Source organism: Pandoraea terrae (assembly GCF_902459695.1).
Taxonomy (GTDB): domain Bacteria; phylum Pseudomonadota; class Gammaproteobacteria; order Burkholderiales; family Burkholderiaceae; genus Pandoraea; species Pandoraea terrae.
Window position 1 is genome coordinate 1 of the sequence record NZ_CABPRZ010000017.1, and the last position, 115,343, is coordinate 115,343.

95 protein-coding genes, 1 tRNA gene, 1 pseudogene and 2 riboswitches (1 of these 99 running past the window's edge) are annotated in these 115,343 nt (G+C 63.8%); of the genes and pseudogenes, 55 read left to right on the forward strand and 42 right to left on the reverse strand.

What is annotated here, in order from left to right:
- Nucleotides 1-215: 215 nt before the first annotated feature.
- Nucleotides 216-1,067: an SDR family oxidoreductase gene (locus PTE30175_RS18415; RefSeq protein ID WP_150698527.1), complete on the reverse strand. Its 852-nt coding sequence runs from the start codon at nt 1,065-1,067 to the stop codon at nt 216-218.
- A gap of 254 nt (nt 1,068-1,321) precedes the next feature.
- Here PTE30175_RS18415 and PTE30175_RS18420 point away from each other — a divergent pair, with 254 nt between their 5' ends.
- Nucleotides 1,322-2,197 (forward strand): SDR family NAD(P)-dependent oxidoreductase, encoded by an 876-nt coding sequence (locus tag PTE30175_RS18420; protein ID WP_150698528.1) that lies wholly within the window; start codon nt 1,322-1,324, stop codon nt 2,195-2,197.
- A 13-nt stretch (nt 2,198-2,210) separates the two neighbouring features.
- Nucleotides 2,211-3,686 (forward strand): FAD-dependent oxidoreductase, encoded by a 1,476-nt coding sequence (locus tag PTE30175_RS18425; RefSeq protein WP_150698529.1) that lies wholly within the window; start codon nt 2,211-2,213, stop codon nt 3,684-3,686.
- A 9-nt stretch (nt 3,687-3,695) separates the two neighbouring features.
- Here the strand turns inward: PTE30175_RS18425 and PTE30175_RS18430 are convergent, their stop codons facing one another.
- Nucleotides 3,696-4,172 carry an OsmC family protein gene (locus tag PTE30175_RS18430; RefSeq protein ID WP_150698530.1) on the reverse strand — a complete coding sequence of 159 codons (477 nt, stop codon included), beginning with the start codon at nt 4,170-4,172 and terminating at the stop codon, nt 3,696-3,698.
- Between the two features lie 76 nt (nt 4,173-4,248).
- On the reverse strand, nt 4,249-4,893 hold the full coding sequence (locus tag PTE30175_RS18435) for a TetR/AcrR family transcriptional regulator (protein WP_224788850.1): 645 nt from the start codon (nt 4,891-4,893) through the stop codon (nt 4,249-4,251).
- A gap of 90 nt (nt 4,894-4,983) precedes the next feature.
- Between PTE30175_RS18435 and PTE30175_RS18440 the strand changes: the two genes are divergently transcribed.
- From PTE30175_RS18440 to PTE30175_RS18470, 8 genes are all read left to right on the forward strand, one after another.
- Complete coding sequence (locus PTE30175_RS18440) at nt 4,984-5,778, forward strand: metal-dependent hydrolase (RefSeq protein ID WP_150698531.1); 795 nt, start codon at nt 4,984-4,986, stop codon at nt 5,776-5,778.
- A gap of 273 nt (nt 5,779-6,051) precedes the next feature.
- Complete coding sequence (locus PTE30175_RS18445; protein ID WP_150698532.1) at nt 6,052-7,095, forward strand: porin; 1,044 nt, start codon at nt 6,052-6,054, stop codon at nt 7,093-7,095.
- A gap of 120 nt (nt 7,096-7,215) precedes the next feature.
- Complete coding sequence (locus tag PTE30175_RS18450; RefSeq protein WP_150698533.1) at nt 7,216-8,508, forward strand: NCS2 family permease; 1,293 nt, start codon at nt 7,216-7,218, stop codon at nt 8,506-8,508.
- A 384-nt stretch (nt 8,509-8,892) separates the two neighbouring features.
- Entirely contained in the window at nt 8,893-9,048 is a 156-nt protein-coding gene (locus PTE30175_RS28295) for a hypothetical protein (protein WP_191629132.1), read from the forward strand.
- A 79-nt stretch (nt 9,049-9,127) separates the two neighbouring features.
- The gene (locus tag PTE30175_RS18455; RefSeq protein ID WP_150698534.1) at nt 9,128-9,493 is read left to right on the forward strand and encodes a radical SAM protein; all 366 of its coding nucleotides are present in this window, start codon (nt 9,128-9,130) and stop codon (nt 9,491-9,493) included.
- A 175-nt stretch (nt 9,494-9,668) separates the two neighbouring features.
- A complete protein-coding gene (locus PTE30175_RS18460; RefSeq protein ID WP_150698535.1) occupies nt 9,669-10,628 on the forward strand; it encodes a pepsin/retropepsin-like aspartic protease family protein in 960 nt (319 codons plus the stop codon).
- Nucleotides 10,629-10,717: 89 nt separating this feature from the next.
- A complete protein-coding gene (locus tag PTE30175_RS18465; protein ID WP_191629133.1) occupies nt 10,718-11,899 on the forward strand; it encodes an HlyD family secretion protein in 1,182 nt (393 codons plus the stop codon).
- A gap of 56 nt (nt 11,900-11,955) precedes the next feature.
- Nucleotides 11,956-14,016 carry a peptidase domain-containing ABC transporter gene (locus PTE30175_RS18470; protein ID WP_191629134.1) on the forward strand — a complete coding sequence of 687 codons (2,061 nt, stop codon included), beginning with the start codon at nt 11,956-11,958 and terminating at the stop codon, nt 14,014-14,016.
- A gap of 114 nt (nt 14,017-14,130) precedes the next feature.
- Here PTE30175_RS18470 and PTE30175_RS18475 read toward each other — a convergent pair whose 3' ends face one another.
- A complete protein-coding gene (locus PTE30175_RS18475; RefSeq protein WP_150698538.1) occupies nt 14,131-14,859 on the reverse strand; it encodes a GNAT family N-acetyltransferase in 729 nt (242 codons plus the stop codon).
- A 112-nt stretch (nt 14,860-14,971) separates the two neighbouring features.
- On the opposite strand from PTE30175_RS18475, the gene pdxR reads away from it, so the two are divergent.
- Nucleotides 14,972-16,645, forward strand: a complete 1,674-nt coding sequence (gene pdxR, locus PTE30175_RS18480) for a MocR-like pyridoxine biosynthesis transcription factor PdxR (RefSeq protein WP_150698539.1) — start codon at nt 14,972-14,974, stop codon at nt 16,643-16,645.
- Nucleotides 16,646-16,660: 15 nt separating this feature from the next.
- Here pdxR and PTE30175_RS18485 read toward each other — a convergent pair whose 3' ends face one another.
- The 4 genes from PTE30175_RS18485 to PTE30175_RS18500 form a co-directional block, all read right to left on the reverse strand.
- On the reverse strand, nt 16,661-17,863 hold the full coding sequence (locus PTE30175_RS18485) for an MFS transporter (protein WP_150698540.1): 1,203 nt from the start codon (nt 17,861-17,863) through the stop codon (nt 16,661-16,663).
- Nucleotides 17,864-18,053: 190 nt separating this feature from the next.
- The gene (locus tag PTE30175_RS18490; protein WP_150698541.1) at nt 18,054-19,442 is read right to left on the reverse strand and encodes an alkaline phosphatase family protein; all 1,389 of its coding nucleotides are present in this window, start codon (nt 19,440-19,442) and stop codon (nt 18,054-18,056) included.
- 21 nt (nt 19,443-19,463) lie between these two features.
- On the reverse strand, nt 19,464-20,048 hold the full coding sequence (locus PTE30175_RS18495; protein ID WP_191629135.1) for a hypothetical protein: 585 nt from the start codon (nt 20,046-20,048) through the stop codon (nt 19,464-19,466).
- 114 nt (nt 20,049-20,162) lie between these two features.
- Nucleotides 20,163-25,118 (reverse strand): NAD-glutamate dehydrogenase, encoded by a 4,956-nt coding sequence (locus tag PTE30175_RS18500; RefSeq protein ID WP_150698542.1) that lies wholly within the window; start codon nt 25,116-25,118, stop codon nt 20,163-20,165.
- Between the two features lie 278 nt (nt 25,119-25,396).
- On the opposite strand from PTE30175_RS18500, the gene dbpA reads away from it, so the two are divergent.
- Together dbpA and PTE30175_RS18510 are read left to right on the forward strand one after the other, a co-directional pair.
- On the forward strand, nt 25,397-26,809 hold the full coding sequence (gene dbpA / locus PTE30175_RS18505; protein WP_150698543.1) for an ATP-dependent RNA helicase DbpA: 1,413 nt from the start codon (nt 25,397-25,399) through the stop codon (nt 26,807-26,809).
- A gap of 177 nt (nt 26,810-26,986) precedes the next feature.
- The gene (locus tag PTE30175_RS18510) at nt 26,987-27,568 is read left to right on the forward strand and encodes a hypothetical protein (protein WP_150698544.1); all 582 of its coding nucleotides are present in this window, start codon (nt 26,987-26,989) and stop codon (nt 27,566-27,568) included.
- A 62-nt stretch (nt 27,569-27,630) separates the two neighbouring features.
- Here the strand turns inward: PTE30175_RS18510 and PTE30175_RS18515 are convergent, their stop codons facing one another.
- Nucleotides 27,631-28,938, reverse strand: coding sequence for a hypothetical protein (locus PTE30175_RS18515; RefSeq protein ID WP_150698545.1), 1,308 nt, complete (start codon nt 28,936-28,938; stop codon nt 27,631-27,633).
- A 372-nt stretch (nt 28,939-29,310) separates the two neighbouring features.
- On the opposite strand from PTE30175_RS18515, the gene PTE30175_RS18520 reads away from it, so the two are divergent.
- The 4 genes from PTE30175_RS18520 (at nt 29,311) to PTE30175_RS18535 (ending at nt 34,827) form a co-directional block, all read left to right on the forward strand.
- On the forward strand, nt 29,311-29,553 hold the full coding sequence (locus PTE30175_RS18520; RefSeq protein ID WP_150698546.1) for a hypothetical protein: 243 nt from the start codon (nt 29,311-29,313) through the stop codon (nt 29,551-29,553).
- Nucleotides 29,554-29,896: 343 nt separating this feature from the next.
- Nucleotides 29,897-31,657 (forward strand): putative bifunctional diguanylate cyclase/phosphodiesterase, encoded by a 1,761-nt coding sequence (locus PTE30175_RS18525; protein ID WP_191629136.1) that lies wholly within the window; start codon nt 29,897-29,899, stop codon nt 31,655-31,657.
- A gap of 17 nt (nt 31,658-31,674) precedes the next feature.
- The gene (locus tag PTE30175_RS18530) at nt 31,675-33,150 is read left to right on the forward strand and encodes an HDOD domain-containing protein (RefSeq protein ID WP_191629137.1); all 1,476 of its coding nucleotides are present in this window, start codon (nt 31,675-31,677) and stop codon (nt 33,148-33,150) included.
- A gap of 315 nt (nt 33,151-33,465) precedes the next feature.
- Complete coding sequence (locus PTE30175_RS18535) at nt 33,466-34,827, forward strand: nucleobase:cation symporter-2 family protein (RefSeq protein WP_150698549.1); 1,362 nt, start codon at nt 33,466-33,468, stop codon at nt 34,825-34,827.
- Between the two features lie 240 nt (nt 34,828-35,067).
- Here the strand turns inward: PTE30175_RS18535 and PTE30175_RS18540 are convergent, their stop codons facing one another.
- From PTE30175_RS18540 to PTE30175_RS18575, 8 genes are all read right to left on the reverse strand, one after another.
- Nucleotides 35,068-38,343: an error-prone DNA polymerase gene (locus PTE30175_RS18540; protein ID WP_150698550.1), complete on the reverse strand. Its 3,276-nt coding sequence runs from the start codon at nt 38,341-38,343 to the stop codon at nt 35,068-35,070.
- Between the two features lie 41 nt (nt 38,344-38,384).
- Complete coding sequence (locus PTE30175_RS18545) at nt 38,385-39,995, reverse strand: Y-family DNA polymerase (RefSeq protein WP_191629138.1); 1,611 nt, start codon at nt 39,993-39,995, stop codon at nt 38,385-38,387.
- Entirely contained in the window at nt 39,928-40,752 is an 825-nt protein-coding gene (gene imuA / locus PTE30175_RS18550) for a translesion DNA synthesis-associated protein ImuA (RefSeq protein ID WP_150698552.1), read from the reverse strand. Before imuA ends, PTE30175_RS18545 begins: the two co-directional genes overlap by 68 nt.
- A gap of 329 nt (nt 40,753-41,081) precedes the next feature.
- Nucleotides 41,082-41,222 carry a DUF3563 family protein gene (locus PTE30175_RS18555; RefSeq protein WP_150698553.1) on the reverse strand — a complete coding sequence of 47 codons (141 nt, stop codon included), beginning with the start codon at nt 41,220-41,222 and terminating at the stop codon, nt 41,082-41,084.
- A 231-nt stretch (nt 41,223-41,453) separates the two neighbouring features.
- The gene (gene cueR / locus PTE30175_RS18560; RefSeq protein WP_150698554.1) at nt 41,454-41,888 is read right to left on the reverse strand and encodes a Cu(I)-responsive transcriptional regulator; all 435 of its coding nucleotides are present in this window, start codon (nt 41,886-41,888) and stop codon (nt 41,454-41,456) included.
- Nucleotides 41,885-43,264 carry an RNA-guided endonuclease IscB gene (gene iscB, locus PTE30175_RS18565; RefSeq protein WP_420819657.1) on the reverse strand — a complete coding sequence of 460 codons (1,380 nt, stop codon included), beginning with the start codon at nt 43,262-43,264 and terminating at the stop codon, nt 41,885-41,887. Before iscB ends, cueR begins: the two co-directional genes overlap by 4 nt.
- 347 nt (nt 43,265-43,611) lie before the next feature.
- Nucleotides 43,612-44,385: an endonuclease/exonuclease/phosphatase family protein gene (locus PTE30175_RS18570; RefSeq protein WP_150698556.1), complete on the reverse strand. Its 774-nt coding sequence runs from the start codon at nt 44,383-44,385 to the stop codon at nt 43,612-43,614.
- A 172-nt stretch (nt 44,386-44,557) separates the two neighbouring features.
- On the reverse strand, nt 44,558-47,011 hold the full coding sequence (locus PTE30175_RS18575) for a heavy metal translocating P-type ATPase (protein ID WP_150698557.1): 2,454 nt from the start codon (nt 47,009-47,011) through the stop codon (nt 44,558-44,560).
- 291 nt (nt 47,012-47,302) lie between these two features.
- Here PTE30175_RS18575 and PTE30175_RS18580 point away from each other — a divergent pair, with 291 nt between their 5' ends.
- The 3 genes from PTE30175_RS18580 to PTE30175_RS18590 all read left to right on the forward strand — a co-directional run bounded on the left by PTE30175_RS18580 (nt 47,303) and on the right by PTE30175_RS18590 (nt 49,281).
- Entirely contained in the window at nt 47,303-47,506 is a 204-nt protein-coding gene (locus PTE30175_RS18580; RefSeq protein WP_150698558.1) for a heavy-metal-associated domain-containing protein, read from the forward strand.
- A 170-nt stretch (nt 47,507-47,676) separates the two neighbouring features.
- Nucleotides 47,677-47,842: riboswitch (FMN riboswitch) on the forward strand.
- Between the two features lie 97 nt (nt 47,843-47,939).
- Complete coding sequence (gene ribB, locus PTE30175_RS18585; RefSeq protein WP_150698559.1) at nt 47,940-48,617, forward strand: 3,4-dihydroxy-2-butanone-4-phosphate synthase; 678 nt, start codon at nt 47,940-47,942, stop codon at nt 48,615-48,617.
- A gap of 85 nt (nt 48,618-48,702) precedes the next feature.
- Nucleotides 48,703-49,281, forward strand: coding sequence for a PaaI family thioesterase (locus PTE30175_RS18590; RefSeq protein WP_224788851.1), 579 nt, complete (start codon nt 48,703-48,705; stop codon nt 49,279-49,281).
- Nucleotides 49,282-49,389: 108 nt separating this feature from the next.
- Here the strand turns inward: PTE30175_RS18590 and PTE30175_RS18595 are convergent, their stop codons facing one another.
- Nucleotides 49,390-51,168: a cation:proton antiporter gene (locus tag PTE30175_RS18595; protein WP_150698560.1), complete on the reverse strand. Its 1,779-nt coding sequence runs from the start codon at nt 51,166-51,168 to the stop codon at nt 49,390-49,392.
- 311 nt (nt 51,169-51,479) lie between these two features.
- Between PTE30175_RS18595 and PTE30175_RS18600 the strand changes: the two genes are divergently transcribed.
- The 4 genes from PTE30175_RS18600 to PTE30175_RS18615 all read left to right on the forward strand — a co-directional run bounded on the left by PTE30175_RS18600 (nt 51,480) and on the right by PTE30175_RS18615 (nt 54,996).
- Nucleotides 51,480-52,151, forward strand: coding sequence for a DUF2848 domain-containing protein (locus tag PTE30175_RS18600; RefSeq protein WP_224788852.1), 672 nt, complete (start codon nt 51,480-51,482; stop codon nt 52,149-52,151).
- A gap of 96 nt (nt 52,152-52,247) precedes the next feature.
- Nucleotides 52,248-52,940, forward strand: coding sequence for a GntR family transcriptional regulator (locus PTE30175_RS18605; RefSeq protein WP_150698562.1), 693 nt, complete (start codon nt 52,248-52,250; stop codon nt 52,938-52,940).
- Between the two features lies 1 nt (nt 52,941).
- Nucleotides 52,942-54,330: an amidase gene (locus tag PTE30175_RS18610; protein WP_150698563.1), complete on the forward strand. Its 1,389-nt coding sequence runs from the start codon at nt 52,942-52,944 to the stop codon at nt 54,328-54,330.
- A 153-nt stretch (nt 54,331-54,483) separates the two neighbouring features.
- Nucleotides 54,484-54,996, forward strand: a complete 513-nt coding sequence (locus tag PTE30175_RS18615; protein ID WP_150698564.1) for a disulfide bond formation protein B — start codon at nt 54,484-54,486, stop codon at nt 54,994-54,996.
- Between the two features lie 27 nt (nt 54,997-55,023).
- On the opposite strand, the gene PTE30175_RS18620 is transcribed toward PTE30175_RS18615, so the two are convergent.
- Nucleotides 55,024-55,986, reverse strand: coding sequence for a LysR substrate-binding domain-containing protein (locus PTE30175_RS18620; protein WP_150698565.1), 963 nt, complete (start codon nt 55,984-55,986; stop codon nt 55,024-55,026).
- 220 nt (nt 55,987-56,206) lie between these two features.
- Here PTE30175_RS18620 and xdhA point away from each other — a divergent pair, with 220 nt between their 5' ends.
- The 11 genes from xdhA to PTE30175_RS18675 all read left to right on the forward strand — a co-directional run bounded on the left by xdhA (nt 56,207) and on the right by PTE30175_RS18675 (nt 69,759).
- Nucleotides 56,207-57,679, forward strand: coding sequence for a xanthine dehydrogenase small subunit (xdhA, locus tag PTE30175_RS18625; RefSeq protein WP_150698566.1), 1,473 nt, complete (start codon nt 56,207-56,209; stop codon nt 57,677-57,679).
- Between the two features lie 12 nt (nt 57,680-57,691).
- Nucleotides 57,692-60,043, forward strand: coding sequence for a xanthine dehydrogenase molybdopterin binding subunit (gene xdhB, locus PTE30175_RS18630; protein ID WP_150698567.1), 2,352 nt, complete (start codon nt 57,692-57,694; stop codon nt 60,041-60,043).
- A gap of 1 nt (nt 60,044) precedes the next feature.
- On the forward strand, nt 60,045-61,103 hold the full coding sequence (xdhC, locus tag PTE30175_RS18635) for a xanthine dehydrogenase accessory protein XdhC (RefSeq protein ID WP_150698568.1): 1,059 nt from the start codon (nt 60,045-60,047) through the stop codon (nt 61,101-61,103).
- 85 nt (nt 61,104-61,188) lie between these two features.
- Nucleotides 61,189-62,223: an adenosine deaminase gene (locus PTE30175_RS18640; protein WP_150698569.1), complete on the forward strand. Its 1,035-nt coding sequence runs from the start codon at nt 61,189-61,191 to the stop codon at nt 62,221-62,223.
- Nucleotides 62,224-62,566: 343 nt separating this feature from the next.
- Nucleotides 62,567-63,997 carry an NCS2 family permease gene (locus PTE30175_RS18645; RefSeq protein WP_224788853.1) on the forward strand — a complete coding sequence of 477 codons (1,431 nt, stop codon included), beginning with the start codon at nt 62,567-62,569 and terminating at the stop codon, nt 63,995-63,997.
- Nucleotides 63,998-64,016: 19 nt separating this feature from the next.
- Complete coding sequence (gene guaD, locus PTE30175_RS18650) at nt 64,017-65,360, forward strand: guanine deaminase (protein ID WP_150698570.1); 1,344 nt, start codon at nt 64,017-64,019, stop codon at nt 65,358-65,360.
- A gap of 139 nt (nt 65,361-65,499) precedes the next feature.
- Nucleotides 65,500-65,683, forward strand: a riboswitch (yybP-ykoY riboswitch).
- 13 nt (nt 65,684-65,696) lie between these two features.
- Complete coding sequence (locus PTE30175_RS18655) at nt 65,697-66,257, forward strand: TMEM165/GDT1 family protein (protein ID WP_150698571.1); 561 nt, start codon at nt 65,697-65,699, stop codon at nt 66,255-66,257.
- A 294-nt stretch (nt 66,258-66,551) separates the two neighbouring features.
- The gene (locus PTE30175_RS18660) at nt 66,552-67,103 is read left to right on the forward strand and encodes a PAAR domain-containing protein (protein ID WP_150698572.1); all 552 of its coding nucleotides are present in this window, start codon (nt 66,552-66,554) and stop codon (nt 67,101-67,103) included.
- 54 nt (nt 67,104-67,157) lie between these two features.
- The gene (locus PTE30175_RS18665; protein WP_150698573.1) at nt 67,158-68,306 is read left to right on the forward strand and encodes a DUF2515 family protein; all 1,149 of its coding nucleotides are present in this window, start codon (nt 67,158-67,160) and stop codon (nt 68,304-68,306) included.
- A complete protein-coding gene (locus PTE30175_RS18670) occupies nt 68,303-68,923 on the forward strand; it encodes a hypothetical protein (protein WP_150698574.1) in 621 nt (206 codons plus the stop codon). The genes PTE30175_RS18665 and PTE30175_RS18670 overlap by 4 nt, the downstream gene beginning before the upstream one ends.
- A gap of 545 nt (nt 68,924-69,468) precedes the next feature.
- Complete coding sequence (locus tag PTE30175_RS18675) at nt 69,469-69,759, forward strand: hypothetical protein (protein WP_150698575.1); 291 nt, start codon at nt 69,469-69,471, stop codon at nt 69,757-69,759.
- A 205-nt stretch (nt 69,760-69,964) separates the two neighbouring features.
- Here the strand turns inward: PTE30175_RS18675 and PTE30175_RS18680 are convergent, their stop codons facing one another.
- A complete protein-coding gene (locus PTE30175_RS18680) occupies nt 69,965-70,564 on the reverse strand; it encodes a DUF4136 domain-containing protein (protein ID WP_191629139.1) in 600 nt (199 codons plus the stop codon).
- A gap of 169 nt (nt 70,565-70,733) precedes the next feature.
- Between PTE30175_RS18680 and pepN the strand changes: the two genes are divergently transcribed.
- Nucleotides 70,734-73,445: an aminopeptidase N gene (gene pepN, locus PTE30175_RS18685; RefSeq protein ID WP_150698577.1), complete on the forward strand. Its 2,712-nt coding sequence runs from the start codon at nt 70,734-70,736 to the stop codon at nt 73,443-73,445.
- Between the two features lie 6 nt (nt 73,446-73,451).
- Here pepN and metE read toward each other — a convergent pair whose 3' ends face one another.
- On the reverse strand, nt 73,452-75,734 hold the full coding sequence (metE, locus tag PTE30175_RS18690; protein WP_150698578.1) for a 5-methyltetrahydropteroyltriglutamate--homocysteine S-methyltransferase: 2,283 nt from the start codon (nt 75,732-75,734) through the stop codon (nt 73,452-73,454).
- 143 nt (nt 75,735-75,877) lie between these two features.
- Here metE and PTE30175_RS18695 point away from each other — a divergent pair, with 143 nt between their 5' ends.
- Nucleotides 75,878-76,801, forward strand: a complete 924-nt coding sequence (locus tag PTE30175_RS18695; RefSeq protein ID WP_150698579.1) for a LysR family transcriptional regulator — start codon at nt 75,878-75,880, stop codon at nt 76,799-76,801.
- 120 nt (nt 76,802-76,921) lie between these two features.
- On the opposite strand, the gene zwf is transcribed toward PTE30175_RS18695, so the two are convergent.
- The 11 genes and pseudogenes from zwf to PTE30175_RS18745 all read right to left on the reverse strand — a co-directional run bounded on the left by zwf (nt 76,922) and on the right by PTE30175_RS18745 (nt 90,553).
- Nucleotides 76,922-78,382, reverse strand: a complete 1,461-nt coding sequence (zwf, locus tag PTE30175_RS18700) for a glucose-6-phosphate dehydrogenase (protein WP_150698580.1) — start codon at nt 78,380-78,382, stop codon at nt 76,922-76,924.
- Nucleotides 78,383-78,436: 54 nt separating this feature from the next.
- A complete protein-coding gene (locus tag PTE30175_RS18705; RefSeq protein ID WP_224788854.1) occupies nt 78,437-79,672 on the reverse strand; it encodes a maltoporin in 1,236 nt (411 codons plus the stop codon).
- Nucleotides 79,673-79,793: 121 nt separating this feature from the next.
- Complete coding sequence (locus PTE30175_RS18710; RefSeq protein ID WP_420819656.1) at nt 79,794-80,756, reverse strand: carbohydrate kinase family protein; 963 nt, start codon at nt 80,754-80,756, stop codon at nt 79,794-79,796.
- Nucleotides 80,753-82,432, reverse strand: a complete 1,680-nt coding sequence (pgi, locus tag PTE30175_RS18715; RefSeq protein WP_150698581.1) for a glucose-6-phosphate isomerase — start codon at nt 82,430-82,432, stop codon at nt 80,753-80,755. Before pgi ends, PTE30175_RS18710 begins: the two co-directional genes overlap by 4 nt.
- Before the next feature lie 50 nt (nt 82,433-82,482).
- Complete coding sequence (locus tag PTE30175_RS18720; protein WP_150698582.1) at nt 82,483-83,442, reverse strand: ABC transporter substrate-binding protein; 960 nt, start codon at nt 83,440-83,442, stop codon at nt 82,483-82,485.
- A gap of 84 nt (nt 83,443-83,526) precedes the next feature.
- A complete protein-coding gene (locus tag PTE30175_RS18725) occupies nt 83,527-84,528 on the reverse strand; it encodes an ABC transporter permease subunit (RefSeq protein ID WP_224788860.1) in 1,002 nt (333 codons plus the stop codon).
- An 84-nt stretch (nt 84,529-84,612) separates the two neighbouring features.
- On the reverse strand, nt 84,613-86,172 hold the full coding sequence (locus PTE30175_RS18730; protein WP_224788855.1) for a sugar ABC transporter ATP-binding protein: 1,560 nt from the start codon (nt 86,170-86,172) through the stop codon (nt 84,613-84,615).
- Complete coding sequence (locus tag PTE30175_RS18735) at nt 86,159-87,409, reverse strand: ROK family protein (RefSeq protein ID WP_150698584.1); 1,251 nt, start codon at nt 87,407-87,409, stop codon at nt 86,159-86,161. The genes PTE30175_RS18730 and PTE30175_RS18735 overlap by 14 nt, the downstream gene beginning before the upstream one ends.
- Nucleotides 87,410-87,674: 265 nt before the next feature.
- Nucleotides 87,675-88,409: pseudogene (locus PTE30175_RS18740) on the reverse strand (MFS transporter); the annotation flags it as partial.
- Nucleotides 88,373-88,531, reverse strand: coding sequence for a hypothetical protein (locus tag PTE30175_RS28300; protein ID WP_191629142.1), 159 nt, complete (start codon nt 88,529-88,531; stop codon nt 88,373-88,375). The pseudogene PTE30175_RS18740 and the gene PTE30175_RS28300, both read right to left, overlap by 37 nt.
- Before the next feature lie 69 nt (nt 88,532-88,600).
- Nucleotides 88,601-90,553, reverse strand: coding sequence for an aconitase family protein (locus tag PTE30175_RS18745; protein WP_150698585.1), 1,953 nt, complete (start codon nt 90,551-90,553; stop codon nt 88,601-88,603).
- Between the two features lie 383 nt (nt 90,554-90,936).
- Here PTE30175_RS18745 and PTE30175_RS18750 point away from each other — a divergent pair, with 383 nt between their 5' ends.
- Together PTE30175_RS18750 and PTE30175_RS18755 are read left to right on the forward strand one after the other, a co-directional pair.
- Nucleotides 90,937-91,200: a hypothetical protein gene (locus tag PTE30175_RS18750; protein WP_150698586.1), complete on the forward strand. Its 264-nt coding sequence runs from the start codon at nt 90,937-90,939 to the stop codon at nt 91,198-91,200.
- On the forward strand, nt 91,197-91,403 hold the full coding sequence (locus PTE30175_RS18755; RefSeq protein ID WP_150698587.1) for a hypothetical protein: 207 nt from the start codon (nt 91,197-91,199) through the stop codon (nt 91,401-91,403). The genes PTE30175_RS18750 and PTE30175_RS18755 overlap by 4 nt, the downstream gene beginning before the upstream one ends.
- Before the next feature lie 102 nt (nt 91,404-91,505).
- Here the strand turns inward: PTE30175_RS18755 and PTE30175_RS18760 are convergent, their stop codons facing one another.
- Nucleotides 91,506-92,411, reverse strand: a complete 906-nt coding sequence (locus PTE30175_RS18760; protein WP_150698588.1) for a LysR family transcriptional regulator — start codon at nt 92,409-92,411, stop codon at nt 91,506-91,508.
- A gap of 97 nt (nt 92,412-92,508) precedes the next feature.
- Between PTE30175_RS18760 and PTE30175_RS18765 the strand changes: the two genes are divergently transcribed.
- The 3 genes from PTE30175_RS18765 (at nt 92,509) to PTE30175_RS18775 (ending at nt 95,127) form a co-directional block, all read left to right on the forward strand.
- Complete coding sequence (locus PTE30175_RS18765; RefSeq protein ID WP_150698589.1) at nt 92,509-93,792, forward strand: aspartate carbamoyltransferase; 1,284 nt, start codon at nt 92,509-92,511, stop codon at nt 93,790-93,792.
- A 124-nt stretch (nt 93,793-93,916) separates the two neighbouring features.
- Nucleotides 93,917-94,921 (forward strand): class 1 fructose-bisphosphatase, encoded by a 1,005-nt coding sequence (locus PTE30175_RS18770; protein WP_150698590.1) that lies wholly within the window; start codon nt 93,917-93,919, stop codon nt 94,919-94,921.
- A 130-nt stretch (nt 94,922-95,051) separates the two neighbouring features.
- Nucleotides 95,052-95,127: transfer RNA gene (locus tag PTE30175_RS18775), tRNA-Thr, on the forward strand.
- 144 nt (nt 95,128-95,271) lie between these two features.
- Here PTE30175_RS18775 and PTE30175_RS18780 read toward each other — a convergent pair.
- The 3 genes from PTE30175_RS18780 to PTE30175_RS18790 form a co-directional block, all read right to left on the reverse strand.
- Entirely contained in the window at nt 95,272-95,850 is a 579-nt protein-coding gene (locus tag PTE30175_RS18780) for an elongation factor P (RefSeq protein ID WP_150698591.1), read from the reverse strand.
- Between the two features lie 153 nt (nt 95,851-96,003).
- A complete protein-coding gene (locus PTE30175_RS18785) occupies nt 96,004-96,330 on the reverse strand; it encodes a hypothetical protein (RefSeq protein WP_150698630.1) in 327 nt (108 codons plus the stop codon).
- Nucleotides 96,331-96,677: 347 nt separating this feature from the next.
- A complete protein-coding gene (locus PTE30175_RS18790) occupies nt 96,678-97,262 on the reverse strand; it encodes a DUF1415 domain-containing protein (protein ID WP_150698592.1) in 585 nt (194 codons plus the stop codon).
- Between the two features lie 154 nt (nt 97,263-97,416).
- Between PTE30175_RS18790 and hmpA the strand changes: the two genes are divergently transcribed.
- The gene (gene hmpA, locus PTE30175_RS18795) at nt 97,417-98,631 is read left to right on the forward strand and encodes an NO-inducible flavohemoprotein (RefSeq protein WP_150698593.1); all 1,215 of its coding nucleotides are present in this window, start codon (nt 97,417-97,419) and stop codon (nt 98,629-98,631) included.
- Nucleotides 98,632-98,720: 89 nt separating this feature from the next.
- On the opposite strand, the gene PTE30175_RS18800 is transcribed toward hmpA, so the two are convergent.
- From PTE30175_RS18800 to PTE30175_RS18825, 6 genes are read right to left on the reverse strand one after another with little or no spacing between them, the layout of a single operon-like run.
- On the reverse strand, nt 98,721-99,548 hold the full coding sequence (locus tag PTE30175_RS18800) for a phosphodiesterase (protein WP_150698594.1): 828 nt from the start codon (nt 99,546-99,548) through the stop codon (nt 98,721-98,723).
- Nucleotides 99,549-99,568: 20 nt separating this feature from the next.
- The gene (locus PTE30175_RS18805; protein WP_150698595.1) at nt 99,569-100,612 is read right to left on the reverse strand and encodes an ABC transporter ATP-binding protein; all 1,044 of its coding nucleotides are present in this window, start codon (nt 100,610-100,612) and stop codon (nt 99,569-99,571) included.
- Between the two features lie 11 nt (nt 100,613-100,623).
- Nucleotides 100,624-101,421 carry an ABC transporter permease gene (locus PTE30175_RS18810; protein ID WP_150698596.1) on the reverse strand — a complete coding sequence of 266 codons (798 nt, stop codon included), beginning with the start codon at nt 101,419-101,421 and terminating at the stop codon, nt 100,624-100,626.
- A 16-nt stretch (nt 101,422-101,437) separates the two neighbouring features.
- Complete coding sequence (locus tag PTE30175_RS18815; RefSeq protein WP_150698597.1) at nt 101,438-102,262, reverse strand: ABC transporter permease; 825 nt, start codon at nt 102,260-102,262, stop codon at nt 101,438-101,440.
- Between the two features lie 35 nt (nt 102,263-102,297).
- Nucleotides 102,298-103,311, reverse strand: coding sequence for an extracellular solute-binding protein (locus PTE30175_RS18820; RefSeq protein ID WP_150698598.1), 1,014 nt, complete (start codon nt 103,309-103,311; stop codon nt 102,298-102,300).
- Between the two features lie 35 nt (nt 103,312-103,346).
- On the reverse strand, nt 103,347-104,390 hold the full coding sequence (locus PTE30175_RS18825; RefSeq protein ID WP_224788856.1) for a LacI family DNA-binding transcriptional regulator: 1,044 nt from the start codon (nt 104,388-104,390) through the stop codon (nt 103,347-103,349).
- A 260-nt stretch (nt 104,391-104,650) separates the two neighbouring features.
- Between PTE30175_RS18825 and PTE30175_RS18830 the strand changes: the two genes are divergently transcribed.
- The 12 genes from PTE30175_RS18830 to PTE30175_RS18885 all read left to right on the forward strand — a co-directional run.
- Nucleotides 104,651-105,340, forward strand: a complete 690-nt coding sequence (locus PTE30175_RS18830; protein ID WP_150698600.1) for a LolA family protein — start codon at nt 104,651-104,653, stop codon at nt 105,338-105,340.
- Entirely contained in the window at nt 105,337-105,903 is a 567-nt protein-coding gene (locus PTE30175_RS18835; RefSeq protein ID WP_150698601.1) for an SRPBCC family protein, read from the forward strand. Before PTE30175_RS18830 ends, PTE30175_RS18835 begins: the two co-directional genes overlap by 4 nt.
- 235 nt (nt 105,904-106,138) lie before the next feature.
- Nucleotides 106,139-107,620, forward strand: a complete 1,482-nt coding sequence (locus tag PTE30175_RS18840) for a 2-hydroxymuconic semialdehyde dehydrogenase (RefSeq protein ID WP_150698602.1) — start codon at nt 106,139-106,141, stop codon at nt 107,618-107,620.
- Between the two features lie 73 nt (nt 107,621-107,693).
- Nucleotides 107,694-108,494 carry a 2-keto-4-pentenoate hydratase gene (locus PTE30175_RS18845; protein WP_150698603.1) on the forward strand — a complete coding sequence of 267 codons (801 nt, stop codon included), beginning with the start codon at nt 107,694-107,696 and terminating at the stop codon, nt 108,492-108,494.
- A complete protein-coding gene (locus tag PTE30175_RS18850; RefSeq protein ID WP_150698604.1) occupies nt 108,491-109,297 on the forward strand; it encodes a 2-keto-4-pentenoate hydratase in 807 nt (268 codons plus the stop codon). The genes PTE30175_RS18845 and PTE30175_RS18850 overlap by 4 nt, the downstream gene beginning before the upstream one ends.
- On the forward strand, nt 109,294-109,752 hold the full coding sequence (locus PTE30175_RS18855) for a RidA family protein (protein ID WP_150698605.1): 459 nt from the start codon (nt 109,294-109,296) through the stop codon (nt 109,750-109,752). The genes PTE30175_RS18850 and PTE30175_RS18855 overlap by 4 nt, the downstream gene beginning before the upstream one ends.
- The gene (locus PTE30175_RS18860; RefSeq protein WP_150698606.1) at nt 109,746-110,291 is read left to right on the forward strand and encodes a 3-hydroxyanthranilate 3,4-dioxygenase; all 546 of its coding nucleotides are present in this window, start codon (nt 109,746-109,748) and stop codon (nt 110,289-110,291) included. Before PTE30175_RS18855 ends, PTE30175_RS18860 begins: the two co-directional genes overlap by 7 nt.
- A 33-nt stretch (nt 110,292-110,324) precedes the next feature.
- A complete protein-coding gene (locus tag PTE30175_RS18865; protein WP_150698607.1) occupies nt 110,325-111,365 on the forward strand; it encodes an amidohydrolase family protein in 1,041 nt (346 codons plus the stop codon).
- A 233-nt stretch (nt 111,366-111,598) separates the two neighbouring features.
- Nucleotides 111,599-112,792: an ABC transporter substrate-binding protein gene (locus PTE30175_RS18870; RefSeq protein WP_150698631.1), complete on the forward strand. Its 1,194-nt coding sequence runs from the start codon at nt 111,599-111,601 to the stop codon at nt 112,790-112,792.
- Between the two features lie 23 nt (nt 112,793-112,815).
- A complete protein-coding gene (locus PTE30175_RS18875) occupies nt 112,816-113,712 on the forward strand; it encodes an alpha/beta hydrolase (protein WP_150698608.1) in 897 nt (298 codons plus the stop codon).
- Nucleotides 113,709-114,629 carry a branched-chain amino acid ABC transporter permease gene (locus PTE30175_RS18880; protein WP_150698609.1) on the forward strand — a complete coding sequence of 307 codons (921 nt, stop codon included), beginning with the start codon at nt 113,709-113,711 and terminating at the stop codon, nt 114,627-114,629. The genes PTE30175_RS18875 and PTE30175_RS18880 overlap by 4 nt, the downstream gene beginning before the upstream one ends.
- A gap of 8 nt (nt 114,630-114,637) precedes the next feature.
- Nucleotides 114,638-115,343, forward strand: partial view of a branched-chain amino acid ABC transporter permease gene (locus tag PTE30175_RS18885; protein WP_150698610.1) — the 5' portion only. The gene runs 269 nt beyond the window's last position; only the first 706 of its 975 coding nucleotides appear in the window; it begins with the start codon at nt 114,638-114,640; its stop codon lies off the right edge, out of view.

The window sequence follows — 115,343 nt, forward strand, 5'->3', positions numbered from 1 at the left end:
GCGGTTCGCCGGAGCGTTGACCCGCTTTCCGCGTACGTGTGTTCTGTCGGGAGCGGAAAGCGGGTCAATGCTGCGGCTGGCGCGAGCATCAATAGGCAAGAAGGGCAGTTGAGGCCGGCGCGAGCATCAACAGGCAAGAGAAGCAGTTGAGGCCGACGCGAGCATCAAATAGGCAAGACGGGCCGTCCGTCAATACTGTAGCGATATCCGCGGCCTTACGCCCCCGCCTCAAGCGCATTGAGAAATGCAGGACGCTCCCCGCCGCCGTCGATCGTGAGATTCTGCCCGGACACATACGCCGCCCCTGGCGACGCAAGAAACAGACACGCGGAAGCAATGTCCTCAGGCTCGGCCATCCGGGCGAGCGGAATCGTCCCGGCAATGCGCTCGACCGCAGCTGGATCACCGAAATGCCCTTCTCGCGCCGACGCCGTCATCACCAGACCGGGACTCACCGCCATCACGCGGACCTTCGGCGCCCATTCCACGGCGAGCGATCGCACAGCATTGAGAATCCCCGCCTTTGCTGCGCCATACGGCGTGGTGCCTGGCGAAGGACGCAGCGCGCTGACGCTGCCGATGAACAGCTGCACGCCGCCTTCCGGCTGCGCTTGCATAACCACATTCGCGTCTCGCGCAAGCTGCAACGGCGCGATCAGGTTCAGCCGCAGAATCGATTCAATCCGACGCGGCGTGAGATCGTCCATCAGTCCATAAGGCGATCCGCCCGCGTTATGCACGAGCACGTCAAGACGACCGGCGGCCTCACGCACCCGCGCGATGAGCGTCTCGATCTGCGCAGGCTCGCGAATGTCCGCCTGGACGAAATGCGCGGCACGGCCGCCGACCGCCGGCAGCGAAGCTTCGGGATCGCCATCGATGACTTGCGGATCGTCGGACGGCGGCCTCCGGCCGCAAAAGAATACATCAGCGCCCGCGCCGAGAAACGCCTCGACAATCGCCCGGCCAATGCCGCGCAAACCACCGGTGACAAGTACCGTCCGGCCCTGAAAATCGAACGCCGGGGCAGCCGGATGCGGCGGTAACTTGTTCTCGAAAGTGCTCATTGGGGGTCTTCTCCTGACGGGATCGTAACGCCTGCGCGTCCGCTGAAAATCCACTGCAACGCGACGCGCCGCACGGCAAATCTTCACCCGCCAACGCAGGGACAGCAACGTCTGTTTGGATCACTCTGCGCATCACCTTGCGAAACGATCCTCGTTAACCCCTAATGCCGCCGGACGATGCCTCACCTCGCACGCCTCGCGACAATGACGCGCAGTTCCGACCATCTCATGCCCATCACCGAAGGAGGTTTCGCATGTCGCGCTCCCCAACATCGCTTGCCGGCAAGGTCGCCGTCGTCACGGGCGCCTCACGCGGCGCCGGACGCGGCATCGCCCTCGCGCTCGGCGCAGCCGGCGCCACCGTGTTCGTCACCGGCCGCACCGAACGCGCCGGCCAAAGCGCCCTGCCCGGCACGCTGCATGCGACCGCCGCCGAGATCGATGCCGCCGGCGGACGCGGCATCGCCGCCCCCTGCGATCATCGCGACGACGCCCAGGTGGCCGCCCTCTTCGAACGCGTCGCCCGCGAGGCCGGCCGTCTCGACATCCTCGTCAATAACGCCACCTTCCTGCATGACGAACTGATCGCCCCCGGACCGTTCTGGCGCAAGCCGCTCGACATGGCCGACATCCTCGACGTGGGCCTGCGCTCGGGCTATGTCGCGAGCTGGCACGCCGCGCCACTGATGGCTGCCCAAGGACGCGGCCTGATCGCGTTCACGTCGTCGTTCGGCGCCAATTGCTATATGCATGGCCCCGCCTACGGCGCGCAGAAAGCAGGCGTGGACAAATTCGCGCGCGACATGGCCATTGACCTGCGCCCGGACGGCGTCGCCGCCGTCTCGCTGTGGATGGGCCCGCTCGACACGGAGCGCACGCGCCGTGCGGCGGCCGATCGCCCCGATGCCTACGAAGCGGTGCTCGCCCACGCGGAAACGCCGGAGTTCACGGGCCACCTGATCACGCACTTGTATAACGACCCCGCGCTGCTCGACCGTTCGGGCGAAGTCATGATTGTGGCCGAAACGGCACAAGCGTACGGCCTGCGCGATCGCGACGGCGCACAACCGCCCTCGTACCGCGAAATGCTCGGCGCGCCGCCCGCGCCGCATCCGGCCATCGTGGCTTAACTGGAGCCTTTGCATGTCTATCGAATTCTCCCCATCGTTGCCTTTCCGTGTATCGCAAGTGAAACAGTGGGACATTGAAGCAGACGTCCTCATCGTCGGCTTTGGCGCTGCAGGTGCGTGCGCCGCGATCGAAGCGTCCCGCGCGGGCGCATCGGTCGTCCTGTTCGAAGCCGCTTCCGGCAACGGCGGCACAAGCGCGCTCTCGGGCGGTGAAATCTATCTGGGCGGCAATGGCGGCACCCCGGCACAACGTGCGGCCGGCTTCACCGACGAAACCGGCGATCTGTTCCGTTATCTGATGATGGCCGGCGGCCCGGATGCCGACGAAGCGAAAGCACGGCTGTATGCCGAGGAAAGCCTCTCGCACTACGAATGGCTCGTCGCACAAGGCGTGCCGTACAAGAACACATTCGTGCCGGGCAAACTCGTCGAACCGGCAACGGACGATTGCCTCATCTGGTCCGGCAGCGAGCAAGCGTGGCCGTTTTCCGAGCAGGCGAAACCTTGCCCGCGCGGGCACACGCCGCAGTGGACCGGCTGGGGCGGCGGCCGTCTGCTGATGGACATCCTCGCCGCGCGCGTCGAGGAACTCAAGGTCGATGTTCGCTACGACAGCCGTGTGCTGGCGCTGGTAGCGGACGACGCCAACCGCGTGCACGGCCTCGTCGTGCGCAGCGACGGCGTGACGCGTTTCGCTCGGGCACGCAATGGCGTGATCCTGTGCGCCGGCGGGTTCGTGATGAACCGTGACATGGTACGCAAGCATGCGCCTCACCTGATGCGCTCCGACGACCCCATCGGCACGCCCGGCGACGACGGCACCGGCATCCGGCTCGGCATGAGTGTCGGCGGTGCGGCCATTCACATGAACGAAGCGTTCTCGAGCTTGCCGTTCTACGCGCCGGAGTCGCTCGTCAAAGGGATTATCGTGAACGAACGCGGCCAACGGTTCATTAACGAAGATGCCTATCACGGACGCATCGGCCACCATATCCTGCAGCAATTGGGCGATCGCATTTACTTGCTCGTCGACAGTGAAACGTATGAGCCGCCGATCGAACTATTGCGCGTCGGCATCGCCGCAGCGGGCGATACATGGGAGGAAGTCGAGCAGGATTTGGGGATGACGGCCGGCACGCTCACGCATACCGTCGAGACATACAACCACCACGCAGCGCAGGGGCAAGACCCGTTGTTCCACAAGGCGGCGGCGTGGCTGAAGCCGTTGACGACCGGGCCGTTCGTCGCGCTCGACTGCCGCATCGACTACGCGTTCTATCCGCACTTCACGCTGGGCGGCCTCGATACGTTGCCCAATGGACAGGTGCTGACTGACCAGCGCGAGCCGGTGCCGGGACTCTACGCAGCCGGACGCACGGCGTGCGGCCTGCCGCGTTGGGGCGGCGGCTACAGCTCGGGGATGTCGCTGGCCGACGCCACATTCTTCGGACGGCAAGCCGGCAAGCACGCGGCCACCCCCGGCGCTTGAACGCCGACGTCAGCCTGCCCGCCACTCGCCCTCGATGGCGATCTCGCTGTTGACCGAGTTGGCGATATAGCAATGCTCATGCGCGTGGTGATGGAGATCCGCAACCTCGGCATCGGCGGGCAAGCGCTCACCGGCGAAGACGATCCGGGGGCGCAGCACCACGCGCGTCATCGCTTCCTTGCCGGCGGCGTTGGTCGCCAGCAGTCCCTCGGCTGCGTCGCGATAGCTGTCGACGACAAAGCCCGCCTTCGCGGCAAGGCCGAGGAACCACAACATATGGCAGCTCGACACGGCGGCAACGAAAGCCTCTTCGGGATCGACCGCCGCAGGATCGGAAAACGGAACCCGTACCGAGTGCGGCGAACTGGAGGCCGGCACCTGCGCCCCGCCATCAAATGTCCACAGATGCGCGCGGCTGTATCGGTTGTCGGTAAATTTGCTGTCCTTGCGCTGCCACTCGACGGTGGCGGTATGCACGCTGCTCATACGATTCCTTTGTGAAAATGGCAAACGAAAGCCGCAATCGTTGCGTACGCACATGGTAGCGCCGCCGATCCGGCGGTCAAGCGCGTAACACGCCCCACACGAGGCGCACGAGTTCATCCTCGAATTCCGGCGTGCCGAGCAAGGGCGAGTCTTCCAGCGCGGCGCTGCGCAAGGTCCCCATCACGGCGCGCGTGAGCACGAAGATCGTCGCCGCCGTCGGCGCACGCAGCGCGGGCGAATCGAGCCGCGACGTCGCCACGGCGATATGTTCGGCCGCTTCGCGCATGGCCTGCATGATGTTTTCGTGATGATCGAGCTGCCATGCAAGGCGAATCATCGAGCGCTTGAATCGCCCGCCCGCCCCGAACGCTTCGATCAACACCCGCAACCGCTCACGCACGATCCGTTCGGGATCGACCCCCTCCGCCGCCCCACGCGCAAGGCGCTCGTTGAGTTCGTCCATGACGCGCCGTCGCTCGCGCGCGATCATCGCCAGCAAAATCGCCTCTTTCGTCGGGAAGTATTGATACAGCGTGCCGATCGAGAAGCCCGCCTTCTTCGCGATGCGGTTCGTCGTCAGCGAGTCCTCGCCATCCTCCTCGATAATCTGAGCCGTCGCCTCGAAAATGGTCTGGACGGTATGCTGCGCGCGCGCCTGCATCGGCCGCTTGCGCATGGCGGACGCGGTGTTTGCAGGCGTGGATGGTCTGGATGCGGTCATGGATGAAAACCTGAGCGGTATGCGAGTTGCGACGGACGGCGCTGAAACTGAATAATGCTCACATTGCCGCCACGAATCAAGACCGAAATCATGTCCGCTCATCGCCCTGCCGAGCTTTGCGCCGGCGCCCAGGCCCCCCATGTCGCCGATGCCTCGCATGCCTCTTCTGATACGGCGCTTGAGGCCGACGCGTTGTCGGACCTGACCGTGCGCAAGCTCACCGTTGATCTCGCGGCAGGCTTCGGCCGTTATTGGCACAGCGGCGACGCATTCCGGACGATGTACTACAACGCCTTGTCGATGAGCTTTCCCGTCGGCGAGCAATCGTTTATCGATTCGGTCCGCGACGCCCTGCCGCTGCTGCCCGACGATCCCCGCCATGACCGGCTGCGCGCGGATATCGCCCAGTTCATCGGGCAGGAAGCGACGCACCGGCATCTACATGAGCAATACAATGCGCAACTCGCGCGCCAGGGGCTCGTCAACCGCTGGGAGCGGTGGGCCGAACCGAAAATGCGCCTGCTGTGGCGCTGGCACGCCGCCGAGGAGACGGAGCACAAGGCCGTGGCGTTCGATCTCTACCGCGCGCTCGGGGGCAGCGAGCGGCGGCGTGTGTTGCTGTATGTCTATGTTTTGCTGATGTTCAGCGCGGAAAGCCTGGCGCAAACGGCCCTCAATCTGCATCGCGACGGCTCGCTGTTCAAGCCGGGCACGTGGTTCTCCGCGCTGACGTTCTATTTCGGCCGGGACGGCGTCGCATGGCGCTGCGCCCTGCCGATGCTGCGCTACCTGGCGCCGCGGTTTCACCCGGAGCAGCACGGAGATCGCAATCTTGCGGCACGCTGGCTTGCCGAGCACGCCGACGCGTGGCGCGCGATTCGCTGACTTCACCACCGGTTGCACCCTTCCCGCTCCGTATACCGAGTATCAAATCGCGGTGATGATCATCGCGAGGTCTCCTGATCATAATAATCACGCCCCATGATGCACAGCATCCGCTCGCTCGCCGGTCCACGAGACCGATGAGATTCACGCGCTGCACGAGACGCACGAGACGCACGAGACGACAGGAAATGCGGGAACGGCCCGCGCCGCATGGCGGGCACGACCGTGACCTCACGGGACGCACACGACAAACATAATGAGCTGGAGACACGAATGAAAAAGGCAGCATCAGGCTGGCTGCGGGGCGCGCTCGCCCTCGCGATGTGCGGTGCGGCAGGCACTGCGTTGGCGCAGTCGAACGTCACGCTGTACGGACAGGTGGACGCCTGGGCCGGTGCCGTGAAGAACCCGGGCGGCGATCGCGCCTGGACGCAGGCCGGCGGCGGCATGTCCACGTCGTTCTGGGGTTTGAAGGGTCATGAAGATCTCGGCGGCGGCCTGAAGGCGGTGTTCGCACTGGAAGACTTCTTCCTGCCGCAGAACGGCAACTTCGGCCGTTTCACCGGCGACAGCTACTTCTCGCGCAACGCCTACGTCGGCCTGGATTCGGCCACGCTGGGCCGCGTCACGATGGGGCGCCTGACGACCTCGTACTTCGTGTCGACGATCCTGTTCAATCCGTTCATCGACTCGTACACGTTCTCGCCGATGGTCTATCACACGTTCCTGGGCCAGTCCGGTCAGGGCATCGTGGGCGATTCGGGCTGGAACAACGGCGTGATGTACACGACCCCCGATTTCAAGGGCCTGTCGGGCAGCGCCTCGTACGGGTTCGGCAACAAGGCCGGCGCGAACGGACAGAACAAGTGGAGCGCGGCCGCGATGTATTTCAACGGACCGCTCGCCGCGACGGTCGCCTATCAGCAGGTCAAGTTCGACGCCGCGCCGAACGATCAGGCCGGCATCCCGGGCTTTCGCAACCAACAGGCCGTGCAGTTGGGCCTGACGTACGACTTCCAGGTCGTGAAGCTGTACGGCCAGTATCAGTACATCAAAAACACCGTGACGGGCGGCAACGTGACCGAAAATGGCGGACAACTGGGCGCCTCCGTGCCGCTCGGCGGCGGCAGCGTCATGGCCTCCTACGCGTACACGAAGAGTTCGGGGGCGTCGGATGTCAGCCGCAACACGTGGGCCGTCGGCTATGACTACAACTTATCGAAGCGCACCGACGTCTACACCGCGTATCTCTCGGACAAGGTCAGCAGCCTGACGCGCGGCGATACGTTCGGGGTGGGCATTCGCGCCAAGTTCTGAGACACTCTCGTCACGCGCGGCACGCAACTCGCGAGCCCGCCCCCCGCATGATGCAGGACAATCGCCGCCCCGCGTGTTACGCGCCGGGCGGCGACATAACAAAAATCGAAGGAGCGCAAATTGCTGACCAATTACTTCAAGCTTCAGGAGCATGGCACCAGCGTCAGGACAGAGCTGATCGCCGGTTTAACGACCTTCCTGACCATGTCGTACATCATTTTCGTCAACCCGAACATTCTCGGCACGACCGGCATGGACAAGAGCGCCGTGTTCGTGGCGACGTGCCTGGCGGCGGCGATCGGATCGGTCGTGATGGCGTTTGTCGCGAACTATCCGATCGGCATGGCGCCTGGCATGGGCCTGAACGCCTTCTTCGCCTTCACCGTCGTGGGTGCGATGGGCTACACGTGGCAACAGGCCCTCGGTGCGGTGTTCATTTCCGGCTGCCTGTTCATCATCCTGACGGTGACGGGCATTCGCTCATGGCTCATTGCCGGGGTTCCCAAATCGCTGCGCTGCGCGATCGCGGCGGGCATCGGCCTGTTCCTGGCGATCATCGCACTCGGCAACGCCGGGATTGTCGTGGCGAATCCGGCCACCAAGGTCGGTCTGGGCGACCTGCATTCGCCGACCGCGCTGCTTGCGATCTTCGGCTTTTTCCTGATCGCCGTGCTCGACGCGTTGCGCGTGCGAGGTGCCATCCTGATCGGCATTCTCGTGGTGACGGTCCTCTCGATGGTGCTGGGCCTGAACAAGTTCCAGGGCGTGTTCGCGATGCCGCCGAGCCTCGCGCCGACATTCCTGCGGCTCGATATTCCCGGCGCCCTGCAAACCGGCTTTGTCCACGTGATCCTGGCCTTCGTGCTGGTGGAAGTGTTCGACGCGACGGGCACGCTGATGGGCGTGGCCAAGCGCGCCGGTTTGCTTGAAGGCACGCACTACAAAGGGCTGGGCCGTGCGCTGTTTGCGGACAGCATCGCGATCTTCTTCGGTTCGCTGCTGGGCACGAGCAGCACGACCGCCTACGTCGAGAGCGCCTCGGGCGTGCAGGCCGGCGGCCGCACGGGCCTGACCGCACTGACGATCGCCGCGCTGTTCCTGGCTGCGTTGTTCATTGCGCCGCTGGCCGGTTCGGTCCCCGCCTATGCCGCCGCGCCTGCGCTGCTGTATGTGGCCGGCCTGATGCTGCGCGAACTGCTCGACGTGGAATGGGACGACATCACCGAAGCCACGCCTGCGGCGTTGACCGCGCTGGCGATGCCGTTCACGTACTCGATCGCCACGGGTCTGGCATTCGGTTTCATTTCGTACGCCGTGCTGAAGTTGTTCACGGGCCGCGCCAAGGACGTGCACCCGGCAGCGTGGGTCATTGCCGCGCTGTTCATCGCCAAGTACGCGTTCTTCCCAGGGTAAGCAACTGCGACGCTGTTGCGCGATCGCGGCAGCCGCGTTTCGCGCCGTCGCCCGCATTGCAGTTCCCGCAGCCGCGCCGCCCTTTCCGCAAGGATCGGGCGGCGCGGCCGATTTTGTCTGGGAAAATACCGATTCGCCGCTCGGCTGCATGCGGCGTTGATCGTTACCCATTCGGGGCAGAGATTTTTTCGGAATTTTCGGATGTCCGCTTCTCCCGGCTTTGCGCGATAATCTCCGCAGACAATCAGTGCGCCGAACGTCAGCTTCGTGTGCAAAGCAAGCTTCGCCCGCGTCATCTCCCCCAGCAGGTTCAATGCCCCCCTCGACTCCTTTGCGTCCCGCCGCTGTGGAGCCGACCTTTCAATGCGGGCAAGGCGTTTGACCATGACTACTCAAGACCTCATCCAGCACCTGACTCAAGTGCAAGAATCCGCCGCCGAACAGAACGCGGTCGAGGAGATATCGCAGTTGGAGCTTGAGAAAATTACCGGTGCTGGCGGCAACTGGTTCGCCAATGCGACATGGACGAAATCCATCTAATCGCAATCTTATAAAAGGCTGACGTGCCGCCACGGGGTCAATCGGCCCCGGGGTAACCCGTTGCGAAAGGAGACTTAGGATGCGTCACGTTGAAATCATCCTGAAGGTCACGGAGCGATGCAACCTCAATTGCAGGTACTGTTACTTCTTCAACAAAGAAAACAAAGATTTTGAAGAAAACCCCGCACTGATTTCAGTCTCGACCGTAGAGAACCTTGTGCGTTTCCTACGAACATCTAACTACCAAATCGCCGAAACCGTTTTCCAAATAGATCTTCACGGAGGAGAACCGCTGCTACTTGGACCGGGGCGATTCTCCGAGCTTGTATCCATCATTGAGAACGGCTTGCATGACGCTAGAGAAGTCCGTTTCACCGTGCAAACTAATGCGACGATGCAGCCCCCTGCATGTCCTGTGTTTGGAAGAACATTTGCCAACATGTGACAAGTGTCGACACCCCGCTACATCGCATAAAAGGCGGGGTTTCCGATCAACCATCGGTCTACTGTGATGCCTTGAAGCAGGGCTACCTTAGATGCACAGAGTACCTTGCAAAACGAGGTACGCCGATCAGCCAAATCTCGAAGAATCTCATTTCCACTGACCAATTCCAAGCCCAATGAGACTCCTCAAAGCCCTCACCATCGCAATTTCAGTGGCCTTTCTCAAGCTCCCGTCCCAAGGATACGCGAGCGACCGAAGCTGCGCTAACGACTGGCCGAACAGCTCTGTTCGGTTCGACAGCGAAATCCTGTACGCGAATCAGGATCGAAAGACAGGCCCATTTGTCCGAGTTCAAATCAATGGCAAGACCGTATCAATGATGTTGGATACGGGTTCAAACATCAATCTCTTGTGGGACACGTCCGTCCTGGATGAGTCCCCTGGAGAACATCGACAGCGAGTCGACTTCATCGCCTCGTCGACGGACGCGCGAAAAGTGGGAGCTGCACTATCTGATAGCCACGGAAACCTCTCGCACCAGCAGTTCTACGTACTCCCCAACTCAACGCTTTCTGGAGACGGATACTCGGGAATCCTGAGCCCTCAGGCTGTTGCAGGCAGTCACGCGACCATCATTGACTTCGAACAGAACTGCTTCTTCATCAGTCCAGCATTTGAAATCCGCCCTGATATGCGCTTTCATGTGTTTCGCGGAACGACCATTCCGAACCCGTACGGTGTCATGGCTATTCCCCTTGAAATCGAGGGAGGGAAGATTCCCATCATCGTCGACTCCGCCGCATCAGAATCTACCATCCTTTCAACATTGGTCGCGACCAGGCCCAAGGGGCCCAAGAGTCCTAGATTGATGGACGTGATAGGAACCGAAATCCCCGCAGGAGTGCGAATGCGCCTTGTCGACCTCAAGATCAATGGGCAAGATTTTAGATCGCATCCGGTTATTCCCAAGTCCGCGATCAGCACCGCAGGGGTTACCGCCCTCGGCGCAGTAGGAATGGACATTCTGAAAGATCGCATCGTCTATTACCACGGCGCGCTACATCAGTTTACTCTCCTGAACCGTCGAGCAACGCCCCCCTCCACCGCAGTAAAACTCGATGACCGTATCGAGTAGCTGACCATAAGCATATGTTCCGAAAGGCAGCTCTCGACGCGAATCGGTCCCGACCTCTGGGCGACGTCATTGCCGCTCGGCCACCATCGTTGAAATTCGCGACGGCATTTTCCGTGGCGGCGTCTGGGGTATTGCTGGGGATCTTTGTGATGGGCAGCTATACGCAAAGGTCGTCCGTCGTCGGCCATCTTGTACCCCGGAGCGGCATTGCCAAGCTCTCCTCCCCCTCCCCGGGAACGGTCAAGGAGATGCTTGTTACGGATGGACAAGCCGTCAAGGGCGGCGACGTGCTTCTCATTGTCTCCGGTGAACGGCGAGATAGTAACGGCAATGCAACATTGGCCACCGTCTCACAGCAAATTTCGACGCGACGAGATCAGCTCGCGCAAGACCTGCAATCTATGGAAAAAGGTCATGGCATCCAGGTAAGTCAGCTGCAAAATCGTGTCACGTCTCAATCAAGAGAAATCGCCAAGCTTGACGAACTGATCGCCGATCATCGGCAACTCGTCACCTTGGCGCGGGCGAGCGCGAACCGATATCGACAACTCCACGTGCTGGACGCCGCTTCGAAGGAGCAAGCGCAACAGGCGAAAGCACAGTTCCTGGAGCGGCAAAGTCGTCTGCACACCCTTGAGCGCGACCGGCTCATAGCCAGTAGGGAACTTGCTGACGCTGAGAGCGCGTTAGCGTCGCTGCCACACAAATATCAGACAGAACGATCTCAACTTGAGAGGCAACTGGTGACGCTTTCGCAGGCGCTGGCAGAGAACGAAGTTGCCCGAGAATTTTCCGTGATAGCACCTGTGGACGGCACCGCTACGGCTGTGGTGACTCACTTGGGGCAGCGCGTTATCGAAAACAAGCATCTCGTATCGATCATTCCGATCGACCAACCCCTGGAAGCGCATCTCTATGTCCAAAGCGAAGCCGTGGGACTCCTGAAGCCCGAGATTCCGGTGACGCTGCGCTACCGGGCCTTCCCGTACCAAAAATTCGGTTTGCAAAAGGGACGCATTCTTTCCATTTCGGAGACCTCCGCACCTCCCGACGAGATCACGGACATCGCCCCCTACCACGGCCTTGCAAATGAACATGGGCCGCTATTTCTGGTGAAGGTCCGGCTTGATCGCCAGTGGGTTTCCGGCGTGCACGGCGAGGTGCTTCGCCTTCGAGCCGGCATGCTGCTTGACGCCAACATCGCACGCGAGACACGGCGACTCCACGAATGGGCTTTTGCGCCGCTATACCGGATAAGAGACAAGTTATGAATATGGAGGCTCGGGGCGCTACAAAAGCACGACTCTCCTTTCGACGACATCGCGCCATGCCGTCGATCCTTCAGACGGAAAGTGCCGAATGCGGGTTGGCCTGTATCGCCATGGTCGTCAGTCACTTTGGGCATCGCGTGGGGCTACCGGAGATGCGCAAGCGCTTCTCCATGTCACAGAAAGGTGGGAGTTTCGGCGACTTGATCCAGGTCGCCCGTCGAATGCATCTGGCAAGCCGTGCGGTAAAACTCGACCTGACGTCTCTCGACAAGTTGAAGACGCCCTGCATCCTCCACTGGGAATTTAATCACTTCGTCGTGCTTGAACGGGTCAAAGCAGGCTTGGCCCATATCCATGATCCGGCTCACGGGTTCCGCAAAGTTTCAATGGAAATCGTTTCGCGCAGCTTCACCGGAGCGGCACTCGAACTCTGGCCGACCGGCGAGTTCCGGCAAGGCGTCGAACGAGAGGCCGTAAGCCTGTCTCGTTTGATTGGATCGCTCACGGGGCTACGCGGGACTTTCGCCCAACTCCTTACCCTGTCTTTCTCGTTGGAGATTTTTGTTCTCGCCGCACCGTTTTTCATTCAATGGACGCTCGATCACGCGGTCCCATCAGGCGACCGGGACCTGATGCTTCTCCTGGCCATCGGCTTTCTCACACTTGCGATGTGTCAGCACGTAACAGCCGTTATGCGATCCTGGTTACTGATGTATCTGGGCGCATCGTGGAATGTACGCTGGTGCTCCAACATCTTTTCCCACCTCATCCGACTACCAGTCGATTATTTCATTAAGCGCCACTTGGGAGACTTGATCTCGAAGTTCGGCGCCGTCGACGAAATCCAGCGCACCGTTACCACATCCTTTCTCGAAGGCACGCTCGACGGCGTCATGACGTTCCTGACGCTCCTGCTGATGTTTCTCTATAGTCCGACACTTGCCGCTGTCGTATGCCTGAGCGCCGCACTATACACGTTGGTCCGCGTGCTTTGGTTCAGCCCGCTGCGTGCTGCGGTGCAAACGCACTTGATCCACGCGTCGAAACAGCAGACCCATTTTCTGGAAACACTCCGGGGAATACGAGCCATCAAATTATTCTCACGCGAGGACGAGCGCCGTTCCGCCTGGTTGTCATTGCTTGCCGATCAGGTCAACGCAGACATTTGCGTGCAAAGGCTTACCCTCCTGTACAAACATTCGAATGGACTCCTCTCCAGCCTCGAGAACATTCTTATCGTATGGTTGGGAGCCGCTTTCGTCATCGATGGTCAGTTGACGATTGGCGCATTAATGGCTTTCATTGCGTACAAAATGCAGTTTCAAACCCGCGTGAGCTCGCTTATCGACAAAGTCGCAGATTACCGCATGCTTTCCGTACAGGCGGATCGGCTATCCGATATTGCTTTGGCCAAGGCCGAGGACATCGAGGACGCCCCCCGTTCCACCGAAATCATCACCGAGGTCCGGGTAGATGTGTCGAATCTCGGCTTTCGTTACGGCGACTTCGAACCACGAATTCTCGAAGGTGTCAGTTTCACGATTCACCCTGGGGAGTCTGTCGCCATCACGGGGCCATCCGGCTGCGGAAAATCGACGTTGGCGCACCTGCTGTTGGGCATCCTCACGCCCACGGCAGGAGAAATCGTGCTAACCGGCGCCCAGAGCAAGCACATGGACGCTCATGCGCTGCGCCGAGCGTTCGGCACGGTCATGCAAGATGACATGCTGCTGGCCGGCTCACTGTCCGAGAACATCAGCTTCTTCGCCCCGGACGCCGACATGACGTGGGTCGTGGCATGCGCGGAGTTGGCATGCATTCATGATGAAATTCAGGCGCTACCAATGCGATATGACACGCTCGTCGGCGACATGGGGAGCGTTTTGTCCGGCGGCCAAAAGCAGCGAATACTGCTGGCCAGGGCACTTTACAAGAAACCTGCCTGCCTATTGCTCGACGAAGCGACCAGTCATCTCGACATTGCATGCGAGCGCCAAGTCAACGCAGCCGTGCGCTCCCTGAAAATGACCCGGATCATCATTGCGCATCGGCCGGAAACGATCGCCAGTGCGGATCGCGTGCTGCGTTTGGAACACGGGAAAATCGTCAGCAGCTGATGGCCGCACCAACGACGAAAGCCGGCGCCGCACAATAATCCTGCGCCTGCTCGACGATATTTCTGACATCACAACCTGTCAACCGCGACGGCCCCCGTCATTGCGAAGTCCCCGTCACGCACGCGCTGCAGCAATCAAATCGGCGAGTGCGGCACGTTGCCGCCCGTTTCTGTCGAAATTTTCCGACGTGAGCCACTGCTCGAAGCCGCGGCTGATCGCCGGCCATTCGCCGTCAACGATCGAGAACCACGCGGTATCGCGGCTGCGCCCCTTGTAGACGATCGCCTGACGGAAAATGCCCTCGAACTGGAAGCCATAGCGTAATGCCGCGCGGCGCGAGGGCGCGTTCAGGGCATCGCATTTCCACTCGTAGCGGCGATAGCCGAGCTCGTCGAACACTCGGCGCATCAGCAGATACTGCGCTTCGGTGCCTGCGCGCGTACGCTTGACCAACGGCGAATACGCAACATGCCCGACTTCAATCACGCCGTTGGCAGCATCGATGCGCATCAGCGCGAGCGTGCCGATGGCGCGGCCCGTTTCCAGATCGATGATCGCGTGATGCAGCGGATCGCTCGACACCGCCTGTCGCGATGCCGTGTCCCAGTAGGCTTCGAAATCGGAAAACGGTCCCGTCGACATGTAGGTCCAGTCGCGGCCGTCCTCGGCACACGCATAGGCCTCATAGAGATCGCGTGCGTGACGCTCGACATCCAGCGGCTCCAGACGGCAGTATCGGCCTGTGAGCGGTGTGCGCGGCGGTTGCGCCCGCGGCTTCCAGGCCGGTACCTCCGGCCCCACGGGTTGATCAAATTCGTTGAAAGCCCCGGCTTGCACTGTCATGAAACACATCCCCCAGAGAAATCGGTCAGCGCGAGAACATCTCGCGATAGTGGCAAGGTAACGCATCAGTGGTACGATAAAAAGCACCAGCACTTTATATTTCCTTGGTGCCATGACTGTCTTGCGCTCCCGTGCCGCCGCGTCGCCGTCTCCGGGCGGCCCGGATGACGTCTCCGCCCTGCTCTTCAGCCCGCTCGCCGCTCAGACAGGGCGCGGCAATTCGTTGCAAAAGCAGCTGCTCGGCCGCATGAAGCGGGCGATTCTCGATGGCCGGCTGCCGGCTGGCGCGCGGCTGCCGTCTTCGCGCACGCTGGCGGACGAACTGTCGGTCTCGCGCAATACCGTATCGATCGTCTACGAGCAGCTCGCGGCCGAAGGTTTCGTCGTCGCGCATCGCCAAGGCACCCGGGTTGCCGCCTTGTCGATCAAGCCGCATCGCGCGGGGTCCGCCCATGGGGCGCAGGCGAACGGCGTCCGTGCTCCCGATCAGCCTAATGGCGATCGCGCGGCCGATCGCGCGCGCGGGCCGATCGAGGCGGCCAAGGCCGGGGAAAGCCCGGCGCGCTCGCTTGACGACGCGCCGCGCGACGGCGCCGCCAACGATATGGCGGGCCGCGTGTCGCGGCGCGTCGCCCGCCTGCCCGCCTCGTATCGGGCAGCGCGCGCCGACGAAACGCCGCCGGCGTTCACCCCGGGCGTACCGGCGTTGACGCAATTTCCTGCCGGCGCCTGGCGCAGAACGCTCGACCGCGTCATGCGTTCGGCGCCGGCCCGCGTCTACGGCTACGGCGATCCGGCCGGCGAACCGGCGCTGCGCGAGGCCATTGCGGAGCACCTGCGCATCTCGCGCGGCGTGCGTTGCGACGGCGCACAGGTTGTCGTGACCGAAGGCGCGCAGGAAGCGTTGATGTTGTGCGTGAGGCTGCTGGTTGATCCGGGCGATACCGTGTGGCTCGAAGATCCGGGCTACCGGGGTGCGAAAACGGCCTTTCATGCCGGCGACCTGCGGCTGGTGCCGCTGCGCGTTGACGACGAAGGCGTGACGGTGCCGCCCGGCTTGTGGGACACCGCGCCGCCCAGGCTCGTCTACACCACGCCATCGCATCAGTATCCGCTCGGCGCGGTGTTGTCCGCGGCGCGGCGGCTCGACATGATCGCGCATGCGCGGCGCTGCGGCGCCTGGCTCATCGAAGATGATTACGACAGCGAATTCCGTCACCAAGGCGAGCCGATCGCGGCGATGCAGGGGCTCGTACCCGACGCGCCCGTGCTCTACGTCGGCACCTTCAGCAAGACAATGTTCCCGGCACTGCGCATCGGATTTCTCGTGCTGCCGCCGGCGCTGGCCGAACGCGCGGGGGGCGCGATGGGCGAATTGCTGCGCGGCGGCCATCGTTTCGAGCAGTTGGCGCTTGCGGAATTCATACGTAACGGACAGTTCGCCAGACACCTCGGCCGCATGCGCCGGCTGTACCGGGAACGCCAGATTGCGTTGCGCGAAGCGTTAGCGCGTCACCTCGACCCGGCTTATGCAGTCATCGGCGAGCGCTGCGGCCTGCATCTGACCGTACGCCTTGCACCATCGTACTGCGACATCGACATCGTGGCGGCAGCGCAGCGCGAAGGGATGAACCCGCGCGCGTTGTCGAGCTTCGCGCTTGCCCCTCGGCCCGAGGATAACGGGCTCGTCATCGGCTACGGCGATACGGACGCTGTGCGCATCGAGCCGCTGGTGCGGCGGCTGGCAGAATTGGTGGCCGACGCCGGCCGCGCGGCCCCCGCGTGACACGCAGGACCAGGATTACGCGCGGCGTGCCATCCACAATGTCAGCACGACCGCAGCCAGCGCCGCCCCTGCTGCGCACAAATACACCTCCGCGTAGCCGAAATGGCTGACGATCAAGCCGGCAACCGGGCCGGTCACGCCGAGCGCCACGTCGAGAAACACGGAATACGCGCCCAGCGCCGCGCCGCGATTCTGCGCCGGCACCAGGTTCACGGCAGCCACGCCGAGCGACGGGAAGACCAGTGAGAACCCCGCACCGGCCAGTGCTGCGGCAAGCAGCGCGGACAGCGCCGACGGGGCGAGCCACAAGAGCGTGAGGCCAAGCGCTTCGACCGCAAACGACACGACCGCCACACGGTAGCCACCGAAGCGGCCAATGCTGCTGCCGAACGCCAGACGCACGCCCATGAAACACAGGCCGAACGCCGTGAGCGCCAATGCGGCGTTCTGCCACTGGTGGCTGGCGTAATAGAGCGTGATGAATGTCGAGATCGAGCCGAAGCCGATCGAGCCGAGTGCCAGGCCCAGGCCGAACGGCATGACGCGGCCAAGCACGGCGGAGAAGGCGAGACGTTCGCCGTGCACGACCGGCGTCGGCCGCTTGGTCCGCGCCAGCAACAGGCCGGCGACGCCGGCGGCGGCGATTGCCGCGCCAAGCGCTTCGAGGCCGAAGCCGCTATTGAGCGCAACGCCCAGCGGGGCGCCGAGTGCGAGCGCACCATACGTGGCGATGCCATTCCACGAGATCACGCGCGCGGTGTGCGACGGGCCAACTTGCCCGATCCCCCACATAATCGCGCCGGTCGACACCCAGCTTTCGCCGAAACCGAGCGCGAACCGGCTCCCGACGAGCAGTGTCAGCGACAACCACGGCAGGGATGCGGCCGTCCCCGCCGCCGCCACCAGCAATCCGGACGCACCGCACGACACCAGACCGCACAGCACCGTGCGCTTCGGCCCCCAGGCGTCGGCCGTACGCCCCGCGTAGGGGCGGCTCAGCAGCGTCGCCAGGTACTGTACGCTGATCGCAAGACCGGCAATGACCGAACTGTACGCGAGATCGACGTGCACGAACGACGGCAGCACCGCAAGCGGCAGGCCGATGGTCAGATAACACAGGAAGGTGAAAAACACCGTCGAGACGATCTGAAAGGTCGTCGCGGCGTGACCGGCCGCGGGCGCGGCAGGCGACATCTTGAGGCAAGTATCGTTGGACATGCTGGGGGGCAGACTCGGGGAAGCGGCGTGAAAACCGGAACATCTTGAAACCCCGGAATGCACCACGCCCAAGCAGCGGGCAAGCGTTACCCGGGCGAGTGCATACTAGGGTTTTCCCGGATGATACGCCGATTTCCCAAAACGTGCCGGGCGGTGTCAAAACCGTCGCAAAGCGGCGACATGCGCCGAACTAGTCCCCGCCGTACGTCGAGCGCCCCGGCCAGTCAATGCCGCCGAACAGCGCGGCCGACCGGCTGGATGCCCCGGCCGGAGACGGCATCGCGGCATAGGGCAGCGCCAGCGGGCACGGATGGATGTCCTGTGCCCGGCGCGGCTGGCTCAGCGTCAGCGTCTTCCACACATCGTTGGCCGCGGCGAAGCGCGGTGTAGCCAGCAGCGGCGGGTTCTGCCGCCGCACGATCGGCGCAAGCGTCTTGGCGATGGCGACGTGGTCGTAGAACGTATGGTCGACGGTGCCGGCCTTCACATAGGGTGAGACGACGATTGCAGGTACGCGGAATCCATACTTGTCGAAACGGAACCCGCGCTGCGTCAATGGCGTGGGCGCGGTTGGAGTCAAGCGCTGGGCCGGGGGCACCACGGTGTCGTCCGGGATCACGTGATCAAAGAAGCCGCCGTGCTCGTCGAACACGATCAGCAGCATGCTTTCTTCCCAATAGCGCGACGCCACCAGCGCGTTATAGACCGAAGCGACGAGCGCCTCGCCCGCGCGCACGTCGCCGCACGGGTGCATCGACTCCCCGTTGCGGAAATTGCCGAACGGATCGTAAGTCGGCTCGATGAAGATGAAATTGGCGTCGAGCTGGCCGACCTGCAACTTGGTGATGAGATCCTGGTGTGTCAGGAAGCGCGCATAGTTGCGCTCGATACCCTTGATCGACCACGCCTGCGGCACGTCGCCGTGGGCGACCAGCCACTCCTGCGGCGTGATGCGCGTGAACAGCGAATCGCTGCCGTTGCCGAAGCGGGCGCCGTCGAACAGGTTGGCTTCGGCCGTCTGGACACCGCTCGGCGAATGATCGAGCCCCCACGAAGTCCCGGCGAGCGCGAAGAAGCGATTGGGCCACGTCGGACCCGGCATCGACGCGAACCAGCGGTCGCACACCGCAAACTGCCCCGCCAGGAAATTGAGCACCGGCAATTGGTCAGGGGTGAAGCAGCGCAGCGCGCTGGCCACATCGAACTGGTGCGCGCCGAGATCGTACGCAAAGCCCAGCTTGTCCGGGGCGGTCGCCAGCGGCTTGTAGAAGCCGCCAGGCAGCGTGAAGTCGTCCCTGACGCACGAAAGGCTTGGCACCACACCGGCGCCGCACATTTGCGCGAGCACATCGGAGAACTCATGCCCCGGGTCGAAATTCAAGCGAAACGGCGCGCCCTGACCGACGGAATACGCGTGGCCGTTGCCGTCGACGTTGACGATCGGCGGCTTGCCGAGCAGCCCGTCGGCACGCGTGGGGGTGCCGTCAGGCGTCCAGCCTTGCAGATCGGACCAACCGAAAATATTGTCGTACGAACGGTTTTCGAGCATCAGCACGAAAAGACGCTGGATTGGCGGCATGTCGGATGTCCGTGGAGCGGGTCAGCCAGCCTGGAAAATCTTGGCAAGCTTGTTGACGCCGTATGGCGCGAAGAGCGTCGCCCCCGAGACAAAAAATGCCCAGGCGCCGTTTGCGGCGTCGAGGTCGCGTCCATTGCATAACTGCCAGACGACGTAATAACCAATGCCGGAGAAGAATGTGCCGAGGATGACCGTTCCGACCAACGCGATCAGGCGCGACGTGCTCGCGACCAACGGCGGCGCCTGCCCCGCCGCCGGCGTCGGCGTGCCTGGCGGCAGGCTCGCTTCCTCGGACAACGCGTCCGCGAGGCTCCACCCCTGGCGCCTCAGGGTCTTCACGATCAGCAACAGGCTTGCGAAAAGTACGATCGTCATGCCGACGAAGATCGAGACGATCAGCGGCCTCGGCAACACCACGGGCGCAGCCGCCGTCGCTGCCGCCAGCGCCGAACTCGCCGCCCCGGGGAGGGTATCCGCCGCCAGCGCCACGGCCGGTGCGCTGGCGCCAAGTGCACCTAGCGCGGCGCCGAGCCGCCAGCGCTTGCGAAACGGAGCAGCGCACGTGGTTGCGCCGATGACAACACGATGGGCGAGGCGTCGTTGCATGTTGGCACTCCTTGCGAGCGTCGGCCGAGTCAGCCGACATCCGTTTAGGTCGCCTTATTGTAATCCAGACCCCGGGGCCTGTTCACGCGAATATCGCGCTCGCTTTGTGTGGCCCTAACCCTCCTCCACCTCGGCCAACGCTTTGAGTCCCACCGACAGCATCGCGAGATCGGCGCCGCCGGCCGCCACCTGATCCGCGATGACGCGGCCGTAACGGGTCAACGCCTCGTGCCGCGCGCTGCGCCATGCCTCGATCAGGGCGGCCGCGTCGCCATCGGGCGGTGCATCCTGCAACACCGCGCGAGTCAACCGCCGGCGCAGTTGCGCCAGTTCCTCGAGCAGCGTCGCGCGGGCGAGCATTTGCCAGTGGGTCTGCACCGGCAATGCCTGGATGCCGGTTTGCAGCCAGACGTAGCCGAGCGGCGTGTCGAGGGCGAAGTAGACGCGTGCTGCCAACGAGAGCGCGCAACCGCTCGCGCTTGCCACCTCCGCAATGTCGAGGATTGCGACACGCGCGCCGACGGCGGAAGCCGCTTGCGCCAATTCGGCCGGCACACCTGCATCCAGGTAGTGCCGGCAGCGTTCTGCGCCCGCCGCCGCGGCATCGTCGCTCAACAGGGTATCGAGCGTGGGCGCCAGTTCGTCCACCGCGGCCCTGAAGCGCCCGATGGTATCCGGCACGTCTTGCACGCGATGCCGCAAAAACCACAATGTCGCGCGCTCGTGCAACTGCGCGAACGCGGCGAACAACCCAGCCTGCGTCTCGTGCGGCACACGGGCATCGAGCGCATCGACCGCGCCCCAGGCGTCGTCGAGCCGGAACACCGCCCGCGCGATCAGGCTGGCCCTGACCACGGCGCCCGGCTCTGCACCAGTTTCCTCGGCCAGCCGATGCACGAAGGTCACGCCGCCGCGATTCACCAGTGCATTGGCGTGCATCGTCGCGAGAATTTCGCGGTTGAGCGGATGCCGCGGCATCGCGTCCGCGCAACGCGTCTGCAACAGCGGCGGAAAATATTCCGGCAGGCCGCTGGCGACAAACGGTTGATCGGGCAACTCGCCGGCGAGCAGCGTGTCGTACAGCCAGATCTTGCTGTAGGCCATCAGCACGGCGCGTTCGGGCGATGTGAGCCCAGCGCCCGCGGCGCGCCGCGCGTCGAGATCTTCGTCCGCCGGCAGGAATTCGATCTCGCGGTTAAGCCGCGCGCCACGCTCCAGATACCGCATGAGCCGGACTTCGGGATCGAGCCAGGTGGCCGAGTTGGTCCGTGCAAGCGAGAGCGCCTGCGTCTGGAAATAGTTGTCGCGCAGCACCAGGTCGCCGACGTCGTTCGTCATTTCCGCGAGCAGGACGTTACGCTGCTTGAGGGTCATCTCGCCGTCCGCCACGACAATCCCGAGCAGAATCTTGATGTTCACTTCGTGATCGGAACAATCGACGCCGGCCGAGTTGTCGATCGCATCGGTATTGATGCGTCCGCCGCGTTGCGCGAACTCGATGCGGCCCAGCTGCGTGCAGCCGAGATTGCCGCCTTCGGCCACGACCTTGCAGCGCAACTCCGCGCCATTGACCCGCAGCCCATCGTTACTGCGGTCGCCGACTTGCGCATGCGTCTCGCTGCTGGCCTTGACGTACGTGCCGATGCCGCCGTTGTAAAGCAGATCGGCCGGCGCCTTGAGGATCGCGCGCAACAGATCATTCGGCGCGAGTTCGGTCGCCTCCACGTCGAGCATCGCCCGCACTTCCAGCGACAACGGAATCGCCTTCGCGGTGCGCGGGTAGACGCCGCCCCCTTTGGAAATCAGACGCGTGTCGTAATCGGCCCAACTGGAGCGCGGCAACTGGAACAGGCGCTCGCGCTCGGTGAAGCTCGTGGCGGCGTCGGGCGTGGGATCAAGGAAGACGTGGCGGTGATCGAACGCCGCAAGCAAACGAATATGGCGAGAGAGCAGCATGCCGTTGCCGAACACGTCGCCGGACATGTCGCCGACGCCCACCACCGTGAAATCGGTCGTCTGGGTATCGACACCCATCTCGCTGAAGTGGCGCTTGACCGACTCCCATGCGCCGCGCGCGGTGATGGCCATCTTCTTGTGGTCATAGCCGACCGAGCCGCCCGACGCGAATGCGTCGCCGAGCCAGAAGCCGTACTCGGCCGAAATCGCGTTGGCATAATCGGAGAAGGTGGCCGTGCCCTTGTCGGCGGCGACCACGAGATAGGGATCATCGGCGTCGTAGCGCACGACGTCGCGCGGCGACACGAGGGCACCGTCGGCATAGTTGTCCGTCAGGTCGAGCAATCCGCGCAGGAATGTCTGATAGCAGGCGACGCCTTCGGCCAGCCAGGCATCGCGATCGGTGACGGGCGGCGGTTGCTTGACGACGAAGCCGCCCTTCGATCCGACCGGCACGATCACCGTGTTCTTGACCATTTGCGCCTTGACGAGACCGAGCACCTCCGTGCGGAAATCCTCGCGCCGGTCGGACCAGCGAAGCCCGCCGCGCGCGACTTTGCCGCCGCGCAAATGCACGCCTTCGACGCGCGGCGAGTACACCCAGATCTCGAACATCGGCTTTGGCTCGGGCAAGCCCGGCACACGCGACGGATCGAACTTGAACGAGAGGTACGGCTTGGGCAGGTCCGCGCGCCCGTCACCTGCGTCGCCCGCCGCGCCGTGCTGGAAGTAGTTGGTGCGCACTGTCGCCTCGAGCACGCCGAGGAATTGCCTCAGGATGCGGTCTTCGTCGAGATTGGGCACGTCTTCCAGCGCGGCGGCGATTTGTGCGCGCACGGCGTCGCTGCGCGAGGCGCGGGCGTCCGCTTCCAGCGAGGGATCGAAGCGTGCGAGAAACAACTGCACGAGCGCGCGGGCGATGGACGGATTGCCGGTGAGTGCGCCTTCGATATACGCATTACTGAAGGTCGATCCGATCTGGCGAATGTACTTCGCATACGCGCGCAGGATTCGGATTTCGCGCCATGTCAGTCCTGCCTGCAAGACGAGACGATTCAGGTCGTCGTTCTCGACTTCGCCGGACCAGATGCGCGCGAATGCATCTTCGAAAAGCATGCGTGCGGTATCGAGATCGACATCGGCGCCGTCGGTCGTCACCATGCCGAAATCGTGCATCCAGATCGCCGCAGCCTCCGCAGGCTCGATGCGGTAAGGCCGCTCCTCATTGACGCGCACACCGAGATGCTCGAGCATCGGCAGGCTGCGTGACAGGGCGATCGGCTGTCCGGCGCGGTAGATCTTGAAGCGCAGCGCGCCGGGCGGGGCTTCCAGGGGACGGTACAACTGCATCGAGAGCGGACTGTCGATCGGCCCGACAGCCGCGGGCGTCGCATGCGCGTCCCCCTGCGCGGCGACCGCCCCATCGGCCAGCAGCGGTTCCATCAACTCAATATCCCGCACGGCTACGCGCGCGGGGTAGTCCTCACGGAAGCCCGCGGGAAAGGCATCACCGTAGCGGCGCAGCAGACGTTTGCCGCGCTCCTCGCCGCTGCGTTCGGCCAGCGCGTCGGCGAGATCGTCCTGCCATCGCCGCGCGGCCTGCACAATGAGCGTCTCCAGATCGCGCACGTCGACATCGGGCACGTTGCCGGGCTGCGTGCGCACCGTGATATGGATGCGGGCGAGCATCGATTCGGACAACAGGGGTGTGAACTCCACGCTGGTGCCGCGGTAGGCCTCCTGCAGGAGCGCCTGGACGCGCATGCGCAGGTCCGTATTGAATTTCTCGCGCGGCACGAACACGAGACAGGACACGAACCGGTCGAAGCGGTCGCGGCGCACGAAGAGGCGTGTGCGCTGGCGCTCCTGCAAGCGCAGGATGCCCATGGCGATGTCGTAAAGTTCGCCGGTGCCGATCTGGAACAGTTCGTCGCGCGGATACTGCTCGAGGATCGTGACAAGCGTCTTGGCAAGGTGTCCGTTCGGCAGGAAGCCGGTGCGGCCGATCACGTCGGCAACTTTGCGGCGTGCCAGCGGAATCTCGCGGGCCGGCACCATGTAAACGGTCGACGTGTACAGCCCGAGAAAGCGGCGTTCGCCGCACACGCGTCCGTCGGCATCGAAGCGTTTGACGCCGACATAATCGAGATAACCCGGGCGATGCACGGTGGCACGCGAATTGGCCTTCGTGAGAAAGATCGGCGCGGGCGCTTCGACAATGCGCACTGCCCCCGGCGCGAGCCGCGTGATGTCGGGGGCGCCGGCCTCACGCAGCGACTCGCGCAATATGCCGAGCCCCGTGCCGGCCGTGCCTTGCAGAAAATGCTCGCCGTCCTTCACGACCAGTTCGTAATCGCGATAACCGAGGAAAGTGAAATGCTGATCGAGCATCCAGGCGAGAAACGCCTGGGCTTCGCGAATCTCGTCATGTTCTTCACTGCTCACGTCGGGCTGCGCGGCGCGTACGTCGAGCGCATCGATGGCGGCCTGGGCCGACGCCAGCATCGGGCGCCAGTCTTCGACGGCCGCGCGCACGTCGCCGAGCGCCTTGAGCAGGCCGTCATGCAGTTCCTGCATGCGCCTCGGCTCGGAAAAGCGGTCGACTTCGATGTGGATATACGACTCGAGATGCGCGGTGCCGCTATCGTCCGGCGCGCCCTGCGTGTCCTGCGGCAGACCGGCGCCGGGCGCCACGCGCACGCGCAAGCCCGAGGCGTCGCGCCACATGCGATAGACGGGATGGAATGCGGAATGCAGCGCGAGCCCTTGCCGATTGATCTCCATCGTGACGGAATCCACGAGAAACGGCATGTCCCCGCCGGCGATCTCGACGACCGTGTGGCCGCTATACCAGCCGTGCTGTTCGAGGCTCGGGTTGTAGACGCGCACGCGCGGCTGCCCTGTCTCGAGTTTCTGCCCGAGCTGCCAATGCGCCATGGCGGCGCCGTACAGATCGGCCACGCTGCGTGAGAGCACATCCTCGGCGTCGGCGAGACCGTAATAATGCCGGACGAACGGCTCGAATACGTCGCCAATGTCGGGGGCGCGCTCGCGAGCGAGGGCCACGACGTCAGCCATGTGCCGGCTGACCTTGTCTTCGGGTTGGGCGGGCATGCATTGGCTCCCGGTCGGGCGTGGCGAACCACGCGAATGACTTCGATGGAACGTCGCCGAAGGAAAGCGTGTCAGGCTTTCCCGCCCCACCGGCCGGACGCATCGGAGAACATGACACGGCCGCAACGGACGGGCGAACCCATGCTACGCCGCACTGCTGCGGCTGACAATGGGGGCAAACGGGAAGAGGCGGGCGCAAGCGGGGATAACCGGAGACGATCGCCGGACACAATCGCGCCCAAACCGGAGCCGGGCCATCCCGCCCGGTATAATCCGGCATGACTTCAAATCGCACCCCCGCCCCCGCCGCCGGCGCTTCCTTTGCCGCCCTCCCGCTTGGCGACGCCATGCAGGCCAACCTCGCGCAACTCGGTTACACCGAGATGACGCCGATCCAGGCCGCCGCCCTGCCGCTCATGCTGGCCGGCAATGACCTGATCGCCCAAGCCAAGACCGGCAGCGGCAAGACCGCCGCCTTCGCGCTCGGCGTACTGAACCGTCTCGACACACGCGATTTTGCCGTGCAAGCCGCCGTGCTGTGCCCGACACGCGAACTGGCCGAGCAAGTCGCGCAGGAATTGCGCCGCCTCGCCCGCGCCGAAGAGAACATCAAGATCCTGACGCTGTGCGGCGGCACGCCGCTGCGCCCGCAGGCGGACAGCCTCGCCCACGGCGCCCATATCGTCGTCGGCACGCCGGGCCGCCTGATGGACCACATCGAACGCGGCACCCTCTCGCTCGCAGGCATCAAGACCCTGGTGCTCGACGAGGCCGACCGCATGCTGGACATGGGCTTTTTCGACGACATCGCCTATGTGGCCAAACAATGCCCGGCCGAGCGCCAGACGCTGCTGTTCTCCGCGACGTACCCCGAGGGCATCGGCAAGCTCGCACAGCGGTTCCTGCGCAACCCGAAGGAAGTGAAACTCGCGGAACGGCATGACGCCGCGAAGATCCGCCAACGCTTCTATGAAGTGCGCGACGACGAGCGGCTGCATGCCGTGGGCCAGTTGCTGGCGCACTATCGCCCCGCCAGCACCATCGCGTTCTGCAACACGAAGGCGCAGTGCCGCGATTTGCTCGAAGTCCTGCACGCCGAGGGCGTCGAGGCGCTTGCGCTGCATGGCGATCTCGAACAGCGCGACCGCGACCTCGTCATGATCCAGTTCGCCAACCGCAGCTGCACGGTATTGGTGGCGACCGACGTCGCGGCGCGCGGTCTCGACATAGCGCAGCTCGAGGCGGTGATCAATGTCGACGTGACGCAGGATCCCGAAGTGCATGTGCACCGGATCGGCCGGACCGGACGCGCCGATCAGGCCGGCTGGGCGCTGAGCCTGGCGAGCCTGAACGAAATGGGCCGTGTCGGCGCGATCGAAGCGGCCCAGGGAACCGAATTCGAATGGCACAAGCTGTCCGAGCTCGCGCCGGCGCCGGGCGGCCCGATGCTGGCGCCCATGGTCACGCTTCAGATGCTCGGCGGAAAGAAGGAAAAGATCCGGCCCGGCGACGTGCTCGGCGCGCTGACCGGGGAAGCCGGATTGCCCGGCACGCAGATCGGCAAGATCAACGTGACGGACGTGTTCACCTATGTCGCCGTGGACCGTGACATCGCCCCGCAAGCGCTGCGCGCGCTCAATGAAGGCAAGGTCAAGGGCAAGCGCGTCAAGGCGCGTTATCTGACAGACTGACGCGCCTGATAGGGACTTCTCCTGAGTTCTGTGGGCGGCGTAGGGCAATTCACGTAGGATAAGCGAACCCCGTCACCCGATGCCATCGGACGCATCCGATTCTCGCCGCATGGTTTTGCGGGGCTTTCGTGCTTTTTGGTGGTTCATTGCCAGGCTGCCCAGGTCAGAGGAGTTCGCATGACGCTCACCCGACGTGTTGCCCATCTTATCTTCGCCGCCGGGATCCTGGCGCTCGCCGGCTGCAAGAGCGCAGGCGTGCCACCCAATCAGCCGCTTCAGAAAGACACCCTAGAGGAGTACGCCATCGTGATCGTCGGACTGGATTCGACGATGCAGAGTACCTGGGGACCGTGGACGTATTCGGAAAACTCGCAAACGGTCAACGGCGTACTGGGCGGCGCGTTGCTGCGCACGCTCAACGTCAACAAGCCTGGACAGGGATTCGTGGCGATGCGGGTGTCGCCGCCGCTCAAGAATGAGCGTTTCGGGCCAATGGAATTCGTGCCGGCGGATGGCGAGTACCGCTACAAGTATTGCAAGGGACGAAAAGTACCGACCGTGCAGGTCCGTGCGGGCGACGTCATCTACGCGGGCAGCCTGCTGGTCGGCAGCAACGGACCGAATCTGTCATTGCGCTTCGTCTACGACATGGTCGGCGCGAGACGCTTCGTCGCTGCCAACTACCCGGCGCTGGCAGACCGGCTGCAGGCGCAGCCGTTCGAGTTCTTCGAGGTCAGGACGCAGCCGACTTGCCGGTAGCCCGACCTGTCGGGAACGACCGGCATCCCTCGCGCGGGATGTGCAGCCGAAGGGGCTTTCGACTAGCCGTGGCTCGGGAGGAATACCTCGTCATTGTCCCATTGCGGGTCGTCATCGTTATCGTCACCGCTTGCCAGCCTGAGCGCCGCGCCTCCTGAGGGTGGCGAACCACTTTCGGTCGCCAATTTGAATGCAGTGCTCTGCGTGAGTCGCGTGACGCTTTCCCCTTGTGCGCGCGCCTTGCTGGCCGCTCTCCCCTTCTCGTACGACGCCTCCAGCGAACTTGCACTTGAATGCGCAGAGCGCTCCGAATACGCCCTCTGCGCACGCCTCAATTCGCCCAGGAATTCGCCCGGCATTGCCGGCATTGAATTGGGGCCGACGTGCGCCCGGGGGATCGTAATCGCCTCGCTGTCCGTATCGCTATCGTCGTCCCCCGGCGGCTCCGGCTCCACCTCGATGGGAACCACGGACGCCTGGGTCATGCGGAACGTCCCGGCGGGCCAACCGCCCTTCAATGTGCCGATCTCTTGCTGGTACCGCTCGATTTCCTGAGCCTTTGCGTCCAACTGCGACAAGTGCTCTGCGAACCGGGAGCCATGGTCCGGAGCACTGCCGAATCCGAATCCACATTGACGCAGTTGCGCCAACGTCACGCCAGCTTGCAGATTCACACTTTTCGCGTTCGGGTCACGAATGCGGATGACATCCAGCGCCAGTCTCGCCGCTTCGCGGCGTGCACGCACCGACGGGCCAAAGAAATTCCCCCATTTGAACCCCGTACGGACTGGCTTGAGAACAAGTTCGCCACGCCGCATCGCAACGCGCACCTCGGTATCGGGGCCAAAGATTGTCTGTTTGTCCGAGGCTTTCCGAACCAATTCATCGATCTTCAAAAGATATGCCCGGTCATACTGCATCGATAAAAGCGCCCGATGCAGCACGTGCTCCTGATGTTCGACGATATCCCGCAGGCTATCCACATGCGCCTTGTGGAAGGTTGACGCCGGAATTTCCTGATAAGGCGTCAGGCCATACGCCGCTTGTACCGCCGTGTTGAACGCTTCGACGGCTTTCATCTGGGCGTCGAAGTGCAGGGTCGGTTCGAAACAGCTCACGATATGGCGCGCTGGGGCGCGCCCCTTGCCCGCCTCACTCAGCGCGATAGCGCGTCCACGCATTTCAAACGACAGGTCCAATTCCGCGCTCCGGCTCGCCTTGAACCAGTGCGTCAGACATTGCGCCCACCTCGACTGATTGACGCCAGCGTAGAACATCTTGTCATCGATCGCATCAACGGACACCCACATGCGCCGATGCTCCGAGCACCATTCCTTGTACGTGCAATAACGCAAACCGTCGATGTTCACACGGGGCGTACTCGGATATTTGGTTTCGCCTCTGCGGCTCGCTTCGCTTGACACGGAAGACATCGACGCGACTGGGTCTCGCATCGGCGCCTCGTGCAACGGCGTCAATATGACGTCAGGCTGACCGCAAGTCTGATTCGCAGACGTTATTTCGCGGCGGAGTCCGTCGAAGCTGTCGAATAGCGGCCGATAGGTTCCCTCGGTGCCATAGACGGAATTTTTCGAATCGGGGCCAACAACACGGCTGACGGCAGCCCCTGTCGCCGATGATTGGCAAGCATAACGCGAGATATCAGGCATAGACGTGACGGAAAATGCGCCTGGCCCGGATGGCAGGCTTCTGGCGGCAAAGGTTAACGTCACTCGCCTGCCATGGTTTCTGAAAAGCGTCGCAAGCCTGTTGCCGACAGCACCGTTGGGAATTTGCGCGATCGATCGAAGCGATTACAAGGCCGCGTCCTTCAGCAACGCCGTCTGCTCCAGCCGCTCGGTGATCAGCGCGCCCAAGGGCGTATCGTCATGCAGCTAGATGAGATCGCGTCCGGCGAGCGCGATTCGCACCGCCCTCGCACCGGAATCCCGCGCGCGAATGCGTCCGAAAAAATCCCCGCGTAACTGTCAGAAAAACACCCTGTTTTCGCCTGCCATAAGCCGCGACGCCGGTTTCATGCACTGTGCCCGGACAGTGCCTCATTCACCGCCGGAAACCCCGCCTCGCAAGACGATATCCCCTGAAGTCAACCGCCTGTCGGTTTTTTCCTTGCGTTAGCCCGTGGAAGCCGCGCCACACGGCGTGCGGCCGCCTCGCCACCGGCACCGAAATTACTGGCGTCTTTGGCTATAATGCCCCACAATCCATCGGACGCTTGGGTCCAATGAGTCAGCAGACACGCCGCCAGACACGGGGAAAGGAAGCGGGGACGGTGTGCCAGACGTGATGCATGCACAGACAACAACAATGAGTTCAGATCGACTCCCCGCCGGCGTGCCCTTTGTCGAGCCGCCGGTTTTGTTGCCGGCCCTCGGCCGGGAACCGGTCCCGGCCGTTGCCCGGGCGTTGGTCGAACTGACCGGCGGACTTTCGGCCCATGTCACGGCCGAAGGACGCTTTCTCTTCATTGCCGATACCTCGCTGCGTTTCCTTGAATATTCCCGTGAGTATGTTGACCATGCGTCGCTTTTCGAGCTGACCGGCATCGACGACGTTCCTGTTGTCCAGGAAGCCCTTGCCGCTGCGCAGACACAAGGTCCGCAGCACTGTACCGTGCGCCTGCTGCGCGGCCTGACGGACCGTCTCTGGATGCAGTTGCACATCGCCCTGTATTCGCCGCGGACCCGGACCTTGCCCGCCACGTTCGTGGTCCGTGGCGTCGACATCACCGCCCAGAAGGACAGCGAACAGCGCCTGCGCGAGCTCGCCCTGTGCGACACGGTCACCGGGTTGGGCAATCGCGGCTACATCCAGGAGCGCATTGCCGGCGCCATCGCACACGCGAATGATGGCGGGCCGAACTTCGCCGTGGCGCTGCTCGACCTCGACGGTTTCAAGAAGGTCAACGACTCGCTAGGGCACGACGTGGGCGATCAGTTGCTGCGCGCCGCCGGACAGCGGCTCGTCGCACAAATCCGCGAGACGGACGTCGCCGGCCGCATGGGCGGCGACGAATTTGTACTCGTGCTGCCCGGATGCGATGACGAACAGGCGCTGAACGGCATCATGAAGCGCGTGCTGTCGGCCATCCAGCAACCGTTCCAGGTGGGCGACCAAATGCTGCACCTGACCACCAGCATCGGCGTGGCGTTCTACCCCAGGCACGGCACCTCAGACGGCACGCTGATCAAGCACGCCGACGCCGCCATGTATTGCGCGAAAGATCGCGGCCGCAACGGGCTTTACGTCTACACGGATGACCTCGGCGACTTGCAGCGCAAGGCGTTCTCGCTCGAGTCGGCCATGTTCGAAGCCATTCACAACGGCGAGTTCAGCCTGCACTACCAGCCGATCTGCGATCCGGTAACCCTCGCAGTCAAGGGCGTGGAGGCGCTGATGCGCTGGTATCCCGCGCTCGGCCCCGTTTCGCCGGCGGAGTTCATCCCGCTCGCGGAAGCCAACGGCCTCATCAACCTGCTGGGCGGCTGGGCGCTGCGCGCCGCGTGCATGCAGCTGGCCCGCTGGGACACGACGCGGCTCGGCGGCTTGTATATGTCCGTCAACGTTTCGGCCCAGCAGTTTCACCATCCGGCGTTCCCGAGCCTCGTCTGGCAGGCCATCGCCGATTCGGGCGTGGAAGGCCACAGGCTGGTGCTCGAGATCACGGAAAGCGTGCTGATGCGCGACCCGGAGCAGGCCAATCTGGTGCTGCGCGAACTTCAGACGCTTGGCGTGCGCTTTGCCGTGGACGATTTCGGCGCGGGCTATTCGAGTCTCGGCTACCTCAAACGCTTCCCGCTGTCGGCCTTGAAGATCGACCGCAGCTTCGTCAAGGACATGCCGACGTCGAGCAATGACCGCACCATCGTCACGGCGGTGCTGGGCCTCGCCCGCGAACTGGGCCTGTCGGCCGTGGCCGAAGGTGTCGAAACCGAGGAGCAACGCCAGATGCTGATCGACCGAGGTTGCGATTCCATTCAAGGATGGCTCGTGTCGCAAGCCCTGCCGGCAAACGAACTGGAGGGAGCCTTCGCTTCCGGCAGCCTGCATCTGGAGGGCGGGCGCTGACGCGCTAAATGCATACCATGAGCATGACGAAAGAAGGGACCCTCGAATTATTGTGGCAGCGCATGAGCGAGAAAGGCGACTTTCCCTCGCTGCAGCGTTCTGTCAGCAGCATTGTCTCCGCCATGCAGAGCGAAGACACCTCCACGGCCGACCTGGCGTCGTCGGTGCTGAGCGATTTCGCGCTCACGCAGAAAGTCATCCGTCTTGCCAATTCCGCGATGTACGCGCCGTTCGGCTGCAATGTGACGACCGTATCGCGCGCGATCATGATTCTCGGCGTCGACACCATCGGCCATCTGGCGCTGAGCCTGAAGTTGCTCGAAGGCTTCGGCGAAGTGGCTTCGCATCGCCAGGACATGGCGCGCGAGCTCGCCCGCGCCTCTCTGGCGGGCGCGTTCGCCCGTGACATCACCGCCAAGACCGGCATTCGCGACGGCGAGGAGGCGGTCGTCTGCACCCTGCTCCATCACGTGGCGCGCATGCTCGTGGCGTATTGCTTCCCGGAAGAATGGCAGCAGATTCAGCAGCTTGCGTCCAACGAGGGCATCAGCGACAGCGATGCCTGCGAACGCGTACTGGCAATCTCGTTTCCGGAACTGGCCGAGGCGGCCGCGCACAAATGGGGGCTGCCGGACGGCATCGCGCGCAGCATGCGGCCGGCCGAGCCCGCGGACCCCGACGAGCCGTTGTCGCATGCAGATTGGCTTTGCACCGTGGCGAATCTCTCCAACGAGATGGTCGGAGAGTTGACGAGCGGGGCCGATCCCGACCGTATCGCCGCACTCGCCGCAAGCTATGCGGATCGGCTGGCGCTCGACGCGACCGAAGTGGTTGCGATCGGCGAGGACATGGTGCGCGATACGTCGCATCAGGAATTCCTTTCGATCAGCACGGGTGCGCCCAGCACGCTTTTGCCGCCCGCCGGCAAGCCGCTCGATTCGGTGCGGCGCCTGGCGACCGGCCTGACGGAAGTGCGTGCGGCCACCCCGGGAGCCGATGCCGACAGTCTGCTCAATCTAACGCTCGAAGCGATCATGCAATCGCTCGGGTTCGCCAATTGCGCGGCATTCCTGCGCAATACGCACGAAAAAGCGTTCGAGGCACGTTACGGCATCGGGTGCGACATCCAGCCGGTACTCGGACTGTCGTTTCCCGCTGCGTTCGAACCGGACGTTTTCCATCTCGCGCTGACCAACGGCCGTGCAATCTTCATCGAGAACGCCCACGAACCGCGCATCGCCACTCGCATCCCGCGCTGGCACCGCCAGCATTTCGGGCACGTGAAGTCGTTCTTCCTGTTGCCGGTGCAGCAGCGCAATCAACCGGTCGCCCTGCTCTACGGCGATTGGGGTCACGTCCCTTGTGCCGGCGGACTCGGCAGCAAGGAGATGGAGTTCCTGCATCACATGGGGGACGAAATCTCCAAGAAGCTCGAAGGGATCGCGGCCCCGGCGGAACCGTCCCTTCACCGCAAACCCGCAGTCGCGCGCTGAAGATCGCGCCTCGCGGCGATCATATCGGATCAGACATTCCTAGCATTCTTCTTTTCATATGATGACCGGCGTGCTGCGGCCCATGCGCCCCACGCCCATCCTGCCGCTGCGCCTGCGCGTCACGGGAAAACCCCGACCCCTCAAGGCTTTTCGGCCTCTCCATCCGCTAAACCCACTATAGCTGCGGCCCCCATTGCGGGCCGCATTTCGGCGCGGGACACTAGCGCCACGATATCGCGGCAGCGTTCGCCGCGAGTCGGTAAAAAAATTACCTTCGGTGATCGACAGGTCACACGCACGGATCAAGGAGATGACATGACGCAACCAGCCGTACACCCGGTCGACGCGCGCTTGCCGTTGGCCAAACTCTTCACGCTGGGATTGCAGCACGTGCTGGTGATGTATGCCGGCGCGGTGGCTGTGCCGCTGATTATTGGCGGCGCGCTGAAGTTGAGCATCGATCAGGTGGCGTTCCTGATCAATGCGGATCTGTTCGCTTGCGGCATTGCGACATTGATCCAGACCATCGGGGTCTGGAAGTTCGGTCTGCGTCTGCCGATCATGATGGGGGTGACCTTTACGGCCGTCACGCCGATGATCGCGATCGGCACGAATCCCGCCCTCGGTCTGCTCGACATCTACGGGGCGACGATCGTGTCGGGGATCATCGGCATTGTGATTGCGCCGTACATCGGAAAGCTGCTGCGCCTGTTCCCGCCGGTCGTGACGGGCACGGTGATCACGGTGATCGGCGTGTCCCTGATGGGCGTCGGCATCAACTGGGCGGCGGGCGGCTTCGGCAATCCGGACTACGGCAACCCGGTGTATCTGGGCGTGTCGTTCGCGGTGTTGGTGTGCATCTTGTACATCACGAAGTATGTGCGCGGCTTCTTTGCGAACATTGCGGTGTTGCTTGGCATTTTGTTCGGCACGTTGGTCGCGTTGCTGCTGGGCAAGGTATCGTTCGCGGGACTGGCCGAGACGCCGTGGATTGGCATCGTGATGCCGTTCCATTTCGGCATGCCGAAATTCGATCTGATCGCGATCGCGACGATGACGCTGGTGATGCTGGTGACGTTTATCGAATCGACGGGGATGTTTCTCGCGGTGGGCGATATCGTGGGACGCCCGGTGGATCAGAAGACGCTCGTGCGCGGTTTGCGGGTGGATGGCCTCGGGACGTTGATCGGCGGCATCTTCAATACGTTTCCGTACACGTCGTTCTCGCAGAATGTGGGGTTGGTCGGGGTCACGGGTGTGAAGAGCCGCTGGGTATGCGTGGCGGGCGGCATGATCCTGATCGCGCTCGGGATGTTCCCGAAGGTGGCGCACGTGGTGGCGTCGGTGCCGCAGTTCGTGTTGGGCGGCGCAGGTATTGTGATGTTCGGCATGGTCACTGCCACGGGCATCAAGATTCTGTCGACGGTCGATCTGGCGAAGAACAAGTACAACCTGTACATCATCGCCATCAGTATCGGCATGGGGATGATTCCGGTCGCATCGGACAAGTTCTTCAACAAGCTGCCGCATGCGCTGGAACCGCTGCTGCATAGCGGCATCCTGCTCGCGTCGATCACGGCGGTGCTGCTCAATGCGCATTTCAACGGGCTTCGCAGCCAGGCGGAAGCCAACGCCCTGGCGCAGGAAGCCGGGAAGCAGGCGGACACGGCGCATTGAGTGAGGTGCTTTTGAGGATGGAAACCGTCGCGGATTGCCCCGGCTTCGGTTTCCTTCCTCGCTTTCACTGGCTGAAAACCCTCGCAGGTTGCCCGCGCGTCGCCCTCTCACGCTCCCGGGGCCGCCAACGGATCTACTTTTGCTTCGCAAAACCAGCTCCATTGCCGGCGTCATGCCTCCAGGTACGCTCGCGAGCCCTGCCACGCTGTCAGTGATTGTGTTGCTGGGGCTGGGGCTTTCTTAATGGAAGTTCCGACTATTGACGCTCAACTCGCCCAGCATCTCGGACAGATCCACCAGCTTTCGTGCCACCAGGTGCATGACGCGCCCCTCCCGCTGCCACACGCCCTCCACGCCCATCATGGACGACGCCAACAGCGGGGTACGCTGCGATTCCACGATATCCGGCCAGACAATCACGTTGATCACGCCCGTCTCATCCTCCAGCGATACGAAAATCGTGCCGTTGGCCGTTCCCGGACGTTGCCGCCCCGTCACGATCCCCGCCGCACGCACACGCCGGCCATTCGGCACGTCGCGCAAATCACGCGCCGTCCGCATCCGCATGCCGCGCAATTTTTCCCGCAACAGCTGCAACGGGTGGCGCCGCAGCGACAAGCCCGTACTCGCATAGTCGGCCACAATGTCCTGCCCCTCCGGCATCGGCGGCAAATTCACCTGCTCATCCTCGCTGCCCGGCATGGCATCGCGCAAAGTCGGCGCGCCCAGCAACGGCGTCGGCGGTTGATAGGCCGCCACCGTCCAACGGGCTTGACGGCGCCCGCCCAATAACGTCGCCAGCGCATCGGCCGCGGCAAGGGCGTCCAGGTCGTGACGCGTCAGGGCCGCGCGCGCCGCCAGATCGTCGATATCGGCGAACGGCTTCTGCCGGCGTGCCGCCTCGATCGCAATCGCCGCCGTATCGGACAATCCCTTGATCTGCGCCAGCCCCAATCGCACCGCCGGCTGGCGCGCCGGGTAGCCGCCACGCGTCATGCGCACTTCAAGCGTCGCCTCGGCCGCGCTCTCGCACACGTCGACCGGACGCACCTCGACTCCATGGCGCCGCGCATCCTGCACCAGCTGCGACGGAGAATAAAATCCCATCGGCTGGCTGTTGAGCAAACCACACAGGAACATGGCCGGCTCGTGACATTTGAGCCACGCGCTCGCATAGGCCAGCAACGCAAAACTCGCCGCATGGCTCTCCGGGAAACCATACTCCCCGAAGCCCTCGATCTGACGGCAAATCGCTTCCGCAAACGCCTGCGGATAGCCGTTCGCCGTCATGCCGTCGATGATCCGTCTCTGGAATTTCTCCAATCCGCCCTTGCGCCGCCATGCCGCCATGGAGCGCCGCAGTTGATCCGCCTCGCCCGCCGAGAATCCGGCAGCGATCATCGCGACCTGCATGACCTGCTCCTGGAAAATCGGCACGCCCAGGGTGCGCTCGAGCGCTGCCTTGATTTCTTCGCGCGGATAGTCGACATCCTCCTTGCCCTGCTTGCGCCGCAGGTACGGATGCACCATGCCGCCCTGGATCGGCCCCGGCCGCACGATCGCCACTTCGATCACAAGGTCGTAATAGGTCTTCGGTCCCAGGCGCGGCAACATGCTCATCTGCGCGCGCGATTCGATCTGGAAGACGCCGACGGTATCCGCACGGCGGATCATGGCGTAGGTCTTCGGATCTTCGTTCGGGATGTCGTGCAAGCCGATCGGCGTGCCGCGCCATGCGCTCAACATCTTCAAGGTGCGCTGGAGCGCGCTCAGCATGCCCAGCGCCAGTACGTCGACCTTGAGCAGCTTGAGCGTGTCGATGTCGTCCTTGTCCCACTGGATGACGTAACGGTCATCCATCGCCGCCGGTGCAATCGGCACGAGCCGCGAAAGCTTGTCGCGCGAGATCACGAAGCCGCCCACGTGCTGCGACAGATGACGAGGGAAACCGACCAGCCGGCTTACGAGATCGGCCCACATACGCGTCGTCGGCGCCTCGGGCGACAAACCCTGCGCCGCCATGCGCGCGAGCAGGTTGTCGCGGCCATCCCACCATTGCTGGCCTTGCGCCACCTGCTCGACGATCGAAGGATCGATGCCGAGCGCACGCCCCGTGTCACGCAAAGCGCTGCGCAGCCGGTAGGTGATGACGGTCGCCGCAAGCGCGGCACGTTCCAGGCCGTATTTTTTGTAGATGTACTGGATAACCTGCTCGCGCCGCTGATGCTCGAAGTCGACGTCGATGTCCGGCGGCTCGTTGCGTTCCTTCGACAGGAAACGGCCAAACAGCAATTGCACCTGATCGGGATCGACCTCGGTGATGCCAAGGCAATAGCACACCGCCGAGTTGGCCGCAGAGCCGCGCCCCTGGCACAGGATGTCCTCACTGCGCGCGAAGCTGACAATGTCGTAGACGGTCAGGAAATACGGTTCGTATTCGAGTTCGGCAATGAGCTTCAGTTCGTCTTCGATCAGTTGGCGAACCTTGGACGGAATCGTCTCGCCATAACGCCGGCGCAAGCCCGCCTCGACTTCCTGGCGCAGATAGGTCGCCGGGGTATGTCCGGCCGGCACAAGTTCTTCGGGATATTCGTAGCGCAAGCTGCGCAGATCGAAGTGACAGCGTGACGCGATCTCGACCGTGGCGGCCAGCGCTTCACGCGGATAGAGCCACGCGAGACGCATGCGCGCACGCAAATGCTGTTCGGCATTGGCCGCAAGCGCCAGCCCGCACGACTGTACCGACTGGCCGAGCCCGATCGCCGTCAAGGTGTCCTGCAAGGGCTTGCGCGATCGCACATGCATCAACACATGGCCGGTGGCGACGAGCGGCATGCCCGTGCGCGCCGACACCGCACGCAAACGGGCGAGCTGCGTGTCGTCGTCGGCGCGATGCAGGCGTTCAAGCGCAAGCCACACGCGGGTGCCGAAGGTCCGCACGGCCCATTGCGCCTGCGCAAGCAAAGTCGCCTCATCGGCGCCCGGCGGCGGCACGAGCAGCATCAGGCAACCGGGCAGTCCGCGCAAATGTGCCTGTGCCGGCGCGGGATCGGCAAAATCGCCGGGAGTCAGGGTATAGCCGCGCTTCGGTCCGCGCATGCGGCCCAGCGTGATCATCTCCGACAGATTGCCGTAGCCCTCGCGATGCTGCGCCAGCGCGACCAGATGCAACGGGACCTGCGGCGCATGCGTCATGTCCGTCTGCAAACGAAACTCGCTGCCGACGATCAGCGACAAGGTCGGATGATTGACGGACTCGGCAAGCGCCCGCACCACGCCCGCGACGGAGCATTCGTCGGTGATGGCCAGCGCGCGGTAGCCAAGCTGCGCCGCGCGCGCCACCAACTCCTCCGGATGGGACGCGCCGCGCTGGAAGGAGAAGTTCGACAGGCAATGCAGTTCGGCATAGCCGGGCAAGCCGCTCTCGTCGCGCTCGCCGATGCCACCGGCGCTATCGTCGTCCTCGTTCGCGGCAAGTCCGTCCGTCGGCCCCTGCCACGGCAAAAAAGCATCCATCTCCATCAGTCACCCGCATATGAGGTATGCCGGATATCCGCTCAACCGAACAGGCCATGCAGATACCAGGCCGCGGACGCGCCATGCACAGGGCGCTCGCGAAAGATCCACAACAACGCCCCCTCAGCGTCTGCCGCAATGAAATAGTCGCGCGTGACGGTGCCCGGCTCCCACCAGCCCGCCTCGATGCGCTCCGGGCCGCTCAACAAGGTCAGCGGGCCGTCACGCCACGGCTTTTCCTGGCGCATCTCCAGCCGCCGCGGTGCATCGAGCAACCACGCCGGGCGCGGCGGCGCCGCGCATGACACCGTGTCCGCCGCCGGCCCCGCACGCGCGGCGCCAGCCGGCAACGCGGCGCCATGCGGCATGCAGACGAACGCGGTTTCCGGGCGATGATCGCCACGCACATGCAGTTGCGTGACACGGTCTTCCCCCAGACGCGCAGACAAGCGCTCCAGCAGATGAACGAGGTCGTGCCGCACGCGCCCCGGCTCCGGCAACAACGCACCGCTCACCGGCGCGTAAGGTGCGGTTTGCGTGACGTCCAGACGCAGCGTGAGCACAGGCGCCGCCAGCGGCTGACGCGCCAGGCGCTCCTTGCAGACCGCCAGCAGATGGTCGGGCGACGCGCTCGGCGCAGCCAGCGCGATCGCCAACTGCGTGGGTGCAAGCGTGTGACGGCCAAGCGGTTCGTGTTCGAGCACGAGTGTGACGATGCGCGCGCCGAGTTGACGCGCGCCGAGCCAGCCCGCCAATTGCGCGAGCAAGCGGCGCAGGCCGAACAGCAGGACGTTCACGTCGCTGGTAAGCGCCGGCAACGGCAAGCAGGCCTCGAAGTGCGGCGGCGCGCGATACCAGGCGGGCGCTTCGACCTCCTCGCCGTAGGCGCGCGCCAACTCGCCCGGCAATTCGGCGCCGCAGCGGCGGCGAATGCCGGCGCGCGGCAACGCACGCAACGCTCCCAGGGTGGCGCAGCCGATTTGCGCGAGCCAGTCGAGCCACGGACCGGCACTCGTCAGCAACGCCACGGGCAATGCGTCGAGCTGCGGCACAAGGGCATCCAGGTCAATCGGTGCAGCCGCTTCCGGAACCGGCGCTGCCGCCACGCCGCCGGCTTGCGTGGCTTGCGCGGAACGACGGCGCCGCCCTCGCCCGCCGGCCATGTCACGCGCAAGCAGCGTCGCGCCGGCGGCGGTTGCCGCCACGCCGAGGGTGACGCGATGCCCAAGCGTATGGGCTGTCTCCACGACCAGGCGGCAGAGCGCCGCCAAGCCGCCAAACAGGCGCAGACTCGCTCCGGCTTCGAGCATCACGCATTGTGGTGCGGCAATGGCGACATCGGGACCGAAGCGCAGCAGCGCAAGCGCCAACGCTTCGAGCGCCTTCGCTTCGGCCACTTCGTCGCGATCATGGAAACGCGCCTGCGGCAGCAAGGCGAGCACGCCGCCGCGACGCATGCTGGCGCGCACACCGGCCCGCCGCGCCATCGCGCCAGCTTGCCAGACACGTGTCTGCGATAGCACGACGATCGGATCGTCCGCGTCAGGCAGCTCCGCCACGCCGGCCACTGCGGCCGCCGAACGCTCAGGCGTTCGCGGCGGTGCGATCTCGAGCGCCAGCTGCGGCAGGTGCAAGGCGATCCAGCAGGCCATGCCCGGCTCCTGTGTGAGAACTGCCGGCGCATGGCGCACCGGCGTTGTGAGATGCCGCCGGCTCGGCGGCCTGCACCGCACGCGCATGCGGCGCAGGCAAGCTCAGCCAGAGCGGTTCCGTGCGCGGCGGCCCGCGCCGTTTATGAAACCGCACGGCCAACCGGCTACCCGCGCCGACGGTCAATCCGAGCCGCAACGGCGACGCCGAAGCGGTCGCAGCCGCCATCGCGGGCCGTATCAGCCACGCGAGCGTATCGCCGCCCGACGCAGCCACTTGCAGACGCCGCACCTGTTCAGGGGTGGCAGCCGGCAACCATGCCAGCACCGCGCCGCAGCACACGCCCTTGAGTGCCTGTTCCGCCGCCCACAGCATGTCGCGATTCTCGCCCCGGGGCCGCGCCGTGCGCCGCCCCGCACGGACCGCCGGCGCAGGGACGGGCGGCGTGACGATCGTCAGTTGACGTAAATCGATGCCCCATGCCGCCAGCGCCGGCGCATAAGGCAGGAGCGGCGGCGCCACCAGGAGGACGGCCTGCCCGGCCTGTGTCAGATCGCGCAAGGCCGGCGCCAGAAGACGCCACTCCCCGATGCCCGCACGCTCGCATAGCAATTCGGTGACGGCCCCCTGCGGCCAGCCGCCGCCGGGCAATTCATGATCGAGCGAGGCAAAGCCGGTACGGTGACCCGGACGGGTATAGCGCGCCAGTTCGCTGGCACGCCAAAGGCCGGCTGGCAATGCGGAAAGCGACAGGGTCATGGCGGCAGACGAGTGGCGAAGCGGTGGAACACCCTCCAGGATGAGATGGTGCCCCGCAAATTACTGTATGGATGTACAGTATCCCAAGTCCACGCCCAATGCAAGCCGTGCGGCCCGCGCCTGAAAAACACAAAGCCTGCGCGCAACAAAACAAAAGCCCGCGTAAAGCGGGCTTCAGGGTCCAACGAACCTCAATGCGCTGTGGCGCAAGGCCTGGAACGGTCGGGGCGCCGTCGCACGCCGTCCAATGACGGCGGGATATTGCCCTGACTTGGCTTATCGACTGCTACCACCTAACTGCGCCAGCGTCGACCGTTCGGCCAGGCCTTTCAGTAACCGGCGGTTTCGAGCGCGCGGATACGTTGTTCCAGCTCAATGATGTCCTTCGACTCGGCCAGGAACGCTTCGCGGCGACGGCGCTCAGCATTTTCAAACCAAGTGTTCACGACTTCAAACAGGGCGGCAAACATGACGTTTCTCCAGATCAATAGTGTGCTGCATCGCAGCAGTGCTTCGCATTATATAGGGTTTTACCTCATAGGGTTGGCCCTAATATAGAAAATCTGGAAAAATTCTGCTAGAAGCCCCCCTCAAACGCCCCAAAAACCTAAATAATCCTTTATCTATCAATCATTTAAGTTTCAGTTGCTGCCGTACAACAACGCCCGGGGTGCCGTTTTTTCACACGCCGGCCCCTCATGTCAATGGTGTTGCGGATGGCAAGCCGGCGCGGATTGCGTCGGCAAGTCGGCGGCCGCGAGACCGTCGAGGATCGGACAGTCGGGCCGATCATCGCCATGACAATGATCCGCGAGATGTGTGAGCGTGTCGCGCATAGCCACCAGTTCGGCAATACGTTGATCGAGCTCGGCGACATGGGCCTGTGCCAACGCCTTGACCTGCGAACTCGCGCGCCCGCGGTCCTGCCACAAGGCGAGCAACTGACGAATCTGTTCGACACCGAAGCCGAGCCGGCGCGCTTGCCTGATGAAGCGCAGCAAGTGCAGTTCCTGTTCGCCATAACGGCGGTAGCCGGCATCCGACCGGGGACTTGGCGGAATCAATCCGATACTTTCGTAGTAGCGGATCATCTTGGCCGTGACGCCTGTTGCCTGGGCTGCTTGTCCGATATTCATCCGAGTTGCTCCGCGACACTCCGTCCTTCAGGGCGGAGCGGAAAGGCGCCGAGGCCGCAGGCCTCGTTGCCTTTCGTTGTTGAATAAGGGGAAGGCTGACAGGCGTAGCCATAGCCGTCACCGCGTTGCAGCACCTTGCAGTGCTTTTGTGAGATGCCTTGCACGGTCGGCACCCCCGGCTTCCCGGACTGAATGTTGAAGGAGCCCGTTTGACGGATGGCGACACGCCCCTGGTACGTGCCGGCCTTTTTACCGTTCGGCACCGTCGCGAGCACCATATCCCCGGTTCTAAATCCGAACGCGGTTTTGCTGCGCGATAGGTAAGCGCGCGGAAACCCGAACTGGTTGAGCCGCGTTCGGCTGCGCGAGCCGCGTCCGGAACACTTCACCACCAGCACCGGCGCAGCGGCGCCGGTCACGCCATCCGCCTGTCCCGTGCACGCGGCATCGAGGGAATGGGTTTTGGGAAGCCCCAGCCGCGTGCGATTGCACTTCGTCTGTGCACCGCTCGCCGTGGAGACGGACAAGCCGGTGCCCTTCAAGGCCTCAAAGAGCGCCCAGCGCGTCGTGTTGACGGCGGCGGCATCACGCAACGGTGCCTTGGCTCGCGCGAGAATCCGCGCCAGCCGCGTGGGGTCTTGCGCCAGAAACGCGCGGATGTCGCGGCTGTCCTTTTTCTGGTTGCACGGCGCACAGGCCAGCGCCAGGTTGCTCACGCGACTCGAGCCGCCGCGCGCTTTCGCATGAATGTGCTCGACCTGCAGCGGCACGCCGGTGGCATCGCAGTATTGGCAGCTGCGACCGAACTTCTCCAGCAGATATTCCCGTACCTCGTAGCCCGCCAGTTCACCCTGCTGATACTCGACGCCGGAAATCTCGGCATTTTGCATTAGTTGCATGTCAAAGCGCACGAGCTCCTGTGCGATGTGCGTGACCGGCGCGAGCTTGCACAGACGCCTGGCCCAGGCCATGGTCGTGTCGACGCGATGTTGCAGCGAGGGCGGCAGCCAGCCCGCTTTGCGGGTGCGGTTGTCAAAGCGCGGGGCGCGATAGCGCAGGTTGCCCCGCCTGCGGCGGCGCATCGCCGAGCGAGCCTGCAGCGCTTGCTTGATAGCGCGCCCCCGATGCACGAGCTCCATCAGGAAGCGGATGTGCATGACGCGATGGACTACGCCATCGCCATCGACCGATGCTGCCACACGACAGAGGGCCAGGCCGGTCGTCTGGCTACCCGGGTCAAGCTTGAGTTCCAGCGCTTGTAACCGGGAGTCAGCCGGTTGCCGGTCGATGAGCCGAAGCGTGAACGGATAGCGCCGATGCACGCGCGCGCGGCCAGCGCCGAGGAGCTTCCTCGCACGCTTCTCGCTGCACGGCATCAGCGGCCGTCCGTTACGACCCAACACAAAGACAGGCAAAACAGACTCCTCTTTCGTCAAATGGTGCTGTCTTTCCAGCCGTCAGCCCTTACGGGCCTTGTGACGCTTGCCTCTCGGCAAGGCTCTCCTCGGGAAGGTTGCAAGCCGGCTTGGACAGGTTGCCCTGTCTTGCAGCAGTCCGTTTCGAACTTACCCTGTCGCGTGTCTGCGACTGCTGCTTCGAATGCGCCTTGCGGCGCTATCCGGAACTGGAGAAGCATTCCGGCGTCGGTCTTGTACCTACTGGCAACGTAGCGGGTTGGGTACCGCTTTCCCTGGTCAACTCGAGCTTTTACAAGCTCCGGCATTTATGCCGGGGTGGTTGACGATCCATCCCGCGGGACGAGCCGGGCGCTGATCGGCGCATGGTCGGAAATACGCGACCACGGACGGCCGTGCAGCACTTTGGCGCCCTCGATGTGAAAGCCGCGCGCGTAGATGCGGTCGAGCCGCAACAACGGCAAGCTGCTGGGAAAACTGCGCGCGGGTCGTCCTGAACTGTTTTGAAACACTTCCGTCAGCGCAAGGCGTTCGGCGAGCAACGGGTTCGCCTGATTGCTCCAGTCGTTGAAATCGCCTGCGATGATCAGCGGCGCATCGTCCGGCACGGCCTCGGCCACGCGCTCGGCCAGCATCTCGAACTGGCGCCGCCGGCCCCGTCCCGCGAGCGACAGATGCACACACAGGCAATGCAGCGGCCGCGACCAGCCCGGTATGTCGACTTCAGCATGCAGCATGCCGCGCTTCTCGAAGCTATACGTGGTGATGTCGTGATTGTCCGCGCGCACGATCGGATAGCGGCTCAAAATGGCATTTCCGTGGTGGCCGTGGTCGTAGACGACGTTGCGCCCATACGCATGCGCAGACCACGTGCTGCCGGCCAGAAACTCATGTTGCGGCTGGACCGGCCAGGTGGTGTGACGCACCGCGTGGTGTAGATGCAGCCCCTGGACTTCCTGAAGGAATACAAGATCCGGTGCGAGGCCTTCAAGCCCTTCGCGCAGTTCATGAACGCGCAGGCGGTTGAAGGCGGAAAAGCCCTTGTGAATGTTGTAGCTTGCGATATGCAGAGTATTCGGCATGATCTCCGGCGCGAGGGCGACAGGCGATATCACTTGGATGGGGCGATGCCGTCCCTGTTCTCAAGTGGCGAAAGCCGTGGCGAAACAGTGGCAAAACAACGGTGGCAAACAGGCTGGGAGACGAATCCGGCGCACGCGGAATCGGATAAAAGCCCGTACCCATTATGCGCCGTCAAGTTTGCGCTCGTGCGGCAGGACGCCAACGGCGCAGTAACAAAGCGTTACTGACCACGCTGAAACTGCTCAGCGCCATTGCCGCCCCGGCGATCACCGGGCTCAGCAAACCGAATGCCGCCAACGGGATGCCGACCACGTTATAGGCAAACGCCCAGAACAGATTCTGACGAATCTTCGCCCACGTCCGCCGCGACACGTCGATGGCATCCGCCACGCGCGACGGGTCGCCGCGCATCAACGTAATGCCGGCCGTCTGCATCGCCACGTCGGTGCCCGATCCCATCGCAATGCCCACGTCGGCGGCCGCAAGTGCCGGCGCATCATTGATGCCGTCGCCGACCATCGCCACGACCGCGCCCGGCGCACGGCCCTGCTTCAAACACGCCACGACATCGGCCTTGTGCCCAGGCAACACGTCGGCATGGACTTCGTCGATCCCCAACGCGTTTGCGACGGCTTGCGCACTGCCTGCGTTGTCGCCGGTCACCATGACGCAGCGCACGCCCAGCGCATGCAGGCGGCCGACCGCTTCGCGCGCCGCCGGCTTGATCGTGTCGCCGAACGCGAGCATGCCCAGCATGCGGGGCGCATCAGTGCCGGGTGCTATCGAAACGAGCCACGAGATCGTGTGCCCCGTGCCCGCCAACTGCGATGCCCTGTCAGCCAGCGCGCCTTGCGCCACGCCAAGCTCGCCGAGCAAGCGCGCGTTGCCCAGTTGCAATGTGTGGGTAAGCTCGCCGTCGACAACTTGCGCACGCATGCCGCGCCCCGGCAGGGCGACGACATCGCTTGCCGGCGGCACGTTGACGCCGGCCTCCCGCGCCGCCTGCATCACCGCATGCGCGAGCGGGTGCGAACTGCCCGACTGCACCGCAGCGGCCAGACGCAGCAAGGCATCGGTCTCATCGGCCTGCACGCCCGGCGCCGGCGAAAGCGCCACGAGCCGCGGCTTGCCTTCCGTGAGCGTACCGGTCTTGTCGAACGCGACCACTTCGATCCGATGCGCAAGTTCGAGCGCCTCGGCGTCCTTGATCAGAATGCCGTAGCGCGCCGCCGCGCCTGTGCCGACCATGATCGCTGCCGGCGTCGCGAGGCCGAGCGCGCACGGGCACGCGATCACCAGCACCGCGACGGCATTGAGCATGGCCGCTTCGAAACCAAGGCCCCATGCCCACCCCGCCAGCAGCGTGAGCGTTGCGATACCGACCACGACAGGCACGAACACCGCGCTGACGCGATCGACGGCGCGCTGGATCGGCGCTTTGCCGGCTTGCGCGTCTTCGACCATGCGAATGATCCGCGACAATTCCGTATCCGCACCGACGGCGGTGGTCTCGATACGGAGCGTGCCGGCGCCGTTGATGGACCCGCCGACCACACCATCGCCTTCGCCCTTGTCGAGCGGCAACGGTTCTCCCGTCAGCAGCGATTCGTCGAGTTGACTCGCCCCGGCGCGGATTACGCCGTCTACCGGCACGCGCTCGCCCGCGCGCACGACCACCCAATCGCCGACGCGAATGTCGCCCAACGGCACCGTCACCGCTTCAGCCGCACCGTGCGGATCGCGCAGCACGCGCGCGGTATCCGGGCGCAGGGCCGCCAGTGAGCGGATGGCCTCAACCGTGCGGCGCTTCGCCCGCGCCTCGAGCCATTTGCCCAGCAGGACCAAGGTGACGACAACCGCGGCCGCCTCGAAATAGAGATGCGGCACCGCCCCGGCCGGCGCACGCCACCATTCGTAAAGACTCAAGCCATAGGCCGCGGATGTGCCGAGCGCCACCAGCAGATCCATATTGCCGGTGCCGGCCCGTAGCGCCTTGTAGCCGGCGCGATAGAAACGCGCACCGAGCCAGAATTGCACCGGCGTCGCCAGCAGCCATTGCAGCCACGGTGGCGACATCAGGTGAACGCCGAACGGTTCGAGCAGCATCGGCAGAAACAATGGCAGCGACAGCAGCGCAGCCACCGCGACCGGCCACCACGCCGGGCCGGACGGCTCGGCCGCCGCCTTCGCCGGATCGCGAACCGCGCTCGCCTCGTACCCCGCGCGCCGCACCGCTGCGATCAGCGTGGCTTCATCGGCCAGTCCGCGAACGCCGCGCACCGAGGCGCGTTCTGTCGCAAGATTCACGTTGGCCTCGCTCACCCCCGGCACCGCACGCAAAGCCTTTTCCACGCGCCCGGTGCACGACGCGCATGTCATGCCGGCAATCGCAAGCTCCCGTGTTACCTCCGCCACGTGATAGCCCGCGTCGTTGACCGCGGCTTCGACCGCCCCCAGCAACGCCGCCGGGGCAACATCCTGGCCGGCTTCGACCGACGCCGTTTCCGTGGCCAGATTGACCGTGGCCTGTGCCACGCCGGGCACCCGGCGCAACGCCTTTTCGACCCGAGCCACACACGAGGCGCATGTCATGCCCTCGATTTCCAGCGACCAGGTTTGATGCATATCCTGCCTCCGTGACGTACTTCACAAGTGGATGACAAGTTCAAGCCTAGACTTTTCCATGATGGGAAGGTCAAGCGATATTCCCGATTTTCGCCCCCCACCACTTCCACGCTTCCACACTTGGGAAGAGAACACCCGTTTCCCTTCAATGTACCGGACTGCCCACCCATGCGGTTTGGGGAACATCTCGCGCAAGATCGGCCGCATCCGAAAACCGCTTGAGCTTACCATCGTGGCAAGGCCCATAATGAATGCATCGAATCTGCAACCGACGCATTCAAGGAGCTGACAATGCTGCAATTCCAAGTCGAAGGCATGAGCTGCAACCACTGTGTCCAGGCGGTCACGCGCGCGATCACCGCCCGCGATGCGCAGGCGCGCGTCTCGGTCGATCTGGGCGCCGGCCAGGTGAACGTCGAAAGCCGCCTGCCAGCCCCCGAACTCGCTGCGGCGATCACGGACGCCGGCTACGCCGTCACGAAGACCCCATCCTGAAAGTACGCCGGAAATCGCCGCGCGCGCGTGCAGCTCACGGCGATTGGCGGCGCCACAGCCTCGTCCGGGCGGCCTGACCGATTCAGACGACGTTGCGCGCGCAACGAATGTGATACGCTTTGCCCGCTGATGTTGCTGTGCGGCAATCGATGCACGCGCAGCGGCGTCAGACACGTCTTCAGGGCGGGGTGAAAGTCCCCACCGGCGGTAAGTGGCGGCCATGGCCGCAACGAGCCCGCGAGCGCCTGTCGTGGCCATTTTCCGGCCGTGGCGGGGTCAGCAGATCTGGTGCGATGCCAGGGCCGACGGTCATAGTCCGGATGAGAGAAGATGCGTCGATTCCCGCGTTCTATGGGGCGGTTGCCTCATGGACACGTCCGTTCGCATGCCCTGAAACGTTTTTCGCCCATTTCATTTACGCGAGGAGCGTTTCATGTCCGTTAGCCACACGTCTCAATCTACCGCGCCTGCGGCGTTCGCCAATCTCGGCGCTTTCCCGCAACGCCTTGCCGCCGCGCTCGATGCCATGCGCGAAGGCCGCCCGGTGATCCTCATGGACGACTTCGATCGTGAGAACGAAGCCGACCTGATCGTCGCCGCCGAGAAAATCACCTCCGCCACGATGGCCATGCTGATCCGCGAATGCAGCGGCATCGTCTGCCTCTGCCTGCCCGACGAGACCCTGCGCCGCCTCGATCTTCCGCCGATGGTCACACAGAACCAGAGCCGCTATGGCACTGCATTTACCATCACGATCGAAGCCAGGCAAGGTGTCACGACGGGCGTGTCTGCCGCCGATCGCGTCACGACCATTCGCGCTGCCATAGCCGACGATGCCAAACCGTCCGACCTTTCGCGCCCGGGGCATGTTTTTCCGCTGCGCGCCCAGCCGGGCGGCGTGCTGACCCGCCGTGGCCACACGGAAGGTTCGGTCGATCTGGCGGTGCTCGCCGGCCTCAAGCCGGCCGCCGTGCTGTGCGAACTGATGAACCCCGACGGTACGATGACGCGCGGGGCTGATATCGAACGCTTCGCGGCCGTTCACGACCTGCCGATCCTGACGATCGACGAACTCGCCACCTACCGCGGCGCCCAGCCCGCCGCCGCCTAGACGTTTACCTCCACGCGCGTGCCGCACACGTCGCGGAGTTGCCGTCTATAATGTAACTATTATAATGAAAGTTACAGGTGGACAAATGACGGAATCCCTCAAGATGGATGCGGCGGCCGTGTTGGCGCAATGGGAGGCGGAAGAGGCGGCGATTCGCGCGCGTCACGCGATGGGGACCGCGCCGACGTTCGGCACATTTCCACCGAGTGACGCCGCCGGCCTGACCGGCGTGGAACTCTTCCAGGCGATGTTCGACGGCAAGCTGCCCTTCCCGCCGATGGGCGAGACCCTCGGTTTCATCGGCATCGAGTTCACCCCTGGCCGCGCGGTATTCCAGGGCCGTCCGGCGTTGCCTTACTACAACCCGCTCGGATCGGTGCATGGCGGATGGTTCGCGACGCTGCTCGATTCGTGTGTCGGGTGCGCCATTCACGCCAGTTTGCCCGCAGGCAAAAGCTATACGACGCTGGAACTGAAAGTGAATATGGTGAAGGCACTGACAAAGGATGTACCGCTGGTGCGCGCCGAGGGTACAACCGTTCATGTCGGGCGCCAGGTCGGCACCGCCGAAGGCCGGCTATATGGCCCTGACGGCACGCTTTACGCCCACGCCAGCACGACCTGCCTGATTTTCGATTTCCCGCCCAAACGGGATCGCCAATAAAAAAATCTATGGTCCCCCCCGTTTTGAACTGCTCCCCAAAAGTTGGACATGGATCCAGCCTTTGGCGGGCCGTGCAGTTGGGCGCTTTCGTCACGCATCAGGCCGGCGTCAATGTTGTCCGCCGCCGCCCTGCGCATCGTGCTGATGTTCCAGTGTTTCCTTGAGCGCGATCTGGAGTTTGGCGTGCATGCGCACGAACCAGCTTCGCAGCAACACAGCAAGCACGACGGCGCCGACGCCGGTCAGCACCAGCATCTCCGTCGACGGTAGAATGCTTGCCGATAGCGCCGCCACGATCAGCATGACGCCGACCATCCCGGCCAGCGGCAGGATTTCGGCAACCACGCGGCGCACGTGCAGCGTATAACGGCCGCCCAAACTCGCCGGCACCGACAATTCCACCAGCAGCAGGCTCAGCGACTTCAGCTTCCGGTACACGGCGACCAGGAACGGCAACGACAACAGCAGCGCCCCGCCCCACACCACGGCGCTTTGCAGACTGGTGTCGGACACCCACGGCGACATCAGTTCGGCCAGACGCCCGAAGAAGAACGCGCCGCCGAGGAAGACTGCCGCGACCATCGCCAGGTTCACCGCCACGTGCAGCGCAATGCGGCGCACGAAGCCCATCAGCGCGGCGCCGTCGCCTGACAGACGGATGCTTTGCAGCCACTGCGTATATTGACCCAGCACGTAACGTATCCGGCCCGGCATCATGCGGCCGAGCCAAAGCGTAAACGGGTCTGCGCCGCGAATCAGATAGGGCGTGAGCAGCGTCGTGATGACCGACACCGCCACGGCCACCGGATACAGGAAGTCGCTCGTGACCTTCAGCGAGAGCCCCAGCGCCGCGATGATGAAGGAAAATTCCCCGATCTGCGACAAGCCCATGCCGACACGCATGGAGGTGCGTCCGTCCTGCCCGGACAGGAACGAACCAAGGCCGCACGACACGACCTTGCCGACGACGACCGCCACCGTGATGACAGCAATCGGCCACAAATAATTGACGATCACGTTCGGGTCGAGCAACAGCCCGATCGTCACGAAGAAAATCGCGCTGAACATGTCGCGCAGCGGCCCGATGAGCCGCTCGATCGTGTGAAGCTGACGTGCCTCCGCCATGATCGCACCGATCAGGAACGCGCCCAGCGCCACGCTGTATCCAAGCTTGATCACCAGCAGGCAAAAGCCGAAACACAGGCCGAGCACCGTCACGAGCAGCATTTCATCGCTCTTGAACTTCGCCACGTAAGCCAGCGCGCGCGGCACGAGCAGGATGCCGGTCACGAGCGACACGATCATGAACAACAGCAGCCTGCCCAGCGTAAACGTCGCTTCGCCGGCGTCGACCGACCCGCTGATCGCGATCCCCGAGAGCAATGCGATCATGCCGATCGCCAGTATGTCCTCGACGATCAGCACCCCGAAGATCAGTTGCGCGAAACGTTCACGCTTGAGCCCGAGTTCGTCGAGCGCCTTGACGATGATCGTCGTCGAAGAAATCGCCAGCATCGCGCCCAGGAACAGCGAGTCCATCGGCTTCCAGCCGAAGAACCGGCCTATTTCGAAGCCGATCCAGAGCATCAGCACGATCTCGGTGAGCGCCGCGACCACGGCCGTCACGCCCACGCGCGCCAGCTTGCGCAGACTGAACTCCAGGCCCAGCGAAAACATCAGGAACACCACACCGAGTTCGGCCAGGATATTGATGGTCTTCTCGTCGTGAATCAACGCGAACGGCGGCGTATACGGCCCGATGATCACGCCTGCGACGATATAGCCGAGGACGACCGGTTGCCGGAAACGGTTGAAGATGACGGTGACGATGCCAGCCAGCAGCATGATCACCGCGAGATCCTGAATGAAGTCGACGGCGTGGTGCATCCGATAGGTTCCCCGAGGCGCTTGCGCGCCAATGCTTGATGTTTTCTGACTTCACGCGCCGCCCCCGCGGCGACAGCGGCCGGGCATTGCGTGGACATTTGAATGGTGGGTTGACGAGCCCTTGACCAAAAAATTCCCGCCGGGCGGCATATCAGCCGACAAAAATTTCCGCTTGCGGGAATGTGAAATATCACATTAATATTAGTTAAATTTCACAGCCATGGCGATGCATTCGTCCGATGGCCTTTTTCGCGGGCGCCGTAGCGGCCCGCAGTACGGCGCGCTGCGCCGGTTTTTCAGGAGAGTTTCTTGTGACGTCCCTCGAATTCACCTTGCCGGACGGCCACGCGACGGCGTCCGTCCACACCCTGATCATCGCCGGCTGGGCCGGTCGCGACCGCGCCGCGGTCGAGCATCACATTGCGGAACTGGCGGCCCTGGGCGTCCGGCCGCCGTCCGCCACCCCCTGCTTTTACCGGCTCGGCCACGCCTTGTTGACGCAGGACGCCGACATCGACGTGGTGGGCAGCGCCAGCAGCGGCGAGGCGGAGTGCGTGCTGATCCAGAGTCACGACGGCTTGCTCGTGTCGGTCGGCTCCGACCATACCGACCGCGAAGTCGAGACCTATGGCGTGACCGTGTCCAAGCAGGTGTGCCCGAAGCCCGTGTCGCGCGCCGCATGGCATTTCGCCGAGGTCGCGGACCACTGGGACCGGCTCGAACTGCGTTCATGGGTGACCGCCGGCGGCCAGCGCCGCCTGTATCAGGAAGGCGCCGTCACCACGCTCCTGAACCCGCTGGAATTACGCGAGCGCTTCGCGCCGGACGGGATGCGCGCAGGCACGGCGATGTTCTGCGGGACGCTCGCGGCCATCGGCGGCATTGCCGGCGGCGAGCGGTTCGAAGTCGAACTGCACGATCCGGTGCTTGGCCGCAGCCTTCGTCATGCATACGGCATGCGCACCCTGGCGATCGCCGACTGATGCCTCAGGCGGAAAATCCGCACGGAGGCGTCCCCGCGATCCCGTAGAATCGGACATCGCCGACGCAAGACGTCGTTTTTTCCAACCCGAACGCCCATGACCGCCCTGGACGCCCTCGCTTCCCCCCCGCCGCCGACGCCTGCGGCCGCCAAGCCCGACACCCGAAGTCTGGCTGAACGCGCATACGAGCAGATCAAGCACGACATCATCACGTTGCGCCTTCGCCCCGGCGAATACCTGAACGAAGCCCAATTGATGCAGTCGACCGGCTTCGGCCGTACACCAGTGCATCAAGCGCTGCAGCGTCTTGCGCTGGAGGGCTTGCTCGTGATCCTGCCGCGCAAGGGCGCGATGGTCGCGCCGGTCTCGCTCAATGACGCCCTCGAGATCATCGACGTGCGCATGGTCAACGAGGCGTACTGCGTGGAACTGGCTGCGCGGGCAGCGACGCCGGAGGATCTGGCCGCCATCGAAGCCGTGCTGACGCGATCGCGCGATGCCGTCGCCGCGCACGACGTGGCGGCGATGATGGCGATTGACCGGGACTTTCATCTGGCCGTATCCCGCGCATCGCGCAACCAGACCCTTGCCGACCTGCTGCGCGGCCTGCACGAACGCTCGCTGCGCTTCTGGTTTCTCGCGCTGTCGGCGCCGAGCCATCTCGAAGACGTCCACGAGGAGCATCTCGAACTGTTCGAGGCGCTCAAGGCGCGAGATGTCGCGGCCGCGCGCGCAGCCATCCAGCGGCATATCGAAGAATTCCGTACGCACATCCTGAAAGCGATCTGACATGACCCCCGACATCTCGCTGCAACGACCTCTGGCCGAACTGGCCGCCGCGCTCGACGGCGGCCGCACCACCAGCCGCGCGCTGACCGAACAGGCGCTCGAACGCATCGCCGACCCTGCCGGCCAGGGCGCGACCGTCTTTACCCGAATCGATGCCGATGCGGCCCGTGCAGCGGCCGACGGTGTTGATGCATTGCGCCGCGCCGGCGTTCGACTATCGCCGCTGATGGGCGTACCGGTGTCCGTCAAGGACCTCTTCGATGTCGCCGGACAAGTCACACGGGCTGGCTCGACGGCGCTCGCCGACGCGCCGCCCGCGACGCGCGATGCGGGCGCGGTGGCGCGGTTGCGTCAGGCAGGCGCGGTCATCGTCGGCCGTACCAATATGACCGAATTCGCCTTCTCGGGCCTGGGCCTGAATCCGCATTACGGCACCCCGCGCTCGCCCTGGGGCCGCGACGTGGGTCATATCGCAGGCGGTTCCTCCTCGGGGGCGGCGGCGTCGGTGGCCGATGGCATGGCGGCGACCGGCCTGGGGACGGACACCGGCGGCTCGATCCGGATTCCGGCGGCGTTCTGCGGCCTGACGGGCTTCAAGCCGACGGCATCGCGCACCCCGCGCGACGGTGCATTGCCGTTGTCGACATCGCTGGATTCCGTCGGGCCGATCGCACGCACGGTCGATTGCTGCGCACGCGTGGATGCGATCCTGGCCGGCCTGCCGGTCGACGAAACGGCGGTGGCGGCTTCGCGTCCGTTGCGGGGGCTGCACTTCGGTATATTGACGAACTATGTGCTTGATGGCGCTGAGCCGGCGGCACTGGCGGCGTACGAACGCGCGTTGCAGGCACTCGCCCGGGCCGGTGCGACGTTGACGGAGTTCCAGTTTGCGCCGTTCGACGACCTGCCGGCCCTGAACCGGTTCGGCTTCGCGCCGATCGAGGCCTATGCATGGCATCGGAAGTTGCTGGCCGGGAAGGCCGGCGATTACGATCCGCGCGTGCTGGTCCGCATTCGAAAGGGAGAGCCGGCGACGGCGGCGGATTACATTGACCTGCTCGCCGGCCGCGCTGCACTGATCGCGCAGGCAAATCCGGTGTGGAACGCCTTCGACGCCGTGCTCTGCCCGACCGTGCCGCTCACGCCGCCGCGCGTTGCCCCGCTGGAGGCCGATGACGCCGCGTTTACCGCGACCAATGCGCTGGTGCTGCGTAATCCCACGGCGATCAACATGATCGACGGATGTGCACTCTCCGTGCCCTGTCACGCGGCGGGTGATGCGCCGGTCGGTCTGATGCTGAGCGCTTGTAACGGCTCGGATGCGTCGCTGCTGTCTGTCGGACGCGCCACGGAAGCGGCGCTTCGGGCGGCAGGTTTGGGCTGCGCTTGATCATGCATCGCGGAACGCTCGTGCGCGTTGCAACGCTGTCAGTGATTGATATCTTGGGGGCCGACGGACGACCGGGTTGCGACAAGGGTACAATGCCCACGCCAACTAACGCCCGAGCCGGTTTTGCGCCGGCTCTCAACCGTTTGACGTGACATGAACGCCCATTCCGATGCTGTCCTGCGGCGCGAACGCCGTTTGTATCTGTTGTTGACCGCCGTCTGCCTCGCCCTGATCGGCGGCGCGCTGTATTTTCAGTACGCCCTCGGCGAGGATCCTTGCCCGCTTTGCATTCTTCAACGATATGCATTGGCGCTGATCGCGATTTTCGGTCTTGCCGGCGCAGTGTCGCGTGGCTGGGCAGGCATTCGCCTCGCACGTTGGCTGTCCGCGCTGTCCGCGCTCGGTGGCGCCGGCGCCGCCGCATATCTGATGTACGTGCAGGCCAATCCGATGGTCAGTTGCGGCTACGACGTCGTCGAAGGCTTCGTCGATGCTTTGCCGACTTCGCGCTGGCTGCCGCAGGTCTTCCAGGTGCAGGGCATGTGCCAGACCGTGTATCCGCCAATCCTCGGCCTGTCATTGCCGACATGGGCGTTGATCGGGTTCGTCGCCATATTCCTGGCCCTGGTGTTTCATCGGCCCAGGCGCACCTCGGCGCTAGCCTGAACGCCACCCTTTCGCCATTTCCGGGCCTCAGTCCGGACGCACCGCCGCCGCGGCCGCCGCCTTCGCCGCCGCATCGAGCTCCGTCGCCACATCGGCAATCCGCCGGCGCAACCAAGTCACCTCAGGCGCCGCATGCGTGCGTTCGTGCCACAGTTGATAGAACCGCATCTGCGGAAAGGCGAACGGCGACGGCAATACCCGAATCGGCAGGTAGCGCGCGTAGTGCTGCGCGAATTGCCGGCCAGTCGTGAATACGAGATCCGTGCGCATCAGCACATAGGGAACCAGCCCAAAATAGGGCATCGTCATCTGAATATTGCGGCGCAATCCCTGCTCCGCCAGGCATCCGTCGATGAAACTGTGGCGCTCCGCCACATACGGCGTCGGCGCCAAATGCGGCAACTCCAGATAGTGCTTGAGCGAAATGCCCTTGTTCGCCAGCGGATGCTGCGCGCCCACCATGCATACGACCTCGTCGTCGAACAAGCGCGACATGTGCAACTGCGGCGGCGGTTCCAGCCAGTTGCCGACCACGACGTCGAGCGACCCGTTTTCGAGCGCGCCGACGTAGTCGACCCCGGCCGAGATCGACTGGACGGTCAACCGCGCTGAAGGGGCATCGCGGCGCACCACCTCCGCAATATTCGGCAAGAAGACGGCATCCAGATAGTCCGGCGCCCCCAGTTTGAACACACGCGTGGTCGTCTGCGGGACAAATTCCGTGGCCGGATGCGTGATCCGGTCGATTGCCGCAAGCGCGTCGGTGGCATAGGCGAGGAGTTCGCGCCCGCGCTCCGTCGCGACCATCCCGCTCTTGCCGCGCACCAGAATGGCGTCGCCGGTGATCTCGCGCAGGCGGCGCAATGAATTGCTGATGGCCGGCTGCGACTGGCCTAGCTTGAGCGCCGCGCGCGACACGCTCTGCTCCGTCAACAGGGTATGCAACACCCGCAGCAGGTAAGCGTCGATCTGTTCACGGGGTCTTTGCATAACGGCGATGGTCAGTCCTCTGCTGGCGGCCTGCGATGGAATGAAGGTACCCCATCTGCGCCTCTCATGGTAAACACTGCGATCGCGCACGGGTACGGATAGTTTATGCCAATGCCGGGTCATCGGGGCGGCCGAATAGCCATCATCATTGCCGAGAAATACTTCCCGCCGGCGCCGGTGCTATCTTCGGGCCATACCCACTTGCACTACACTCAAGATCATGGAGACACAAGCCATTCGCTTCTTCTACCGCGGCCGTGTGCACGAGGTGACCGATCAGGCCACGACCCGCACCGTACTCCAGTACACGCGAGAAGACCTGCATTGCACCGGCACCAAGGAAGGCTGCGCCGAGGGGGATTGCGGTGCCTGCACCGTGGTCATCGGTGAATTGGCCGACGACGGCGGCGTCGCCTTGCGCGCCGTCAACAGTTGCATCCAGTTCCTGCCCACGCTCGACGGCCGTGCCCTGTTTACCGTGGAAGACCTCCGCCAGGCGGACGGCGCCCTCCACCCGGTGCAGCAGGCGCTCGTCGACTGCCACGGCTCCCAATGCGGATTCTGCACGCCCGGCTTTGTCATGTCCCTGTGGGCCATGTACGTCAACCGGCCGGAAGCCGCGGGCTGCCCGTCGCGCCGCGAAATCGACGACGTCCTCTCCGGCAACCTGTGCCGCTGCACCGGCTATCGCCCAATCGTCGACGCCGGCCAGCAGATGTTCAACCTGCCGCGCGCCGAGTTCGATCGCGCCGCGCTCGCCAAACAGCTGCAAGCCCTGCAACGCGGCGATATGCTGTCCTACGAATTCGACGGCCACACCTTCCACGCGCCGCGCACGCTCGCCGAACTCGGCGAATTGCGCGCCCGCTTCCAGGAGGCGCGCATCCTGGCCGGCAGCACCGACGTCGGCCTGTGGGTCACCAAGCAGTTCCGCGACCTCAAGCACCTCATTTATATCGGTCAGGTCAACGAACTGCGCGAAGTGGCGCGGCAAGGCGACGCCCTCTACATCGGCGCGGGCGCGCTGCTGAACGACGCCTACGACGCCCTGATCATCCACTATCCGGAACTTGCGGAACTGCGCCAGCGCTTCGCCTCGTTCCCGATCCGCAACGCGGGCACGCTCGGCGGCAATGTCGCCAACGGCTCGCCGATCGGCGACTCCATGCCGGCCCTCATCGCCCTGCGCACGCAAATCGTGCTGCACCGTGCAGGCGTCACGCGGGAAATGCCGCTCGAGGACTTCTACCTCGCCTATCAGAAAACCGCACTCGAAGCCGGCGAATTCGTGCAGGGCATCCGCGTGCCGCTGCCGCAGGCGGGCCAGCATTTCCGTACCTACAAGCTTGCCAAGCGCTTCGATCAGGATATCTCTGCCGTGTGCGCCGCCTTTGCGGTAACACTCGACGGCGGGAACGTGACATCGGCGCGCGTCGCGTTCGGCGGCATGGCCGCCACACCGAAGCGCGGCGCCGCAGTCGAAGCGGCGCTGGTCGGCCAGCCGTGGAATGAGGCAACCGCCCGTGCCGCGATGGCCGCGCTTCCGGCCGACTATCAGCCGTTGTCCGATATGCGGGCAACCAGCGGCTATCGGCTGGCCGGGGCACAGAATCTGCTGTATCGTTTTTTCCTGGAAACGCGACCCGATGCGCCGCTGTCCGCGCAGGAAGTCAACGCGTTCGCCTTTGCCTGACCGGAGACCGCCATGAACAAGCAAGTTGAAGGCTTCATGACGCAAGCCGGCGCCGCCGCCAACGCCGCTCAGCAGGTCGGCCGTTCGCGCACGCATGAATCAGCCGAGCTGCATGTCGCCGGCGAAGCCACATATATCGACGACATTCCCGAGTTGCAAGGCACCCTGCATTGCGCCCTCGGCATGTCGGCCAAGGCCCACGCGAAGCTCGTCTCGCTCGATCTCGACGCCGTGCGCCGGGCGCCGGGCGTGGTCGACGTGATTACCGCCGCCGACATTCCGGGCGTGAACGATTGCGGCCCGGTCATCCACGACGACCCGATCCTCGCCGACGGCGTCGTGCAATACATCGGCCAGCCGATGTTCGCCGTGATCGCCAAGTCGCACGACGCCGCCCGCAGCGCTGCGCGCCTCGGTGTCGCCCGATACGAAGATCTGCCGGCCGTCCTCACGCCGCAAGCGGCCAAGGCCGCCGGCGTGGGCGTGTTGCCACCCTACCACCTGCGCCGCGGCGATGCCGATGCCGCGATCGCCAAGGCTGCGCACCGCATGACCGGCACGTTCGAATGCAACGGCCAGGAGCAGTTTTACCTCGAAGGCCAGATTTCGTACGCCATTCCGAAGGAAGGCAAAGGCGTGCACGTCCATTGCTCCACGCAGCATCCAAGCGAAATGCAGGCGTTGGTCTCGCATTGCCTTGGCTGGCATAGTCATCAGGTCCAGGTCGAGTGCCGCCGCATGGGCGGGGGCTTCGGCGGCAAGGAATCGCAGTCGGGCCTGTTCGCTTGTGTCGCCGCGATAAGCGCCACGCGCCTGAACCGTCCGGTGAAGCTGCGCCTGGACCGTGACGACGACATGATGATCACGGGCAAGCGGCACGGCTTCTATTTCGAATACGACGTGGGCTTCGACGACGACGGCCGGATCACCGGCGCGAAAGTCGACATGACCTTGCGCGCGGGTTTCTCCGCCGATCTGTCGGGGCCCGTCGCCACGCGCGCCATCTGCCACTTCGACAATGCCTACTTCGTGCCGGAGGCCGATCTTCGTGCGTTGTGCGGCAAGACCAACACACAGTCGAACACGGCTTTTCGGGGCTTCGGCGGCCCGCAAGGCGCGCTGATCATGGAAGTGCTGCAGGACGCCATCGCGCGCAAACTGGGCAAGGATGCCCTTGACGTACGCAAGGTCAACTTCTACGGCAGGGCCGAGCGCAACGTCACTCCCTACGGGCAGACCGTGCGCGATAACGTGATTCACGAACTGGTCGGCCAGCTCGAAACGGAAAGCGAGTATCGGGCCCGCCGCGAGGCGGTGCGCGAATTCAACCGCACGAGTCCCGTCCTCAAGAAAGGCCTGGCGCTCACGCCGCTCAAATTCGGGATCTCGTTCAATGTCCAGGCCTTCAATCAGGCCGGCGCGCTGGTGCACGTCTATCGCGACGGCTCGATGCTCGTGAACCACGGCGGCACCGAGATGGGACAGGGGCTCAATACCAAGGTGGCGCAGGTCGTCGCCCATGAGCTCGGCGTCGATCTGTCGCACGTGCGGGTCACGGCCACCGACACGGCCAAGGTCGCGAACACGTCGGCTACGGCGGCGTCGACCGGCGCCGACCTGAACGGCAAGGCTGCGCAGAATGCCGCGTGGAAGATTCGTGAGCGCCTGGCCGAATTCGCCGCACACAAGTACGGCGGCAGGAAGGAGGACGTGACGTTCGCCAACGACATCGTCACCGCTAACGGCGAAGCGGTTTCGTTCCCCGATCTGGTCGAAGCCGCCTACTGGGCGCGCGTGCAACTCTGGTCCGACGGCTTCTACGCAACGCCGGGCCTGTCGTGGGATCCCAAGACCATGACCGGCAACCCGTTCTTCTACTTCGCGTACGGCGCAGCCGTCTCGGAAGTGGTGCTCGATACGCTGACCGGCGAATGGCGCCTGTTGCGCGCCGACGTCCTGCACGACGCCGGCAAGTCGATCAATCCGTCGATCGACATCGGCCAGGTGGAAGGCGCGTTCATTCAGGGCATGGGCTGGCTCACGACGGAAGAACTGTGGTGGAACAAGGACGGCAAGCTGATGACGCACGCGCCCTCCACCTACAAGATCCCCGCGATCAGCGATTGCCCGACCGACTTCCGCGTGGCGCTGTTCGAGAACAGCAATGTGTCGGATTCGATCCATCGCTCGAAGGCCGTGGGCGAGCCGCCGCTGTTGCTGCCGTTCTCCGTGTTCAACGCGCTGCGCGATGCCGTCGCGAGCGTGAACGACTATCGCGACGAGCCCGTGCTCAATGCGCCCGCCACGTCCGAAGCATTGTTGAACGCGATCACGGAACTGCGTACGCGCAGCGCCACCCACTGACATGCACGACTGGATCGAGCAGGCCCACCGGTTACTGGCGCGCGGCGAAGCCGCCGTGCTGGTGACGGTCGCGCGTGTAGAAGGCTCCGCGCCTCGGGAAGCCGGGGCGTGTATCCTCGTCACGCGCGAACACGTCTGGCAGACGATCGGCGGCGGGCATCTGGAATGGCGCGCCATGGAAGTTGCGCGCTGCTTGCTGCGTCAATATGGCCAGCAGGGTGGCCGCCATGTCGAGCGCTTCTCGCTCGGCCCGAGCCTCGGCCAGTGCTGCGGCGGGGCCGTCACCCTCGCGTTCGAGGTGCTGACGCTCGCGGATCTGGGCTGGGTCACCACCCTCGGCAAACGTCTCGCCGTCGGGCAAACGACCCTGCGCAGCGTCGCGTTCGGTGCGCCGGGAGCGGACGCCGTCTGCGTTGCGCATCAAGGCGGGCCCGTGACACTGGGCGAACCCGATGACGACGGCGCCCCGGTACGTCCCTACACGCTCACCCGCGACGCGGACGACGCGGCCTGTACGTTCTGGCAAGCCGAGGATGGCTGGCTGTGGCTGACCGAGCGCATCGCGCCGAGCGATTTCCATATCGTGCTGTTCGGCGCCGGCCATGTCGGCCGCGCACTTGTCGACGTCCTCGCGACGCTGCCCTGCCGCGTCACGTGGGCCGACGAACGCAGCGAAACGTTTCCCGCATCGGTGCCGTCCAACGTGACGGTCGAATCGACGGATACGCCCGAAGCGGTGGTCGACGACGCACCGGCCGGCACGTATTTCCTCGTGATGACGCACAACCACGCGCTCGATCAGCGCCTGTGCGAACAGATCTTCAAGCGCGACGACTTTGCCTACTTCGGGCTGATCGGCTCGATGACCAAGCGCCGTCAATTCGAACACCGCCTGCGCGATCGCGGTGTGCCGGCCGAGCGCTTCGAACAGATGGTCTGCCCGATCGGCGTGGCCGGCATCACCGGCAAGGCGCCGGCCACCATCGCCATCGCCGTCGCGGCGCAGTTGCTGCGGGTGCGCGAGCAGCAGGTCCGGCAAGCGCCTGCCACCGCACTTTAAGTTCTGTTCGGTGTCATGGTCCGCCGCGGCTTGTAAAATGGCCGGACGCATCCTTACCCAATGAGCGTACCCACTGAGAGGTCCCATGCCGCTGACACCCCAGCTCGCCGAAAAAATCCGCCGCATGCCCAAGGCGGAACTGCATCTGCACATCGAGGGCACCCTGGAACCGGAATTGATCTTCGCGCTGGCCGAACGTAACGGCGTGGCGCTGCCGTATCCGTCAGTCGAAGCCTTACGCCGGGCCTACGCCTTCCACGATCTCCAATCGTTCCTCGACATCTATTACGCCGGCGCCAGCGTGCTGCTGACCGAGGAAGACTTCTACGACATGACGCGCGCATACATCGCGCATGCGGTCGCCGACCATGTTCGCCACGCCGAAATATTCTTCGATCCGCAGACGCACACGGCGCGCGGCGTCCCGCTGGAAATCGTGATGGCCGGCATGGAGCGCGCGCTCGCCGAAGCTGAAATAAAACTCGGCTTTTCCAGCCGCCTGATCCTGTGCTTCCTGCGCCATTTGCCCGAAGAGGACGCACTCGCCACGCTCGACGCGGCGCTGCCTTACTTCCGCAGCCTGCCGCATCGCCTGATCGGCGTCGGCCTCGATTCGTCGGAACTCGGCCATCCGCCGGCCAAGTTCGCGCGCGTCTTCGAGCGCTGCCGTGCGCTCGGCTTGCGGATTGTCGCGCATGCCGGCGAAGAAGGGCCGCCCGAGTATATTCATGAAGCGCTCGACATATTGCGCGTCGAACGTATCGATCATGGCGTGCGCGCCATCGAAGACGAGGCCCTGCTCGACCGCCTCGCACGCGAGCGCATCGCGCTGACCGTCTGCCCGCTCTCGAACACCCGCCTCAAAGTATTCGACGACATGGCCGATCACACCTTGGGCGCGCTGCTCGACCGTGGCCTTGCGGTCACGATCAATTCCGATGATCCGGCCTATTTCGGCGGCTACGTCAACGCCAACTACCTCGCGGCATTCGAATCGCTCGACCTCACGGCGCAGGACGCCTACACGCTCGCACGCAACAGCTTCGAAGCGTCGTTCATCGACGACCGCGCCAAGCGCGCCCTGATCGGCGAACTTGACCGCTTCTGGCAGGCATCCTAGGGCAATCCCCGAGGCGGCCTTCGCCGGCTGCCACCCCCGCAAAGGCCCGCCAGACGGGCCTTTGTCACATCTGAAGCGTCGCATTGGCGCGTCATCATCGCGCCATGATGCCGAACATTCCTCGCCGGAAATGGTTTCGGACGACACGGATGCTATTTTTCAGACGCGTCAAGGTGCCCGTGGCGTCTGGCCCCACCGATCATGGCCAAACCCGCCGGACGCCCCCACGAACGTCCGCCCACGTTGATGCCGACCATGCGTAGTCGCGGCCTTGCGGTCCTCCCGGGGACCATCGAGTGCCGAGCAATACCGTTGAAACCACAGAACACCCAGGAGACATACCATGGACACTTCGTTCAGCCCCCCGGCCGCGGACGTGGTCACGACCGGCACGAACGCCACACCGGCCAGCCATGCCGAGGCCGCGCGCCCGGCCTCGCTGCTGGACCGATATTTCAGCATCCGCGCCCTCGGTTCGAGCGTGCGCACTGAAGTGATCGCAGGCATCACCACGTTTCTTGCCGCGATGTACATCATTGTCGTCAACCCGGCGATTCTGTCGTCGACCGGCATGGCGTTTCCCGCCGCGCTGACGGCCACGGTCCTGATCAGCTTCCTGGGTAGCTGCGCAATGGGCCTGTACGCCCGCAATCCGGTGCTCGTCGCCCCAGGCATGGGCCTCAACGCCCTGTTCGCGTTCACGATGGTCCACGGCGTAGGCATGCCGTGGCAGACGGCGCTGGGCTGTGTCTTCTGGTCCGGCATCCTGTTCGCCCTGCTCGCCGCGCTGAATGTACGCCGCTTCGTGGTCGACGCGATCCCGTCGAATCTGCGCTACGCAATTTCGTGCGGCATCGGCTTGTTCATCACGCTCATCGGGCTCGTCGACGCGAAGCTGGTGGTCGGCGATCCGGTCACGGTCGTGCGCCTGGCGCACCTGAGCCCGGCCACGGTGACATTCCTGATCGGCCTGGCGCTGACTTCTGTGCTCGTCGCCCGCCGCGTCAATGGCGCGCTGATGATCGGCATCGTCGTGACCACACTGATGTCCGTGCCGATCGGCCGTCTGTGGGGCGACGGCAGCGCCTATTTCCCGAAGGAAATCGCTACCGCCACGCTGGTCAACTGGCACGGCTTTTTCGCCGCTCCCGACTTCTCCGGCATCGGCCAGCTCGACCTGCTTGGCGCCCTGAAGGTCGGTTACCTGCCGTTCATCTTCGTCATGCTGTTCACTGCGTTCTTCGATACGCTCTCGACCTTCATGAGCATTGCCGAAGCCGGCAACATGAAGGACCGCGACGGCAATCCGCGCAATATGCGCCAGGCGATGATCGTCGACTCGTTCTCGGTGCTGATCTCCGGCCCGCTCGGCACGAGTCCCGCGAACGCCTACATTGAATCGGCCGCAGGTATCGCCCAGGGCGGGCGCACGGGTCTGACGGCCGTCGTTTGCGGCTTGATGTTCCTGCCGTTCCTGTTCCTGTCGCCGATGCTCTCGCTGGTGCCGGCCATTGCAACCGCACCCGCGTTGATTCTCGTCGGCGTATTCATGATGGAATCAGTCGCGCGCATCGAGTGGCACCGCATGGACGAGGCCATTCCGAGTTTCATCGCGCTCGTCATGATCCCGATTTCGTATTCGATCACCGACGGCATCGCCTATAGTTTCCTTGCATTCGTCGTGCTCAAGCTGTTCACCGGCCGTGCGAAGGAAATCAAACCGGCGATGTGGGTCGTCGCCGCCCTCGCCGTGCTGTTGTTGACGCAAATGTAACGTGACAGAGACACCGAATATGTCCGCATCGCCCCAAAAACAAGCTGGCCGCCGCGCGTTCCGCGCACAACTGCTGTACTTCGCGCACGATCCCGCACGCGCCTCGCTCGACGGCACGCCCGGCACTATCTACTATCGCGACGGCCTGCTCGTCGTCGACGACGGCCGCGTCGTTGCCGTCGGCGACTACGATCGGTTGGCACCGACGCTCGCCGACGGCACGCCGGTCGAAGATTTGCGAGACAAGCTGATCGCGCCCGGCTTTATCGATACGCACATTCACTACCCGCAGACCGACATCATCGCCTCGCCCGCGCCCGGTCTGCTGCCGTGGCTCGAGACGTACACGTTTCCGGCCGAGCGCCGATTCGAGAATCCGGAGCACGCGGCAGCCGTCGCGAAGTTCTTCCTCGACGAACTGCTGCGCGGCGGCACGACCAGCGCGCTGGTCTATTGCACCGTGCATCCGCAATCTGCCGAGGCGTTCTTCACGGAAAGCCATGCACGCAATCTGCGCATGGTGGCCGGCAAGGTGATGATGGACCGCAATTGTCCGGAATTCCTGCGCGACACGGCCGAGCAAGGCGGGCGCGACAGCGAATCGCTGATCCAGCGGTGGCATCAACGGGGACGCCAGATGTACGCCCTGACACCGCGCTTCGCGCCGACCTCGACGGAAGCGCAGTTGGGCGTCTGCGGCGAGTTGGCGCAACGCTATCAGGACGTGTTCATCCAGAGCCACGTCGCGGAAAACACCGACGAAGTCGAGTGGGTGAAGGCGCTGTTCCCGGGCCACCGCAGCTATCTGGATGTGTATGACCACTATGGCCTGCTGCGCCGCCGCGCGGTGTACGGCCATTGCATCTGGCTCGACGAGACCGACCGGCGCCGCATGTTCGAAACGGGCGCCGTGGCGGCGCATTGCCCGACGTCGAACCAGTTCCTCGGCAGCGGCCTGTTCGATTTCGCGGCGGCCGAAGCGACGCGCATGCCGGTGGCACTGGCGACCGATGTGGGCGGCGGTTCGTCGTTCTCGATGTTGCAGACGATGAACGAGGCGCACAAGGTGGCGCGTCTTTCCGGCTATCACCTGACGGCCGAGCGCATGTTCTATCTGGCGACGGAAGGCGCGGCGCGCGCACTCGACCTCGGCGGGCAGATCGGTACGCTGGCCGAAGGGGCCGAAGCGGACTTCATTGTGCTCGATCCGAAAGCCACGCCATTGCTGGCACGCCGCACAGCGCAAGCCGAATCGCTCGAAGAGTTGCTGTTCGCGTTCGCGCTGCTTGGCGACGACCGCGCAATCTCGGCGACGTATGCCGCAGGCAAGCCGGTTCACCGCCGGGAAGCCGCTCAGCATTGATATCGAATACGATGCCGTCGCCTGGGGGGGTGGCGGCATCGGCAACACCCCGCGGCGTGCAAGGGGCGCGCGGCAGGGGATCTCCTTGGGCAGCCGCTTGGCTGCCCTTTTTTTATTGCGGGTCCGATGCTATAATCCGCGTCGATTCATTGGGGAGTAGCCGCCCTGTCGTCACGACAGGGGTGCGCGTCAACAGACTTGGCCGAAGGGTTCTGACTTTGGCTATGGCGCGTACAGCCTCGGGCCTGGCGAGACCGATGACGACACTTCCGCCATCCGGGCCGGGAAGCGTTGTCATTGGTGCGTTCAGCATTCGGCCCGGCGGAGAACTACAAGGTGTCCCCTTTCCTCGTCTCGACCGGTGTGGTCGCGCTTGCCGAAATCGGCGATAAGACCCAACTGCTGTCCCTCGTGCTCGCGGCGCGCTTCAGGAAGCCCGTTCCGATCATTCTCGGCATTTTCGCGTCCACGCTGCTCAATCACGCCGGCGCCGGCGCCGTCGGCCAATGGCTCGCCACCGCCATCAGTCCGCAAATCATGCGCTGGGCCATCGTGGCCTCGTTCCTGTCCATGGCCATCTGGATTCTCGTGCCGGACAAGCTCGACGAAGACGAATCCGCCACGCGGCGTCACTGGGGCGTGTTCGGCACGACCGTCGTCACCTTCTTCCTCGCGGAAATGGGCGACAAGACGCAGATCGCAACGGTCATGCTCGCGGCGCGCTTCCATGATTTCGTCGGCGTCGTCGCGGGCACCACGCTCGGCATGATGCTCGCCAACGTCCCCGCCGTGCTGCTCGGCCACAAATTCGCCGACCGCTTGCCTACGCGCGCAGTGCATGCGGTCGCCGCCGTGATCTTTGCGGTGCTCGGTGTGCTTGCCATTGTGCAGGGCTGACGACGCGGTTATCAAACCGGCCGCCCCGGGCGCACACTTTCATAGGCAGAAACCTCGCTGGACCCCGCTCCCGCGAGCAATCCATTGTGCAATTCATCCGGGAATCGTCCCAAAATGAGGCCGATCCTATTGGCCGATCGCGCAAAGCGATGTATTTCTGCCGTTCCATTATCGGTGACTTTCTGCCAGAAACGGGAGTGACATGGCTCAAGTCGGCCATGTCCTTCTCGTCACATTCTCGCGGATCACAGTCACCGGTCGTCTGTTGTGGGCCAAAGGGAAATATCAGTTTCGATGAGACGCAGCTATCTGAAAGTGGGCGACAAGTCCTCATGCGACGGAACCGTGGTTGAGGGCATCCCGTTCATGATTCATCACGGCACCCCGCTGACGTTTCTGGGCGCTGCCGTGAACTGCCCGTCGTGCAAGTCGACCGGCCGGATTGGCGGCAAGGGGCCTCGCCTGCAATACGACTTCATGGGCAGGCAACCTGCGATGGAAGGCGATATCTGCATATGCAAATGCGACCCGCCTCCGGTGATGTTCGCTTCTCAAAGTGACATGTTCCAGATATTCGAATCCAACGATTTAGCGGGCAAAGGGTTGGATTCGGCGGGCGAAGCGGGCGCGGCCAGCGGCGCAGCAGAGGCGTCGGCCCCGGTTCCGAACGTTGATGATTGGTTCGTCATTCGCGATGCAAGTGGACGTGCCGTTGCCAATACTGGGTACACGATTCAGCGCGCATCGGGCGAGACCGAACGTGGAACGACCGACGCATCAGGGCGAACGCACCTGCTGTCGTCTGAAACCGATCTGGACAGCGTCACTGTCGATCTGGCGGGATAAGTACGAAACGCATTGGCTGCCGATGTGTGATGCCACAGCTTTCACGAGGAATCGATGACGGACTGCTTCAAAGATCATGAGTGCGATAAACAGGCGCTGAACAAGAACACCAAGGCGATTTCAGAATGCAAGCAATATTTCACGGAACGAAACGGGCGTAAGGGTAGAGTGACCGAAGTGCCGGTGCTGACGTGCGCTTGCATATGGCGGGCATACCAGAAGGAGGCCGAGGAAATTGTGGCGCCGGGCGGCAAGCTGATTGCTGACCCCAAGGCGCGCAATCGCGCCATCAATGCCGCCTACGCAAATTTGTGGCTGCATGATCGACGTTTTCAATGGGCGGGTTTGGCGGCTTTTGCATCCAAGCAAGTCGGCTGCGGCTTGTTGCATGCGTCGGAATCAATGGAGAAAATGCAGGCCGAGCACGAGGCACTCGAACGTGCGATGAACACCGCCAAACCGCGTTGGAGCTTTCGGAACTGGTTTCGTATCGGCAAGCTTGACGAACAGGCGGAGCGCGATTACAAAGAGGCCCGCCGCAATAATCCGGTGCCAAGCGCCGACATACGGCGGGATGGCGAATCGCTCTCGGTCCTCCAACGGCAATACAAGCATGTGTATGAAATGCTGGCGATGGGCAATACGACGCTGTTCCTGGACGTGTTCCCGCTGCATGCTTTTTACAAGAAGCGGGGGTTGAAGGAGCTTAAGACCTGTCTGCCGGCACGCGTGAAGATAGCGAATGATCCGAGGTTCCCTATTTTGTGGCCAATTGGGAACAGGCTCGAATTCGGCGTTGACCATGAGCAGATCCTGAAAGCCTTCGAGGCTATCGACAAGTGGAAGATCGCCGAGAGCGTTAAGTTTCTAGCTGAACACGAGCAAATCAACATCCTGCAACCGACAATGTACGACGACCGGCAACTGGTAGCGCTGTTGCGCGGTAACCATCTATCCTACGTCACAGGCTTTCCTACGGGCGTGGCGGAAGCCATCGAGCTGACGCTGACCAGTCAGTGCCACCGAGTCTCTGACGGGCGCACCATCGGCTTCGGCGACAACCCGATTGCCAACCTGGCCGACTTCAACCAGCGCATGCCTTTTGTGCTCAAGGCAGCAGAGCGCTTTGACCAAATGTTGAATACGGGAAATCACGCAGTGCTTCAGCAGTCGATCCGGGAGATTTCCCGGGGCTCGCGATGAATTGGCCACTCCGAATCGGCTGGCGGCGCTGCGTGCTGGGAATTGCCGCCGTCGCTATCCTCGCGCTGGCAACGGTGCGCCTGATTGGCCACGTTCAATCGGGCGAGCCGGAAATCGCTCTGGTGATTGGTGAGCCTTGGGAGACTATGCGCCTGCGCTCTAGCGCGGCAATTGATCGGGCGCTTCCAAACGAGATTTGGTACAACGTCCCGAAGTCGGATGCTCGCCTACGCTTCACGGACCCACAATATGGGTTTATGACACCGCTGGCTCGCTTCTTTACGGTTAGCTATGAGCGAGGCATCGTACGTAGCGTGCGCATGTCTCCCCAAATTGAACCGCTGCTGCTCGACGACGCGCTCAAAATCGTGCTGGACTTGCAGGAGCAGTGGCGTCGGGGCGGCTGGCAGCCGATGTTCGCCGAGGAGTGGCCGGCCTTTGCCGACACCGCACAGTGGCGCGCTCAATTGCAAGCTTGTAAGAGCAGTAAGACGTACTGGCAGGCAGATAGCAAGTACCAAACGTTAGTGACCATCGCGTGTTTTCAGGACGATAGGCACCCCGACGAAGAGCGGTACCTCATCACGCTTGCGCTCGCAAAACCGTGGTCGAAGTAGCGCGCATTGGATTCGCGCGTCGACCTGCCCGCCATCAACCAGCGCATGCCATATGTGCTCAAGGCAGCAGAACGATTCGACCATATACTCAAAATTGAGCATTGCCCGCTGCTGAATGATCGTTTCCGGCTGAGATAGGATTTTTGGTAATTTACGCCGCTGCTCGGATAAAGCTGATCCACGTTTCGGCTTTTGTCCCAATGCGTGGATCAGACGAATCCGAAAGTCGCGGGAATCGTTTAGATTCTTGGGTTTACGGGTTGTGCCAGACTGCTTGCCTGTCTACACTGGGTTCGTCGCGTTAAACAAGCGCGACCAGGTTTGACGACCTGAAACCGTAAATGGGGGCGAACGGCTGCGCTTTGCGGCCGACCTCGCCCTGGCATTGGATCGCTCTACTTTGGGCGGGCCTATGCGAGGACTCCCTCGGGAGTACCGGTGTTCCATTTACGGATCGGGTCGTCAACCTCGCCTAGTGCCCGCCCGCCCCAGCCATTGCGGCTGGGCGTACGGGGAAACGTAGCTGCTTTGCACGAGGTATCCGTATGTCTTCTTCTGATGCTCCTTCCACTGCTTTCACAGAAACACCTCCCACCGAAACACCCGACGTAGAAACGGTCGACAGCATCCTTGAGCGAATGCTGGATGCGACAGACCGTTTGACCGAGGTCACGAGTCGTATTACGGCGATGGCGTCCGCCGCAGCGCAGGGCGGCACCGAATCACTCGACGAACCGTTCGCGGGAGCGTACTTCTCACAGATGGAAGACCTTGCCATGAAAGCGCATGCCTTTGGCTGCTCGCTCGGGGAATGGGCGCGTCAAGCAAGGCAGTAAACTCTTCTGACCTGTCCGCCTGAATCGGTCGCGACCCGGATTCAGTACTCGGACACACCGCATCACCAGCGAAGACCGCGGCTTCGCTTCACTATTCCAGCTCAGTTCCCGAGAGGATCAGACGCCGGTTTCTACGACCGCCCCTACCTCGACGGCGCGCTTCGCCGGCATCCTTCGACGGCCTTAACGGGCAGCGGCGGATCGATTACTTCACTTCCTGGCGAACCGTCACCGTCCTGCCGCTCGGGAACGGCAGTTGTTTCAATGCCGCGTCAATCAGAAACGGCATGGCGGTCGCCAGCGAATTGCCGCCATCGGCCGTCTGCACCGAGACGCGATAGACTTCCTTGCCCGATGCGCGCGACGTGAAGCGCAGCTGCAGCCCGGCCAGCGCGTAAGGATAGTCGCGTTCGACATACATCGGCGGGCCCCAGTAGCCGGGATACCCGCCCCAACCCCACGGCCGGCCCCACGGGCCCCGCATGAACATCGGGTCGTAAGCCGGCTCGGCCACGCGCAACGTCTGCTGCGTGATGCCGTAGTCCATGCCGATCAGGAAATTCGCGGAATTCGGGCTCTGTTCCGAAAATCCGTCGCTTGACAGCCGGTCACGCAGCCAACGTTCGTACGTCGCGTGCTCCTGATTATTCTGCTGATCGGCAGTGCGCGTGAGCGCATAGGTGCGCTGCCCGTCGAATCCCGGCGTCTCACCGAACGCCGTCACCTGGCTGGAGACCGTGCTGGCGCACCCGCCCAGCAACAATACCGCCCCGGCCACCCATGCCATTCCCCATCTTGCCCACATGATCGACTCCTGAAGAAGGCTGCACGCGGCCGCCCTCCGGCCGCTCATTACAGCTTATGACGTTGGACGCGCCCGCCGTAACAAAATTCGGCATTTTTACGGCGCCGGCCCAATGTGGCAACAGTCCGTTACAATTTGGACATTCCCTGGCCGATAGAAGAAACCGTCCATGCTCCGTACCGATATCGCAGGCGTCATCTCACGCGCCGACTACACCCCGCCGGCATTCCTGATCGAAACGGTCCGACTCGAGTTCGATCTCGATCCGGACTGCACCACCGTCACGAACCGCATGCGGCTCGTACGCAACCCCGCCGGCAACGGCGGCGATCTGACGCTGCACGGCCAGGAACTCCAGCTCGTGAGCCTGGCCGTCGACGGCCAGGCGTGGCCCGGCTATCGTGTCGGCGACGAAGGACTGACGATCGTCGCGCCGCCCGACAGTTTCGAGCTGACCCTGGTGTCGCGCTGCAATCCGCTGGGCAATACCTCGCTCATGGGCCTGTATGTCTCCGGCGGCAACTTCTTCACGCAGTGCGAAGCTGAGGGATTTCGGAAAATTACCTACTTCCTCGACCGGCCCGACGTGATGTCCACGTACACGGTCACGCTGCGCGCCGATCGCGAAGCGTACCCTGTCCTGCTCGCCAACGGCAACCTTGTCGAAGAAGGCGGGTTGCCGGACGGCCGTCACTATGCCATCTGGGAAGATCCATTCAAGAAGCCCGCTTATCTGTTCGCGCTCGTGGCCGGCCGCCTCGTATGCGTCGAGGATCGCATCGTCGCCGGTGACGGCCGTGAGAAGCTGCTGCAGGTCTGGGTCCAGCCACAGGACCTCGACAAGACGCGGCACGCCATGGATTCGCTGATCCACGCGATCCGTTGGGACGAAACGCGCTTTGGCCGCGTGCTCGATCTCGACCGCTTCATGATCGTCGCCGTGAGCGACTTCAATATGGGCGCGATGGAGAACAAGGGGCTCAACATCTTCAACACCAAATACGTGTTGGCCGATGCCGCGACCGCCACCGACGACGACTTCGGCAACATCGAAGCGGTTGTCGGCCACGAGTATTTCCACAACTGGACCGGCAATCGCGTGACTTGCCGCGACTGGTTCCAGTTGAGCCTCAAGGAAGGCCTGACCGTGTTCCGCGATCAGGAATTTTCGGCCGACATGATGGGCACCGAGTCCGGCCGCGCGGTCAAGCGCATCGACGACGTGCGCGTGCTGCGTCAGGCGCAGTTCCCGGAAGATGCCGGCCCGATGGCGCATCCGGTGCGCCCCGAGAGCTACCTCGAGATCAATAACTTCTACACGGTCACCGTGTACGAAAAAGGCGCCGAAGTCGTGCGCATGTACCAGACGCTGCTGGGCCGCGAGGGCTTTCGCCGCGGCATGGACCTGTACTTCGAGCGTCATGACGGCCAGGCCGTGACGTGCGACGACTTCCGCGCCGCCATGGCCGATGCCAACGGCACCGATCTCACGCAATTCGGCCGGTGGTACAGCCAGGCGGGCACGCCGCGCGTGAGCGTGAGCGCCGCCTATGACGAACCGTCGCACACCTATGCGCTTACGCTCACGCAAAGCTGCCCGAAGGTTGGCGTGGAGTTGCAGGACACCACGCTCGTCAAGCAGCCGTTTCATATCCCGTTCGCGCTTGGCCTGATCGACCGCGCCGGCAACGACATTCCCTTGCGCCTGATGGGCGAGCCGGCCGGCGCCCCAGCGCCGACGACGCGCGTGCTCGACCTCACGCGCGCGAGCCAGACCTTCATGTTTACCGATGTACCGCACATGCCGATGCCGTCGTTGCTGCGCGGTTTTTCGGCGCCGGTCATCGTCGAACACGACTACACCATCGACGAACTCGCCTTCCAGATGGCGCACGACAGCGATCCGTTCAACCGTTGGGAAGCCGGTCAGCGGCTGGCCACGCGCCAACTGCTCGCGCTGGTCGAATCGATCCAGCTGGGCCAGTTGCCCAGCGTCGACAGCTTCGTGCTGGAAGCCTTTCGCCTGGTCCTGCGCGACGACACGCTCGATCCGGCCTTCCGTGCGCAGGCGCTGACGCTGCCGGCCGAAACCTACCTCGGCGAACAGATGACTGAGACGGACCCCGCGGCGATTCATGCAGCGCGCCAATATCTGCGCCAGCGTCTGGCTGCCGCGCTCCATACGGAATGGCTCGCCGCATACCATAACCATCGCGTGCCGGGGACCTACCAACCCGATGCGGCGTCGGCCGGCCAGCGCGCGCTGAAGAACCTCGCGCTGTCCTATCTTATGGAACTGCCGGACGCGACCATGGTACAGACGGCGCGCACGCAATATGACAGCGCCGACAACATGACAGATCGATTCGCCGCGCTCGCCGCACTGGTGCATCGCGGCGGCGCCGCCATCGAGGCCGATGAGGCGCATGGCGCGCCACATGCCGCCCAGGCGCTGGCGGATTTCTATACGCGGTTCGAGCGTGAGCCGCTGGCGATCGACAAGTGGTTCGCACTGCAAGCCATGCAGCGTGGCGACGGCAGCCACTGCGTGATCGACGCCGTGCGGGCGCTGATGCAGCATCCGGCGTTCACCCTCAAGAATCCGAACCGCGCGCGCTCCCTGATCTTCAGCTTCTGCAGCGGCAATCCCTCGCAGTTCCATGCAGCGGACGGCTCGGGCTATGTGTTCTGGGTCGAACAGGTGCTGGCGCTCGATGCGCTCAACCCGCAAGTGGCGGCGCGTCTCGCGCGCTCGCTCGATCGCTGGCGCAAGTACACGCCGTCGCTGCGCGAACGCATGCGCGGCGCCCTGCAGCAGGTGTCCGCGCACAAGACCCTGTCGAAGGACGTTCGCGAGATCGTCGACAAGGCACTCGCCTAGGCGTCCTCAGGCGGCCCTTGACACCAGGCGTCGACGCACCACATGCGTGGCGGCGACCATGTTTTCGAGGGCCGCATCCACCTGCGCCCAATCGCGCGTTTTCAAGCCGCAATCCGGATTGACCCACAAGCGCCCGGACGGAATCCGCGTCAACGCCGCCTCGATCAGGCCGGTCATTTCGTCCTGCGACGGCACGCGCGGCGAGTGGATGTCGTACACGCCCGGTCCGATTTCGTTCGGGTATTCGAACGTCTCGAACGCATCAAGCAACGCCATGTTCGAGCGCGTCGTTTCAATGGAGACCACATCGGCATCGAGCGCCGCGATCGACGGGAGAATGTCGTGAAACTCCGCATAGCACATATGCGTGTGGATCTGCGTATCGTCGGCCACCCCTGACGACGCCACGCGAAACGCCTGCACAGCCCAGTCGAGATAGGTCTGCCAATCGCCCCGGCGCAGCGGCAATCCTTCGCGCAACGCGGGCTCGTCGATCTGGATCACGCGGATGCCCGCCTTTTCCAGCGCCGCAACTTCGTCGCGCAAGGCCAGTGCGATCTGCAATGCGGTGACTGCGCGCGGCTGATCGTCGCGCACGAACGCCCATTGCAGCATCGTCACCGGGCCTGTCAGCATGCCCTTCACCGGCTTTTTCGTCAGGCTTTGCGCGTAGGCGCTCCACGTCACCGTCATCGGTTCGGGCAGATACACGTCCCCGTAGATCACCGGCGGCTTGACGCAACGCGAGCCGTAGCTCTGCACCCAGCCGTTCTCCGTAATGGCATAGCCCCACAGCAATTCGCCGAAGTATTCGACCATGTCGTTGCGCTCCGCTTCGCCATGAACCAGCACGTCGAGGCCGTATGCCTCCTGCTTCTCGATGGCCAGGCGAATCTGTTCGCGCATGGCTTCCAGATAGTGCAGGTGCGAGAGTTCCCGGCGTTTGAATGCAGCGCGTGCCGCGCGAATCCCGGCCGTTTGCGGAAACGAACCGATCGTGGTCGTCGGCAGGGGCGGCAGTTTGAGCCACGCCTGTTGCGCTGCCGCGCGCTCGGGGTAGGCGCTGGCGCGGCGGGCATCGGCCTGGGTCAACGCGTCGCATTTGCGCTTGACGAGCGGATTGTGGATGCGCGCGGACGTGCGTCGCGCGCCCTGCGCCAGCGCATCCGCGTCGAACGCCGCCTGCACGCACGCCACGCCATCGACGAGCGCGCGCCGCAAGACGGCCACCTCGCCGAGCTTCTGAACTGCGAAAGCGAGCCATGCACGCAAATCCTCGTCGACACGCGTTTCACCGGCCAGATCGACCGGGCAGTGCATCAGCGAGCAGCTCGACGCCACCCACAGGCGTTCGCCCAACGTTTCGTACAACGGTTGCAACAGCGCGAGCGCACGTTGCAGATCGCAACGCCAGACATTGCGGCCATCGACGACGCCGGCCGACAACACCTTGTCCGACGGCCACGTTTTCGCGAGGATCGCCAGTTGTTCGGGTGCGCGCACGCCGTCGACATGCACCCCCGCCACCGGCAACGATGCCAGCCGCGCGGCGTGCGCCGAGACGTCGCCGAAATACGTGGCCAGGAGCAGTTGCGGGGCAACGGATGCCAGCCGCGCATATGCCGGCGCGAACGCCTCGGCCCACGAGGCCGGGAGATCCAGCGCAAAAATCGGCTCGTCGATCTGCACCCATGCCACGCCTTGCGCCTTCAGCCGTGCGAGCAGGCGTTCGTATTGCGTCAGCAGCGCAGGCAGGAGCGTCAGCCGGTCCGCCAGTCCCGCAGTCTCCTTGCCGAGGAACAGCAACGTCAGCGGCCCCACGAGCACTGGCTTCACGTTGAAACCGGCGGCACAGGCCTCGTCGACCTCGTCGAACAGCCATTCGACGCCCTCCCCGAACGCAGTCGACGGCGTGTATTCGGGCACGAGATAGTGGTAGTTCGTGTCGAACCACTTCGTCATTTCCATCGCCGGCTGGCCCGCCGTGCCGCGCGCCGCACCGAAGTAATCCGTCAGGGAAAGCGTCTTCGGGTCGGCCCCGAAGCGCGCCGGCAGACCGCCCACGTGCGCCAGGGTCGTCAGCACCTGGTCATACCAATGAAAGTCGCCGACCGTCACCCAGTCGAGGCCCGCTTCGCGCTGCCATTGCCAGTTCGCCTGACGCAGCGCGCGGCCCGTTGCCTGCAACGCCGTCGCGTCGGCCTCGCCCCGCCAGAAGGATTCGAGCGCGAATTTCAATTCACGTTGCGCGCCGATGCGCGGCAAACCAAGTACGTGGGCGTGTGCCATGTCATTTGTCCTTGTCATTGTGTGGAGGGTGTCGTCCGCGCACGGTGCGAAGCGAGCGGCTACACCGGAACAGGCTGGCAGTATCGCGGGCGCTCATGTATTATTCAAACGAAAGTTTTTGCGAATCATCATTAAATTAATTCATGCAAAGAACGCCGATCGAATTGCGCCATCTTCAGACCCTGCTTGCCTTGCGCGATACGGGGAGTGTGTCGCGCGCGGCGCTCTGGCTGCATCTGACACAGTCGGCGCTCTCCCACCAGATCAAGGCGCTGGAAGATTTCTACGGGTTGTCGCTGTTCGTGCGCAAATCGGCGCCGTTGACGTTTACGCCGGCCGGCAAGCGTCTGCTGGCGTTGGCCGAGTCGGTTGTGCCGGCCGTCGAGGAGGCGGGGCGGGATCTGGTGCGCCTGTCGCAAGGCACCCAAGGCGCGTTGCGCATTGCGGTGGAGTGTCATACCTGTTTCGACTGGCTGATGCCTGCCATGGACGCGTTCCGCACGCGCTGGCCGGAGGTCGAACTGGATATCGTCTCGGGCTTTCATGCGGACCCGATCGGGCTGCTGCATCAGGACCGGGCGGATCTGGCCATCGTCTCGGAACACGACGCCGCCGAGGCCGTCGATTTTCATCCCCTTTTTCGCTTCCAGATGGTGGCGCTGCTGGCGAACGATCATCCACTGGCAGGCAAGCCGTTTCTCGTCGCCGAGGATTTTCGTGACGAAACCCTCATTACCTATCCCGTGCCGGATGACATGCTCGATCTCATCCGCCAGGTATTACGCCCGGCAGGCATCGAGCCAACACGCCGCACCAGCGAGCTGACCGTGGCGATTCTTCAGTTGGTGGCAAGCCGCCGGGGCTTGGCGGCGTTGCCCTTGTGGGCAGTCACGGGCTATCTGGAGCGACGCTATGTCAGCGCCCGCCCGATCACCGCGCAAGGATTGACGGCCGAGTTGTGGGCAGCGACCGTGCCGGCGGTGAGCGGCAAACCCTATATCGGCGAGTTCGTGGCGCTGATGCGCGAGACAAGCTTGCTCACACTGCCCGAGATCGAGTTGCTGTAGGCTGCCGGTGTTGTCGCACGCCGTGTCACTGTCTTGCGGCTTGCGCGCGCGGGGCAGGTCGCAGGTTGCGCTCGGCGCGCATCGTCACGAGGCATGCCGAACGGGATCGGCTCGCAACACTCAGTACTCCGCTTCCGGCCAGCAATGACCGTGTTGCGCGAGCATCGCCCCCGCCGCGACCGGCCCCCACGTACCCGCACCGTAGTGCTTGGGCGGCTTGGTGCTCATGCGCCAATGCGCCTGAATCGGTTCGACCCAGCGCCACGCCTGTTCCTGTTCGTCGCGTCGCACGAATAGCGCCAGGCGGCCATGAATCGCGTCGAGCAGCAGCCGCTCATAGGCATCCATGCGTTTGCCGGAAAAGCACTGGTCGAAATCCAGATTCAAGGAAACACTCTCCAGTTGCATGCCGTCACCGGGCCGTTTGGCGAGGCAGTGCAGTCGAATGGACTCCTTGGGCTGCAAGCCGATCACCAGGCGGTTTGCGCCGGCGCGCAACGACGACGCCCCGAGCAGGGCATGAGGCACGGCACGAAAATTGACGACGATCTCGGTGCCACGCTCGGGGAGCCGTTTGCCGGTACGAAGAAAGAATGGCACGCCGGCCCAGCGCCAGTTGTCGATTTCCGCCTTGATCGCAACGAATGTCTCGGTCTGGCTGCCTGCAGGAATGCCGGCTTCCTGAACGTACGCCGGCACCGGGATGCCGCGCGAGACACCCGCCTGATATTGGCCGCGCACCACGCACCGGCTCAATGCTTCACCGTCGATCGGCTTCAGGGCGCGCAGCACGCGAAGCTTTTCGTCGCGCACGGCATCGGCCGACATCGTGTGTGGCGGCTCCATGGCCACGATTGCCAGCAGTTGCAGCAAATGGTTTTGCACCATATCGCGCAGCGCGCCGGTCTGGTCGTAAAACTCCCCGCGTCCTTCCATGCCCAGCTCCTCGGCAATGGTGATCTGGACGCTGTCGATCCATTCGCGCCGCCATAGCGGTTCAAACAGTGCGTTGCCGAAACGCAGCGCGAGCAGGTTTTGCACGGATTCCTTGCCGAGGTAATGATCGATGCGATAAGTCTGCTGTTCGTCGAAAATCTCGCCTACCGTGTCGTTTATCTCCATCGACGACTTCAAGTCGTGACCGAGCGGCTTTTCCAATACGATACGGGCGGCCTCGTTCAACCCCGCGGTGGCAAGCCCGCGGCAAATAGACACGAACAACTGCGGCCCGGTTGCGAGATAGAACACCCTCGGCCCGCACGCGGCATTCAAGTGGGCGCCGAGCACCGAAAATTGATCCGGACACGCCAAGTCGAGAGAGATATAGTCGATGCGTCCGAGAAACGTCTCCCAGACCTGCGCGTCCCAATCAGCATCGACGTGAGGGCGCACGTTATCGTCTACCCACGCCAGGTAAGCCTCTGTATCGATCGCGACGCGCGCCACCGCGACGATGCGGCCCGCCTCGGCGAGCGTTCCGCTGCAATGTGCCCGATAAAGCGCCGGCAGGATCTTGCGCAGCGACAAGTCGCCGGTCGCGCCAAACAATACAAATGTAAAGGGAGGGGAAACGTCGATCATGTTGAGCATTCCTGGTAAGTTCGGCAAAGCGCCGGCACGGCGAATCGGCTCACGTCACCACCACGTCTCGAGTTGCACGCCAAACGTGGAACCGCTTCGCGACGCGCCGAAAATTCCGGTGGTTGACAGCGGATTCCCCGCAGGGGCCGCAGCTTGCGCTGCCCCGTTCCAACGACCGTAGGTATAGAAAAACCGCAGTTCCGGGCGGCTCCAGAACGAGCGTGCCATGGTCAGCGAGGGCGCAATGGTGAGCTTTGACAGGGTGCGCGTGGCGCCATTGTCGGGCGTGACGCGGTCGTGCCCCAGTTCAACGATCATCTTGAAGTGATCGGTGAATGCGTACACCGGGCGCACCCCGAACGACCACCAGCTTTGCGATCCGGTCGGCGCGAGATCGCGCTGATAGACGGCGGATACCATGCCGCTGAAATCCCGGCTGGCCTGCCATTCGTAGGCATCGAGCACGCGCCAGCGCTTGGTCCCGGTGTCCGGGGTGAGCGGCCCGGTGCTGCCGAGCCCGATGCCCGGGCCGACGCCGAATTGCAGCGCAAGCTTGTTCTTCCCGCCCAGCACGTCTCGCTGGATATGCTGCACCGTTGCCGACCAGCCGCTGTGGCTGCCGGGCACCTGACCGGCCTTCTGAACATATGACACGCCGAACTGCAGCTCTCCGCCCGGATTGGTGTCAATGCCGCTGAGTTGAAAATCATGACGCGTGGCGTAGTCCGGCTGGGCGATATTGTCGGCACGAAAGAGCGCGTAGCTGAACTTCACCCCGTGTCCCACCGGAACATCTTCCACGCCGGCCCCCACCCCACTGGGATTCCAGTAGAAAAAGTCGTTGATATGAATGTCGTTGCGGCGGTAGTAGATGCGCCCTATCCACGCGCGCGCCCCGTCCCATCCGGGGATGTGCGTCAGTTGCAAATAGGACTGTTGCAGGCGAATGTTGCCGTCATTCGGTGTAAACGTCGGGAAACGATCCAGGGTGTTAAAGAGGCTTCCCATGACGACGCCGCTCACGGTCAGGCCGTTGGCGAACTGGAACAGACGGACGTCGCCCTCCAACTCCGAGTACACCTCACATTCGTTGCCGAGACGGTATTTGCTCTGCGCGCCGGGCAGTTCGAAGCATGTCTGCGTATGCCCCTCGCTGGTGCCAACGCCTGCGCGAACGTAACCGTGAAACTCGAATGGATTCGTACCATCGTACGTGTAGGCATAGGCCGAACAAACGGGCATGGCGGCACTGGCGCCCAGCCACAGCAGGTGCTTGACGGATGGCTTCAACTTCCTGTCTCCTTTCCATGATGCCTATTTACGATTTCTATTAAAATAGGACTACTAATTTTTAATCCAGATGAATGCGTGTTGCCCGCCGTGTGGCGGCGGGAAGCGCCTCAGGGTTTATTTATGAATTCGCCGCGTCGGTGAGTCGCTCGACAGCCGAGGGAACGCCTGCGCCCTGTTGTCGCAAGAAGTCTGAGACTTCCGCCTCCGACGGGGCGTAGGGCCCGCGATGGCAGCACGCGATGGCCGCGCAGGCTGCAGCGAATACGAGGCAGCCTGCGGGATCGGACGCCTGCCCGGACAACATGCGCGCGAGCCACCCGCCCATCGCGGCATCGCCACATCCGACCGTGTCGCGCACCGGGACCGCATACGCCGGCTGAAAATACTCGCCGTGCGGCGTCAGCAGTTGCATGCCGTCCACGCCGCGCGTCAAGAGCACCGACGCCTCCGGGGCCCAGGCGCGCAACTGCGCGAGCGCCGCGTTTTCGCCGAGCCCCGGGAACAACCCGCGCAGATCCTCATCGGACACCTTGATATAGGTTGCCAGCGCCGCCATCCGTCGCAATGTCGGCTGATACGCCGCGTCACTCATCAAGCTGCGGTAATTGGGATCGAACGCAATCCGTTTGCCAGCCGCATGCACGGCTTCGGCAACGTGCAGCAGGTGCTCCGCCAGCGGCTGGCGCGCCAGACTGATCGAGCCGAAATGTACGATGTCGACGGCGTCCAGCCAACCTGACGGCAAGCGCCCGGCATCGAACGCGAGATCGGCGCTGTTCTCGCCGATGAAGAAATATTGCGGCGGATGTTGCGAGGCGATCATCGCCAACAACGGTGGGCGGTCAACTTGTTGGAGGAAACGCAGATCCAATCCCGCCGCCGTGCTGCGGGCCATGATCTCGGCGCCGAAAACGTCGTGGCTGACCGCGCCCGCAAACCCTGTCGGCACGCCCAAGCGGGCGCCAACGCGGGCCACATTCCAGCAGGAGCCGCCGGCCAGTGCGCGCCAGCTTTGCCCATCTTCGCGGATGAAGTCGGTCAGGGCTTCGCCGCAGATGACCAGTCGAGGCAAGGAGGTCATGATGCAATCGATTCCGTTGACTGGACACTTGCGCCACCTGATGCACGCCGCAGATAGCGCCGTATCAAGCCGTGTGTCGAACTGTCGTGATCGGCCACCTGTTCCGGGGAGGCGAACGCCGCTTCGATATGCAACGCAAGCCGTTTGCCCAATTCGACGCCCCATTGGTCGAACGAGTTGATGCGCCAGATCACGCCTTGCGTGAACACCTTGTGCTCGTAGAGTGCGATCAAGGCACCGAGCGACCGGGGGTCGAGCTTGTCGAGGCAAATCGTATTGGTCGGGCGATTGCCGCCAAACGTGCGGTGCGGCAGCAGCGCGTGTGCATCGATCAGACACGCGTCGCCTGTCAGGCTCGCGGCCACTTCGTCGGCCGTCATACCGCGCATCAGCGCTTCGGTCTGCGCAAAACAGTTGGCCAGCAAGGCGTCGTGATGCACGGCGAGCGGATGATGTGTCTGCAGACAGACAATGAAGTCCGCCGGGATCAGCGCCGTTCCCTGATGCAGCAACTGAAAGAAGGCGTGCTGGCCGTTGGTACCCGGTGCGCCCCAGACCACTGGACCGGTCGCATAGTCCACGCGCGCGCCGTCCCGGTCGACGCATTTTCCGTTGCTCTCCATGTCGAGTTGTTGCAGATAGGCGGGAAAGCGATGCAAATACTGTTCATAGGGCGCGACCAGATGTGTGCCTGCGCCGAAGAAGTTGATATACCAATGGCCGATCAGGGCGAGGATGACCGGCATGTTCCGCTCGAGCGGCGCCTCGGCAAAATGCCGGTCCATCGCATGTGCGCCGGCGACGAGCGCCTCGAAGTTGTCCATGCCGACACACAAGGCGATCGGCAGCCCGATCGCCGACCAGAGCGAATAGCGGCCGCCGACCCAATCCCAGAATTCGAACTGGTTGGCTGGATCGATGCCGAATGCCTGCACGGCCGGCGTATTGGTCGACACGGCAACGAAGTGGCGCGCAATCGCGGCTTCCGGCGCGCCGCTTTGCAGGAACCACGCGCGGGCGGTGTTGGCGTTGATCAGCGTTTCGCGGGTGGTGAACGTCTTTGACGACACCACGAACAGCGTGGTCTCAGGACGCACGCGCTTGAGAACTTCCGCAATATGCGTGCTGTCGACGTTGGAGACGAAATGGAAATTCAGGTCCGGATGGGCGTAGGATTCGAGGGCATCGCACACCATGTGCGGCCCCAGGTCGGAGCCGCCGATCCCGATATTGACCACGTCCCGAATGCGCTGGCCGCCGTGACCGCGCCATACGCCATCGCGCACCTGGTCCGTAAAGCGCCGCATCTTGCGCAAGACCGCGCGAACCGCCGGCATGACGTCCTCGCCGTCGACAGTGGTGGCCACATCGCGCCGGTCGCGCAGCGCGACATGCAGCACGGCTCGATCTTCAGTGCAATTGACGTGCTGGCCGGAGAACATCGCGTCGCGCCACGTCTCGATATCGGCCTGGCGCGCCAGCGCCATCAACAACGCCAGCGTTTCCGTGGTCAGGATGTTCTTCGAGTAATCGAGAAAGATCCCGGCCGCCTCGACGGAGAAGTGATCGAAGCGCGCCGCGTCTTGCGCAAACAGATCGCGCATTGAGACATCGCCCAAGGCGGCGCGGTGCTGCGCCAGCGCATGCCAGGCGGGGGACCGTGTGAGTATCGACATGATGAGTTGCTGATGGTGAAGGGGGCAGTTTGGAATGAAAGCCGGTCGCGCTAGCGCGGCGCGGACCAGCCCTTGTAGGCCGGCAGGTTTTCGCGCGTCACCAGCATGCTGGGGATCAATACCATTGGATTGGATGGCGGCTTGCCATTCATCAGGTCGTAGCCGATATTGACCGCCATCTGCGCCATTGCCCACGGATCCTGGCTGGCCGATGCCTGGATCAGCGTGTCGCTCTTGAGCGCTGCTTCGACGTCTGGCGCGCCGTCCACCGAGGCGATCACGATCCCCCTGCGATTGAATTGTCTGGCGGCCAAATCGCTGCCGATCGCTTGCGGATCGTTGATGGTAAACACCGCATCGATTTTCGGGAAGCGCGTCAGGTAACCCTGCATGGCGTTCAGGCCGCCTTCGCGCGAGCCCTTGCCGTCCTGATCGTCGGACAGGACCTTGATGCCGGGATTTTTCGCCAATACCGCCTTGCAACCGTTCACCCGATCCAGCACGGCGGAGACGGGAGGGCCGTTCTCGATAATCACATTTCCCTTCCCGTTCAATTTCCTGGCGACGTACTCGCACGACAACGCACCGGCCTGGATATTGTTGGTCTGCACCGTGGCATCGGCGCCTGCCGCCGCCACGTCGACGGCGACCACCACGATGCCGGCGGCCCGCGCCCGTTTCACCGCCGGTTCAATAGCTTTCGGGTCGGCGGCATTGAGCACGATTAAATCGACATGAGATGAAATGAAATTATCGATCTGGTTGAACTGCTTGTTCAGATCGTAATCCGCTGACATGGCGATGACTTTGACACCGGGATTCAGTTGGTGCGCGCGTGCTTCGACCCCTTTCGCGATGGCGACGAAATAGGGATTGCCCAGCGATCCGACGCTCACGCCGACCGACTTGAGAGGCTTGGTGGATGCCGGGGCGGCGTGCGCCACCGGCGCCGCGCACGCCACGGCGCAGATCAGCGCGGCGCAGGCAAGGGTGAGTCGTTGATGCAGCATGGTTGTCTCCAGACCGGACGTAGTGATTGGCGATACAAAGCGTTACCGGTTCCGCTTCATGTGCGCAGTCTTGACGAACTCGGCTCAGGTGCGCGCCGAGCCGCGTTGGCGGTAACGATCGAGTGCCACGGCGCCGATGATGACCAGACCCTTGACGATGTACTGCCAGATGTCGGACACGCCCAGCAGGACCAGACCGTTCGACAACACCGCGATGATCAGCGCGCCGATCAGGGTACCGACGATGGAACCCACCCCGCCGACGAAGCTGGTACCGCCGAGAATTACCGCGGCGATGGCGTCGAGCTCATAGGATTGACCCAGTTGCAGGCCATTGGCGGCATACAGGCGCGCGGCCGACATCAGCGCGCCGAGTCCGGCCAGCAACCCGGATACGCCGTACACGAAAACCTGCACCGCCCACACCTTGATGCCGGACAGGCGCGCGGCTTCCGGGTTGCCGCCCACGGCATAGACCTGCACGCCAATCACCGTGCGACGCAGAATGAACCAGGACACCGCCGTGACCGCGAGCGCAATCCACACCAGCCACGGCATGCCCAGCACAGAGCCGTTGCCGATGAAGGCAAACGGCAATTCCGGGTTGAACACCGTGGCGTCGTGACCTAACAGACGGGCGATGCCACGCACCGCGGTCAGGGCCCCCAGCGTAACGATGAACGGCGGCAAGCGCAGAAAGGCAATCAGCACACCGTTGACGGTGCCGAACAACAGCCCCACGCCCAGCGCCGCCGGGATTCCCAGCAAGCCCCAGCCGGGAACGTTGGAGACCAGCATGGCGCATACCGCCGCTGCCGCCAGCACCGCCCCCACTGACAAATCGATGCCGCCGGTGAGAATCACGAACGTCATGCCTGCGGCGAGGACGATATTGATCGACGCCTGCTGCGCCACGATCGACAGGTTTTGCCAACTGCCGAAGCCATCTGCCATGGCAGCGAAACCCGCGCAGAGCAACAATAGCACCGGCAGCATGCCGAGCGAGCGCGTGAGTTCCTGCATGCGCTCCTTACGTTCACGCGCAGATTCGCTGCGCGCCTGGTGAGTGCCCTGGCCGGCAGGCATGGCGTTGGCCTCAGGCTGTCCTGCGGTATGTCTCATGTCATCCTCCTGGTAGTTTTTGACGGACGGCGTAGCGCCCTGACCGAATCAAGCGGCCTTATCGGGTATCTCGCGGCCGGCACCGGTCGCCAATGCGATGATGGCTTCCTGGGTCATGGCTTGGCCGGTGTCGCCCCCCAGCTCGCCGGCCAGCTCCCCTTCCCTCATCACCAGCACGCGATCCGCCACGCCAACGATTTCCGGGAGTTCACTGGAAATCACGATCACGCCCACGCCGGACTCGGCGAGTTCATTGATGATCCGATAGATCTCGGATTTCGCGCCGATGTCCACCCCACGGGTCGGCTCATCCAGGATCAGAATGCGCGGCTTGGTCTCGAGCAAACGTGACAGCAACACCTTCTGTTGATTTCCGCCGGACAGCGTGCCGACTGCGATGCGCGCATGCGGCACGCGGATCGCCAGCGAACGGATCGCCTCATTGGCACGCCCGGCGCCGCGCGTCAGATTGAGCACGCCGCCGGCCCGGGCATCACGGCCGCACACGGCGACGTTGATGTTGTCGCGCACGCTCATGTCGAGGAACAGGCCGTGCCCCTTGCGGTCCTCGGTGAGATACACGATTCCGGCATTGATGGCATCGCGCGGCGTGCGCAATACGACCGGCTTGCCGTCGATCAGGACCTCGCCTCGAACACGCCGCGCCGCGCCGAAAATGAGGCGGGCCAATTCGGTGCGTCCGGCACCGACCAGCCCCGCAAGACCGAGGACTTCGCCGGCGTGCAGCACGAAGCTGCAACCGCGTACCCGGCCGGCGTCGGCCAGCCCGCGCACCGCAAGTATTTCCCTGCCCGGCGCGTAGGCTGTGTGCTGCTTGGTGTAGAAACCCGAGATGTCACGCCCTACCATCATCTTGACGAGGTTCTGCGCCGACAAATCTGCGCGCTCGAGCGTGCCGACATAGGTGCCGTCGCGCAATACGCTGACGCGATCGGAAAGCTCATAGATTTCCGACATGCGATGACTGATATAGATGATCGCCAACCCTTCGCTGCGCAACTGGCGGATCAGTTCAAACAGTCGGTCGGTTTCGCGCGACGATAGCGGCGTAGTGGGTTCGTCCATCACGAGAATACGGGCTTGACCATGCACTGCGCGGGCAATTTCCACCAGTTGCCGCTCGGCGATCGACAGATCGTCTACCCGTGTGTGGGGGCTGAAACGGGCGCCAAGCCGCTGCAATACACTGGCACAACCGATCTCCATCGCCTTGCGGTCGATCATGCCCCAACGCCCGCCGCCACGGCGCAACTCCCGGCCCAGGTAGATATTCTCGGCGACGGTGAGATTGGGGGCGAGGCTCATCTCCTGATAGATGACCGCAATGCCCAACGATCGCGCCGTCAGCGGATCGTCGATGTCGACCCGCTCGGCACCGATCAGGATCTCACCGCCCGCGTCGGCACGCTGGGCACCGGACAGGATTCTCATCAAGGTGGATTTGCCGGCGCCGTTCTCGCCCATCAGCGCGTGCACTTCGCCGGCGCGCACGCTCAGGCATACATCGCGCAGCGCGCGCACGCCGCCGAAGGTCTTGGAAATGCCGCGCATTTCCAGCAGCGCGGGCGCGATGTCATGCGGCTTCATGGCTACCCTCCTCTGGTTGGACGTCCGCGCCTTTGAGCACCCCGGCGCGTGGCGAGAAATTGAAAAACATCGGCAGGCTGGCCGCGCCGATGGCGCCGGCGTCCGAGCCAAACGTGCCGCGCACCAGCGCCGGCACGTCGCGCGCCTCGGGGACGGACGCGCTCATCTCGCGGTGCAGGCGTTTCATCAAGGTGTCGATCAGCCCACCGTCGACGTCGGCATCGAACACGACCACCGGGACGTCGATCATGCACAACGCAGCACGCAGCGCCGGCGCCAGGGCATCGATGCAGTCATCGAGCCATTCGTCCACCGCGGGAACACCACGCGCGATCAGCTTTTCCAGATCGGCACGGTTCTCGACCGTCTCCCCGCAATACTGGAGATGGCGAACCAGGGGGTTCAGCGATGCGCGCGACAACAGGATGTCCCACTTTCCAGCCGGTTGCGGGGCCGACGGCAGGCGACTCGGGGGAACCGGCATGACGGCAACGTCGCCCGCGTTGCCGCTGCTGCCGCGCAGGCAATCGCCATCCACCGCAATGCCGCAGCCGATGACGGGTCCGAGGAACAGGTAGAGAAAATCGTTGCACTGACGCCCACGCCCATAGAACAACTCGGCGATTGCGGCGGCGTTGCCGTCGTTTTCGCTGAAGACCGGCAGCCCGGTCATTTGCGCCAGTTCGGCGGAAAAGTCGATTTCGTCCCACGCACGAAAAGTCTCGGCCGGCAAACCCAGCTCACGCAGCCAACTGCCCAGGTTGTACGGCTGGGCGACACCGATCCCTGCGAGCCGTTCGCGCTCGTCATGCGCCAGCCCGAGAAGCATCGCCTGAATGTCGCGATGCACAATCTCCAGCGCTTGCGTCGGATGCGGCAAGCGCATGTCATGCGCATTGCGGGCGAGCACCTTGCCTTCGAAATTGACCAGCACCGTCTCCATGCTGGTGCGGTCAAGCCGTACCCCGATGCCGAACGCCCCCATGGGATTCAAGCGAATCAGCGATGCCGGCTGTCCCCGCTGCCCCGCCACGCGGCGCCCCGTGAATTCAATCAGCTTGGCATCGGAGAGCGCACTGATCATGCTGCCGACGGCGGTATTCGTGAGGTTGGCCAGACGCGCCAGATCCGCCTTGGAAGCATCGCCGGCACGGCGTAACGCTTGCAACAACAGGCGCTCGTTATAACGTCGGACGTTGGCCGAATTGCTGCCCCGGCCGCTGGGAAGGGCTTTCATATGTCTCCTGTGGCGATTGGCGTCGCTCACTCGTTATTAATTAATTCACGTTGATTTATTAAATGCGACATCCGTGCGGCTGTCAAGAATTCTGCTGGCAGGGTTTTCACTATGCGCCACCCGAAATCGGGGGATCGGTTGGGCAAAAGTGGCAGCGCCACATTCGCGCGGCATGTCATGCGGCGCGACAGGCGGAGAAAGTCAGGAGGGAATTCAGGAGGGAAGGCCGCGACGTGACCGAGCCGGCTGTGCGCAGGGACAGCGCGAACACGCCTGTCACACCGAATTTGTGCAACACGCTGGCGATCAGGAAGGCCGTGAAGATCGCCGAGAAACGGCTCCACGAATAGACAAAGCCGACGGCACGCGCGCGGATGCCGGTCGGGAACAGCTCGGTCTGATACGCGTGGTAGCTGTACGAAATCATGTTGCCGGCCAGGGTCAGGCAGATACCCATCGCGATCAACGCATACGACGATGTCACTTGCGAGAAGGCCAGGCCACATACGATATTCACGCCGGCCATGACGACGATCATCGTCTTGCGTTCGAACTTGTCAGCCAGCCACAGCCCGAGCAGCGGCCCGACCGGCGCAGCGAGCGCGATCACGCTGGAGTATGCAAGGCTCGTCGTCACCGTGATGCCTTGCTTGACCAGTAGCGTCGGCACCCAGTTGGCGAACCCGTAGAAGCCGACTGTCTGGCAGATGTTGAACAGGATCATCATGATCGCGCGCTTGCGGTACGGCGCCATCCATATGTCGGAAAACGAACTTTTCGGCGCCACCGGTTCGGCCGGCGCCGGGGCCGGCAGCGGCTTGCCGTACTCGGCCTGCACCTTTGCTTCGAGTGCCGACATCACACGCTCGGCTTCATCCAGGCGCCCCTTCTGCGCAAGTCAGCGCGGGCTCTCCGGCAACTGACGGCGAATCCACCACACGAAGATCGCGCCATGTGCGCCGATCAACACCACCCAGCGCCAGCCGTCCAGACCGAGCGGGTCGCCGGCAGACGGTCCAGACGGGCGGAAATATCGCCGGCGGCAAGCACGCCGTATGCCGGGGCGGTGCCCTGTGCAGTGGGGGAAAGGATGGACTGCGTCGAAGCTTGGGGGGATGGCATAAAAAGTCTCCGTTGCCTGTCCGTTCATTGCCGGACTTCATTGTGTTCGGCCTGACAGGCACCCGCCCGTCAGGCCGCGTATTGCCGGCGCAGGTCGTCGAAGCTGACGATGTGTCCCGCCAACGCGCTGGCCGCCACCGTGTAGGGGCTTGCGAGCCAGACGTTGCCCGGTCCCGAGCGCCCCGGAAAATTTCGGTTGATGGCGCTGATCGTGACTTCATCGGCGCGCGTGGACTGACCGGGGCCGCAATTCGCGCAAGCGCCGCAGCCGGGCATGATGAGCGTGACGCCAGCCGCCTCGAACGTCGGCAGATAGCCCTGCGCCTCACAATAGGCGCGCACGTCCATCGTGCCGAATTGCAGGAACAGGCGTTTCCCGGCGGGCACCTTGAGGCCATGATCGAGCCCCCACCGCAGGACTTCGTGGTAATCGTCGAAGTCTTCACGCTTGCCTGCCGTGCATGACCCGCCGTAGGCGATATCAATCGGCACCGGCCCGCCCTCCTGCGCCAACGCGGCGACGGACACGCCGTTGCCCGGGTCGCCCGGCCGGGCGAGCATGGGCGTGAGCGAATCGGCATCGATGCGAATGACGTCGCGGTACACGGCGTGGGCATCGCTCTTCATCCAGCTTTCGAGGGCGAAATCGACACCGCGGCGTGATTTCAGGAACGCGACGGTGGTTTCGTCCGGCGCGACGATACCCGTAAAGCCGCCGAGTTCGGCAACCATGTTGGTCAACGTGGCGCGCTCGTCGATCGACATCGCGGCGATCGCGCTGCCGGTGTATTCGAATACGAGTCCGATCGCGCCACCGTTGCGGATCGCATCGAGATGGAGCAAATGCAGCACGACATCCTTGGCGGTCACACCGGGACGCAAACGCCCATCGACCTGGACCTTCAGCGTTTCAGGTACCTTGCAGCGCACGTAGCCGGTCACCCAGCTATTGGCGATGTCCGTGGCGCCGGCGCCGAACGCGAGACAGCCGAGCGCCCCCGCGTGCGGTGTGTGCGAGTCCGTACCGACCGCGACCTGCCCGGGCAAGGCGTACTGCTCGGCCATGAGGGCATGGCAGATGCCGTCCGAGCCGGGCGAGTCCGGCAACTGCCCGTGCGCGCGGACCGGGTACTGCCTGGAGAAGCGGCGATGGCCTTCCATGAGGTTATCGACGCCGGCGAGCAGCCCCTGCTTGACGTGCGGAAAACTTTGCGGCGCAAGGATCAGGTGATCCTGGAACGCGATGATGTGATCGGGCTTGTAAAGCGGTGCGGGTTCGCCGAAGGCACGATGCATCAAGTGCGCGCACATGCCGGTGAAGTAGTCGTGTGAAAATCGCCAGTCGGCGCCGATGAAGACGCCGTCGCCGCGCTCGGCCGACGGTGTGGCCGGATGCAGGCGGCGCGCGATGATTTTTTCGACCAGCGTGCGCGCGCGGCCGTCGGCGGGGATTTCGCGCGGTTGCGGGGCGGGCCACTGCGCGAACTTGCTGTAGGCGAGCAAGCCGCCGCTGCGGATGACTTGCTGGGTAAGCGCGTCGCGGCCTTTGAGGAATTCCGTGATCGGAATGGCTTCCCCCGCGAGAATCCGGTCAAGCACGCCGAAGTCGGTCGTCGTGAGAATGCCAATGTTGTCGCAGTTCTGCTGATAGATACGTTCGAAACTTTCGGCGACGATCAGCCGGATCCCCGCCGACAGCTCTGCGAGCGGGCTCGATTCGCGCGACGACCCTTTGCCGTACCGCTTGCCGGCGACGGTGATCTGGAAACCGCCATTGCGGATGTCATTCTCGCCGATCGGCAACGCGTCGCCGGCCTTGAAGCCGACGTACGGATATTGGCCGAGCCGCTCGTCGTACGTCAGCATGACCGTGACGGGCGTGATTTCGTCGGTCGAGACGTTGTCGCGAAGCGCGCCGGCCTCCGCTCGGGTGAGCGGCTGGCCGGCGAGCTGCTTGCGGACGATGGCCGGGTCTTGCGAAAGGTAAAGGACGCGGCCGTCGAAACGAATATTGTCTTCCATGAGTCAGGAACCTCCAGAAACACAGAATAGCGGCCCAGGCGGCGCGCAGCGTTGCCGTCTCGGCATGGGCGCGTTGTCCGTTCACGATGACGGCGCCAAACGACGCGAACGCTCGCCTTGCGAACTCATGCCTTGGGAACTCCTGTTTTGGGAATATTCCGAATTCAGGCCGTTACAAATGCCGTAGCGGCAGGCGCCACAAGGCATGCCGCCCGACACCGTGTTTTCAGGCGACCGAACCGGCTAGATTGGAAACGCGTCACTCGTACGGGTATCCCGGATGCGTGACGCACGCGCAAGACCCGGCCGTTCATTCACCCAGGGGGCGAGCGGCCGGGGATTCGCGCGTCAGACGTTCCATTCCCAATAGAGGAGTCGATGCCATGGCATTTAATAACGTAGGGCCACTCACGTTCCTGAACCCGGGCCAAACGGCGTACTGGTGGTATGTGAGAAATGGGGGTGAAGACTACGGCACGCAATTCGCGAGCGCCGATGTCAAGATACCGAACCTGGGCGGCGTGCATCGTGCCGACAATCAGCGTAAGGAAAAGGACAACAACGGCCACACCACGTACTTCGTGGAGATCACCAATCTCGGGCCGGGAGGCGCTTTTCACAACCTGCAAGGTGGAGGCATGGTATGAAAATGACCGTTATCGTCAACGACCGCGGTGAACTCGTGGCCGCCCAGCAAGGCAGCGATTCCCTGCGCGGGCAAGATGCCGGACTCGTGGCCGGCCCCGGGCAGCACCTGCACGTCATCGACATCCCCGATGAGGTGAAGCAGCATCTTGCCGATCCGAAATCGTTTGCGGAACGTATTCAACCGCTGATCCCCCGCGTTTGAGTCCAGGTGTCACGCAGGCGCCGGGCGCTGCAGCCAATGTGGCCGCCCGCGCGCCCGTCCGCTTGTCCTTCTGACGGGCAAGCGGACGCAGCGCGGCGGCGGTTACGGTTGTCCTTGCGAGAGGAAATTGACGAGCGCGGCCGCCGACGCGCTCAACTGATCCCGCGCCGGAAACACAAGCCAGAGCTGGCGGGCCGCCCACGGATCGGCAAGCGGGCGCACGGCAATCTCGAGCGCACCCACGTAGAGCTGGCCGACCTGTTCGGGGGCAATGGCGATGCCCAGCCCGGCGTGGACCATGCGGCACAGCGCGTCGAGGCTCGACACGCGCATCTTGACCCGTGCCTCGCCGCCGAGCGCCACGGCTTGTTGATGCACCATCTGCGTCAACGCGCTGTTGCCCTTCAGGCCGACGAACGTCTCCCGGAGCAGCGCCTCGAACGGCACCTCCCGACGTCCGGCGAGCGAATGCCCGGCAGGCAGCACGACGGCCAGGCGATCGGCGCGATACGGCGCCATCTCGAAGGCCTCGATGCCCGCCACGGCGTTGCAGATGCCGAGATCGACGGCGCGCTCGCCCACGCGCTGCAGGACTTCGTTGCTGTGCTGTTCGTCGAGTTCCACGTCTACGGCCGGAAACACCCGGCCGAACGCCGCCAGGTCTTCCGGCAGGAACTGCACGATCGCCGACAGATTCGCCGCGATACGCACGCTCCCCCGCGCGCCTTCGTGAAACTGGGAGAGTTCCGCGCCCAATGATTCGATCGTGCCGAGAATGGTTTGCGCGTATCGCCGTACCGTCTCGCCAACCGGCGTCACCGTGATACCGCGCTGATGGCGCTGGATCAGCGGCAGGCCAATGGTCGCCTCCACATCGGCGATGCGCCTGCTGATGGCCGACGGCGCAATGAACTCCCGTTCGGCGGCCCGTGCCATGCTCTTTTCCTGGCATACCGCGACGAACAGCCGCAAAGACGTGAGATCGAGTTTTCTGAGCAGATTTTCCATGCCGGTCGCAGTCGTTGGGAGACACGTCTTTTGCTGGACAAACGACGGATCGTTGCCTATTATACGCATCGCGTACACAGCCGAGCTGAAATCCACCATGAGTGCACAGCAAACCTTCCTGCGCGACGCCATGCGCCGCCTGAACATGACCCGCGACAGCTTTGCCGAGCGTATCGGCGTTCGCCGGCGCGCTCTCGACACGTGGTTGCTGCCCGAGGACTCGAGCGAGTATCGCACGATGCCCAGCATCGTCGAGAAATTCGTCGGCGAAATCCTCGGTCGTGAAGCCCCGTCAGGCGAATCTACGCAAAGCGCACACAAATCGCTGGCCGAACGCATTGGCGTTTCCGGCAAGCCGCATCTGCTCTCCGTCGATCAGTTCTCTCGCGACTCGCTCGAAGACCTGTTCCACGTCGCCGACATCATGCAGCCCATCGCACGCCGCCAGAAAATCTCGCGCGTGCTCGAGGGCGCAGTCCTTGGCAACCTCTTCTTCGAGGCCAGCACGCGCACGCGCGTGTCATTCGGCGCCGCCTTCTGCCGCCTCGGCGGCTCGGTGTGCGACACCACCGGCTTCACCTTCTCGTCGATGGCCAAGGGCGAGTCGATCTACGACACCAGCCGCGTCATGAGCGGTTACGTCGATGCCCTCGTTGTGCGCCACCCCGAGCAAGGCTCGGTCGCGGAATTCGCGCGCGCCACCAACATCCCGGTCATCAACGGCGGCGATGGGCCGGGCGAGCATCCCAGCCAGGCCATTCTCGACCTGTACACGATCGGCCGCGAATTCTCGCGCTTGGGCAAACTCGTCGACGGCGCCCATGTGGCAATGGTCGGCGACCTGCGCTACGGGCGCACGGTGCATTCGCTGATCAAGCTGCTCGCCCTTTATCGCGGCCTGAAATTCACGCTGATCGCGCCGCCGTCGCTGGAAATGCCTGCGTATATCCTCGATCAGGTGTCGCAGCACGGCCACGTGATTGAACAAAGCCACTCGCTCGCCGATCTCAAGGGCGCCGACGTCGTCTACGCCACGCGCATCCAGAAAGAGCGCTTCGCCGACGAAGCCATCGAAGGCTATACGCCCGATTTCCAGATCAACGAAGCGCTCATCGACAAGTATTGCGACAGCCGCACGATCATCATGCACCCGCTGCCGCGCGACAGCCGCCCCGGCGCCAACGATTTGTCGACGGACCTCAACAATGATCCGCGGCTGGCGATTTTCCGTCAGACGGACAACGGCATTCCGGTGCGCATGGCCATCTTCGCGATCCTGATGGGTGTCGACAAGCAAGTGCAGCACAGCATGCGCGACGCCGCCTGGCGCGCGCCGTCGCATATCGGACCGGACGACGCGTCGTTCGACGGACTCGACTGATTTTCCTGCGCCGACGATCCGAGCGCGATTGCGGATTTCGCCCCGCCCCGTGAAAATCCGTCGGGGCGGTCGGCCAAGCGGGTAAAATTGCGGCCAATGACGCTTTTTTTGCTTCGGAGGCCCTATGCGGCGCAAAACCCTCACCCAGTATCTCATCGAGCAGCAGCGGGAATTCAATAACATTCCCGCCGAGCTGCGTCTGCTCATCGAGGTCGTTGCACGCGCGTGCAAATCGATCAGCCACGCCGTATCCAAGGGTGCGCTCGGCGGCGTGCTCGGCTCTGCCGGCAGCGAGAACGTGCAAGGCGAAGTCCAGAAGAAGCTGGACGTGATCTCCAACGAAATCCTGCTCGAAGCCAACGAATGGGGCGGCCACCTGGCCGCCATGGCGTCAGAAGAAATGGAAGACGTCTTCCATATTCCGAATCGCTATCCGAAGGGCGAGTACCTGATGATGTTCGATCCGCTCGACGGCTCGTCGAACATCGACGTCAACGTATCGATCGGCACCATCTTCTCGGTACTGCGTTGTCCTGACAACGTGACCGAAGCGACCGAGCAGGACTTCCTCCAGCCGGGCACGCAGCAAGTCGCCGCCGGCTACGCGGTGTACGGCCCGCAAACGGTGCTCGTGCTGACCACCGGCCACGGCGTGCATTGCTTCACGCTCGACCGTGAGATGGGCTCCTGGGTGCTCACCCAGGAAAACATGCGCATTCCCGAAGACACGAAGGAGTTCGCGATCAACGCATCGAACTCGCGCCATTGGTATCCGCCGGTGCAACGCTACGTGGGCGAGATGCTCGACGGCAAGGACGGTGTGCGCGGCAAGGACTTCAACATGCGCTGGATCGCCTCGATGGTCGCCGACGTGCATCGCATTCTCAATCGCGGTGGCGTGTTCATGTACCCGGCCGACAAGCGCGAGCCGGACAAGCCGGGCAAGCTGCGCCTGATGTACGAGGCCAATCCGATGGCGATGATCGTCGAACAGGCAGGCGGCGCAGCGACCAATGGAAAGCAACGCATTCTCGACGTGCAGCCGACCAAGCTGCACGAACGCGTTGCGGTGTTCCTGGGCTCGAAGAACGAAGTCGAGCGCGTCACGCGCTATCACGCTGACGCATAAGCGCTGTTTTGCGTTGCGATGCGGGCTCGGCACACCGCATCGCGCGGCGATGCCACTTCCTTCAAGATTTTTTGCAAAAAGGTAGTGACAACCCGTAAATAGCTTTGCTATTATCTCGTTTCTTCGCAGCGCCGGAGTAGCTCAGTCGGTAGAGCAGCTCATTCGTAATGAGAAGGTCGGGGGTTCGATTCCTCTCTCCGGCACCAGTCGACTGCATCGCAAGATGCGATCCTTGGTGAAAACTGCAAGCAGCACCTGAGTGCAAAAACATTGAAGCCGCCCGGTTTACCGCGCGGCTTCTTGTTTTTCGGGCCTCACGATTGTCTGCGCGTGCTTCACAAGATCCTCGATCACGGCTTTCGTGCCTCACGCCTTATGCGCTCGAGGTATTTGCCCGAGGCGGCGTCGATCCGCACGGTGTCCCCCTCCTTGATGAACTGGGGAACGAGGACTTCCATGCCGTTATCAAGCGTGGCGCTCTTGAAGGTCGAGGTTTCATGCTCGCGCAAGCCGGGTGGTGTGGAGACCACGGTCAACTCGACAGCCGGGGGAAAGGCGATGGTGACGGGATCGCCCTCGTAAAGCGCCACCGGAATCCGCATATTGGGCTGGAGAAACTTTTCGTATGCGCCGATGATTTCCGTGGGCAGGCCGATCTGGTCAAAGGTGTCAGGATTCATGAAGTAGAACGTGACGCCGTCGGTGTACAGATATTCCATCTCCTTGTGTTCGAGCGCCAAGTCTTCGAGCTTGTCGCCCGGGTGAAACCGCAACTCCCTGGTGTGATTGGTCTTGAGGTTCCTGACCTTGGCGAACACTGCCCCACCCTGCTGCCCGCCGCCAGCGTGGTGCTCGGCGCTGGCAACGCTGTGAAGTTCGCCGTCGAGCATGATGACCATGCCCGCCTTGAGTTGGGAAGCGTCGACCATTTGCAGGCCTCCGTGCGAAAAATTGCTCCGCAATCGGGCGCGGCAATCACACGGAAGCAAACGGCCGCGCGTCAAGCGGAAGCGTTTCTGTGCGTCTTGACGGCGGCGAAGTGTAAATGGCCCCGGTGGGTTGGGCCGGGGCGGTCAGGTAGATCAGTGCAGTTGCCGCTTCAGGTCAGAAAGTTCTGAATGCATCGACGTGACTGCATCCTTGATCTTGACGTCGAGACCGTAGGCCTGTTGGCACGCGCGATCCGCACGATCACCGATCCGTTCGAGATCATCGACGCACTGCCGGATTCGATCCTCATCCTTGGACGACATGATCTTCTTGGCCGATTTGCATTCTTTATCGAGCTCATCCACCCAGTTGACCAAGTCTTTTGGAATCGTCGCGTCGGTGTGGCAAGTCCGATACGCCTCGCTGACGGTTTGCTGGAGATGAGTAAAACGCTTTTGGATTTCACTGGCTTGCAACATGATGCCCCCTTCTTGAACATCAACTCCATGTGAATTCAGGCAGCAGATGACGGTGTGTTGCCCGTGCCATCGCCATTCGCCTGCTTCGATCGGCTGCCAGCGATATTGCATTGCATCAAAGCGGCACCCGAGCACGCGAAAGAGACCTTTTTAGTGTAGGTCAGAATCACTCGCCTGCTTCGACTCAGGGCGGATCGACTCTGGCACCGTCATGCCGAAGTGCCATGTATGACCCTGCTTGGCGGACGCCCTCGCTGCCCGTCGGGTAGCACGGTTCGCTTGCGACGCGCCTGTGCAGCTTCGGCGCATGCCTGCAGCCCTCAAAATGCGGGACCTGACCCACAGAACTACGACGTCCCGTCACCCGCTTCCGGCATCTCTTTCCGCATCCATTTGCGCCACCCTTCGTGCCCCAAGCGGCGCATCGTGGCCTGATTGCGTTCGTAGATATCCGATGCGTCGGGAAACGCCGCCACGGCCCGTTCGATGCTGTCTTCGCGTAACAGATGGAAGATCGGATACGGCGAACGGTTGGTGTAGTTTTCGATGTCGTCCGGGGCCGTGCCCTCGAACTGATAATCCGGGTGGAAACTCGCGATCTGCAGCTCCCCCACCAGGCGCATGCGTTTGAGCAAACGCTCCGCAAGATACAGGCAATCGTTGTAATCGAGAAAATCGGCCAGCGCGTTTGGCACAATCACAAGCGTCGTGTCGACCACCTCGGGATCGGCATCCGCCAACACGCGCAACGCCTGCTCAAGATCGCCGATCACATCCTCGGCCGTCTGTGCCTCGCTCACCACATAGCGGATCTGGCGTTTAACGTACACGGCCTTGGCAAACGGACACAAATTCAGACCGATAACCGCCCGGGTCAGCCAGTGGCGTGTTGCAGTTTCGATCGCCTCGATGGCGGCAGTTGACATTGGCATGGCAAGAATCGGCGAACGCCGCGCCGATAACACGACCCGCAACGGGATCAAACTCGCATTCTACCGGTTCCATGCGACATACCGTCGCAGGCAAACATACATTTAAAATGCATCTTATAATGAAGGCAACAGTTCCCCGACGACAGGAGTCATCATGCTTTCCGCCTCAGCCCGCCCGTATATCGACGCAAGCGTTCCCGTGTTGCGCGAACATGGATTGACGATCACACGCCACTTCTATGCCGACATGTTCGAGGCGCATCCGGAGCTCACGAATCTGTTCAACATGGGCAATCAAGCCAACGGCTCACAACAGCAATCGCTCGCCTCGGCCGTGTTTGCCTACGCCGCCAATATCGACAACGCCGCCGCGCTCGCACCGGTGCTGGAACGTATCGTCCACAAGCACATGTCGGTAGGCATCAAGCCTTCGCATTACCCTATCGTGGGGCGTCACCTGCTCGGCGCGATCAAGACGGTGCTGGGCGACGCCGCAACGCCCGAGCTGCTCGCCGCGTGGGATGAAGCGTATTGGCTGCTCGCCGGCGAACTGATTGCTGCCGAGGCGCGATTGTCGGAGCGCAAGGGTGTCGCGCCGGGCGAGCTCCGGCCGCTCACGGTGCTCGACGTGCGCCGCGAAAGCGACAACGTGATGTCGTTCTATCTGCAAACCGCCGACGGCAAGTCGCCGGGCGAATTTGTGCCGGGGCAATACGTCAGCGTCGAAGCGGCGTGGCCCGAGTCCGGCCGCCGCCAGTTGCGCCAGTACAGCCTGTCCGATGCCCCGCAACAGCCGTGGTGGCGCATCTCCGTCAAGCGCGAGGACGGCACCGATGGCAATGTCGCTGCCGGCGAAGTATCGAACTGGTTGCATGCCAACGTGAAGGCCGGAGATACGCTGCAGGTCGGCGCGCCTTTCGGGGATTTCCAGGCAGACGTTACGGGTAGCCGTCCGCTGGTGTTGCTGTCCGCCGGTGTCGGCGTCACGCCGATGGTGTCGGCACTCAATGCCGTCGTGGCCTCACAGCCGAAGCGGCACGTGGTCTTCGCGCATGCGGCAAGAAACGGCCGCCACCATGCCCTGCGCCACGATCTGCATCACGCACGCGGACAACTGCCCAACCTGCGCACGGTCGTGTTCTACGAAGCACCGCTTGACACCGACCGCGCCGGCGTCGATTACGATCGGGAAGGCCGCATGGACCTGCAAGGTGTCCGCGACCTGCTGCCTGCCGATGCGGACTACCTGCTGTGCGGCCCGCAGCCATTCATGCAGGCGCAATGGCGCGACCTGCTCGCCGCCGGCGTGAACCCCGCCCGGCTGCACCGCGAAGTCTTCGGGCCGGACGCGCTCGATCATCTGCTGTAAGACCCCATCCGCCGCTTCGTCAATGCATCAGCATGCCCCGGGGGGCATTCGACAGCGGCGAATATCGCCTTGCCCAGGATGATGCGGGCCTAGTCGATCAGGTGGCCGTCTGCGTCGTAGAACGGATGTGCGCCGCCCGCGTCGTCGACGTAGGCCAGATGCGTGACCAGGCCGCCCTCGGGCGTGTACCGGTGCAGATGAAACGCGGGCGGCTCCAGCACCCATGCCGACGGGCCGTCCGCGCGCAGATCGAGCGCCACCTGATGCGCTGGCGACGGACAAATGCTTGCCATCGTCCCCGCGAAACGCGTCTGGACCGCCCGATGCACGTGGCCGCACAACACGCGTTCGACGTTGACGTGCCGGCGCACGACCTCGGCAAGCTTCACCGCATCGTCCTGGTTCAACGCCTGCACGTCCATATGCGTGATGCCGCACAAGAACGGCGGATGATGCATGGCGATGACGGTCGGGGTCTGAGTGTCGGCGGCGAGCATTTCGGCCAGCCACGCCAGCCGCGTGTCGCACAGGCGGCCGCCGCCGTTGGGCGGGTCCTGTGTGTCGAGCGCGACGAGGCGCATCGGACCGAGCGGCAAGGTGTACTGGATGAACGCGCCGCCCTGCGCCAGGTACGCATGCTCGGGAAAGACCTCGCGCAATGCTTCCCGGCCGTCGTGATTGCCCATCACAAGGTAATACGGCATTTCGAGCGGCGCGAGCAGCGACCGCAGGTGCGCGTACTCCTCGCGCGCGCCGAAATCGACCAGGTCGCCGGTGAGCACGACGGCGTCCGGCCGCGGATCCAGTGCATTAAGCCGGGCGACGCAACGCGCCAGATACGCAGTCGTGTCGACGCGCCGGTACGCAAGTTTGCCGGGGCGTTTGATGTGCAGATCGCTGATTTGCGCGAACAACATGGAGAGCCGTCAGTAAGAGGTTAGGCGTGAAGCGTGAAAACGGCCGCCTCGGACAGCGTCAGTCCGATGCGCTCGCCGATACGGCATTCGCGGCGGCTTGACACTTCGACCAGCACGGGGCCGGCAGCAGACACACCGCCGACCGTCAGACGGGTACGATCGCCCAGGAACTGCACCGCTTCGATATGGCCGGCGAGCGTGGCATCGTCCGCTGCGCCGACGACCGCGTCTTCAGGACGGAAAAACACTTCACCGGCATCCGTGCCCACGCCGGCACAGACGAGATGACCGCCCGCGGTATGGAAACGCCCGTCGCGCCACACACCGGCGAGCTTGTTGAGCGTGCCGACGAAATTCGCGACGTGACGTGTATTCGGCTGGTAATAGATCTCGCGCGGCGTGCCGATTTGCTCAATGCGTCCGGCGCTCATGACCACGATCCGGTCGCCGAGCGCCATCGCTTCATCCTGGTCGTGGGTGACATAGACGGTCGTCACGCCGAGGCCCCGCAGCAGCGCATCCATGTCCGCACGCACCGTCTCCCGCAGTTTTGCATCAAGGGCGGTCAGGGGCTCGTCGAGCAGCAACACGCGCGGCTCCGGCGCGAGCGCACGCGCAAGCGCCACGCGTTGCTTCTGCCCTCCCGAGAGTTGGGTGATCGGGCGATCCGCCAATGCAGTGAGATGCACGAGTTCGAGCAGTTCATCGACACGGCGGCGCACCTGCTCGCCGGGCAGGCCTTGCAGCTTGAGGCCGTAGGCGACGTTGCCGCGCACGGTGAAGTTCGGAAACAGCGCGTAGTTCTGGAACACCATGCCCACGCGGCGCTTCTCGATCGGCAGACCGGTCACGTCGTCGTCGCCGAAGCGTACGCGGCCACCGGCGTCAGGGCGCTCAAGTCCCGCGATCATGCGCAGCGTCGTCGTCTTGCCGCAACCGGATGGCCCCAGCAGCACAAGCGTCTCGCCCGCCCCGATCGTGAGATCGAGCGGCTGCAGGACCGTGTTGCCGTGGAACGTCTTGGCACACCGCTCAAGGTGAATCGGAATCGATGTCAGTTTCATGGGGAGCATTCCTAACGGGTGACCGTGCGCGGTCTGGCGCGCCGGCCGGTCATCTGCATGACGACCAGCAACGGCACGATCAGCACGAAAAATACCGCCGTGTAGGCGCTGCCGATCTCGAGGCGCAGCGACGCGTAAGCGTCGGCCAGGCCCACCGGCAGCGTCTTGGTGTCGGGGGTGTGCAGCATCCAGGTGAGATTGAATTCGCCGAGCGAAAGCGTCACGACGATCAGCGCCGCCGCCATGATCTCGCTGCCGATGTTGGGCAGCACTACCGTCATGAAGCGCCGCATGAAATGGGCGCCGAGGCTCGCGGCGCCCTCTTCCAGCGTCTTGATACGGCCGTTCGCGCAAGCAGCGCACACGGCGCGCACCATGAACGGCAGCGTGAACACCACGTGGCCGACGACAATGAACGCAAGACTCTCGCGAAACGCGCGCACGCCGCCGTAGACGCTGATCAGGGCCAACGCGCTCGCGAGTCCCGGCAGCGCGATGGGCAGCGTCAGCAGTTCTTCGATGAAGCGCGCGGCACGGCTTTGCCAGCGCGCAAGCACGTAACCGGCAGGCACGCCGATGATCGTGACGATAACGAGTGTCGCGAAGCCGACGTAAAGTGAATTGAGGATCGCGTCCTGGTAGTCCTGCCAGACCTGGATCACCCAACGCAATGTCAGGCCGGCGCTTGGGCCGCGAAAATAATTCTGCGACAAGCCCGCGATGATCGACATGCCGACCGGCAACAGCAGGAACGCGCACAGCGCAAGCGTTAGCGAGAGTTGCAGCGTAAACAGGATTTTCTTGAGCATGATGACTTCCGCCGCGTCAACCGCCGGCCGCGACCGCCGCACCAGTGAAATTGCGTGCGAGCATCAGCACGCCCCACGTTACGATCCCGAGCACGACAGACAGCGCGGCGGCCGTCGCCACATTCGCATTGAGCGTGAACTCGGTGTAGATCGTCATGGGCAGGACGTCGATGTCGGTGGCAAGTGTAAAGGCCGTACCGAACGCGCCAACCGATGTGGCGAAGCACATCGCGCCGGACGCGATCAGCGCAGGCGCGAGCGCGGGCAGTGTGACGTCGCGCAGAATCGCAAACGGCCCGGCCCCGAGCGAGGCGGCTGCCTCCGTGAGTGAACCGTCGAGCGACTCCGCCGCCGCCATCACCGCCAGAATGACGCGCGGGATGGAGAAATACAGGTAGCCGAGAAACAGGCCGGCGAGCGAGTACGCGAACACGGCCTTGTGACCGGTCAGCTTGAGCGTCAGGTCGCCGATCAGCCCCTGGCGACCCGCGAGCATGATGACCATGAAGCCAACCACAACGCCCGGGAACGCCAGCGGCAGTGTCAGCATCGACACCAGCACCGGCTTGCCCGGAAACGCGTGATGCGTCAGGAACAGACCCGATGCCAGCGACAACGCCAGCGTGGCGGCCGTCACGAGGGCGGACAGGACGACGGTCTGCCACAGGCTGTCGAGATAGCGCGGGTTCGTCAGGATCGCGCGGTACGTGTCGAACACGTGGCCGTCGCCGCTGATCTGCACCAGGGCACCGATCGGCAACAGCCAGAACGCGAAGAACACCGCCAGCGCAGGCAGCAACAGGGCCACGCGCCAAGCACGCGGCAAGGTCAGGTCACGCATCGCTCATCTCTCGTCTCGTCTTTCGTCGCTCAGGCTTAGCGCACGCGCTTCAGGTACAGCTGGCTGAAGGCTTCCTGCTGAGCGGCGAGCTTCGCCAGGTCCACCGGCTTGACCCGTGCATAGTCGGCGGCAGGCAGGAACTTGCCGGCCACCGACGCGGGCATCGTGCTTGCACGCACCGGACGCAGGAACGCTTCTGCCCAATGCGCCTGGCCCTTGTCGCCCAGCACGTAGTCGAGCACCTTCTTGCCGTTGTCGGCGTGCGGCGCGCCCTTCACCAGCGCCACCACATACGGCAGCGAGACCGAACCTTCCTTCGGGATAACGAACTGGACGTTCGCATGATCCTTGTAGATCGCGCGGTAGGCGTTGAAATCGAAGTCGATCAGGATCGGAATCTCACCGGACAGCACGCGCGCGTAGGCCGTCTGTTTCGGCACGATCGGCGCGTTCGCCTTGAGCTTCTGGAAATAGTCGATGGACGGCTGGAAGTTGTCCATCGTGCCGCCAAGCGCCTGATTGGCCGCGACCGCCGCCGCGTACCCGGCGAATGCGCTGCTCGGATCGAGGTAGCCGACCATGCCGCGGTATTCCGGTTTCAGCAGGTCCGCCCATGAGCTCGGCACCGGCTTGCCTTCGAGGGCATCGCGGTTGACGAAGAAGCCGACCGTGCCCGAATGGATCGTGAACCAGAGGCCGTTCGGGTCCTTCAGTTCCGCAGGAATCTGCTCCCAATGCGCCGGCTTGAACGGAGCGAGCAGCCCCTTCTTCGCGGCGTCGATGGCAGCCGTGATGCCGAGGTAGACGACGTCCGCGACCGGGCTCTTCTGCTCGGCGATCAACTGCGCGACGGCCTGCCCCGAATTCTTGTTGTCAAGCGGCACGCGCACGCCGGTGTCTTGGGCGATGGCCTTGACCTGCCCCGCCCAGTCAGCCCATTCGGGCGGGCAGTTGTAGCAGATGGCCGTTTGTTGGGCCTGCGCGGCGCCGGCGCCGAGCAGGGAGCAAAGCGCCAGGGTTCGGACGGCGCGGGAAATCCATGGGGTCATATCGGGCTCCTGTGAATCATGTGAATCCTGTGAAACTACGCTACGTAATCGGGGGTGACGCCTGCGCCCGCCCGGGCGCGGCACTTCACGGTGCCGCCCATGCGAACGGCATGCGGCAGGATGAGCGCACGGCCGCCGTCAGTCCGGCCCGCAATCTGGTCGAGTAATCGAAGCGCCGCATGCCGGCCGATATCGACACTCGGCTGGGAGACGGTCGCAAGCGTCGGCGACAGCAATTCGCCGAAGGCCAGTCCGTCGAACCCGAGAATGGACATGTCGTCCGGAATGCGCAGGCCCGACTCACGCAATGCGCGCATAACACCGAGCGCAAGCAGATCGTTGCTGCAGAACAGGGCCGTCGGACACCAGGCCGCGTCCGTGCGCTGCGCGAGCGCTTCGCGCACATGCGCTGCGCGCGCGCCCGCGTTGAAGTCGATTTCAAGTGCAGGCCTCGGGCTGAGACCGGCCATCGTCATCGCATCGCAGTAACCGAGATAGCGGCGCTTCGCACGATCCGAGGCATGCAGCGCCCCCGAGATCATGGCGATGTCCCGGTGCCCGGCGTCGATCAGCATCTTTACGCCATCAGCGGCCGCGAGACGGTTGTCAACCGACACCGCGGGGCGTATCTGCGCATCGTTGTAGAGCAACTGGAATGGAACACGCTCAGCAGCGAGATCGTCGAGCAGCGGGTTCGATTCGGCGTCGGCCAGCGTCAGCAGGAGGCCATCGACACGTTGCTGCAGCAGCGTCTCGATGGCATTGCGCTCCCGCTCCGGGTCGTATCGGGTGGTCACCAGCACCAGCCGCTGGCCGGTGCCGCCGAGCGCGGCTTCGATGCCCTCGATGCAATCAGCGAATACCGGATTGCCGAGCGTGGGCAGCATCACGCCGATCAGGCCCGTGCGCTCACCGCGCAACTGGCGCCCAATCGCGTTCGGGCGAAACTTGAGTTCCGCGACGGCGGCCTGCACCCGTGCCAGCGTCTGGGGCCGCACCTGCCGCGGCGAATTGAGCGCCCGGGACACGGTGGCGATCGAACACCCCGCCCGCTGCGCAACGTCGCGAATGTCCGGCACGCTGATATCTCCCTTGATTTCCAGCAAATGAAAACGTTTACAAACCGGAATTCTAGGCAGGGGGTATGATGTTTTCATGACAGCGTCAGCGTGACGCAGCGTTGCGTAGACCACGCGTGTTTTGCGTGCTGCGAGGCAACATTTCATGGACGTTACACGCGTGCCTCGGGAAAGGCCGAAGGCAGCGTTTGCGGATCGCTCCTATACTGATCTGATCTGATTGCTTCGTTGTCCAACGGCGCCTTCGCCGGCGTACCGTCATGCTGACATTCGCGCTTGCCGCTTATGCGGCTGTCGCCCTATCCACTGCAGGCACGCACGCCGATCCGCTTGCGGCGGCGCTCGCCCGCTTCGATGCGTTGACCGCCTACCGTGTCACGCTTCGTTCAACCGACGGGCATGCCCGTCAGGAACTCCGCTATGTCTACAAGAAGCCCGGCTGGGTCAGGATGGAGTTCGTAACCCCGCATCCGGGCGCCGCGCTCGTCTATAACCCCCAAACCAGGGAAGTCACTCTGTGGCCGCGTGGTCCGGACCGCTTTCCCACACTCCTGCTGAGCCCGGACAACCCGCTGTTGCGGGGACCGCACGGGCATCGGGTCAATCACGCCGATGTCGGCGAAATGCTGACGCAGGCGCGCATGCTCGCGACGCGCGGCACGCTGATCGAATTCGGCACGGAAATCGTCGGCGGCCGGCCAGCGCGGCATGTTGCGGCCATCGACGCAGACACCTCCGGCGTCACCGGCGCCCCCCATCGATTCGACATCTGGCTATCACTCGACGCCCAGTTTCCGATGAAGGTTGAAACCACCGATGCACATGGCAAACGGATCGAAACCGTGTTGATGGACGACGCGGAAATCGACCCTGTCCTGCCCGCCGCGCTGTTCGAAACCAGGACGGCCGGTAGTAAAGCGACGACGGTACCCACGGAGCGCGCACCATGAACAAATACCGCTTTCTCACCCTGTGGCGGCTTACGGCGCCGCTGCCCGAAGTCTGGGAGGCCATTCGCGATGCCGAGCACTGGCCCGGCTGGTGGCCTTGTGTACGCAGCGTGCGTGAAATGCGTCACGGGGACGAATCAGGCGTTGGCACGGTGCGGCAATTCAAATGGCGCGGCGCGTTGCCGTACTCGCTGACATTCGACATGCGTGTGACACGCGTGGAGCCGATGCGGCTGATTGAAGGCGCGGCATCCGGCGAACTCGAAGGCGTGGGCCGCTGGCGCTTCGACACCGAGGGCGCCGTGACGGTCGTGCGCTACGATTGGCATGTGCATACGAGACGCGCATGGATGAACCGTCTCGCACCGATTGCACGCCCGCTGTTCAAATGGAACCACGACTTTGTGATGCGGCGGGGTGCGCAAGGTCTGGCCGATTTCCTCAATGCGCATGTGGTCGAAGTCCTCGACACCGACGCGCCACCGGCAGCCATCGGCGAAATGCGCACAGCGCGTACGCTGCGGGCGTTACGTGCACGAAACGAACCCAAACGCGACACCTGAGCCGCGCAACGCGGCATGCGGCGGCGTGGCAGTGCTCGCCCATTTCGGCTTCGGCCGGCCGGGCGCGGCCGCAACGCCGAGATTTCAGCCCGGGCTTCCCTGATATTCCAGTAGGAAATATCAGAAACCACATTTTTCATTATTTTTTATACTGGTCGACGCTTAGACTACGGCTATCCCATGACACGTGGACCGTCCGCTCTTTCCGGGCGCGCGGACCGAAGCCGGAGACACCGTGAGTTCAGTCCAGTCCGTTTCATCCGCCAAGCTGCTGCGGCACTATGTCGACGGCGCCTTCGTCGAGACTCCCACGCATTTCGACAACACCAGTCCGGTCGACGGGCATCTCGTCGCCCGGGTCTGCGAAGCCGACGCCGCCACCGTCGATCGCGCAGTCACCGCCGCGCGCGCCGCGCTGTCGGGGCCGTGGGGCGCAACCAGCCCTGCCGAGCGCGCCGCCGTGCTGCATCGCATCGCCGACGGCATTCAGGCGCGCTTCGACGAGTTCGTCGCCGCGGAAGTTGCCGACACGGGCCGGCCGGTCGAACAAGCCCGCACGCTCGATATCGCGCGCGGCATCGCGAACTTCCGCACCTTCGCCGATCTGATCAAGACCGCCGGCAGCGATCTCTATGAAATGCGCACGGCCGACGGCGCCGACGTGATCAACTATGTCACGCGCAAGCCGCTCGGCGTAATCGGTATCATCTCGCCGTGGAACCTGCCCTTGCTGCTGTTCTCGTGGAAAGTCGCACCGGCGCTGGCGATGGGCAACTGCGTCGTGGCCAAGCCATCGGAAGAAACGCCGTCGTCCGCCACCCTGCTGGCCGAAGTGATCGACGCAGCGGGCGTGCCGCCCGGCGTATTCAACCTCGTGCACGGTTTCGGACCGAACTCGGCCGGCGAATGCCTCACGCGCCATCCGGGCGTGAGCGCCGTCACCTTCACTGGTGAATCGAAGACCGGCAGCACAATCATGAAGGCGGTTGCCGACGGCGTGAAGGAAATCTCGTTCGAGCTGGGCGGCAAGAACGCTGCGGTGGTATTCGCCGACGCCGAATTCGACGCGGCGGTCGACGGGGTCATGCGCTCGTCGTTCACCAATGCCGGGCAGGTATGCCTGTGCTCCGAGCGTGTGTATGTCGAACGTCCGATCTTCGAGCGATTCGTCGCCGCGCTGAAGGCGAAGGCGGAAGCCTTGCGCATCGATGCACCCGATGCTGCCGGCGTGCAGATGGGTCCGCTGGTCTCGCGCGCCCACCGCGAGAAGGTGCTGTCTTACTTCAAGCTCGCGGAACAGGAAGGCGCCACGATCGTGACAGGCGGCGGCGTGCCGCATTTTGGCGACAGCCGTGACGATGGGGCGTTCGTGCAGCCGACGATCTGGACCGGACTGCCCGATACCGCCCGCTGTGTCACCGAGGAAATCTTCGGCCCGGTGTGTCATGTCGCGCCGTTCGACAGCGAGGACGAAGTGGTGCGCCGCGTGAACGACAGCGCCTACGGTCTGGCCGGATGCGTCTGGACGACCAACCTGTCGCGCGCGCATCGCGTCGCGCGTCGCTTCCAGACGGGACTCGTCTGGGTCAATACCTGGTTCCTGCGTGACCTGCGCACGCCGTTCGGCGGCGTGAAGCTGTCGGGACTTGGCCGCGAAGGCGGACGCCACTCGTTGGACTTCTATTCCGAAATCACCAATATCTGCATCAAACTCTGAGCGAGCCGCGGCACCTTTCGCGTCGAACGAACGTGTCGGCGCACGCCGCGGCCCCCGGTAACCAGGAGACAACATGACCGACAGATTGCTACAAGCTGCCGACGCACTGTGGGACGCCGAATGCACCCGCACACCGATCGCGCCGCTGCGTGACACGATCGCTGCATGGGGCGACGACCCTGTCGCCGCCGCGTATCGCATTCAATCCATCAACACGCAGCGCAAACTCGCGGCAGGCGCGCGCAGCGTCGGCCGCAAGATCGGCCTGACATCGCACGCGGTCCAGCGCCAACTCGGCGTCGATTCCCCCGATTTCGGCATGCTGTTCGTCGACATGGCATACGGCGACGGCGAGGAAATCCCGCTCGCGCGCACCCTGCAGCCAAAGGTCGAAGCGGAAATTGCGCTGGTGCTGGAACATCCGCTGGCGCACGCGCGCCACACGTACGCCGACATCCTGCGCGCGACGGCGTTCGCCCTGCCGGCGATCGAAATCGTCGGCAGCCGCATCGCGAACTGGGACATCCGCCTTTCGGACACGATCGCCGACAATGCGTCGTCGGGGCTGTTCGTGCTGGGCTCGCGGCCGGTCAAGCTCGATGCGTTCGACCTCGTCAATTGCGGCATGGTCATGGAGCGCCACGGTGAACAGGTGTCCGTCGGCGCCGGCGCGGCGTGTCTGGGCAATCCGCTGAACGCCGCGGTCTGGCTGGCCGACATGATGGTCCGCATGGGCGCGCCGCTGCAGGCGGGGGACGTGATACTGACCGGCGCGCTGGGGCCGATGGCGCCGGTGCGCGGCGGCGACGCCTTTGTCGCGCGCGTGGAAGGTCTCGGCGAAGTTCGCGCCGTATTCGGCAAGGAGACAGCATGAGCGGTGCCCTGAACACGACACAGGTCGAGGCGATCGCCGCACGGCTCGACGACGCCGCACGCAACGCCAATGCCGTTGCCCAGACCACGCTTGAAACGCCGTTTTCGCTCGACGAAGCCTATCGCATACAGCGCGCCTCGATGGCGCGCCGCTACCTGCGCGGCGAACAGCCGGTCGGCATCAAGCTCGGCTTCACCAGCCGCGCCAAAATGATCCAGATGGGCGTGCATGCGTTGATCTGGGGCTGGCTGACGGACGCGATGCGGGAAGAGGACGGCGGGCATGTTGCCCTGGACCGTTTCATTCACCCGCGCGCGGAGCCGGAAGTCTGCTTCGTCACCCGCCGCGTGATCGACCGGCCGCTGACTGCGCTCGAAGCGGTGGATTACCTGGAAGCCGTCGCGCCTGCCGTCGAGATCATCGACTCGCGTTATCGCGACTTCAAGTTCACGCTCGAAGACGTCGTCGCGGACAATTGCTCCTCTGCGGGCTTCGTGGTCGGCGCGTTCTCGCGCGACTTCGATGCGCTCGCAAACACCGGCGTGCAGCTGCGCATCGACGGACGCCCTGTCGAGACCGGCTCGACCGCCGCGATACTCGGCCATCCGCTGCGTGCCCTGGTGCAGGCCTCGCAGCAACTGCATGCCGCCGGGTTTTCCTTGCCGGCCGGCTCGCTGATTTTCGCTGGTGCGGCCACCGCCGCCGTCGCGCTCGCGCCCGGCATGCACGTGTCGGCCGAACTCGGCCGCCTCGGGCGCGCCGAATTCGCCACCGCTGCCGCACAGGGAGTCGTTTCCGCATGAACGCCGCCACTCCGAACCCACAAGAGGTGCGCGCCCGCGTCGTAGCGGGCAAGGCCACGCCGCGCGGGAAGTATCCGCACATCAAGCGCGCCGGCGATTTCCTGTTCGTGTCCGGCACCAGCTCGCGCCGGCCCGACAACAGTTTTGCGGGCGTGGAAGTCGATGCCATGGGCACCACCGCGCTCGATATCCGTGCCCAGACACGTGCGGTCATCGAAAACATCGGCGACATCCTGGCCAGCGAGGGGGCATCGCTTGCGAACGTGGTCGAGATCTGCACGTACCTCGTCAATATGAACGACTTTGGCGGCTACAACGCCGTCTATGGCGAATTCTTCGACGAAACCGGTCCGACGCGCACCACCGTGGCAGTGCATCAATTGCCGCACGCGCATTTGCTCATCGAGATCAAGGCGGTCGCCTATGCGCCGCTGCCCCGGGAGACAGCATGCTGACGTATGGCACCCCCCTCAATTTCCAGCGCTGGATCGACGATCACGCGCACCTGCTCAAGCCGCCGGTCGGCAATCAGCAGGTCTGGCAGGACAGCGATTTCATCGTGACCGTCGTCGGCGGGCCGAATCACCGCACCGACTATCACGACGATCCGCTCGAGGAATTTTTCTATCAGCTCAAAGGCAACGCCTGGGTCAATCTCTGGATCGATGGCCGCGCCGAGCGCGTCGATCTCAAGGAGGGCGACATCTTCCTGCTGCCGCCGCACGTGCGCCATTCGCCGCAACGGCCGGAAGCGGGCAGCCTGTGTCTCGTTGTCGAACGCCAGCGCCCGACCGGCCTGCTCGATGGCTTTGAATGGTATTGCCTCGACTGCGGCACGCGCGTGCATCGTGTCGAAGTCCAACTCAAGAGCATCGTCAAGGACCTGCCGCCGCTGTTCGAAGCGTTCTACGCCAACGAAACGCTGCGCCGCTGCCCGAACTGCGGGCAGGTGCACCCGGGGCGCGCCGCGCCGCCGGTGCCTGCGTCTGCCTGAGTCCGTCCGCTCCGCTCATATATCGTCATCCTCATGAACAAGATCGACATGCACGCTCACCTCTTCCCGCCGATTTCGCGGGAAATGGCCGCCCGCTTCGACGCCGATCGGGCGCCGTGGCTCCGGCCCGGTGCCGATGGGCAAACCGGGCAGATCATGATCAGCGACAAACCGTTCCGCCCCGTCTACCGCGCCCTGTGGGACCCGGCGCTGCGCGTCGAGGAACTGGACCGTCACGGCGTCGATATGCAAATTGTCTGCGCCACGCCGGTGATGTTCGGCTATTCGGCCGCGCCGCGCGCTGCTGCGGACTGGGCCGCTCGCATGAACGATCTCGCGCTGGCCCACTGCGCCTACGCCCCCTCGCGCCTGAAGGCCATGGCACAGGTCCCGCTGCAGGATCTCGACCTTGCCTGCCGCGAAGCATCGCGCGCCAAGGCCGACGGTCATGTGGGCGTGCAGATCGGCAACCATGTGGGCCCGCGCGACCTCGACGACGAACATCTGATCGCATTTCTGACGCACTGCGGCGAAAACGGCATCCCGGTGCTCGTGCACCCGTGGGACATGATGACGGACGGCCGCATGAAGCGCTGGATGCTGCCGTGGCTCGTGTCCATGCCGGCGGAGACGCAACTGTCGATCCTGTCGCTGATTCTGTCGGGCGCGTTCGAGCGACTGCCCGCCGGCCTCAAGCTCTGTTTCGCCCACGGCGGCGGCAGCTTCCCCTACCTGCTCGGCCGCGCTGAAAACGCCTGGCACTGCCGCGACATCGTGCGCGAGGATTGTCCGGAGCCGCCGTCGCATTACCTGCGCCGCTTCTACGTCGACAGCGCCGTGTTCGACCCGGGTGCGCTGCGTCTGCTCGTCGAGACGATGGGCGCGGACCGCGTCATGCTCGGCTCGGACTATCCGTTCCCGCTCGGCGAACAGGATATCGGCGCACTTGTCGGCGGCAGCACCGATCTCGACGCGGTGTCGCGCGCGCGCATCCTGGCGGGCAACGCCGTCGAATTCTTCGGTTTGCCAACCGTCGCGCAAAAAACGACGGCCGCGGCTGGAAATCGGCCGTAGTGACCACGGCAACAAGCCGAACGACGCCTGGCCCGCGCCGCCGGGACAACGCGCGGGTCTTGCCGCATCGGGAGAAACCCGAAGTGTTTTTGAAAGCGCTTGCCAACCCCGAAAGCGTCCATTAGGCTTGAAGCCGAAATATTTGATACTTAAACAATTTCATGCCCGGCCGGCTGCCCGATGCGATGACGCGGTCAAACGGCCCTGGCACCGACCAGCGACAGGAGACCATGATGACCGGAACGAAAACCATGCGGCATAAAGCGACGGCGGCACTGGGGGCCATGGCGTTTGCCGCGGCAGCGCTATTTGCGGGCAACGCGCAGGCGCAGGTGAAAATCGGCTTCATCGGCACGTTGTCCGGTCCCGGCGGCGCGTTGGGTCAGGATCAGTACGACGCGTTCATGCTGGCGGTCGAGCAGAAGGGCGGCAAGCTTGGCGGTGTGCCCGTCCAGATCATCAAGGAAGACGACCAGCTCAAACCCGACGTCGGCGTGCAGGCTGCGCAGAAGCTTGTCGAGCGCGACAAGGTCTCGCTGATCACCGGCGTCACCTTCTCGAACGTCATGATGGCGATCCACAAACCGGTGACATCCGCGGGCGTGGTCATGGTCGGCTCGAATGCAGGCCCGACGCCGATCGCCGGCGCGCAATGCTCGCCGAACTTCTTCTCGACCTCGTGGGACAACGACGAACTTCACGAAGCCGGCGGCCAGCTCTCGACCGATCTCGGCTATAAGAAAATGTACGTGATGGCGCCGAACTATCAGGCCGGCCGCGATGCCGTGAACGGCTTCAAGCGCGACTACCGGGGCCAGATCGTCGACGAGGTCTACACGCAGGTCAACCAGCCCGACTATTCCGCCGAAATCGCACAACTGCAAGCCGCCAAGCCGGATGCCGTCTATGTCTTCTACCCGGGCGGCATGGGCGTGAACTTCGTCAAGCAATACCGTCAAGCCGGCCTGCTCGGCAAGATTCCACTGATTTCCGTGTCGACGATCGACGGCTCGACGCTGCCGGCGCTCAAGGAGCTTGCTGTCGGTGCGATCACTTCCGCGCCCTACTCCCCCGACCTGGACAACGCCGAGAACAAGCAGTTCGTCACGGCCTTCCAGAAGAAGTACAACCGCCTGCCCTCGATGTACGCGGCGCAGTCGTATGACGCGGCAAACTTGATCGACTCGGCGCTGACCAAGACGAAAGGCAATGTGACGGACAAGGAAGCCCTGAGGGCGGCGCTCAAGCGCGCCGACTTCAAGTCGGTGCGCGGTGCGTTCAAGTTCGGCAGCAATCAGTTCCCGATCGCGCAGTTCTATCGTGTGGACGTGGTCAAGGATACCGCCGGCGCGGCCTTCGCAACCAAGGGCATGATCGTCATCAAGCAACGCAACGATCTCGCCGCACAGTGCAAGATGAAATCGTGATCCAGGGCGTGACGCGAGGCCCCATGAAGCTTTACCGCAATTTCGATCAGGCCGAGCTCGATGTGCAGTACAACGCACGTGCGACCACGCCCGACGTTGCGCAGATCCTGGCAAGCTATGCCGAGACCAGCGCCGCCGCGCGTGCCGCCGTGCCCTGCATCCTCGACGTGCCCTACGGCGAGCACCCCGACGAGGGGCTCGACATTTTTCCTGCATCACAGCCGGATTCGCCCGTATTCGTGTTCATCCACGGCGGCTATTGGCGCGCGCTGAACAAGCGCGACAGCTGCAACATGGCCCCCGCGTTCACGCAGGCCGGCGCTACCGTCGTGTCCGTCAACTATTCGCTGGCCCCGGGCGCCACGCTCGATCGGATCGTCGACCAGAACCGCCGCGCGCTGGCGTGGGTGTACCGGAACATCGCGCAACACAACGGCGATCCGCGCCGCATCCATGTCTGCGGCAGTTCCGCCGGCGGGCATCTCGTCGGCATGCTCCTGTCAACGGGGTGGCATGCCGCATACCATGTGCCGGAAGACGTTGTCGCCGGCGCGGCGCCGCTCTCGGGCCTGTTCGACCTCACGCCGATTCCGCACACGCACATCAACGCCTGGATGCATCTCAGCGCCGACGACGCGCGGCGCAACAGTCCGGCAGCGCACATGCCGTCGCGCGGGTGCCCGATCGTGGTGTCGTACGGCGAAACGGAAACGTCCGAGTTCAAGCGCCAGACGGACGACTATCTGGCCGCCTGGCGCGCGCTCGGTTTTCCGGGCGAGTACGTCGCCATGCCGGGCACCAACCATTTCGACATCGTGCTGACGCTGGCTGATCCGGCCAGTCCGCTGACCCGGGCAATTTTCCGGCAGATGGGTCTTGGCGAGATGCCGGCGGCGGCATCGCCACAGGAGGCCGTATGAGCCCCACGCTATTCATCATGCAGTGCCTGAACGGCCTGCAACTGGGGGTACTGCTGTTCCTGATGGCGGCGGGCCTCACGCTTGTGTTCGGCATCATGAATTTCGTGAATCTCGCCCACGGTTCGCTCTACATGGTGGGTGCGTTCATCGCCGCCACGATCTACAACCATACCGGGTCGTTCGCGCTTGCAGCGTTGGCGATCATCCCGGCCATGCTGCTGCTCGGGTTGATCGTCGAGTTCGTCGCGCTCAAGACACTGTATGACCGCGACCACCTCGACCAGGTGCTCGCCACCTTCGGCCTGATCCTGTTCTTCAACGAACTGGCCCGCATGATCTGGGGCCCGTCGCCGTATTACATGGAAGTGCCGGAGTGGCTCTCGGGCACCGTCGACCTGGCCGGGATCCAGTATCCGGCGTACCGCTTCCTCATCATCGTGGTGGGCATGGCGGTGGCCGTCGGCTGCTACCTGCTGATTCACAAGACGCGCATCGGCATGCTGATCCGCGCCGGGTCCACGCACCGCGCCATGGTCGGTGCGCTAGGCGTGAACATCGTGCTGCTGAACTCGCTGCTGTTCGGCCTCGGCGCGGTTCTCGCCGGGATCGCCGGGCTGATGGCCGGGCCGATCCTGTCGGTACAACCGGGCATGGGTGAGCCGATCCTGATCCTGACCATGGTCGTGATCGTTATCGGCGGCATCGGATCGGTACGCGGCGCGTTTCTCGCGGCCCTGATCGTCGGCGTGGTCGACACCGTCGGACGCACGCTGCTGCCGACGCTGCTGCGCGGCATGCTCGACCGCAGCACCGCCGACACGGCCGGCCCGGCGCTGGCGTCGATGCTGATCTATCTGGTCATGGCGGCCGTGCTGGCGATTCGCCCGCAAGGCCTGTTTCCGGTCAAACACGGGTGATGACGGACATGAAGCTTTCCCTGCGTACCGCCGTGCCCGCCCTGTTGCTCGCGGCATTGGCACTCGTTCCGGTCTACGCCCTGCTGGCGCAGCAACCGTTCTACCTCACGCTGTTCGGCCGCATTGTCATCTTCGCCATTGCGGCCGTCTCGCTCGATCTGCTTATCGGCTATGGCGGCATGGTCAGCTTCGGCCATGCGCTGTTCCTCGGTCTGGGCGCCTACGTCGTGGGCATCATGGGCTATCACGGCATCGACAACGGCTTCGCCCATCTGGGTGTGACGTTGGCGCTTTGCGCGGTCGTCGGCGCCATCACCGGCCTGATTTCGCTGCGCACGTCGGGCATCGCGTTCATCATGATCACGCTGGCTTTTGCGCAGATGTTCTACTTCCTCGCCGTGAGCCTGAAGCAATACGGCGGCGACGACGGCCTGTCCATCGCCTCGGGCAGCCGTTTCGGCAGCGTGACGCTCGACAACCCCAACGTGCTGTACTACGCGGCCTTCCTGGTGCTCTGCCTGTGCCTGTGGGCCGGCAGCCGGCTGGTCAAGGCCCGCTTCGGCATGGTCGTGCGCGGCAGCCGCCAGAATGACCGCCGCATGCGCGCGCTCGGTTTTGCGACGCTGCGCTACAAGCTCGTCGCCTACATCATCAGCGCAATGGTCTGCGGCGTGGCCGGCATGTTGTACGCCAACCTGACGCACTTCACGTCAC

What these genes read in the sequence shown, in the direction of transcription:
- PTE30175_RS18415 (WP_150698527.1), bottom strand. Translation starts at nt 1,067, where the DNA reads ATGAGCACTTTCGAGAACAAGTTACCGCCGCATCCGGCTGCCCCGGCG.
- PTE30175_RS18420 (WP_150698528.1), top strand. Translation starts at nt 1,322, where the DNA reads ATGTCGCGCTCCCCAACATCGCTTGCCGGCAAGGTCGCCGTCGTCACG.
- PTE30175_RS18425 (WP_150698529.1), top strand. Translation starts at nt 2,211, where the DNA reads ATGTCTATCGAATTCTCCCCATCGTTGCCTTTCCGTGTATCGCAAGTG.
- PTE30175_RS18430 (WP_150698530.1), bottom strand. Translation starts at nt 4,172, where the DNA reads ATGAGCAGCGTGCATACCGCCACCGTCGAGTGGCAGCGCAAGGACAGC.
- PTE30175_RS18435 (WP_224788850.1), bottom strand. Translation starts at nt 4,893, where the DNA reads ATGACCGCATCCAGACCATCCACGCCTGCAAACACCGCGTCCGCCATG.
- PTE30175_RS18440 (WP_150698531.1), top strand. Translation starts at nt 4,984, where the DNA reads ATGTCCGCTCATCGCCCTGCCGAGCTTTGCGCCGGCGCCCAGGCCCCC.
- PTE30175_RS18445 (WP_150698532.1), top strand. Translation starts at nt 6,052, where the DNA reads ATGAAAAAGGCAGCATCAGGCTGGCTGCGGGGCGCGCTCGCCCTCGCG.
- PTE30175_RS28295 (WP_191629132.1), top strand. Translation starts at nt 8,893, where the DNA reads ATGACTACTCAAGACCTCATCCAGCACCTGACTCAAGTGCAAGAATCC.
- PTE30175_RS18455 (WP_150698534.1), top strand. Translation starts at nt 9,128, where the DNA reads ATGCGTCACGTTGAAATCATCCTGAAGGTCACGGAGCGATGCAACCTC.
- PTE30175_RS18460 (WP_150698535.1), top strand. Translation starts at nt 9,669, where the DNA reads ATGAGACTCCTCAAAGCCCTCACCATCGCAATTTCAGTGGCCTTTCTC.
- PTE30175_RS18470 (WP_191629134.1), top strand. Translation starts at nt 11,956, where the DNA reads ATGCCGTCGATCCTTCAGACGGAAAGTGCCGAATGCGGGTTGGCCTGT.
- PTE30175_RS18475 (WP_150698538.1), bottom strand. Translation starts at nt 14,859, where the DNA reads ATGACAGTGCAAGCCGGGGCTTTCAACGAATTTGATCAACCCGTGGGG.
- pdxR (WP_150698539.1), top strand. Translation starts at nt 14,972, where the DNA reads ATGACTGTCTTGCGCTCCCGTGCCGCCGCGTCGCCGTCTCCGGGCGGC.
- PTE30175_RS18485 (WP_150698540.1), bottom strand. Translation starts at nt 17,863, where the DNA reads ATGTCCAACGATACTTGCCTCAAGATGTCGCCTGCCGCGCCCGCGGCC.
- PTE30175_RS18490 (WP_150698541.1), bottom strand. Translation starts at nt 19,442, where the DNA reads ATGCCGCCAATCCAGCGTCTTTTCGTGCTGATGCTCGAAAACCGTTCG.
- PTE30175_RS18495 (WP_191629135.1), bottom strand. Translation starts at nt 20,048, where the DNA reads ATGCAACGACGCCTCGCCCATCGTGTTGTCATCGGCGCAACCACGTGC.
- PTE30175_RS18500 (WP_150698542.1), bottom strand. Translation starts at nt 25,118, where the DNA reads ATGCCCGCCCAACCCGAAGACAAGGTCAGCCGGCACATGGCTGACGTC.
- dbpA (WP_150698543.1), top strand. Translation starts at nt 25,397, where the DNA reads ATGACTTCAAATCGCACCCCCGCCCCCGCCGCCGGCGCTTCCTTTGCC.
- PTE30175_RS18510 (WP_150698544.1), top strand. Translation starts at nt 26,987, where the DNA reads ATGACGCTCACCCGACGTGTTGCCCATCTTATCTTCGCCGCCGGGATC.
- PTE30175_RS18520 (WP_150698546.1), top strand. Translation starts at nt 29,311, where the DNA reads ATGGTTTCTGAAAAGCGTCGCAAGCCTGTTGCCGACAGCACCGTTGGG.
- PTE30175_RS18525 (WP_191629136.1), top strand. Translation starts at nt 29,897, where the DNA reads ATGAGTTCAGATCGACTCCCCGCCGGCGTGCCCTTTGTCGAGCCGCCG.
- PTE30175_RS18530 (WP_191629137.1), top strand. Translation starts at nt 31,675, where the DNA reads ATGAGCATGACGAAAGAAGGGACCCTCGAATTATTGTGGCAGCGCATG.
- PTE30175_RS18535 (WP_150698549.1), top strand. Translation starts at nt 33,466, where the DNA reads ATGACGCAACCAGCCGTACACCCGGTCGACGCGCGCTTGCCGTTGGCC.
- PTE30175_RS18540 (WP_150698550.1), bottom strand. Translation starts at nt 38,343, where the DNA reads ATGGATGCTTTTTTGCCGTGGCAGGGGCCGACGGACGGACTTGCCGCG.
- PTE30175_RS18545 (WP_191629138.1), bottom strand. Translation starts at nt 39,995, where the DNA reads ATGGCCTGCTGGATCGCCTTGCACCTGCCGCAGCTGGCGCTCGAGATC.
- imuA (WP_150698552.1), bottom strand. Translation starts at nt 40,752, where the DNA reads ATGACCCTGTCGCTTTCCGCATTGCCAGCCGGCCTTTGGCGTGCCAGC.
- PTE30175_RS18555 (WP_150698553.1), bottom strand. Translation starts at nt 41,222, where the DNA reads ATGTTTGCCGCCCTGTTTGAAGTCGTGAACACTTGGTTTGAAAATGCT.
- cueR (WP_150698554.1), bottom strand. Translation starts at nt 41,888, where the DNA reads ATGAATATCGGACAAGCAGCCCAGGCAACAGGCGTCACGGCCAAGATG.
- iscB (WP_420819657.1), bottom strand. Translation starts at nt 43,264, where the DNA reads ATGCCGTGCAGCGAGAAGCGTGCGAGGAAGCTCCTCGGCGCTGGCCGC.
- PTE30175_RS18570 (WP_150698556.1), bottom strand. Translation starts at nt 44,385, where the DNA reads ATGCCGAATACTCTGCATATCGCAAGCTACAACATTCACAAGGGCTTT.
- PTE30175_RS18575 (WP_150698557.1), bottom strand. Translation starts at nt 47,011, where the DNA reads ATGCATCAAACCTGGTCGCTGGAAATCGAGGGCATGACATGCGCCTCG.
- PTE30175_RS18580 (WP_150698558.1), top strand. Translation starts at nt 47,303, where the DNA reads ATGCTGCAATTCCAAGTCGAAGGCATGAGCTGCAACCACTGTGTCCAG.
- ribB (WP_150698559.1), top strand. Translation starts at nt 47,940, where the DNA reads ATGTCCGTTAGCCACACGTCTCAATCTACCGCGCCTGCGGCGTTCGCC.
- PTE30175_RS18590 (WP_224788851.1), top strand. Translation starts at nt 48,703, where the DNA reads ATGACGGAATCCCTCAAGATGGATGCGGCGGCCGTGTTGGCGCAATGG.
- PTE30175_RS18595 (WP_150698560.1), bottom strand. Translation starts at nt 51,168, where the DNA reads ATGCACCACGCCGTCGACTTCATTCAGGATCTCGCGGTGATCATGCTG.
- PTE30175_RS18605 (WP_150698562.1), top strand. Translation starts at nt 52,248, where the DNA reads ATGACCGCCCTGGACGCCCTCGCTTCCCCCCCGCCGCCGACGCCTGCG.
- PTE30175_RS18610 (WP_150698563.1), top strand. Translation starts at nt 52,942, where the DNA reads ATGACCCCCGACATCTCGCTGCAACGACCTCTGGCCGAACTGGCCGCC.
- PTE30175_RS18615 (WP_150698564.1), top strand. Translation starts at nt 54,484, where the DNA reads ATGAACGCCCATTCCGATGCTGTCCTGCGGCGCGAACGCCGTTTGTAT.
- PTE30175_RS18620 (WP_150698565.1), bottom strand. Translation starts at nt 55,986, where the DNA reads ATGCAAAGACCCCGTGAACAGATCGACGCTTACCTGCTGCGGGTGTTG.
- xdhA (WP_150698566.1), top strand. Translation starts at nt 56,207, where the DNA reads ATGGAGACACAAGCCATTCGCTTCTTCTACCGCGGCCGTGTGCACGAG.
- xdhB (WP_150698567.1), top strand. Translation starts at nt 57,692, where the DNA reads ATGAACAAGCAAGTTGAAGGCTTCATGACGCAAGCCGGCGCCGCCGCC.
- xdhC (WP_150698568.1), top strand. Translation starts at nt 60,045, where the DNA reads ATGCACGACTGGATCGAGCAGGCCCACCGGTTACTGGCGCGCGGCGAA.
- PTE30175_RS18640 (WP_150698569.1), top strand. Translation starts at nt 61,189, where the DNA reads ATGCCGCTGACACCCCAGCTCGCCGAAAAAATCCGCCGCATGCCCAAG.
- PTE30175_RS18645 (WP_224788853.1), top strand. Translation starts at nt 62,567, where the DNA reads ATGGACACTTCGTTCAGCCCCCCGGCCGCGGACGTGGTCACGACCGGC.
- guaD (WP_150698570.1), top strand. Translation starts at nt 64,017, where the DNA reads ATGTCCGCATCGCCCCAAAAACAAGCTGGCCGCCGCGCGTTCCGCGCA.
- PTE30175_RS18660 (WP_150698572.1), top strand. Translation starts at nt 66,552, where the DNA reads ATGAGACGCAGCTATCTGAAAGTGGGCGACAAGTCCTCATGCGACGGA.
- PTE30175_RS18665 (WP_150698573.1), top strand. Translation starts at nt 67,158, where the DNA reads ATGACGGACTGCTTCAAAGATCATGAGTGCGATAAACAGGCGCTGAAC.
- PTE30175_RS18670 (WP_150698574.1), top strand. Translation starts at nt 68,303, where the DNA reads ATGAATTGGCCACTCCGAATCGGCTGGCGGCGCTGCGTGCTGGGAATT.
- PTE30175_RS18675 (WP_150698575.1), top strand. Translation starts at nt 69,469, where the DNA reads ATGTCTTCTTCTGATGCTCCTTCCACTGCTTTCACAGAAACACCTCCC.
- PTE30175_RS18680 (WP_191629139.1), bottom strand. Translation starts at nt 70,564, where the DNA reads ATGTGGGCAAGATGGGGAATGGCATGGGTGGCCGGGGCGGTATTGTTG.
- pepN (WP_150698577.1), top strand. Translation starts at nt 70,734, where the DNA reads ATGCTCCGTACCGATATCGCAGGCGTCATCTCACGCGCCGACTACACC.
- metE (WP_150698578.1), bottom strand. Translation starts at nt 75,734, where the DNA reads ATGGCACACGCCCACGTACTTGGTTTGCCGCGCATCGGCGCGCAACGT.
- PTE30175_RS18695 (WP_150698579.1), top strand. Translation starts at nt 75,878, where the DNA reads ATGCAAAGAACGCCGATCGAATTGCGCCATCTTCAGACCCTGCTTGCC.
- zwf (WP_150698580.1), bottom strand. Translation starts at nt 78,382, where the DNA reads ATGATCGACGTTTCCCCTCCCTTTACATTTGTATTGTTTGGCGCGACC.
- PTE30175_RS18710 (WP_420819656.1), bottom strand. Translation starts at nt 80,756, where the DNA reads ATGACCTCCTTGCCTCGACTGGTCATCTGCGGCGAAGCCCTGACCGAC.
- pgi (WP_150698581.1), bottom strand. Translation starts at nt 82,432, where the DNA reads ATGTCGATACTCACACGGTCCCCCGCCTGGCATGCGCTGGCGCAGCAC.
- PTE30175_RS18720 (WP_150698582.1), bottom strand. Translation starts at nt 83,442, where the DNA reads ATGCTGCATCAACGACTCACCCTTGCCTGCGCCGCGCTGATCTGCGCC.
- PTE30175_RS18725 (WP_224788860.1), bottom strand. Translation starts at nt 84,528, where the DNA reads ATGCCTGCCGGCCAGGGCACTCACCAGGCGCGCAGCGAATCTGCGCGT.
- PTE30175_RS18730 (WP_224788855.1), bottom strand. Translation starts at nt 86,172, where the DNA reads ATGAAGCCGCATGACATCGCGCCCGCGCTGCTGGAAATGCGCGGCATT.
- PTE30175_RS18735 (WP_150698584.1), bottom strand. Translation starts at nt 87,409, where the DNA reads ATGAAAGCCCTTCCCAGCGGCCGGGGCAGCAATTCGGCCAACGTCCGA.
- PTE30175_RS28300 (WP_191629142.1), bottom strand. Translation starts at nt 88,531, where the DNA reads ATGCCATCCCCCCAAGCTTCGACGCAGTCCATCCTTTCCCCCACTGCA.
- PTE30175_RS18745 (WP_150698585.1), bottom strand. Translation starts at nt 90,553, where the DNA reads ATGGAAGACAATATTCGTTTCGACGGCCGCGTCCTTTACCTTTCGCAA.
- PTE30175_RS18750 (WP_150698586.1), top strand. Translation starts at nt 90,937, where the DNA reads ATGGCATTTAATAACGTAGGGCCACTCACGTTCCTGAACCCGGGCCAA.
- PTE30175_RS18755 (WP_150698587.1), top strand. Translation starts at nt 91,197, where the DNA reads ATGAAAATGACCGTTATCGTCAACGACCGCGGTGAACTCGTGGCCGCC.
- PTE30175_RS18760 (WP_150698588.1), bottom strand. Translation starts at nt 92,411, where the DNA reads ATGGAAAATCTGCTCAGAAAACTCGATCTCACGTCTTTGCGGCTGTTC.
- PTE30175_RS18765 (WP_150698589.1), top strand. Translation starts at nt 92,509, where the DNA reads ATGAGTGCACAGCAAACCTTCCTGCGCGACGCCATGCGCCGCCTGAAC.
- PTE30175_RS18770 (WP_150698590.1), top strand. Translation starts at nt 93,917, where the DNA reads ATGCGGCGCAAAACCCTCACCCAGTATCTCATCGAGCAGCAGCGGGAA.
- PTE30175_RS18780 (WP_150698591.1), bottom strand. Translation starts at nt 95,850, where the DNA reads ATGGTCGACGCTTCCCAACTCAAGGCGGGCATGGTCATCATGCTCGAC.
- PTE30175_RS18785 (WP_150698630.1), bottom strand. Translation starts at nt 96,330, where the DNA reads ATGTTGCAAGCCAGTGAAATCCAAAAGCGTTTTACTCATCTCCAGCAA.
- PTE30175_RS18790 (WP_150698592.1), bottom strand. Translation starts at nt 97,262, where the DNA reads ATGCCAATGTCAACTGCCGCCATCGAGGCGATCGAAACTGCAACACGC.
- hmpA (WP_150698593.1), top strand. Translation starts at nt 97,417, where the DNA reads ATGCTTTCCGCCTCAGCCCGCCCGTATATCGACGCAAGCGTTCCCGTG.
- PTE30175_RS18800 (WP_150698594.1), bottom strand. Translation starts at nt 99,548, where the DNA reads ATGTTGTTCGCGCAAATCAGCGATCTGCACATCAAACGCCCCGGCAAA.
- PTE30175_RS18805 (WP_150698595.1), bottom strand. Translation starts at nt 100,612, where the DNA reads ATGAAACTGACATCGATTCCGATTCACCTTGAGCGGTGTGCCAAGACG.
- PTE30175_RS18810 (WP_150698596.1), bottom strand. Translation starts at nt 101,421, where the DNA reads ATGCTCAAGAAAATCCTGTTTACGCTGCAACTCTCGCTAACGCTTGCG.
- PTE30175_RS18815 (WP_150698597.1), bottom strand. Translation starts at nt 102,262, where the DNA reads ATGCGTGACCTGACCTTGCCGCGTGCTTGGCGCGTGGCCCTGTTGCTG.
- PTE30175_RS18820 (WP_150698598.1), bottom strand. Translation starts at nt 103,311, where the DNA reads ATGACCCCATGGATTTCCCGCGCCGTCCGAACCCTGGCGCTTTGCTCC.
- PTE30175_RS18830 (WP_150698600.1), top strand. Translation starts at nt 104,651, where the DNA reads ATGCTGACATTCGCGCTTGCCGCTTATGCGGCTGTCGCCCTATCCACT.
- PTE30175_RS18835 (WP_150698601.1), top strand. Translation starts at nt 105,337, where the DNA reads ATGAACAAATACCGCTTTCTCACCCTGTGGCGGCTTACGGCGCCGCTG.
- PTE30175_RS18845 (WP_150698603.1), top strand. Translation starts at nt 107,694, where the DNA reads ATGACCGACAGATTGCTACAAGCTGCCGACGCACTGTGGGACGCCGAA.
- PTE30175_RS18850 (WP_150698604.1), top strand. Translation starts at nt 108,491, where the DNA reads ATGAGCGGTGCCCTGAACACGACACAGGTCGAGGCGATCGCCGCACGG.
- PTE30175_RS18855 (WP_150698605.1), top strand. Translation starts at nt 109,294, where the DNA reads ATGAACGCCGCCACTCCGAACCCACAAGAGGTGCGCGCCCGCGTCGTA.
- PTE30175_RS18860 (WP_150698606.1), top strand. Translation starts at nt 109,746, where the DNA reads ATGCTGACGTATGGCACCCCCCTCAATTTCCAGCGCTGGATCGACGAT.
- PTE30175_RS18865 (WP_150698607.1), top strand. Translation starts at nt 110,325, where the DNA reads ATGAACAAGATCGACATGCACGCTCACCTCTTCCCGCCGATTTCGCGG.
- PTE30175_RS18870 (WP_150698631.1), top strand. Translation starts at nt 111,599, where the DNA reads ATGACCGGAACGAAAACCATGCGGCATAAAGCGACGGCGGCACTGGGG.
- PTE30175_RS18875 (WP_150698608.1), top strand. Translation starts at nt 112,816, where the DNA reads ATGAAGCTTTACCGCAATTTCGATCAGGCCGAGCTCGATGTGCAGTAC.
- PTE30175_RS18880 (WP_150698609.1), top strand. Translation starts at nt 113,709, where the DNA reads ATGAGCCCCACGCTATTCATCATGCAGTGCCTGAACGGCCTGCAACTG.